The organism is Joostella atrarenae (genome assembly GCF_021764745.1).
GTDB lineage: Bacteria > Bacteroidota > Bacteroidia > Flavobacteriales > Flavobacteriaceae > Galbibacter > Galbibacter atrarenae.
Window position 1 is genome coordinate 461,372 of sequence record NZ_JAETXX010000001.1, and the last position, 115,343, is coordinate 576,714.

93 protein-coding genes and 1 tRNA gene (2 of these 94 running past the window's edge) are annotated in these 115,343 nt (G+C 33.0%); 53 read left to right on the plus strand and 41 right to left on the minus strand.

Annotation, left to right across the window (positions count from 1 at the left end; translation table 11 throughout):
* Positions 1-750, minus strand: partial view of a phosphoenolpyruvate carboxykinase (ATP) gene (gene pckA / locus JM658_RS02035; RefSeq protein ID WP_236957559.1) — the 5' portion only. It extends 861 nt beyond the left edge of the window; only the first 750 of its 1,611 coding nucleotides appear in the window; the start codon lies at positions 748-750; the stop codon falls past the left edge of the window.
* Between the two features lie 139 nt (positions 751-889).
* Positions 890-1,279 (minus strand): DUF423 domain-containing protein, encoded by a 390-nt coding sequence (locus tag JM658_RS02040; protein WP_236957560.1) that lies wholly within the window; start codon positions 1,277-1,279, stop codon positions 890-892.
* A 76-nt stretch (positions 1,280-1,355) separates the two neighbouring features.
* Here JM658_RS02040 and JM658_RS02045 point away from each other — a divergent pair, with 76 nt between their 5' ends.
* Complete coding sequence (locus tag JM658_RS02045) at positions 1,356-2,726, plus strand: saccharopine dehydrogenase family protein (protein ID WP_236957561.1); 1,371 nt, start codon at positions 1,356-1,358, stop codon at positions 2,724-2,726.
* 33 nt (positions 2,727-2,759) lie between these two features.
* Here JM658_RS02045 and JM658_RS02050 read toward each other — a convergent pair whose 3' ends face one another.
* Positions 2,760-3,143, minus strand: coding sequence for an iron chaperone (locus JM658_RS02050; RefSeq protein WP_236957562.1), 384 nt, complete (start codon positions 3,141-3,143; stop codon positions 2,760-2,762).
* A 105-nt stretch (positions 3,144-3,248) separates the two neighbouring features.
* Between JM658_RS02050 and JM658_RS02055 the strand changes: the two genes are divergently transcribed.
* The gene (locus JM658_RS02055; protein ID WP_236957563.1) at positions 3,249-4,349 is read left to right on the plus strand and encodes an esterase-like activity of phytase family protein; all 1,101 of its coding nucleotides are present in this window, start codon (positions 3,249-3,251) and stop codon (positions 4,347-4,349) included.
* A 112-nt stretch (positions 4,350-4,461) separates the two neighbouring features.
* Here the strand turns inward: JM658_RS02055 and JM658_RS02060 are convergent, their stop codons facing one another.
* Positions 4,462-4,965 (minus strand): DUF456 domain-containing protein, encoded by a 504-nt coding sequence (locus JM658_RS02060; protein ID WP_236957564.1) that lies wholly within the window; start codon positions 4,963-4,965, stop codon positions 4,462-4,464.
* Positions 4,966-5,187: 222 nt separating this feature from the next.
* Between JM658_RS02060 and JM658_RS02065 the strand changes: the two genes are divergently transcribed.
* The 6 genes from JM658_RS02065 (at position 5,188) to JM658_RS02090 (ending at position 9,625) form a co-directional block, all read left to right on the plus strand.
* A complete protein-coding gene (locus tag JM658_RS02065; RefSeq protein WP_236957565.1) occupies positions 5,188-5,547 on the plus strand; it encodes a BlaI/MecI/CopY family transcriptional regulator in 360 nt (119 codons plus the stop codon).
* Between the two features lie 6 nt (positions 5,548-5,553).
* On the plus strand, positions 5,554-6,954 hold the full coding sequence (locus JM658_RS02070; protein ID WP_236957566.1) for a M56 family metallopeptidase: 1,401 nt from the start codon (positions 5,554-5,556) through the stop codon (positions 6,952-6,954).
* Positions 6,955-6,957: 3 nt separating this feature from the next.
* On the plus strand, positions 6,958-8,094 hold the full coding sequence (locus JM658_RS02075; protein WP_236957567.1) for a tetratricopeptide repeat protein: 1,137 nt from the start codon (positions 6,958-6,960) through the stop codon (positions 8,092-8,094).
* A gap of 76 nt (positions 8,095-8,170) precedes the next feature.
* Entirely contained in the window at positions 8,171-8,647 is a 477-nt protein-coding gene (locus JM658_RS02080; protein WP_236957568.1) for a hypothetical protein, read from the plus strand.
* A 70-nt stretch (positions 8,648-8,717) separates the two neighbouring features.
* The gene (gene ruvC, locus JM658_RS02085) at positions 8,718-9,275 is read left to right on the plus strand and encodes a crossover junction endodeoxyribonuclease RuvC (protein WP_262911714.1); all 558 of its coding nucleotides are present in this window, start codon (positions 8,718-8,720) and stop codon (positions 9,273-9,275) included.
* Entirely contained in the window at positions 9,272-9,625 is a 354-nt protein-coding gene (locus JM658_RS02090) for a hypothetical protein (RefSeq protein ID WP_236957569.1), read from the plus strand. Before ruvC ends, JM658_RS02090 begins: the two co-directional genes overlap by 4 nt.
* Before the next feature lie 152 nt (positions 9,626-9,777).
* Here JM658_RS02090 and rpiB read toward each other — a convergent pair whose 3' ends face one another.
* Together rpiB and JM658_RS02100 are read right to left on the minus strand one after the other, a co-directional pair.
* Positions 9,778-10,212, minus strand: coding sequence for a ribose 5-phosphate isomerase B (gene rpiB / locus JM658_RS02095; protein WP_236957570.1), 435 nt, complete (start codon positions 10,210-10,212; stop codon positions 9,778-9,780).
* A gap of 715 nt (positions 10,213-10,927) precedes the next feature.
* Positions 10,928-11,170, minus strand: a complete 243-nt coding sequence (locus JM658_RS02100; protein ID WP_236957571.1) for a DUF2007 domain-containing protein — start codon at positions 11,168-11,170, stop codon at positions 10,928-10,930.
* Positions 11,171-11,713: 543 nt separating this feature from the next.
* Here JM658_RS02100 and rnr point away from each other — a divergent pair.
* The 4 genes from rnr to JM658_RS02120 all read left to right on the plus strand — a co-directional run bounded on the left by rnr (position 11,714) and on the right by JM658_RS02120 (position 16,005).
* Entirely contained in the window at positions 11,714-13,903 is a 2,190-nt protein-coding gene (gene rnr, locus JM658_RS02105) for a ribonuclease R (protein WP_236957572.1), read from the plus strand.
* A 149-nt stretch (positions 13,904-14,052) separates the two neighbouring features.
* Positions 14,053-14,727, plus strand: a complete 675-nt coding sequence (locus JM658_RS02110; RefSeq protein WP_236957573.1) for a head GIN domain-containing protein — start codon at positions 14,053-14,055, stop codon at positions 14,725-14,727.
* Positions 14,728-14,921: 194 nt separating this feature from the next.
* Positions 14,922-15,605 carry a LysE family translocator gene (locus JM658_RS02115; RefSeq protein ID WP_236957574.1) on the plus strand — a complete coding sequence of 228 codons (684 nt, stop codon included), beginning with the start codon at positions 14,922-14,924 and terminating at the stop codon, positions 15,603-15,605.
* Positions 15,577-16,005: a DoxX family protein gene (locus tag JM658_RS02120; RefSeq protein WP_236957575.1), complete on the plus strand. Its 429-nt coding sequence runs from the start codon at positions 15,577-15,579 to the stop codon at positions 16,003-16,005. The genes JM658_RS02115 and JM658_RS02120 overlap by 29 nt, the downstream gene beginning before the upstream one ends.
* On the opposite strand, the gene JM658_RS02125 is transcribed toward JM658_RS02120, so the two are convergent.
* From JM658_RS02125 to JM658_RS02150, 6 genes are all read right to left on the minus strand, one after another.
* Positions 15,992-17,461 (minus strand): AsmA family protein, encoded by a 1,470-nt coding sequence (locus JM658_RS02125; RefSeq protein WP_236957576.1) that lies wholly within the window; start codon positions 17,459-17,461, stop codon positions 15,992-15,994. The genes JM658_RS02120 and JM658_RS02125 overlap by 14 nt on opposite strands.
* A 131-nt stretch (positions 17,462-17,592) precedes the next feature.
* Positions 17,593-18,105: an OmpH family outer membrane protein gene (locus JM658_RS02130; RefSeq protein ID WP_236957577.1), complete on the minus strand. Its 513-nt coding sequence runs from the start codon at positions 18,103-18,105 to the stop codon at positions 17,593-17,595.
* Between the two features lie 209 nt (positions 18,106-18,314).
* Positions 18,315-19,187, minus strand: coding sequence for a class I SAM-dependent methyltransferase (locus JM658_RS02135; protein WP_236957578.1), 873 nt, complete (start codon positions 19,185-19,187; stop codon positions 18,315-18,317).
* A 135-nt stretch (positions 19,188-19,322) separates the two neighbouring features.
* The gene (gene mnmG / locus JM658_RS02140; protein ID WP_236957579.1) at positions 19,323-21,194 is read right to left on the minus strand and encodes a tRNA uridine-5-carboxymethylaminomethyl(34) synthesis enzyme MnmG; all 1,872 of its coding nucleotides are present in this window, start codon (positions 21,192-21,194) and stop codon (positions 19,323-19,325) included.
* 176 nt (positions 21,195-21,370) lie between these two features.
* Entirely contained in the window at positions 21,371-21,781 is a 411-nt protein-coding gene (ybeY, locus tag JM658_RS02145; RefSeq protein WP_236957580.1) for an rRNA maturation RNase YbeY, read from the minus strand.
* Positions 21,774-25,133: a DUF4175 family protein gene (locus tag JM658_RS02150; protein WP_236957581.1), complete on the minus strand. Its 3,360-nt coding sequence runs from the start codon at positions 25,131-25,133 to the stop codon at positions 21,774-21,776. The genes ybeY and JM658_RS02150 overlap by 8 nt, the downstream gene beginning before the upstream one ends.
* A gap of 232 nt (positions 25,134-25,365) precedes the next feature.
* Between JM658_RS02150 and JM658_RS02155 the strand changes: the two genes are divergently transcribed.
* Complete coding sequence (locus tag JM658_RS02155; protein WP_236957582.1) at positions 25,366-26,238, plus strand: DUF808 domain-containing protein; 873 nt, start codon at positions 25,366-25,368, stop codon at positions 26,236-26,238.
* 17 nt (positions 26,239-26,255) lie between these two features.
* Here JM658_RS02155 and JM658_RS02160 read toward each other — a convergent pair whose 3' ends face one another.
* A complete protein-coding gene (locus tag JM658_RS02160) occupies positions 26,256-26,777 on the minus strand; it encodes a hypothetical protein (protein ID WP_236957583.1) in 522 nt (173 codons plus the stop codon).
* Between the two features lie 113 nt (positions 26,778-26,890).
* On the opposite strand from JM658_RS02160, the gene JM658_RS02165 reads away from it, so the two are divergent.
* Together JM658_RS02165 and JM658_RS02170 are read left to right on the plus strand one after the other, a co-directional pair.
* Positions 26,891-27,763 carry a helix-turn-helix domain-containing protein gene (locus JM658_RS02165; RefSeq protein WP_236957584.1) on the plus strand — a complete coding sequence of 291 codons (873 nt, stop codon included), beginning with the start codon at positions 26,891-26,893 and terminating at the stop codon, positions 27,761-27,763.
* A 142-nt stretch (positions 27,764-27,905) separates the two neighbouring features.
* Positions 27,906-29,078 carry a C1 family peptidase gene (locus tag JM658_RS02170; RefSeq protein ID WP_236957585.1) on the plus strand — a complete coding sequence of 391 codons (1,173 nt, stop codon included), beginning with the start codon at positions 27,906-27,908 and terminating at the stop codon, positions 29,076-29,078.
* A gap of 141 nt (positions 29,079-29,219) precedes the next feature.
* On the opposite strand, the gene JM658_RS02175 is transcribed toward JM658_RS02170, so the two are convergent.
* On the minus strand, positions 29,220-31,607 hold the full coding sequence (locus JM658_RS02175) for a glycoside hydrolase family 95 protein (protein WP_236957586.1): 2,388 nt from the start codon (positions 31,605-31,607) through the stop codon (positions 29,220-29,222).
* 234 nt (positions 31,608-31,841) lie between these two features.
* On the opposite strand from JM658_RS02175, the gene gltX reads away from it, so the two are divergent.
* On the plus strand, positions 31,842-33,401 hold the full coding sequence (gene gltX, locus JM658_RS02180) for a glutamate--tRNA ligase (RefSeq protein ID WP_236957587.1): 1,560 nt from the start codon (positions 31,842-31,844) through the stop codon (positions 33,399-33,401).
* Positions 33,402-33,592: 191 nt separating this feature from the next.
* Positions 33,593-34,531: an SPFH domain-containing protein gene (locus JM658_RS02185; protein WP_236957588.1), complete on the plus strand. Its 939-nt coding sequence runs from the start codon at positions 33,593-33,595 to the stop codon at positions 34,529-34,531.
* 112 nt (positions 34,532-34,643) lie between these two features.
* On the opposite strand, the gene JM658_RS02190 is transcribed toward JM658_RS02185, so the two are convergent.
* From JM658_RS02190 to JM658_RS02205, 4 genes are all read right to left on the minus strand, one after another.
* Complete coding sequence (locus tag JM658_RS02190) at positions 34,644-34,847, minus strand: DUF6327 family protein (RefSeq protein WP_236957589.1); 204 nt, start codon at positions 34,845-34,847, stop codon at positions 34,644-34,646.
* Between the two features lie 80 nt (positions 34,848-34,927).
* Positions 34,928-35,281 (minus strand): phage holin family protein, encoded by a 354-nt coding sequence (locus JM658_RS02195; protein WP_236957590.1) that lies wholly within the window; start codon positions 35,279-35,281, stop codon positions 34,928-34,930.
* 10 nt (positions 35,282-35,291) lie between these two features.
* Positions 35,292-35,642, minus strand: coding sequence for a YtxH domain-containing protein (locus JM658_RS02200; protein WP_236957591.1), 351 nt, complete (start codon positions 35,640-35,642; stop codon positions 35,292-35,294).
* Between the two features lie 172 nt (positions 35,643-35,814).
* Positions 35,815-37,497, minus strand: a complete 1,683-nt coding sequence (locus tag JM658_RS02205; protein WP_236957592.1) for a glutamine--tRNA ligase/YqeY domain fusion protein — start codon at positions 37,495-37,497, stop codon at positions 35,815-35,817.
* Positions 37,498-37,952: 455 nt separating this feature from the next.
* Here JM658_RS02205 and JM658_RS02210 point away from each other — a divergent pair, with 455 nt between their 5' ends.
* The 4 genes from JM658_RS02210 (at position 37,953) to JM658_RS02225 (ending at position 59,067) form a co-directional block, all read left to right on the plus strand.
* Positions 37,953-40,142, plus strand: a complete 2,190-nt coding sequence (locus JM658_RS02210) for a T9SS type B sorting domain-containing protein (RefSeq protein ID WP_236957593.1) — start codon at positions 37,953-37,955, stop codon at positions 40,140-40,142.
* A 5-nt stretch (positions 40,143-40,147) separates the two neighbouring features.
* Positions 40,148-42,259, plus strand: a complete 2,112-nt coding sequence (locus JM658_RS02215; RefSeq protein ID WP_236957594.1) for a PorP/SprF family type IX secretion system membrane protein — start codon at positions 40,148-40,150, stop codon at positions 42,257-42,259.
* 67 nt (positions 42,260-42,326) lie between these two features.
* Complete coding sequence (locus JM658_RS02220) at positions 42,327-58,112, plus strand: T9SS type B sorting domain-containing protein (protein WP_236957595.1); 15,786 nt, start codon at positions 42,327-42,329, stop codon at positions 58,110-58,112.
* A 7-nt stretch (positions 58,113-58,119) separates the two neighbouring features.
* Positions 58,120-59,067: a PorP/SprF family type IX secretion system membrane protein gene (locus tag JM658_RS02225; RefSeq protein WP_449555719.1), complete on the plus strand. Its 948-nt coding sequence runs from the start codon at positions 58,120-58,122 to the stop codon at positions 59,065-59,067.
* 88 nt (positions 59,068-59,155) lie between these two features.
* Here the strand turns inward: JM658_RS02225 and JM658_RS02230 are convergent, their stop codons facing one another.
* From JM658_RS02230 to JM658_RS02245, 4 genes are all read right to left on the minus strand, one after another.
* Positions 59,156-59,977, minus strand: a complete 822-nt coding sequence (locus JM658_RS02230) for an alpha/beta hydrolase (RefSeq protein WP_236957596.1) — start codon at positions 59,975-59,977, stop codon at positions 59,156-59,158.
* Between the two features lie 24 nt (positions 59,978-60,001).
* Positions 60,002-61,030, minus strand: a complete 1,029-nt coding sequence (locus tag JM658_RS02235; RefSeq protein ID WP_236957597.1) for a glycosyltransferase family 9 protein — start codon at positions 61,028-61,030, stop codon at positions 60,002-60,004.
* An 80-nt stretch (positions 61,031-61,110) separates the two neighbouring features.
* The gene (locus JM658_RS02240; protein WP_236957598.1) at positions 61,111-61,845 is read right to left on the minus strand and encodes a glycosyltransferase; all 735 of its coding nucleotides are present in this window, start codon (positions 61,843-61,845) and stop codon (positions 61,111-61,113) included.
* An 8-nt stretch (positions 61,846-61,853) separates the two neighbouring features.
* Positions 61,854-62,453: a DUF4254 domain-containing protein gene (locus tag JM658_RS02245; protein ID WP_236957599.1), complete on the minus strand. Its 600-nt coding sequence runs from the start codon at positions 62,451-62,453 to the stop codon at positions 61,854-61,856.
* A 97-nt stretch (positions 62,454-62,550) separates the two neighbouring features.
* Between JM658_RS02245 and upp the strand changes: the two genes are divergently transcribed.
* A complete protein-coding gene (gene upp / locus JM658_RS02250; RefSeq protein ID WP_236957600.1) occupies positions 62,551-63,207 on the plus strand; it encodes a uracil phosphoribosyltransferase in 657 nt (218 codons plus the stop codon).
* Here the strand turns inward: upp and JM658_RS02255 are convergent.
* On the minus strand, positions 63,196-64,119 hold the full coding sequence (locus tag JM658_RS02255) for a DUF6427 family protein (protein WP_236957601.1): 924 nt from the start codon (positions 64,117-64,119) through the stop codon (positions 63,196-63,198). The genes upp and JM658_RS02255 overlap by 12 nt on opposite strands.
* Positions 64,120-64,167: 48 nt before the next feature.
* Between JM658_RS02255 and JM658_RS02260 the strand changes: the two genes are divergently transcribed.
* Positions 64,168-64,374 carry a DUF6341 family protein gene (locus JM658_RS02260; RefSeq protein WP_236957602.1) on the plus strand — a complete coding sequence of 69 codons (207 nt, stop codon included), beginning with the start codon at positions 64,168-64,170 and terminating at the stop codon, positions 64,372-64,374.
* A gap of 78 nt (positions 64,375-64,452) precedes the next feature.
* Here the strand turns inward: JM658_RS02260 and JM658_RS02265 are convergent, their stop codons facing one another.
* The 4 genes from JM658_RS02265 to JM658_RS02280 form a co-directional block, all read right to left on the minus strand.
* Positions 64,453-65,523, minus strand: coding sequence for a hypothetical protein (locus JM658_RS02265; RefSeq protein WP_236957603.1), 1,071 nt, complete (start codon positions 65,521-65,523; stop codon positions 64,453-64,455).
* 5 nt (positions 65,524-65,528) lie between these two features.
* Positions 65,529-67,220 (minus strand): DUF6909 family protein, encoded by a 1,692-nt coding sequence (locus tag JM658_RS02270; RefSeq protein WP_236957604.1) that lies wholly within the window; start codon positions 67,218-67,220, stop codon positions 65,529-65,531.
* Positions 67,221-67,379: 159 nt separating this feature from the next.
* Positions 67,380-68,879: a GH3 auxin-responsive promoter family protein gene (locus tag JM658_RS02275; RefSeq protein WP_236957605.1), complete on the minus strand. Its 1,500-nt coding sequence runs from the start codon at positions 68,877-68,879 to the stop codon at positions 67,380-67,382.
* A 6-nt stretch (positions 68,880-68,885) separates the two neighbouring features.
* Positions 68,886-69,755 carry a M23 family metallopeptidase gene (locus tag JM658_RS02280; RefSeq protein ID WP_236957606.1) on the minus strand — a complete coding sequence of 290 codons (870 nt, stop codon included), beginning with the start codon at positions 69,753-69,755 and terminating at the stop codon, positions 68,886-68,888.
* Between the two features lie 179 nt (positions 69,756-69,934).
* On the opposite strand from JM658_RS02280, the gene JM658_RS02285 reads away from it, so the two are divergent.
* Positions 69,935-70,132 (plus strand): Sec-independent protein translocase subunit TatA/TatB, encoded by a 198-nt coding sequence (locus JM658_RS02285; protein ID WP_178950225.1) that lies wholly within the window; start codon positions 69,935-69,937, stop codon positions 70,130-70,132.
* A gap of 87 nt (positions 70,133-70,219) precedes the next feature.
* Here the strand turns inward: JM658_RS02285 and JM658_RS02290 are convergent, their stop codons facing one another.
* The 4 genes from JM658_RS02290 to JM658_RS02305 all read right to left on the minus strand — a co-directional run bounded on the left by JM658_RS02290 (position 70,220) and on the right by JM658_RS02305 (position 76,876).
* Positions 70,220-71,224, minus strand: a complete 1,005-nt coding sequence (locus JM658_RS02290) for a DUF4837 family protein (RefSeq protein ID WP_236957607.1) — start codon at positions 71,222-71,224, stop codon at positions 70,220-70,222.
* Positions 71,225-71,326: 102 nt separating this feature from the next.
* Positions 71,327-72,910, minus strand: coding sequence for a lytic transglycosylase domain-containing protein (locus JM658_RS02295; RefSeq protein ID WP_236957608.1), 1,584 nt, complete (start codon positions 72,908-72,910; stop codon positions 71,327-71,329).
* A gap of 143 nt (positions 72,911-73,053) precedes the next feature.
* On the minus strand, positions 73,054-75,426 hold the full coding sequence (locus tag JM658_RS02300; protein ID WP_236957609.1) for a glycoside hydrolase family 88 protein: 2,373 nt from the start codon (positions 75,424-75,426) through the stop codon (positions 73,054-73,056).
* Positions 75,427-75,685: 259 nt separating this feature from the next.
* Positions 75,686-76,876: a phosphoglycerate kinase gene (locus tag JM658_RS02305; RefSeq protein ID WP_236957610.1), complete on the minus strand. Its 1,191-nt coding sequence runs from the start codon at positions 76,874-76,876 to the stop codon at positions 75,686-75,688.
* Positions 76,877-77,212: 336 nt separating this feature from the next.
* On the opposite strand from JM658_RS02305, the gene JM658_RS02310 reads away from it, so the two are divergent.
* The 3 genes from JM658_RS02310 to JM658_RS02320 all read left to right on the plus strand — a co-directional run bounded on the left by JM658_RS02310 (position 77,213) and on the right by JM658_RS02320 (position 79,724).
* A complete protein-coding gene (locus JM658_RS02310; RefSeq protein ID WP_236958058.1) occupies positions 77,213-78,361 on the plus strand; it encodes a DNA polymerase III subunit in 1,149 nt (382 codons plus the stop codon).
* 629 nt (positions 78,362-78,990) lie between these two features.
* Positions 78,991-79,254 (plus strand): helix-turn-helix domain-containing protein, encoded by a 264-nt coding sequence (locus tag JM658_RS02315; protein WP_236957611.1) that lies wholly within the window; start codon positions 78,991-78,993, stop codon positions 79,252-79,254.
* Positions 79,254-79,724, plus strand: a complete 471-nt coding sequence (locus JM658_RS02320; protein ID WP_236957612.1) for a hypothetical protein — start codon at positions 79,254-79,256, stop codon at positions 79,722-79,724. The genes JM658_RS02315 and JM658_RS02320 overlap by 1 nt, the downstream gene beginning before the upstream one ends.
* Before the next feature lie 147 nt (positions 79,725-79,871).
* Here the strand turns inward: JM658_RS02320 and JM658_RS02325 are convergent, their stop codons facing one another.
* Positions 79,872-81,590, minus strand: a complete 1,719-nt coding sequence (locus JM658_RS02325) for a GMC oxidoreductase (protein ID WP_236957613.1) — start codon at positions 81,588-81,590, stop codon at positions 79,872-79,874.
* Complete coding sequence (locus JM658_RS02330) at positions 81,583-82,137, minus strand: gluconate 2-dehydrogenase subunit 3 family protein (RefSeq protein ID WP_236957614.1); 555 nt, start codon at positions 82,135-82,137, stop codon at positions 81,583-81,585. The genes JM658_RS02325 and JM658_RS02330 overlap by 8 nt, the downstream gene beginning before the upstream one ends.
* A 263-nt stretch (positions 82,138-82,400) precedes the next feature.
* On the opposite strand from JM658_RS02330, the gene JM658_RS17110 reads away from it, so the two are divergent.
* On the plus strand, positions 82,401-84,662 hold the full coding sequence (locus tag JM658_RS17110) for a TonB-dependent receptor (RefSeq protein ID WP_262911717.1): 2,262 nt from the start codon (positions 82,401-82,403) through the stop codon (positions 84,660-84,662).
* A 61-nt stretch (positions 84,663-84,723) separates the two neighbouring features.
* On the opposite strand, the gene JM658_RS02340 is transcribed toward JM658_RS17110, so the two are convergent.
* From JM658_RS02340 to JM658_RS02355, 4 genes are all read right to left on the minus strand, one after another.
* Positions 84,724-84,794, minus strand: a tRNA-Cys gene (locus JM658_RS02340).
* A 168-nt stretch (positions 84,795-84,962) separates the two neighbouring features.
* Positions 84,963-85,319: a dihydroneopterin aldolase gene (gene folB / locus JM658_RS02345; protein ID WP_236957615.1), complete on the minus strand. Its 357-nt coding sequence runs from the start codon at positions 85,317-85,319 to the stop codon at positions 84,963-84,965.
* A 125-nt stretch (positions 85,320-85,444) separates the two neighbouring features.
* The gene (locus tag JM658_RS02350; RefSeq protein ID WP_236957616.1) at positions 85,445-86,911 is read right to left on the minus strand and encodes a sulfatase family protein; all 1,467 of its coding nucleotides are present in this window, start codon (positions 86,909-86,911) and stop codon (positions 85,445-85,447) included.
* A 74-nt stretch (positions 86,912-86,985) separates the two neighbouring features.
* Positions 86,986-88,035 carry a ferredoxin--NADP reductase gene (locus JM658_RS02355; protein ID WP_236957617.1) on the minus strand — a complete coding sequence of 350 codons (1,050 nt, stop codon included), beginning with the start codon at positions 88,033-88,035 and terminating at the stop codon, positions 86,986-86,988.
* Between the two features lie 126 nt (positions 88,036-88,161).
* Between JM658_RS02355 and JM658_RS02360 the strand changes: the two genes are divergently transcribed.
* The 25 genes from JM658_RS02360 (at position 88,162) to JM658_RS02480 (ending at position 111,185) form a co-directional block, all read left to right on the plus strand.
* A complete protein-coding gene (locus JM658_RS02360) occupies positions 88,162-88,500 on the plus strand; it encodes a PadR family transcriptional regulator (protein WP_236957618.1) in 339 nt (112 codons plus the stop codon).
* 11 nt (positions 88,501-88,511) lie between these two features.
* Positions 88,512-89,180 carry a hypothetical protein gene (locus JM658_RS02365; RefSeq protein WP_236957619.1) on the plus strand — a complete coding sequence of 223 codons (669 nt, stop codon included), beginning with the start codon at positions 88,512-88,514 and terminating at the stop codon, positions 89,178-89,180.
* Positions 89,177-89,881 (plus strand): hypothetical protein, encoded by a 705-nt coding sequence (locus JM658_RS02370; RefSeq protein ID WP_236957620.1) that lies wholly within the window; start codon positions 89,177-89,179, stop codon positions 89,879-89,881. The genes JM658_RS02365 and JM658_RS02370 overlap by 4 nt, the downstream gene beginning before the upstream one ends.
* Before the next feature lie 58 nt (positions 89,882-89,939).
* Positions 89,940-91,412 (plus strand): DUF5687 family protein, encoded by a 1,473-nt coding sequence (locus JM658_RS02375; protein ID WP_236957621.1) that lies wholly within the window; start codon positions 89,940-89,942, stop codon positions 91,410-91,412.
* Positions 91,413-91,416: 4 nt separating this feature from the next.
* Positions 91,417-92,160 carry an ABC transporter ATP-binding protein gene (locus JM658_RS02380; RefSeq protein ID WP_236957622.1) on the plus strand — a complete coding sequence of 248 codons (744 nt, stop codon included), beginning with the start codon at positions 91,417-91,419 and terminating at the stop codon, positions 92,158-92,160.
* Positions 92,161-92,236: 76 nt separating this feature from the next.
* Complete coding sequence (locus tag JM658_RS02385; protein ID WP_236957623.1) at positions 92,237-93,094, plus strand: carboxypeptidase-like regulatory domain-containing protein; 858 nt, start codon at positions 92,237-92,239, stop codon at positions 93,092-93,094.
* A gap of 510 nt (positions 93,095-93,604) precedes the next feature.
* Complete coding sequence (porW, locus tag JM658_RS02390) at positions 93,605-96,163, plus strand: type IX secretion system periplasmic lipoprotein PorW/SprE (RefSeq protein ID WP_236957624.1); 2,559 nt, start codon at positions 93,605-93,607, stop codon at positions 96,161-96,163.
* Positions 96,164-96,168: 5 nt separating this feature from the next.
* On the plus strand, positions 96,169-96,588 hold the full coding sequence (locus JM658_RS02395; RefSeq protein WP_236957625.1) for a bactofilin family protein: 420 nt from the start codon (positions 96,169-96,171) through the stop codon (positions 96,586-96,588).
* Positions 96,548-96,787 carry an AtpZ/AtpI family protein gene (locus JM658_RS02400; protein WP_236957626.1) on the plus strand — a complete coding sequence of 80 codons (240 nt, stop codon included), beginning with the start codon at positions 96,548-96,550 and terminating at the stop codon, positions 96,785-96,787. The genes JM658_RS02395 and JM658_RS02400 overlap by 41 nt, the downstream gene beginning before the upstream one ends.
* Before the next feature lie 29 nt (positions 96,788-96,816).
* Entirely contained in the window at positions 96,817-97,197 is a 381-nt protein-coding gene (locus JM658_RS02405) for a hypothetical protein (RefSeq protein ID WP_236957627.1), read from the plus strand.
* A gap of 131 nt (positions 97,198-97,328) precedes the next feature.
* Positions 97,329-98,414: a F0F1 ATP synthase subunit A gene (atpB, locus tag JM658_RS02410; protein WP_236957628.1), complete on the plus strand. Its 1,086-nt coding sequence runs from the start codon at positions 97,329-97,331 to the stop codon at positions 98,412-98,414.
* A 39-nt stretch (positions 98,415-98,453) separates the two neighbouring features.
* Entirely contained in the window at positions 98,454-98,657 is a 204-nt protein-coding gene (gene atpE / locus JM658_RS02415; RefSeq protein WP_236957629.1) for an ATP synthase F0 subunit C, read from the plus strand.
* 211 nt (positions 98,658-98,868) lie between these two features.
* The gene (locus JM658_RS02420) at positions 98,869-99,360 is read left to right on the plus strand and encodes a F0F1 ATP synthase subunit B (RefSeq protein WP_236957630.1); all 492 of its coding nucleotides are present in this window, start codon (positions 98,869-98,871) and stop codon (positions 99,358-99,360) included.
* An 18-nt stretch (positions 99,361-99,378) separates the two neighbouring features.
* Positions 99,379-99,927: an ATP synthase F1 subunit delta gene (atpH, locus tag JM658_RS02425; protein WP_236957631.1), complete on the plus strand. Its 549-nt coding sequence runs from the start codon at positions 99,379-99,381 to the stop codon at positions 99,925-99,927.
* 65 nt (positions 99,928-99,992) lie between these two features.
* Positions 99,993-101,573 (plus strand): F0F1 ATP synthase subunit alpha, encoded by a 1,581-nt coding sequence (atpA, locus tag JM658_RS02430; protein ID WP_236957632.1) that lies wholly within the window; start codon positions 99,993-99,995, stop codon positions 101,571-101,573.
* A gap of 73 nt (positions 101,574-101,646) precedes the next feature.
* Positions 101,647-102,513 (plus strand): ATP synthase F1 subunit gamma, encoded by an 867-nt coding sequence (atpG, locus tag JM658_RS02435; protein ID WP_236957633.1) that lies wholly within the window; start codon positions 101,647-101,649, stop codon positions 102,511-102,513.
* A 254-nt stretch (positions 102,514-102,767) separates the two neighbouring features.
* A complete protein-coding gene (locus JM658_RS02440) occupies positions 102,768-103,250 on the plus strand; it encodes a DUF4168 domain-containing protein (RefSeq protein ID WP_236957634.1) in 483 nt (160 codons plus the stop codon).
* 257 nt (positions 103,251-103,507) lie between these two features.
* On the plus strand, positions 103,508-104,017 hold the full coding sequence (locus JM658_RS02445) for a hypothetical protein (RefSeq protein ID WP_236957635.1): 510 nt from the start codon (positions 103,508-103,510) through the stop codon (positions 104,015-104,017).
* 56 nt (positions 104,018-104,073) lie between these two features.
* Complete coding sequence (locus JM658_RS02450) at positions 104,074-105,549, plus strand: oligosaccharide flippase family protein (RefSeq protein WP_236957636.1); 1,476 nt, start codon at positions 104,074-104,076, stop codon at positions 105,547-105,549.
* Positions 105,550-105,557: 8 nt separating this feature from the next.
* Positions 105,558-105,992 carry a dUTP diphosphatase gene (dut, locus tag JM658_RS02455; RefSeq protein WP_236957637.1) on the plus strand — a complete coding sequence of 145 codons (435 nt, stop codon included), beginning with the start codon at positions 105,558-105,560 and terminating at the stop codon, positions 105,990-105,992.
* A 179-nt stretch (positions 105,993-106,171) separates the two neighbouring features.
* On the plus strand, positions 106,172-107,182 hold the full coding sequence (locus JM658_RS02460) for a sugar phosphate nucleotidyltransferase (RefSeq protein ID WP_236957638.1): 1,011 nt from the start codon (positions 106,172-106,174) through the stop codon (positions 107,180-107,182).
* A gap of 122 nt (positions 107,183-107,304) precedes the next feature.
* Entirely contained in the window at positions 107,305-108,198 is an 894-nt protein-coding gene (locus JM658_RS02465) for a tetratricopeptide repeat protein (protein WP_236957639.1), read from the plus strand.
* Positions 108,199-108,208: 10 nt separating this feature from the next.
* A complete protein-coding gene (locus JM658_RS02470; RefSeq protein ID WP_236957640.1) occupies positions 108,209-108,985 on the plus strand; it encodes a DUF4292 domain-containing protein in 777 nt (258 codons plus the stop codon).
* 1 nt (position 108,986) lies between these two features.
* Positions 108,987-110,234, plus strand: a complete 1,248-nt coding sequence (locus tag JM658_RS02475; RefSeq protein ID WP_236957641.1) for a murein hydrolase activator EnvC family protein — start codon at positions 108,987-108,989, stop codon at positions 110,232-110,234.
* A gap of 291 nt (positions 110,235-110,525) precedes the next feature.
* Positions 110,526-111,185 carry an OmpW/AlkL family protein gene (locus tag JM658_RS02480; RefSeq protein ID WP_236957642.1) on the plus strand — a complete coding sequence of 220 codons (660 nt, stop codon included), beginning with the start codon at positions 110,526-110,528 and terminating at the stop codon, positions 111,183-111,185.
* A 199-nt stretch (positions 111,186-111,384) separates the two neighbouring features.
* Here JM658_RS02480 and JM658_RS02485 read toward each other — a convergent pair whose 3' ends face one another.
* The 4 genes from JM658_RS02485 to JM658_RS02500 all read right to left on the minus strand — a co-directional run.
* A complete protein-coding gene (locus tag JM658_RS02485; protein ID WP_236957643.1) occupies positions 111,385-112,131 on the minus strand; it encodes a succinate dehydrogenase/fumarate reductase iron-sulfur subunit in 747 nt (248 codons plus the stop codon).
* Between the two features lie 72 nt (positions 112,132-112,203).
* Positions 112,204-114,207: a fumarate reductase/succinate dehydrogenase flavoprotein subunit gene (locus JM658_RS02490; RefSeq protein ID WP_236957644.1), complete on the minus strand. Its 2,004-nt coding sequence runs from the start codon at positions 114,205-114,207 to the stop codon at positions 112,204-112,206.
* Positions 114,208-114,220: 13 nt separating this feature from the next.
* The gene (locus JM658_RS02495; RefSeq protein ID WP_236957645.1) at positions 114,221-114,880 is read right to left on the minus strand and encodes a succinate dehydrogenase cytochrome b subunit; all 660 of its coding nucleotides are present in this window, start codon (positions 114,878-114,880) and stop codon (positions 114,221-114,223) included.
* A gap of 161 nt (positions 114,881-115,041) precedes the next feature.
* On the minus strand, positions 115,042-115,343 hold the final stretch of the coding sequence (locus JM658_RS02500; RefSeq protein ID WP_236957646.1) for a hypothetical protein. 565 nt of this gene lie beyond the right edge of the window; only the last 302 of its 867 coding nucleotides appear in the window; its start codon lies off the right edge, out of view — the gene reads right to left on this strand; it ends in the stop codon at positions 115,042-115,044.

The following is a 115,343-nucleotide window of genomic DNA, read 5'->3' on the forward strand; positions in this document are numbered from 1 at the left end:
ATCTGCTGAAAGTGTAGTTTTACCCGTACCAGAAAGACCAAAGAAAATAGAAGTATCTCCTTCTGGCCCTACATTTGCACTACAGTGCATTGGTAAGGTGTTTTGATATACAGGAAGTAGGAAGTTTAAAGCTGAAAAAATCCCTTTTTTAATCTCACCAGTATAACCAGTTCCTCCAATAAGAACAACTTTCTTTGTGAAATTAAGAATAGCAAAATTCTCTTGTCTTGTTCCATCAGTAGCAGGATCTGCTTTAAATCCAGGCGCATTGATAACTGTCCATTCTGCATTAAAGTTTTCTAACTCGCTATTTTTAGGTCGTAGAAACATATTATAAGCAAATAGATTGCTCCATGGATATTCATTGATAACACGAATATTTAGCTTGTAATTCTCTTCTGCACAAGCGTAGCAATCGCGAACATAAAGTTCCTTTTCCGATAAGTAATTGGTAACTTTTTCTTGAAGGGCGTCAAATTTATCAGCATCAAAAGGTAGATTTATATCTCCCCACCATACTTTATCATTTGTAATGTCATCTTTTACAATAAATCGATCTTTAGGAGATCGTCCTGTAAATTTACCAGTATTAATAGCTAAAGCTCCAGAAGAGGCTTCTTTCCCCATCCCTTTTTCTAAAGTGATGGCGTGCAATTCTTCAGGACTTAATTGATAATTAACCTTGGCATTTAGAATTCCGTACTTTTTTAACGAAATCGTTTGCGTAACAAGTGTTTTGTCCACCGTCATTTTATTGTATTGTTGTTAGTAGCTAGCACAAATGTAAAAAAAATATCCAACTACAACGTTTGAGTTTAGAGTTTTTTATCAATTTATGAGCATATTTAACGCTAAAGCAAAATTTTACTTAACGTTTATCAAAAAAGTATCAATTAATCTTAAGGCGGATGAATTTAAAGATTAAAATTCCCCAAGAGATAATAAGCAGTGTTCCACCAATTGGAGTAACAAAACCTATCTTTTTAAAATCGAAAGAAGTTAATGCATTGGTTGCCAATCCATATATAGAACCTGAAAATAAAATAATTCCTATTACAACAAGATAGAGGATGGTGTTTTTTGTACCATTACTTAAAAAAGAGCTCCCTCCAACAAATAGAAGAAGTAACGCGTGGTACATTTGGTATTTTACACCTGTTTCAAACGTTTTTATTGCTTCAGCATCTAACGCATTTTTCAACGCATGAGCTCCAAAAGCACCTAATATCACTGCTAAACATCCTAATACTGCTCCTGCAACTAATAATCCCTTATTCATAATTCTTTAGTTATTTAATTGTTATACTTATAACATTTTAATACATTAGTGTGAAATAATTATATATAATTCTCTTATGCGTACTATCTTATTAATCGGTGCTGGAAAATCAACTTCCTATTTGCTTAAGTTTTTAATTGAAAAAGCAAATACGGAAAAGCTACATATTCTAGTGGGGGACATCAATTTAGACAATGCTAAAAGCTTGCTTAAAGAACAGCCCAATTGCACTGCCATAAAATTAGATATTTTTAACGAAGAGGAAAGGAAAAATGCTATAAAAAAAGCAGACTTGGTAATCTCTATGCTGCCGGCAAGATATCATATAGAAGTTGCTAAAGACTGTTTATTGTATGATAAAAATATGGTTACAGCTTCTTATGTAAGTAAAGAAATGGAAGCTTTGGATGATGAGGTAAAAAAGAAAGGACTTATTTTTTTAAATGAAATAGGGGTAGATCCAGGGATAGATCATATGAGTGCCATGAAAGTGCTAGATAATATTAGAAACAAAGGTGGCAAGGTAATATTGTTTGAATCTTTTACTGGCGGATTAGTAGCTCCAGAAAGCGACACCAATTTATGGAATTATAAGTTTACTTGGAACCCTCGTAATGTTGTTGTAGCAGGGCAGGGCGGTGCAGCTATGTTTATCCAAGAAGGGAATTATAAATACATACCATATCATAAACTTTTTAGGAGAACAGAATTTTTAGAGATTGAGGGTTATGGAAAGTTTGAAGGCTATGCAAACCGAGATTCTTTAAAATATAGAACTGCTTATGGCCTAGATGATGTGTTAACATTATACCGTGGAACCATCCGTAGAGTTGGTTTTTCTAAAGCTTGGAATATGTTTGTTCAATTAGGGATGACAGACGATACTTTCACTATTAAAGAGTCTGAAAACATGTCTTATCGTCAATTTGTAAATTCCTTTTTACCATATTCACCTACCGATGCGGTGGAATTGAAACTGCGCCATTACTTAAAGATAGATCAAGATGATATTATGTGGGATAAATTAATGGAGCTCGATTTATTTGATGATACAAAAAAGATAGGAATAAAAAATGCAACGCCTGCTCAAGCATTACAAAAGATCTTAGAGGATCATTGGTTACTCGATGAAACCGATAAAGATATGATTGTAATGTATCATAAATTCGGATATATTTTAGATGGTAAAAAGCATCAAATAGATTCGAGTATGGTTACTATTGGTAAAGACAAAACGTATACAGCTATGTCAAAAACTGTAGGATTACCACTAGGAATCGCAGCATTAAAAATTTTAAATAAAGAGATTACTGCAACTGGAGTTGTAATTCCTATTCATAAGGATATTTATGAGCCTGTTTTATCAGAATTAGAAAATCACGATATTAAGTTCATTGAAAAAGATGTTCCATACATGGGTTACAATCCTAATAACGTAGCTGGATAAACAAATATCAAAAAGCTTTATTCGTTATTAATTTTAGTCTTTTAATAAATTCATTCGGTAGCTAATCATTTCTTTAATTAGTGTTTTTGGCAGTGGTTTATTTATAGGGAACTGCACAGAGCCTTTTCCTTTTTTAAATCCGATTAATGCGGAATCAAATTTTTCCATTGTTGTTGGATGAGGATACAATCCTACATGATTTTTATAGCCTGCAATCATAATTTGCTGTTCTCTTTTACCTCCCTTTATCAATGCATAGGCTGGAATATTATAATTTATTAATTCTGTAGCATCTGGTGCAACTTCTAAAATACATTCCCTTAATTCTCTTAGGACTTGCTTGGTTTCTTTAGGCAAAGCATCAAAATAAGCTTCCACCGTAATTAATGCCTTTTCATCATTATTTTTATCATTCATTTTCAGTAAATTATTTATAATTCATATTTATTTCTTCACATTACATATCATTAAAAATAAATCAAATTCAATTATCTTGCAGCCTAATATCAATAAACCGATTTGATGATGAGAATAAGAAATATCTTATTTACCTGCTTTATAGCTTTATTAGCTAGTTGTTCTTCAGTAAAAAATAAACCTACTGCAGACACAAAATTGAAGTTTTTAGATGAATATATTTTCCCTGCAAGTGTAGTAATTGCAGATGCTGAGGTTGGTGGACTCTCTGGAATTGATAATTATAAAGACAAATATCTTTTAGTTTGTGACGACTCTAGAAATCCAAGGTTTTATACTGCTGAAATTAATATCAATAATAAGAAAATAGATACCGTTATTTTTACTGATGTTACTTTCTTTAAACCTGATGATCCCTTTACTGAAACCACATTTTTAGATTTAGAATCTATCTTATATCATCCTGAAGAAGATGCTGTTTTAGTTTCTAGTGAAGGTAGTATTAATACTAGTAGAGACCCTTCTATTTTTAAAGTTACGGTAGATGGTAGCTTTGTTAATAGCTATGAAATCCCTTCTTATTTTTATGCTGAAAGCGAAGCTAAACCTCGACATAATGGTCTTTTCGAAGGATTGACGAAGAGTGTAGATAATAATGGTTTCTGGGTAGGAACAGAATTACCATTAGAAACTGATGGAGAAGAGCCAACTACAAAAGAGAATTATTCTCCTGTAAGAATTACCTATTACGATTGGAAATCGGAAAAGCCTAAATTTCAATTTATATATCCGCTTGATAAGATTGAAAAAGCACCGAAAGGAGACTTTGCTGTAAACGGACTTTCTGACTTATTTGCGATTTCTGATAAGAAATTTTTAGTATTGGAGCGTTCCTATTCCTCAGGTTGGGGAGATGAGTCTAACGGACTTAAAATATACGAGGTAGACGCTTCTAAGAGTGAGAATACATTGGATACTCATAACTTAGCTGAAAACAGATTAAAACCAGTAAGTAAAAAGCTTGCTTTCGATTTAGAAAGCATTAGAAAAGGATTACAAGAGAACACAATTGATAATATCGAAGGGATTTGCTACGGACCAACACTTCCAAATGGAAATAAGACTTTGATATTGATTTCCGATAATAATTTTAATTCCTTGAATCCGCAGATAAATCAGTTTTTATTATTTGAAATTGTAAAGTAGTAAGCATTCAGTTTTTTAAAAAGCAATTAAAAGTTAAAATAGATAATAGTCATGCTAAGTGGAGTCAAAAACAATATCATACTCTGTATGTTTAACTTTCTCTACTTAGCACTTAAAACAATACACTTTTATACTCCCAGACTTTAGCTACAAAAATTACTAAAAAGGCTAAAGCCACTATTAACTTTAAAAAAGTTCCTGTTAAAAAGCCAAGGAAAGATCCAAAAGCTGCTTTTAGTGCTGTTTTACTATCTGCTTTATTTATAAGTTCTCCTATAAAAGCTCCTACAAAAGGCCATATTACAATTCCGAATAATCCTAGAATTGGAAAAACTATAGACACAATAAGACCAACCGTTGTGCCTATCATTCCATATTTACTTCCTCCAAAACGTTTGGTACCAGCAACGGGGATAATATAATCGGCAATAACAACAGCAATGGATATAATAAGAGTTATTCCCAACATCCACCAATCGTTTGGGATTACTTTTGTAAGATATAATAGTAATAGACCAACCCAACTTATTGGCGCGCCTGGAAGTACAGGTAAAAAGCTACCGAGAATACCTGTTATAACACATAAGAATCCGATAACGACAAGAAAAATATCCATAAGTCTTATTATTTATAAAACTAATATACGGAGTATTTGTTACATTTTTTATAATGCTACACCCTTCCTATAAAGCTTATAAAAACGTTATATATTCCCTAAAAGTATATACAACATATTACACCGAAAATAAAGAAGATTCATTTTTTATAACTATAAAATTAGTTTAAACTAAATATTTAGTTATATTTGTTTTAATAATTCAACTAAAAAATTAGTTAAATGAAGCAACTTACAAAAGCAGAAGAAGAAGTAATGCACATATTATGGCAATTAGAACGTGCCAATGTTGCTGCCATCATAAAAGAATTACCAGACCCGAAGCCGGCATATAATACGGTTTCTACCATTGTAAGAATCTTAGAAAGTAAAGGTTTTGTTGACCATGAACAGGAAGGGAAGGGATATATTTATTTTCCTCTTACCAAGAAATCAGAATACAGTAATCAATCAATCAACAAATTGGTTGATGGTTATTTTCAAGGTTCATTTAAAAGTATGGTATCATTTTTTGTAAAGAAAAATGACATCAGTTTAAAAGAAATGGAGGCTATTTTAAAAGAAATGGAAAACGAAAAATAGATAATTATGAATTACATTATCCAAACCATCGCATTTCAATTGTTGTTTTTAGTTATTTATGATTTCTTCCTTAAAAAAGAAACATTTTTTAACTGGAATCGCGCTTACTTACTGCTAACACCGGCATTATCTATTGTTTTACCGTTTATACAATTAGAGAGTTTTAAAACCACTGTACCTCAAAATTATGTGTTTTTACTTCCTGAAATAGTACTTACACCAAATAATAATTCAACAACGGTTGTTGAATATTCTCTTGTACCGTCCTTGAATTTTTGGCAATGGATGTTGATCTGTGGAAGCTTACTAAGTTTAGTATGGTTTTCGTATAAATTAATACAAATCTATCTTCTTAAAAAGGAAGGCGACACCCGATATTATAAAAATTATACCCGTATAGCTGTTAATAAAGACGATACTGCATTTTCATTCTTTAAAAATATATTTATAGGGAAATCACTTTTAAAGAAAGAACATCAACATATTATAGAGCATGAGTTGGTTCATATCAAAGAAAAACATTCGTTAGATCTTTTATTTTTTGAAGTGTTACGAATATTATTTTGGTTCAATCCACTTATTTATATCTACCAAGCTAGAATTACCGAATTGCACGAGTTCATCGCCGATGCAAAAACTGTTAAGAACAATAAAAAGGAGCATTATCAACTGTTATTAGAAGAAGTTTTTAAAACAGAAAGAATCTCCTTCATCAATCAATTTTTTAATCATTCATTAATCAAAAAACGAATCGTTATGTTACAAAAATCAAAATCTAAAAAAGTATGGAAGCTCAAGTATCTATTAATGATACCATTAGTTGTAGGTATGCTTTTTTATACGTCTTGTGAAAAAGAAGAAGATAGTGTAGTTACAGAAAAACAACTTTCTATTGAAGAACAAGTTAAAGAATTACAAGCAGCTATAGAAAGTTCAGATGAAGAATTGTCTCCAGAACTAAAAAAGAAGATATTTTCATTGGCTCATACAGCACGAAAAAATGATTATACCACTTCTGGTAAATTTGATGCAAGTAAATTTGATGAAGATGACGACATTCCATTTACAGTAATCCCGGTAAAACCAATGTTTAAAGATTGTGATGGCGTTTCTGATGAACAACAGTTTGATTGCTTTAAAGAAAAATTAGACAATCATGTAAGAGCTACATTTAAATATCCTCAAGAAGCACAAGAAGCTGGTATCCAAGGAAGAGTATATGTATTATTTAGGATTAATATAGATGGAACTGTAAGTGTTACAAACTCACGCGCACCATCAGAAATTTTAGATGCGGAAGCAAGACGTATTATTGAATCTTTACCAACTCTTATTCCTGGAAAAGATGAATCAGGGACTGCACGCCCAGTGACATTTGCATATCCTATTGCATTTAAATTGAAATAAAAGATGCATAAAAACATCATTTATATTTTACTATTTAGCTTTATAAAAGTTGGGGCACAAGCTCCAACTTTTGCTTCTGCAGAAAATGAATATAAAAAAGGAAATTATGCATCTGCAATAAATTTATATTCTAAAACCCCTACAATAGCATCTCAATTACAAATTGCAAGAGCTTATAATGCACTAGGAAATTATGATAAAGCAGAAAAGCAATACCTAGAAACAATAAAATTAGATTCTACATTATTTGTTGCACAGAACGAATTAGGGAAGTTATATTTTAAAATTTCAGCTTTTAAAAAAGCTAAAATGGTATATTATAGTTTATTTACAACCGACAAACCAAATCCTTTTTACTTATACCAACTAGGACTCTTGGAAGACATTGAAGGAAAGCCTTTTCAAGCTATTAGCTTCTTTAAAGAGAGCTATAAATTAGATAGCACAAATATTAAAAATATCTATCAAATAGGGAAACACCATTTAATACAAAGGCAATTAGATTCGGTTCATAAATATGCTAATATTGGTTTAAAAATAACTCCAAATTCGATTGATTTAAATAATCTTAAAGCATTGGCTTATTATAATAATGGAGAAAAGGAACCTGCTATTCCTTATTTCGAAAAACTAATAGAATTAAATCAACACAAAACATATATCTATAAAAATTTAGCCGAATGTTACCAATTTGTTTGGAAGTATGATGAAGCCTTTGAGTGTTATAAAAAAATAATTGAAATAGATAGTGGTGATCCCGACGGTTATCGTGGTTTAGGGAAGCTTTATTGGCGCGAAAAAGAATATGATAGTGCTAAAATTAATTATAAAACAGCAATCGCTATTCAAAAAATAAATTTTAATAATGAATACACAGCATTGGCACAAATAGCATTGGATGAGAAAGATATAAAACTAGCTATAGATTACTATAAGAAGGCTTATGCTCAAGATGATAAAAACTATTTTACGCTGTACAATGTTTGTTTTTATTCTGATAAATATTACAAAGATGCCGGTTATAGGCTTCAATTGTTTGAAGATTTTATAGATAAATTTCCAAACAAAAAATTCTATAGTGAATATGCAAAAAAAAGAATTTCAGAATTAAAGGAAGAGGTTCATCTTACTGCTAATTAATAAAAATAGCAGCTAAAGCTTCATTTTTTCCCAATTACCCTAAAAAAATTGTAATTTTCGGCTTTAAAGTATTTTCATGCAGAAGTTTGGGGTAATTCTTTTTTGCTTATTATTAGTTTCTTGTGAGCTTTTTACTTCAGAAAAAGAAGCGAAAGAAGAGATTATAAAAAGGGAACGACAGAGTATAAATTGGAACGATGTCGATCAATACCCGCTATTTGAAAATTGCGACGAAACAGACGATAGAAATACGCAACGTATTTGCTTCCAAGAGACTTTTACCAATCATTTTTTAGCTACGTTAACTAACAATCATTTAGTTACACACAAAAATCTAAACGATACTATAAACGTACAACTTCTTATTGGTAAAGAAGGAAATGTTACTATACTTCAGATTAAAAAAAATAAAAGAGTTTCTAAAGAAATTCCAGAAATAGATACGCTAATTGCACATACCGTAGAAACGCTACCGCGTGTATATCCTGCGCTAAAAAGGAACATTCCTGTAAATATGAAAATACAGCTCCCAATTATCTTAAAAGTGGAATAGTTTACATAGATAATAACTAGCTTTGTGGTGTACTAAAATTATCCTCTTTTAGGATTTTAAAAAATAAAACTTGTCTAAAAAAGAACGTATTATATTAGGAATAGACCCAGGAACAACAATTATGGGATTTGGTCTTATTAAATGTATAGGACCAAAAATGGAACTGATACAATTAGACGAATTGATTTTAAAAAAGTACACTGATCATTACTTAAAACTTCAGAAAATTTTTGAACATACCATAGGAATTATAGAAGCACATCATCCTGATGAAATTGCTATTGAAGCTCCTTTTTTTGGTAAAAATGTTCAATCGATGCTTAAATTAGGTCGCGCACAAGGAGTAGCAATGGCGGCAGGATTATCCAGGCAAATTGCAATTACAGAATATTCGCCAAAGAAAATTAAAATGGCAATTACAGGAAGCGGAAATGCAAGTAAAGAACAGGTAGCCAAAATGTTACAAAGTTTACTGAGTTTAAAAAAATTACCCGATAATTTAGATGCTACCGATGGATTGGCAGCTGCTGTTTGTCATTTTTATAACAGTGGAAAAATAGCTACAACCAAAAGTTATTCTGGTTGGGATGCATTTGTAAAACAGAATGAAGCACGCGTTAAGAAATGAAATTTGATTTTATAAACAGTAATCAGCTTTTAGAAATAGCTTCTGAAGAAAAGCTTTATGATAAATTAATCTTTCAGCTAAATAAAGATTTAAAACTTTCTAATTTGGAAGAAGAATTTGGAAGTTCTATTTCTCCTGAAAAATTAAAAAGAGATCTCCATGAACTCATTTTTATACTTATAAACGATCGTTTTGCCGATTATTTGAATTTTTTATACATAATAGATGTTTCTGAAAATGAAATAAAATCTTTAGATGGAAGTGATGTCGTTAAACTTTCTGAAGAGGTAACCTTTTTAGTACTTAAACGCGAATGGCAAAAGGTTTGGTTTAAAAATAAGTATAGTTAATTAAACCTTTTTTGAAGTGTAAAATAGCTGAGTTGCTGAAATTATCTTATTTCAACAACTCAGTAGAAAAATAAATCTTAAAACGGGATATTACTACATAAATAGTAACGATTTAATTCAATATTCATCGAATTAAAAAAATCTATATGTTATTAACAGTGTAGCGATATTTTATCAATTCTATTTTGATGTCTTCCTCCTTCAAATTCAGTATTTAAAAAGGTTTCTACCATTTCTATAACTTGTTGTATTGCTGTAAAACGAGCAGGAACACAAAGAATATTAGCATTGTTATGTGCTCTTGTTAAAGCTACAATCTCTTTTGTCCAGCATAAACCTGCACGAACATCAGCGTATTTATTTGCCGTCATTGCAACACCATTTCCACTTCCGCAGATAAGAATTCCGAAATCTACTTCTTTATTATGTACCGCTTTTGCAACAGGATGTACAAAATCTGGATAATCTACACTAGAAGCTTCGTCTGTACCAAAGTTTTCTACTTCAATATTCTTTTCTTTTAAGTATTTTACAACTGCAAACTTATAGTCAGTCCCTGCGTGATCGTTACCGATTGCTATTTTCATGTTTTTCGTTTTATATTAACAAAGGTAATAAATAGTAAACTACCTCACAGCAAGCCTGCTAGGCATTATTTTAAAAAATAAATTGATTTTAAATTCTTGCTAAGACCACAGTTTTCATAATTATAAACACCGTTGTTAACTTAAATTCATAATAAGATAACAGTCAGTTAATTATAAAAACATACTAATTGTTGATATTTATGTGGTGAAATCTATCAACTAAATTTGCATATATGATAAGTAGTTTCAATTTGTAAAATTAATTGAATTATGCAAGTTGAAAATGTATTTTTTAGTTGACATTTCATTAACTACTTATCAACACTTATTAACATAAAACTGGGGTGCTACTTATTAAAAATTCTCTGTTAATTGAGTTATTGACAACTGTGAACGAAATCTTAAAATTTGTTCTTTTCCAATGCTTTATAAAAATATAAGTTGTTAATAGCTTTTTATAAGTTGGGATAATTAAAGACAACTAACAAACTACAATAAAGTTTTGCTACATATAAACACACTATAATAGTCACCATTTAATTTTAAATTTATAAAAAAGAAAAAGATATATATGTTAATAGAGTTAATAACTAAAACTGATTTTAAGTTTTTCTATTTTTAAAAAGAAGAAAATCTATTTTTCTGAATATTGAAAATGAAAAAAAAATTGATTGTAATTTTACAAAAAGTTTAAAGTAAAAAAGATGACGCTTAATTAAACTATTTTTAAGTTTGTATCTGGAGTATCCAATTCTTTTATTAATTCTTTTACGTAGTCTGCGTAGTCAACATGAACGCGTAGTTTAATTCCACCGAGGGCATTAGAGTAAAAGGGAGAAATACCAATCATCGTTTCATTTTCAAAAAAGAAAGGTATCTCCTCATCTATAAGTAAATACTTAAGAACAAGATATTCATGAGGATATGTGTATGTAGCAACTAAAACAAAATTTTTCATTCTGATAAAAATTAACTTGCTAATTGATTTTTTAAATCTTGCCTTACTATGATTCCAAACATTATAAAATTATTTAATTTTAATATTTAAAATACATCAATAGAAGTAGTTGACTTAAATATAGGTAAAATTTTCTTTTAAAATATAGAATTTATATCCCAAAAGGTGTATTAATATTTTGTAGCTTAGTTAGTATTAGAAATACATTTAAATTAATAACTAGCACGTTATTAACAACAGTAATCAGTTTTATAAAATTTCTTTATTTAAAGTATCATTTATAGTCCTTGCAGTTTCCAAATGTTCCTTTTTTTCCAAAGAATAATTGATGTAACCAGCAAACGACAAAATCCCTGCCAAGAAGACAAGAATAAAGAAGATTAATATTTTATAAAATTTTTTCAATGTTTAACAGAATGATTACTATTTATATAGACGACGCAAAAGTAGTATTGTTACACAATATTTAATAAAACTTTAACTTTTAAAATTAATTAGAGTACTACTATAATAATTTGTACTTTACTTGAAGAATTAATATTTATGACGAAAAAGAAAAAAAGAGCCCTAAAGCATAAAAAAAATGAACTTACAAAAGGGATCTTTACTGTACTAGAAAGTAATAGAGATCAGAGTTTTAACTATAAACAAATAGCTGCTAAATTGGATATTAAAGATACCGAAGGCAGAAACTTATTGATTAAAAAACTAGGGCAGTTAAAAGATAAAAAAAGAATTGAAGAAGTAGAAAGAGGAAAATATAAAGCATTACCTTCTCAAAACTATCACGAAGGTGTGGTAGACATGACTGGAAGAAATAACGCCTATGTTATAACAGACGATTTAGATTCTGATGTTTTTGTACCTTTTAATCTATTAAACAAAGCCCTTCATGGCGATGTTGTAGAAGTTTATGTTTTTCCACGTAGAAGAAGTGGTAAAAAGATGGAAGGGGAAATTACTAAAGTAATAGAACGTAAGAAAACTACTTTTGTAGGAATCGTTCAATTACAGAAAAGTTTTGCATTTGTAAAACCTACAGATTTTAAAATGTATACCGATATTTTTGTTCCTAAAAATAAAATTGGAGGAGCAGAAGATGGTGATAAAGTTATTGTAGAAATTGAAGATTGGCCTAAAGATACAGATTCTCCAAACGGAAAAATTGTACAAGTTCTAGGTAAACCAGGTGAACATGATACCGAGATTCATGCTATTCTAGCAGAATATGGATTGCCTTATACTTTTCCGGAAGAAGTAGAACATTATGCTAATAAGTTAGATACTTCTATTACAAAAGAGGAAATTTCTAAGCGTAGAGATATGCGTGATGTTCCTACTTTTACAATAGATCCTAAAGATGCTAAAGATTTTGATGATGCCTTATCTTTTAGAATTTTAGAAGATGGAAATTATGAAATAGGGATCCATATTGCCGATGTTTCTCATTATATCGATTTGGATTCTGTTCTAGAAGAAGAAGCTTATAAACGAGCTACTTCTGTATATTTAGTGGATCGAGTAGTGCCAATGCTTCCTGAGGTTTTATCTAATAATGCTTGTTCTTTAAGACCTAATGAAGAGAAACTTACCTTTTCTGCAGTTTTTAAAATGAGTAAAGATGCTAAAGTTTTAGATAAGTGGTTTGGAAGAACTGTAACCTATTCTGATAGGCGTTTTGCATATGAAGAGGCACAAGTAATGATAGAAAATCAAAACAATATTGTTCCTGCTGATATTTCTCTTACTGGAGAAACTTATGAAGTAGAACAGCATATTTCTGATGCTATTATTACATTAGATAATATGGCCAAACTGATGCGTTCTCGACGTCTTTCTGCTGGTGCTATTTCTTTTGATAAAGTAGAAGTTAAGTTTGAACTTAATGATGAAAGTGAACCAATTGGAGTTTACTTTAAAACTACAAAAGATGCCAATAAACTTATTGAAGAGTTTATGTTACTTGCCAACAGAAAAGTTGCTGAATATATAGGTAAGCAGAAGAAAACATTTGTTTACCGTGTACATGATGAGCCAGATGAAGAGAAATTAATGACTTTACAAGGAGTTATTTCTAAATTTGGATATAGTATAGATATGAAAACTAAAAAGGCTGTTACAAGCTCTTTAAATAGTTTATTAGAAAAAGTGCAGGGTACTAAAGAACAGAATTTGGTAGATACGCTTACTATTAGAACAATGAGTAAAGCAGTTTATACAACCGATAATATTGGACATTATGGTTTAGCTTTCGATTATTATACGCACTTTACATCGCCAATTCGTAGGTATCCCGATGTTATGGTGCATCGTTTATTACAGCATTATTTAGATGGCGGTGCTTCTGTAAATGCAGAAACTTATGAGGAGAAATGTAAACATTCTTCGAGTATGGAATACCTTGCAACTAGCGCCGAACGAGATTCTATTAAATACATGCAGATTAAATTTATGGAAGGTCGTTATGACGAAGAGTTTATAGGTGTTATTTCTGGAGTTACAGAATGGGGAATCTATGTAGAACTTATCGACAATAAATGTGAGGGTATGATCCGTACAAGAGATATTAAAGACGATTATTATGTTTTTGATGAAAAGCAATATGCTTTAGTAGGGGAACGTACCAAGAATATGTATCAATTAGGGGATGAAGTTTTCGTTAAATTGAAAAATACAGATCTTGTAAAAAGACATTTAGATTTCGAACTTACAGGTAAGAAAATTAATAGTTAATTAATTCCATCGGCTATTAACATTTTTTATCATTTTAAATTTCATATTCCAGTTAATAGTAGGTTATCTTTATAAAACTAAATTAAGTTCCAATAGCTATTGTTCATTGGGATTTAATTATAACTAATAAGTGGAATTAAAAATTAATTATGAAAAATATAATTTTAGTAAGTGTTTTATTTTTAACCTCATTAGCATTTTCTCAAGACAATGTTACGAAAGAGCTTGGAGACTTTCACGAAGTTAAAGCTTATGATGGTTTGTCGATAACTATTAAAAAAGGTGATAAAAACAAAGCCGTTATTTCGGGTAAAAATTCATCAGAAGTAATTTTTGTTAATAAAAACGGTAAGTTAAAAGTACGTATGAATATTAACGAAGTCTTTAATGGTTATAAAACTTTTGTTGTTCTCTATGCAAAAGATTTAATTGATGTAATTGACGTTAATGAAAATGCTTTTGTTACAGTAAAAGATAATATCGAACAGATAGATTTAGAACTTAGAGCTCAAGAAGGTGCTAAGATTGAAGGAGATATAAAAGTAGATCGTTTAAAATCTAAAGCCGTTACTGGTGGTGTTATTACTTTAACTGGTGTTGCAAAAAATCAGGAAGTAGATGTTAATACTGGAGGTAGATTTGAAGGTTCAGAATTAATTTCCGAGCAAACAGATGTAGATGTAAAAGCTGGTGGTATTGCAGACGTGCACGCTACACAATTTGTAGATGCTAAAGTTAAAGTAGGAGGAACTATAAACGTTTCTGGGAAACCTAAAGTAATAGAAAAACAAACTTTTGTTGGTGGTACCATCAATGAAGAATAAGTAGTTACCAATATAAATAGTATTTAAAATCATCATAATTGCTAATAAGTTATGATGATTTTTTATTTTTACATTATAATTTTACCCTTAGCAACCAATTCTTAATTTAACTGTTATTCGATACCTTATTTTTTAAAAAATTTAGGTAGTTAATTACTTCCAGTTTCTAGCTGGAGTTTTTTAATTTATTTTTAATGATAGAAGATGTTTTTAAAGCAATACCGCTCGGAATCCTTTTGGCATTTACCATTGGTCCAGTGTTTTTTGTTTTATTAGAAACTAGTGCAATTAAAGGATTTAGAGCTGCCATAAGTTTTGACTTAGGAGTTGTATTGGGTGATATAACTTTTATTTTAATTGCTTATTACAGTACCAATAAAATCCTGCATAAAATTAAGGACGATCCTTCTTTATTTATTTTCGGCGGAATTTTATTAATTACCTACGGAGTTATTTCTTTTATAAAATGTAAAAGCGATTATAAAAAAGATATCCGTAATGCAATCAATCAAGTGGTTGTAAAACGTAATTATTTCAAACTTTTTCTTAAAGGTTTTCTTCTGAATTTTATCAATGTTGGAGTACTTGGTTTTTGGCTAGGAATCATTATAATTTTTGGTCCTAAGTTAGAAATGAATGATGATCGAATTTTTGTATTTATCAGTACAATACTTATTACATATTTAATAGTAGATTGTATTAAAATATTATTGGCAAAGCAATTACGTAATAAGCTAACACCAAAACGTATTTTTAAAATTAAAAGAGTAATTAGTTTAATTCTCATTCTATTTGGCTTTGTTTTATCATTACAAGGCTTTTTCCCGGACGAAAAACAAAAGATAGAGAATGTTATCGAAGATATTAGAAATCGTTAATATGGACGCTTATTTTACCCTTTTACCAATTATAGGACTATTACTCTTTATTGCGATTACTTTTTTATTTAGTTTTTGGGATAAAATCTCTGATTGGAATGGTAATCTAACATTTTTAAGAAGTCATTTTGCTAAAACTTCCGTCGTTCCTTTGTTGCCATTCACACTTTTAGTTATTACTATTTTGGAATTTGTAGCTGGAATTTTCGCTTTGTTAGGAATCTATTATTTATTCTCAGATCATTATTTTATTGCAATCTTAAGCTGTATACTATCTTTAATTGTATTGTTCATTTTTTTAATAGGACAAAGAATAGCTAAAGATTTTGATGGCGCTATGAAGATTACAGTTTATATTATTCCTGTAGTTTTTTGCCTTTATTTACTTACTTCAATATAGACTGAATAGTTCCTTCTTTTACACAAAGCCAGAAGTAATTAAAGAAAGATTTTTGTTTATTACGTTTTACTTCAATTGGCACTTTTGTATTTTCTTTCTTTGAATTTCCAACAAAAAGTTTAGCAATTCCTGTAAAGAATTTATTTACGATCTTTTCATTCTTCCGTAAGATGGTTACTTTAAAATCATCATATTTTAAGTTGAAAGTTCCTGTTGCAACATTTTCATTTGCACCAATATCAAAAACAATACTTGTAATAGCTCCCTTTGTAGTTACATTCATATTCGGTTCTATAAAATCATTTATTTTTTCAGCATTTAAATGTTTCATATTTCCGTGTAGTGTAAAGTAATCTGCTGTGTTGTTAATATCAAATTTCCATTGTAAGTGAAAATCTGCATCTCCCATAAATTTAGAAGTTATATCTATAAAAGTACTTCCATTTCCTTCTATGGTATTAACATTTTTTATTTTACTATTCACATTCGTAAATACAATGCTTCCAGGTTCATCATAATTTTTAACCCTTTCTTGGTATTCAATTCTAGACTCTTCAATGGTTATACTATCTACAATTAAATCAAAAGGTAATTCTCTTAATGCTTTGCTGTAAAGTGGTTTATATTTTGTTGGTTCTGGAAGTAATTTATCTTTATAAACTTTTAAATCAGCATTTATTATTTTAATTTTTTCTACTGCATAAGAGTTTTCATTTGTATTTCTTTTGTAGTTGTTAACAACTAAAGAATCAACTACTAAATCTATCCAATCTGTTTGTACGCTTACTTGTTTCTGAAGTTCTTCTTTTGTATAAAGCGTTTTAATAGCAACAGTTCCAGTATTTATATTTTTTTCGTCAACTACAGCTTTATTTATTTCAAAATCTTGATAACTATTAATTGGAAGTGTGAGTTTATCAAAAGCTATTTTTAAATCATCATAATTAAAAGGTTTTTCTTCTGCTGAAGTGTCTACCGTTAGATTTTTAAGCTTGACATTTATATTAGAAGTAGTAATAGGTTTTTTATCCGTAGCAGATTTATAGCTAATGTTAGTGCTATCTATTTCTATTTCATCAATCGTAAATTGTAGTTGCTTTTTTTGTTTTGTGCTATCTTTTAATTTTTTCTTATTCAGATTAAAATCACCTTTATTAATAGCAACCTTTCCTATGTTTATATTTTTTTTATTGAATAGGAGCATAGGGGAAATGTTAGAAACAGTAACTTTTTTTATGGTACCGAAATCACTTCCCTTTGAAAATATTTTTATAGAATCGAAGGATACAGATCTGCTTAATAAACTAACATCAACGTTTCTAACTTTTATAGAAAAATCAGAATCGTTTTCTATTAGTTTCTTCTCTATAAAATTACCCAACATATAGTTTCCAATAATAACTGCAATAGCTAGAATTCCTATTATTAGTAAACTGATTTTTATAAATTTTCTCAACTATAATTTTCTTGGTTAATCTAGTTTCAACTTAAACAGATATAATCAAATGTTTAAGCAGTCAATTGAAGATACAAAAAAAGACGCTTCATAGAAGCGCCTTAACTTTTTGTTGTGTATAATGTTACTAATTATTTAGCTTTATACTCGTCGTTTAATGCTTTTAAAACTTCATCAGTAATATCTTTCGATTCCTCTCCGTATAAAACACTCCCAGCATCATTAGCTCCTAATACAAAAGTATATCCTTTATCTTTACTGTATCCTTTTACAAAATCTCTAACTTTATTAATTAAGCTATCAATTTCTACTTGACTCGCTTGAGAAATTTTTTGCTCTTCTAATTGAAGTTGTTGAGCAACACTTTGTCTTTTTTGCATCAAAGCACTGTATTTTTCTTGAGCAACACTTTGTGCTAATTTATCAGCTTGCGCTTGGAAAGCTTGTGCTTCTGCTTGAAAAGCTTGAGCAACACTATCAGCTCTTTTATCAAAAGTTTCAATCTGACCTTTGTATTTTGCTTCGATATCAATTTTCTCTTGATACTCATTTATCAATTTCCCATTATCTACAAATGCAATTTTATTTTGTTGACAAGATATAGTTGCAAAAGCAACAGCAGCGATTAAAAGTATTTTTTTCATTTTTATGTAATAAAATATTGTTTCGAACAAAAATAGGAAAGTAAATGGATTTTTAACTTTTTTCTCTATCGATTGTTTGGTATAAGATTTTATTATGGTAATTTTTTTGTTTATAGATTTACCTTATAAATAAGACCCTTTTTATTTTTATTTTAAAGAGGTTTTATAAAATCCACAACAACTATACCTATTGATAACACAAAAAGCTCTTAAATAGCTTTAAATTCGTTTTTATTACCTTTTTTGGATATATATATTAAAGATGAATACTCTCCAGAGGATTTTGCTTTCCAATTTGATTTTAGACCAATAAAAAAAGCATTTATAAGATTTGATGTTCCACGTTTTATTTTTTCTGAAAGTATACTTACATAAAATGAATCAAATATTAAAGGTAAGATTTTTACTACAAAAATATTTTTATTCTTTAAAACAGTTTTCATTGCTGATTTATTAAAATGCCATAAATGACGTGGAACATCATAAGCAGCCCAATCCTCTTTGTAATATGTTGCATCATAAGAATTGTAATTTGGAACAGCTATAATTAGAATTCCATTTTCATTTAGCATTTCGTAAATGGAAGATAATTGATAATCTAAATCATGTACATGTTCTAATACATGCCACATCATTATAATATCATATTTTTTTAATGGAAGATCTTCTATTTTTTCAACTACTTTATTTCCTTTTTTAATCGATAATTCTCTCGCTTGTAAATTTGGTTCTGTACCATAACACTCAAATCCTTTTTTACAATATGAAATTAAATCGCCAGTTCCGCTTCCAATATCTAAAACTGTTTTTGCTTCTGGATGATTTTTTTTCAGTAAATCGTATTTCTTTTTAAGCGAATATGATTTTACTATTTGATAGATTTTATCAATAAAAGTTTTCTTTGAATCTGTATGAGAAATATAATTTTCACTTTGATAATACTTACCAATTTCTGAAGAGGATGGAGTAGGGGTTGTTTTTAAAAGTCCATTTATATTGGTTGTAATAATAGTAAAATCTTCTTGAGTAACAAGATGATCTTTTGCCTTAATATAGATACTATTGTTAATTATTTTTTCCATAAAGATTTAAAAGCTGCAAGATAATATTTATTGTTTTAGCATGTATTGTCGACTGTAATTTTATTAAAATAAAAAGGGTTCCACGTGGAACCCTTTAAAATAATTATTATAAATATTTTTAAATCTTCTTAGAATTTATCTCCCCATGTAAACTAATAATACACTAATATCACTTGGAGAAACCCCACTAATTCTTGAAGCTTGTGAAAGTGTTCTTGGTCTTATCTTTTTTAATTTTTCTGTAGCTTCAAACGATAAAGATTTTAATTTACTGTAATCAAAATTTTCAGGTATTTTGATATCTTCTAGTCTATTTAATTTAGCTGCGTTATTCTTTTCTTTATTTATATAACCAGAATATTTTACCTGTATTTCTGTTTGATCTAATACTTCTTGATCCAATTCATTTTCCTTGATATAAGTATCTACTTCTTCAACCTTTCTAATTAGATCTAACGTAATATTTGGTCTTGCCAATATTTTAAACATCTTATCAGATTGTTTCATTGGAGAAGAATCTACCTCCTGTAAAATTGGATTTATAACTTCAGGCTTAACACTTGTTTCTTTAAAGAAGTTTACAAATGCATTAGAAAGATCTTGCTTTCTTTCCATACGTTTTAGTTGCTCCTCTGATGCTAATCCTATCTCAAAACTTTTAGGAGTTAATCTTAAATCAGCATTATCTTGTCTTAATAGAGTTCTGTATTCTGCTCGAGAAGTAAACATACGGTAAGGTTCTTCTGTTCCTTTTGTAATTAAATCATCAATTAAAACACCTATGTAAGCTTCATCTCTGTTTAATATAAAAGCATCTCTTTCTTGTACTTTTAAACTAGCATTTATTCCAGCCATTAATCCTTGAGAAGCTGCTTCTTCATATCCTGTTGTTCCATTAATTTGTCCAGCAAAATATAAACCATCTACAAGTTTAGTTTCTAATGTATGTCTTAATTGTGTAGGAGGGAAGTAGTCATATTCAATAGCATATCCTGGTCTAAAGAATTTCACATTTTCAAATCCAGCAACAGAACGTAAAGCTTTAAATTGTACGTCTTCTGGTAATGAAGTTGAGAATCCATTTATGTAATATTCTACTGTATCCCATCCTTCTGGTTCTACAAATAATTGATGTCTATCTTTATCCGCAAAACGGTTTATTTTATCTTCAATGGAAGGACAATATCTTGGACCTGTACTTTTAATTCTACCATTAAACATTGGTGATCTATCAAAACCTTCACGCAGTAAATCATGAACTTCATTACTGGTGTAAGACATATGACAATCTCTTTGTTTTGTTAGTGGTTTTGTTTTGTTTGAATAAGAGAATTTCTCTGGTCTTTCATCTCCAGGTTGGATAGTCATTTTACTAAAATCTAAAGATCTTCCATCCACACGTGGAGGAGTTCCTGTCTTCATTCTTCCAGCTTCAAAACCTACATTAATTAAATCTTCAGTAATTCCAGTTGCTGCTCTTTCTCCTGCACGTCCTCCACCAAAATTCTTTTCTCCAATATGAATAAGTCCGTTTAAAAAAGTACCATTTGTAAGTACAACAGACTTACTTCTTACTTCAATTCCTAAAGAAGTTTTTACACCTTTTACCTTACCATTTTCGATGATAAGACCAGAAACCATCTCTTGGTAGAAATCAAGATTTTTAGTTTGCTCCAGCATCAATCGCCATTCTTCAGCAAATCTCATTCGATCACTTTGCACTCTTGGAGACCACATTGCAGGACCTTTAGATTTGTTAAGCATCTTAAATTGAATGGCAGTTCTATCTGAAACAATTCCAGAATATCCTCCAATTGCATCAATTTCCCTAACAATTTGTCCTTTTGCAATTCCACCCATTGCAGGATTACAAGACATTTGTGCAATGTTTTGTAAGCTCATTGTAATAAGCAGGGTAGAGGATCCCATATTGGCTGCCGCAGCTGCTGCTTCAGAACCTGCGTGTCCACCACCTACAACAATAACATCATATTCTTTATCAAACATAAATAATGAATTTCTAAATTATATTACCTCCCATTAATGGGATTTATATCTTGAGGTTTCCCTCTAATCAATAAAATTTTATAATTAAACGCTGTGGGCTCGCCACTAGGTTTTCGATTCGTTCCACGTGAAACTGCTTCGGAAACCCTTGCTATTTCACTAATCTTTCGTGTAGTCTATTTAAATAATGCGATTTTCTCTTCTTCCTTTTCTCGCATTAATTTACTGTCCTCTTGGCTTTTGTCTTTATATCCGCAGTAATGTAAAATACCATGAGCCATTACTCGTTTTAATTCAGTATCAAAAGCAACATTATATTCGTCGGCATTTTCTGTAACCCTTTCAATAGAAATAAAAATATCCCCAGAAATCGTATGCACATCAGAATAATCAAAACTAATAATATCTGTAAGCGTATCGTGATTTAAATAATCAACATTTATTTTGTGTAGATATGTATCGTCACAAAATATGTAATTGATCTCACCGACTTCCTTGTTTTCAGATGTAATACTTTCTTGTATCCAATCTATAAAACGATCTTCATTTTCAATCTTAAATTCGGTCTCGTAATTAAAACTAATCATCTTCTTTAAAATAAGCGTTTACTTTTTGCTTGTAATTTTGCCGCAAAGGTAAGGCTTGTCTGTTTAATATTTCAACTTCATTAAAATATTGTTGTATTTCAGGTAAATTATTGGTAGACGGGTTTTTAAACTCTTTATTATTGGTGTTACTTTCGCGTTGTTCTTTCTGTCCTTGTTGGAATGATGCATCTTCCATTTTTAGCAATTGATGCTGTAATTGCATCATTTTTTGTTGCGTTGCATTATTAAATCCTTTTTCTAGCAAATCATTCTCAATTTGCTCCATTTGTTTAGCTAATGCCTTTGCTTGATTTTGTGCACCAGCTCCTTTTAAATTCTTTAATTGCTGTTCTAAAGCATTTCTCAATTGCTGTTGTTGCTTGTATATTTCAAAGAGTTCTCCAGACATTTGTTCATTTCCTAAGCCTCCTTTTTTCTGTTCGCCGTTTTCTTTCTCACCATTTTCTCCGCCTTCTTTACTTCCTTCACCTTTATTTTCCCCCTCTTTTCCTTTCTTCATTCCTTCTTCCATTTGTTTATTTAACTGCTCTTGAGATTGAATAATATCTGGTAGCTGAAAATTTTTATTTCCTTTTCCTCCTTTTCCCGATTGCATACTTTGTTGCATATTATCTGCTACTTCACTTAAAAAATCTGCTAACTCATTTGTTGCAGTAAGTGTATATTGCTGATGAGAAATTCCTTGATAATATTGATTTTCGGCAAATTGTTCTAACGTTTTATCTATATTATAATAAATGTCTTCAATGTTTCCATTTATCTTTTCAGATAGTTTTGGTTGCCTTAATGAGAGTGCAAAAAGACTATCATCCACATGTTCAAATACCGATCGTAATTCATTTTGCTTTTTTAAATATACCGAAAGGTTTGAGCTCTGTCTATCATACTCCTGAATTCGTTCCATTATCGTTTCTTGATCAAAAGAAAATACCAGTAGGTTATCCAATATTTGACGGAGCATTTCCATATCCTCTTCCATACTTTCTTCACCGCCGGCTTGCATCATTGCTTGCATTTGTTCAGCCATTTCTTCCATCTTTTTGGCCGCATTTTCTTGCTTTTTCTTCGCATCATTTTCCGACTCACTACTTTCGCTTTCCATGCTATCACTGCTAGACTCTTGCTCTTCCTTTTCCTGTAATTTTTCAGTAGCGTTCTCTTGTTCAGATTTTACTTCTTCTTCTAATTCTTTATCCGTTCCTAAGTCCATAGGTTTTTGCAATTCTTTATTTTGCTCTTCTAAACCTTCAATATCTTCTTGGATTTTCTCGAATTCTTGATTTAGTTTTTCTTGCTGTTCAACAGTATTTTCTTTCCCTTTTTTTGTTGATAGATCTTCTTGTTTTTTAGCCAATTCTTCTAAATCATTTTTAATTTTTTCTGCTTTAGCCGATGTATAATACCGTTTGGTCAGTTCTAAAATTTGCTCCAAACTTCTGCTGTCTTTTTTCTGCTGTTTTGCTAATTGTTCTAAACGTTCTGCTAATTCTTCTTTGTTTATTTTATCAGAGATTTCCTTTAACTCCTTCATTAACTTTTCGTTCTTTTCGAGTTCTTTTTTCTGACGTTCTAAACGCTCTTTAAGCAGCTCATTGAATTCTGATTCTTCCTTATTTTCTTTCTGAAACTCTTCAAGATTCTGTTGTAAATCTTCATGGAATTTCTTCATCATTTGATCTTGCTGTTGTTGTCTTTCTAGATAGTTCTCAATTTTCTTTTGATCATTAAAATTCAACTGACTCTTTTGCTTATTAGTTTCAGAAATTTTTTCTAATTGCTTTTCTTGCTCTTCAATAGTGCCAAGAGACTTTTCCATTTCCTTTATATTCTCTTGTTGCTGCTTTAATTGCTCATCTTTTAAAGCACTTTTTGTTAATTTTCGGTACCCATAAACATTGCTTTTAGATTTCTTACCTCCATGAATGGCGTCATTATCACTTACTTCAAAATAAAATTCATAATCTATACCTTCTTTTAGAGGAAGATTTTCGGGAAATATATAGGCAAACCTATCGTAGCTTCCCTTTTTAATGGGAATTTCAACTTTATTAATACTATCTGTTCCTCTAGGATAATAGGCTACAGTTAATTTTTGCAGTCCATAATCATCAGAGACTTGTCCGATATAAATCTTTTTATTTGTTCGTAAACTGTCTATTTTCTCGGTGACTTTTATATCGGGATATTGATCTTTAACTACAGAAAGGGAGAACCCTAACTTTTCATAATCTTTTAGATTTTTATTGCTAGTGGCTATGGTATAATTAATATTCGAATAGATTTTTTTAGACAGAGAAAATGCATCAGACTTCTTTTCAAAATTTAAAATAGTATCCTTTAGTTTTAGTGAAACAGCATCTGTCTTCGCTGTTTTTAATTGCCAATTTATAGTTGTTCCTTCCGGAATAGTTGCATTTCCAGTACTTTTTATAGTTTCTGATTTTTTACCAGTATACCTAGGATGCTCAACAAACATTTCAAAAGAAAGTAAGGAAGGCGTTGGTATTATTTCTAGGGTATAAGGAATTGAAGTAATATCGTTGGCTACTAATTTAAAATCAATATTTTTTTTAGGTTGGGTAAATACATATTCAAATTTACCTAACTCTTTTTGCTGCATTAAAAATGGACTCCCATCTATTGTTATTTGTACATTTTCTGGAATTACATTTCCTGCAGTATTTACGTGCAAAGTATAGGCTTGTCCTTCTATGGCTTGAAGCGAATCATTCATTATAAAAAACCTAAATGGCGCTGGTGGCTCATAAGCTGTTTTATAATCTATTACACGTTTGTAACTATCTGTAAATAAATTACTTTTATCTAAAAATATAACAATCAGTATAAAAAATAATGGAATTATTGCATACCAAACATATTTTAAACTGCTTTTAAAGTTTATAGCAAGTTGAAAGGGGATTGGAGTCAGATTTTCGCTTTTCTGTTCGATGCTAGCCAAAAGTAAATCTGATTTTTCACTGTTTTCAGATAATTGTAATATGTTTAGCAACTTATCATTTACAGTTGGGAAATGATTTCCAATAATCTCAGATGCTTTTTTATAATCTATACCCTTTCTAATTTTAAATAGGTAGGATAGCGGACTCACAATAAATTTTAGAAATAAAAACACTTCGACAGCAATAAAAAGCCAAAACAAAATAAGGCGACCAGTAATGCCGAACCATATAAAATATTCCAATAAAACCGTCGATATAAAATACAATAATCCGATACCGATAAATAGTAAAACCCCTTTTATCAGTTCGTTGGTATAGTATTTTCGTAAGAAACCTTCTAATTTCAGCTTTATTTTTTGCAGTGCGCTCATTCGTTATTATTGGGTATGCTTAAATTTTATGACTTTTGAAAGTAATAAAAATCGATTAAAAAATATTTAATGTAAATTATGAATTTTAAGCGAGTTAGAAAATAGCTATCGCTTAGGTGGTTTTTTAAGATCTCTATTGATAATAAATTGAGTATAAAACAAAACCGAAGACCTTGTTTGGTTTTCAAATAAATAAAACTCTATTTTTATACAGAATTTTAATTTCTAAAATATGGCATCAGGAATTTTTGCAATTCTCGACGATATCGCTACACTCATGGACGATGTAGCTGCAATGAGTAAAATAGCTGCTAAAAAAACAGCAGGAATATTGGGAGATGATTTAGCTGTAAATGCAGAAAAAGCTTCTGGTTTTGCGTCATCAAGAGAGATTCCTGTTCTTTGGGCAATTACCAAAGGATCTTTATTAAATAAACTGATTATTCTGCCTATTGCTTTCTTATTGAGTGCATTTTTACCTTTGGCTATTGATATTATTTTAATAATTGGAGGTGTTTATTTAGCTTTTGAAGGTGCAGAAAAGATATATCATTACTTCGTTCCTCATCATAATTCAAAAACGGAAGAACTTAAAGAAGTTCAAACAAAAGAGGAAATTTTAGCAGTAGAAAAAGAGCGTATTAAGTCGGCCATTGTAACCGATTTTATCCTTTCCATAGAAATTGTAATCATTGCTTTAGGCACAGTAACTAAAGAACCTATTTTGGAGCAAATTCTTGTGGTAAGTGTAATTGCACTTATTGCAACGGTTGGAGTTTACGGAATTGTAGCACTAATAGTAAGAATGGATGAAGCAGGTTATAAACTAATTGCAAAGAGCAAAAGTGAAACTAGTTTTTTACATAACTTCGGCCAGTTGCTTGTAAATGCTTTACCAAAAGTGATTAAAGCCCTTAGTATTATTGGTACCATTGCTTTATTATTGGTTGCAGGAGGAATTTTTAATCATATTGAGTTTATGCATGATTTATACCCTTCGGTACCAGGTATTATTAAAGATTTCCTTGTTGGTTTTATTGTTGGTTTTGTAGCATTATTTTTATTTCAAATAGGGCAAAAAATATATCAGAAAATAGCAAAGTAAGTTAACATCAGAAGATTCTAATCATTTTCTTTATTTATGCTTTTTATAGCGGTGCTTAGTTTCAAATTAGTTTTTGTTAAGGTGTTATTTTTATGATATATTTTATATCCTCTATTTTGAATGATTTTGATAACGTCTTTTCTTTCAGAAAGGAATTCACCATATATAAAATCATGATTTTTTTGAAGTGCTATATTTTCTACTTTTCGGAATAATTCTTCAACAGCTTGAATATCACTATAAAATAACTTATTGATATACATAGGTTTTTTAGCTTGTTCTAATTTAATATCTAATCTAGGAAATGTATTTATTTCAATACTTCCTATAGGATTTTGATTATTAAACACCATGAGTGTTTGAATAGAAAAATCATTTTGACTTCTTGAAAATGATGACATTTTGTAAGTATTTTCTATGTAAGAATTCAACTCATCTTGTTGTTTTCCATTTTTATACAAATCTTTATACTGAATTTTGGCTTGAGATATAATCCATGAAGCATATTTTTCTTCTAGTACAACATATTTTGTGTTCATATTATTTCGTTTAATGAGATTAAAATATTTTATACAAAGCTATTAGAACTATTAAAAAATATATTGAATAAAACACGTAATTAATTGTACTTTTAGGACATTATATTTCTTATATGAAGAATACTCCTATTTTAAGCCTTTCTGATATATTCAGTAATAACGAAGATTATTTTTATATAAATAGCTTGTCTTCTCATTTTAAATCTCATTTTAAAATTATAGAAAAGGCACATAAGCATGATTTTTACTTTTGTGTATTCTTTAAAGAAGGTATTGGTACTCATGAAATAGATTTTAAAACTTATAATATAAAACCAAGAAGTTTATTTTTACTCCGCCCAGGGCAAATCCATTCATGGCAATTTAATTCACCTCCAAAAGGATATATTTTATTACATACAAAGGAATTTATCGAATTTCCTTTTGTTAAAGAATATCTAGAAAGTTATCCGTTCTATAAATTTAATAAAGAGCCAGTATTGTATTTGACTAAAGAAGAAGCATCTAACATTGAAATTTACTATGAAAAATTATTCTTAGAGTTTTCTGATAATAAAATATATAAAAACGAGATCCTCAATGCGTTTGTTAAAATCATATATATTGAAGCTGCTAGATTATTTAATAATCCCACAATAAATAAGAAACATATTCCCTCTAGATATTTTAAAGTTTTAAACTTACTTGAAAGTATGATTGAAAATGATTTTAAAACTAAAAAGAATGCTAGTTTTTATTCAAATGAGCTCCATATAACAACAAAACACTTAAATAGAATTGTAAATAATACTTTATCAAAAACCACATCAGAAATCATCAATGAAAGAGTCATTTTAGAAGCTAAACGGTTAATTGCACATACAAATTATACTCTTAAGTATATAAGTGAAGAATTAGGTTATGATGATTATGCATATTTTTCGAGATTTTTTAAAAGCAAAACAGATTTCACACCATCTCAGTTCAAAAACAAATATAAAGTTTGATATATTTTAATAGCTCCATACTTTTTTAAATGATTAGAAACTAGTTAAATAACATCGGCTCCAATAATAACATTCTTACAAAAATTTTAAGAATACAGTGTTTATTTATTCGGTACCTTGCTTCGTTTAAAATTTATAACCCATGAATAAGTTTATCGTAGCAGCGGCGGCTGCAGTAATTTCGGTTGGAGTACAAGCCCAAGACGATCTTATTAAATCGCTAGATGGAAACGCAAGTTTAACGGCCAAAGAAGGTTTTATGTTCGAACCCATTGTTAATTTGGAAAGAACATCCGTTAAAAATCAAGGTAGTAGCGGTACATGTTGGAGTTACTCCGGAAATTCTTTTTTAGAATCTGAAATGATCCGTGAAGGGAAACAACCTGTGGATATTTCAGAAATATACACCGCACGTTGTGTTTATATTGAAAAGGCTAAAAATTATGTCCGTATGCACGGAAATTTAGGCTGGGGAGATGGAGGAGAGCTTCATGACGTTATCAATATTTACAAAAAATATGGAGCACTTCCGCAAGAAGTTTACAGCGGATTAAATTACGGTACAGATACCAATCGTTTTGGAGAGATGCAATCTGCATTAAAAGGTTTATTAGACGGTGTTATTCAGAATAAAAATGGAAAATTAACGCCAAATTGGATTACTGCTTTTACTGCTGTTTTAGATAGTTATTTAGGGCAAGTTCCAGAATCTTTTGAATATAAAGGGAAAACGTATACTCCACAAAGTTTTGCTAATGAGGTTATTGGAGTAAAAGCAGATGAGTATATCGAATTAACTTCCATTCCAAATGAGCCTCTCTATGAAGATGTTTTTTTAGCAGTTCCAGATAATTGGAGCTTTGATTATGCTTATAATGTAAGTACAAACGATTTAATTTCTACAATTGATAATGCTCTAAATAATGGTTATACCGTTGGTTGGGCTGCAGATGTAAGTGAGAAATATTTTAGTTGGAAAAATGGAATCGCATATGTTCCAGAAATAGAATATTCTGAGATGACTCCAGAAGAGCGCGAAACTTTATTTAATGGGCCTAAGGAAGAATTAAAAATTACGCCAGAATTAAGACAACAAGCTTTTGATAATTATTCTACAACAGACGATCATGCTATGCAAATTGTAGGTAAAGCGAAGGATCAAAACAATAAAGAATACTATATTATTAAAAATTCTTGGGGTACAAAAAATGACTATAATGGTTATTTATATGTTACCAAAAATTATGTAATGTATAAAACTACTGCATTGTTACTTAATAAAGGGGGAGTTCCAAAATCTATCCTTAAAGGTTAAGCCTAAAAATATTCTTTTAATCAAAAAGGAGCGCAATCGGTATAAATAAACGATTGCGCTCCTTTTTGATTTTGGTTACCTATCTAAGATTAATTTCTTACTATTTATTTTTGCTTCTGTAATTATTCATTTGAATATAAATCATTCAACCTCCATAGTTCTGGTTTCATTAGCTTCAAAATCGAAATCCCATTTTTTATCATTATAAATCACTGAAACCGAATTTTTATCATTTGATTTAATGGTGAAGGAAGTTAATTTATTGTGCTCCCAATTCATGGCAATTTCAAAATTTCCACGAGCTATTAATCCAGAAATACTTCCTTTATCCCAAGAATCTGGAAGTGCAGGTAACAGTCTAATTGTTTCTTTTTCATAAGATTGCATTAACATTTCTGCTATCCCAGCTGTGGTTCCTAAGTTTCCATCTATTTGAAAAACTCTCCTTCCTATTAAATCAAATAAATTAGGACTTACTTGATGTTTTAGTAACTCGTTTGCATGGTGTAAAGCCGTGTTTCCATCCAATAAACGAGCATAGAAATTGATCGTCCAAGCACGACTCCATCCAGTTTGGCCACCTCCAGATTCTAATCTTTTGTCAATAGTTTTCTTAGCCGCATTAAAGTAATTAGTATTACTAGGCGCAAATTGATTTGATGGATATAAAGCATACAAATGAGAAACATGGCGGTGAGCAGGATCTACATCTTCATAATCATAATACCATTCTTGGATTGTTCCATCTTTACCAATTTTAATTTCTGGTAATTTTGGTAATGCTTTTTTAATTTTATCTGAAAGATGATTAATTCCAAGTATTTTTTCAGCTTCTAAACAGGTGGAAAACATATCATTAATAATTTCAATATCTATTGTAGAAGCAACTGTATTTGTATAGTGTTTTCCCGTTTCTGGGTCGATATACCTGTTTTCTGGAGAATAGGAAGGAGAAGTTACCAATTCTCCTTTTTTATTTTCGATTAAAAAGTCCAGAATAAACTGTGTTGCCCCTTCAATTATTGGATAATTTTTCTTCAAATAATCAATGTTTTTTGTGTATTGGTAGTGTCTCCACAATGATAAAGACATCCATGCTCCCGCCAAAGGAAATGAATATCCGTTTGCCACTTGTGAACCAATTGTAGACCCAGAGGGAGTAGTTCTTCCATAAGGATTTGCCACATGATGTGCTACCCAGCCTTTAGAACCAATAAACTTATCTGCAGTAATTTTTCCTGCTTCTGCCAAGCGTTCCATATAATTGGTTAGCGGAACAAAAGTTTCTGATAAGTTAGTAACATCAGCTGGCCAATAATTCATTTGTAAATTTATATTTAGATGAAAATCGGCTTCCCAAGCTGCCCACATTTCATTGCTCCATATTCCTTGAAGATTAGCGGGTAATTTCGCTTTAAAAGCAGCACTACTTGCTAGTAAATACCGTCCATATTGAAAGAAAAGTACATTTAGATACGGATGAGAATTACCTTCATTTATATTCTTTAATCGGATGTCCGTTGGGATTGTATCTTCTGTAAAATCTCCAAGATTAAACTCAACGCGATTCATTAGTTCAGAAAAGGTTGGAATATGTTTATTTTTAGCCGCTTCGAAAGTTATATCACTTGCATTTTTAATAGTTTCATGCACTATTTTATTTGCATCTACAGAATCATCAAAATTTAATAGCGCTAAATTATAGTTTGTTGCGGCACCAATAATAAGGGTAAACTTCTTAGTGTCTTTTATCTGAAGACTGTTATTTAGTCCTTCACTTACTTCACCAGAAGAAGTAATTACTTTTACATCAGAAGCAAATTTTAAATGATAACCACCTTTACCAGAACCTCCTGCATTGTCATCATATCCTTCAGGATCGTCAAATATCTGACCTTTAATTGAAATCGTATTGTTATTTATAACGGCTTGTTTAATATCTTTTTCTCTCTCAAAATGTACCTCGCATGAAGTGGCATTTCCTTCTAAAACTTCAAACTGATAAAAAATAACATCATAAGCGCTAGAAATAAAGCTCTGGCGTCTGTATTTATTTTCCCCGATTGTATAAGTAACTGTATTAATACCATTTTCTATGTTTAATTCTCGCTTATAATTGGTTGCTGAATCACCATGATTAAATTTTAAAAATACATTTCCCAAAGGCTCATAAGAACGAATAGAAGTTGGAGAAGCTGCTAAATATTTCTTCCCAAATGCTGCTGCTTCGTCATATTTTCCTTCAAGATTAAGGCGTTGGTATTCTTTATAATTTGACTTTATATTTTTTGGATAAGGATTTTCTGGAGCTCCAGCCCAAATACTCTCTTCATTAAGTTGTAATTGCGCTGTTTCTACACCTCCAAAAGCCATTGCACCCAACCTTCCATTTCCTATAGGCAGTGCTTCCAACCATTTTTTAGCGGGTTGATTGTACCAAAGTTTGAGATCACTTTTTTGTTCCTGAGAATATGAGTTTTGGAATACTAATGTGGTAAATAGCAATAAAAAACAAAGGCGATTTATCATATTTATTGGTTGTTATGGTTAATTCTCTCTATAAATGTAATTAATACATTTTTATGTTCACGCTTCTATGTTATTTTCTTTCTTTTAATTATTCGCTTTTCGAGTTAATTCATTGCTATTGCTGCGTTGTATATGTTTCTTCTTATAGAATTTTAATTCTTAGCTGCCCAACATCATTATAAGATAACTTCGTTACTCAATTGAAATGAAGTATCTTTGCCAAAAATTTAAGTGATGAGTACAAAAGTGCGTGTGCGTTTTGCACCTAGTCCAACAGGACCGCTGCATATTGGTGGTGTTAGAACTGCTTTGTTTAATTATTTGTTTGCCAAAAAACACGGTGGAGATTTTATTTTGCGAATTGAAGATACCGACCAAAATAGATATGTAGAAGGAGCGGAGCAATATATTATAGATTCGTTGAAATGGTTAAATATTCCTTTTGATCAAGGGCCAGGTTCTTCTAATGAAATAGAAGAGAAATACGGACCTTTCCGCCAGAGTGAACGTAAGAATCTTTATAAAGCTTATGCCGATCAGTTAATCGAAAACGGTTGGGCATATTATGCTTTTGATACTGCTGAAGAATTAGATGCACATCGTTCGGAACACGAAGCTCAAGGAAAAACATTTATTTATAATTGGCATAATCGCTTAAAACTCAATAATTCGTTAGCACTTTCTTCGGAAGAAGTTGAAAAACGAATTGCTGCTGGTGAAGATCATGTTATTCGTTTTAAATCTCCTCAAGATGAAAAGTTACACCTGCAAGATATAATTCGTGGTGACATCGAAATTGATACGAATATTTTAGATGATAAAGTATTATTTAAAAGTGATGGTATGCCTACATATCATTTGGCTAATATTGTAGATGATCATTTAATGGAAATTTCTCACGTTATCCGTGGAGAAGAATGGTTACCGTCTATGGCATTACACGTATTATTATATCGTGCTTTTGATTGGCAAGCGCCTCAATTTGCTCATTTACCACTTATTTTAAAACCAACAGGAAAAGGTAAGTTAAGTAAACGTGATGGGGATAAATTAGGTTTCCCAGTTTTCCCTATGGAATGGAAAGATCCAGCAACTGGCGATGTTTCACGTGGATATAAAGAAGATGGTTATTTTAATGATGCTGTGATTAACTTCCTTGCATTTTTAGGATGGAATCCAGGAACAGAACAAGAGATCTTTAGCTTAGATGAGTTAATAAATGCTTTTGAACTTGAAAAGGTTCATAAATCTGGAGCACGTTTTGACCCTGATAAAACCAATTGGTATAATCATCAATACCTTCAACAAAAAGAAGATAAGCGTTTAGCTGAAGATTTTATAGAAATTATTAAAAGTGATGAAGCCATTTCTGCTGAAGTAGAAAAAGCGGGTACTTCTTTATCTTTAGAATTTGTTGAGCAAGTTGTTGCTTCAATAAAAGAAAGAGCTAATTTTGTTTCTGATTTTTGGGAGCTGAGTAACTTTTTCTTCGTATCTCCATCATCGTATGATGAAAAAGCTTGTAAAAAGCAATGGAAGGAAAATACCAATGAGTATATGAATGAATTAGCGGAGGTGATTAATGGTATCGACGATTTTTCTTCTGAAAACATTGAAGCTGTAGTTAAACAGTGGATTACCGATAAAGAATTAGGTTTCGGAAAAATAATGGCTCCTTTACGTCTAGCTTTGGTAGGGGAATTAAAAGGGCCACATGTTTTTGATATTATTTCTCTTATAGGAAAACAAGAAACTGTGAATCGTTTACACAAAGCTGTAGCGGTTTTAGGATAAACAGATAGTTTTTACTTTATAAATAACCCCAATTGTGTTCTTTTCACGATTGGGGTTTATTTTTATAATTCCTTCAGAAGTAAGAAAAGTCTTTTATTAAATTTTCAGTATAAATTATTTTCTAGCTATCCGTGTAAAATTCTCTATTTATTTGTAATTTACATGAATAAACTTGATAAATTTTATATCCTATGTATTTTTTAATACCTATTGCATTCTTCGGAATGATTATTCTTTTTAGCGCCTTTTTTGTGGTGAAGCAGCAAACTGCTGTAACTGTTGAACGTTTCGGAAAGTTTCACAGTATTCGTAATTCCGGATTACATTTAAAAATTCCTTTAGTAGATCGTATTGCTGGTCGTCTGAGCTTAAAAATTCAGCAACTAGATGTTATTGTAGAAACCAAAACATTGGATGATGTTTTTGTTAAGCTTAAAATATCTGTGCAATATGTTGTTTTAAAAAGTAAAATATATGAAGCTTTTTATCAATTAGAATATCCACATGAGCAGATTACTTCTTATGTATTTGATGTAGTTCGTGCTGAAGTTCCTAAAATGAAGTTGGATGATGTTTTTGTGAAAAAAGATGATATTGCGATTGCCGTAAAAGAAGAATTACAAGACGCGATGCTAGATTACGGTTATGACATCATTAAAACACTTGTAACAGACATAGACCCTGATGCACAGGTTAAGGAAGCTATGAACAGAATTAATGCCTCAGAACGCGAGAAAATAGCTGCTCAATTTGAAGGGGATGCTGCTAGAATCTTAATTGTAGAAAAAGCAAAAGCGGAAGCAGAAAGTAAAAGACTTCAAGGACAAGGTATTGCCGATCAACGTCGTGAAATTGCTCGTGGATTAGAAGAATCTGTAGAAGTACTAAATAAAGTAGGAATCAATTCTCAAGAAGCTTCTGCATTGATTGTTGTTACTCAGCATTATGATACACTTCAATCTATTGGTGAGGAAACGAATAGTAATCTTATTTTATTACCTAACTCGCCACAAGCTGGAAGTGATATGTTGAATAATATGGTTGCTTCTTTTTCTGCAAGTAATCAGATAGGGGAGGCGATGAAGCGCCAACGTGAAGAACAAGATAACGGGAACGCTAAGAAGAAATAAGTTTTAAGTCAAATACTTAGCAAACAAAAAGGGTTGTTGAAATTAATTTCAACAACCCTTTTTTCTTCCTTCTACATCATCTTCAACGTAATCTAAGCTTGGGAAGATATTTTTATTTGAAGAGTTTCTTTGATAGTTTTAAGGCGAGTACATTTTTAATAACAAAATTTGCAGCCTTACCAACCACACTTAAAAACCCAAGATCTTCTTTTAAACCGTTATAGTTCAATTTGATTTCCTCCTTAGAAATATCCTTCTTAAGACGGAGTATCTTTAGGTCTTTATCAATCTCTTCAAAAGAAGTATAAACTTTCATATTTTTTTAGTGTTATAAAATAAGTTGGTATTAAAATTTAAATCAGCGATTTAAGACGTTAGTCTAGATTATTTCAAGGTCTAATCTTCGTCAAAAAAGTCGCTAGATGCTTTCATTAATACTTTTCTCTCTATAGTTTTTCTAAAGCCATAATAAACAATTACAGCAATTAGAATGTAAGAAGCCCCAAGGATTAAAAATCCTAACCCTAAGTTGTCTAACCAAGCGCCTAAAAATAAAGCGATGGAAAAAGTAAGCAAAAGCATGGCTCCAAAAAGGATTGCTCCAATGATTATAAAAGTAATCATTGAAGTAGTCCCTTTAGTTAATTTTTTAAATGCACTTAAACGATAGTAGTCATAATTAGTTTCCAAGAATTCTTGGGCGCTTTTATTAAGGCCTTCTACGTTATCTGATATGTTGTTTAAAGACATAAATTATTGTCTATTTTGTTGCGTTACTTACTTCCTTTTGAAGTTTTGCATTTTTAGATCTTAAGTCTTCTAACTTTTCTTCTAGTGCTACAAGAATATCATCTGCTTTGTAGCTCATTGTAGATAATGTATCTTCCAATTTAGCTTCAAACTCTACTCTTGCCTTATCAGCTTTACTTCCTAATTGAGAAGTTGTTTTTTTTAGCTGTTTTTCTAACTCTTTCTGAGTCTTTTTAGCATTTTTCTTTATGTTTTTTCTTGTAACATCACCTTTTTCTGGAGCATATAAGATACCTATCCCAGCACCAATTGCTGCTCCTGTTAATAATGCTAATAGTGTATTTCCTGTGTTGCTTGACATAATTGTATGAATTGAATTTATAATATGTGTTAATTGATAGTATCTAAGATACATAAAATGAGAGAATTTTACGAATAAAATACTGTAATTAGCCTATTATTAACACTGTATGTTAAAGAAATAAAAAAAGCACCCTATAAAGGATGCTTTTAGAATATAATTTATATTTATTTTAGGACTTATCTAATTTTGCCCAGCTATCGCGAAGTCCTACTGTTTTATTAAAAACAATATTGTCTTTTGTAGAATCTTTATCTACACTGAAATAGCCTATTCTCTGAAACTGGAAATGATCACCAGCTTCCGCAGTATTAATACTAGGCTCTATATACCCTTTAATTACAGTAAGTGAATTTGGATTTAAAAACTCCATAAAATCCTTTCCTTCATGTCGGTCTGGCTCTGCTTCTGTAAATAAACGATCATATTGGCGCACTTCTACTTCTGTTGCGTGTGGTATAGAAACCCAATGTAGCGTACCTTTTACCTTACGTTGGCTTTCTTCGGTTCCACTTCCACTTTTACTCAACGGATCGTAAGTACAATGAACTTCTATAATATTACCTTCATCATCTTTTATAGCCTTTTCAGCTTTTATAATGTAAGCACCCTTTAATCGAACTTCTCCTCCTAATTTTAAACGGAAGAATTTTCTGTTTGCTTCTTCTCTAAAATCTTCTTGCTCAATGTATATTTCTCTTGAAAAAGGAACTTTTCTGTAAGTAAGTACTTCTGCTTCAGGATTGTTCTCTGTTTCAATATACTCATCGGTATTTTCAGGATAGTTAGTTATAACAACCTTTAGAGGATTTAAAACAGCCATAATACGTGGCGATTTCTTATTTAAATCTTCACGTGCATGAAATTCTAATAAAGAAACATCAATAAGGTTGTCTCTTTTTGCAATACCGATAGTTTTAGCAAAATTCTTTATAGATTCAGGAGTATATCCTCTTCTTCTAAGTCCAGAAATAGTTGGCATTCTTGGATCGTCCCAACCGTTTACAACACCTTCTTCTACCAAACGAAGTAATTTTCGCTTACTAACAATAGTATGACTTAAATTTCTTCTAGCAAATTCGCGCTGTTTTGGTTGCACTTTAGAAGGTTCTGTAACTTGTTCTAAAAACCAGTTGTATAATTCACGGTGCATCCCAAATTCTAAAGTACAAAAGGAGTGAGATACTTGCTCAATATAATCGCTTTCTCCATGTGTCCAGTCGTACATCGGATAAATACACCAATCGGTATTTGTTCTATGATGAGCTTTGTGTAGAATACGATACATAATTGGGTCTCGCATCAACATATTTGACGAACTCATATCTATTTTAGCACGTAATACATGTGCTCCAGAATCAAATTCCCCATTTTTCATACGTTGAAAAAGGTCTAAGTTTTCTTCTACGGAACGATTTCTGTATGGACTGTCGGTTCCAGGAGTTGTAGGAGTTCCTTTTTGAGCTGCTATTTCTTCTGAAGTCTGACTATCAACATATGCCTTTCCATTTTTAATAAATTCTACAGCCCAATCGAATAATTGCTGAAAATAGTCGGATGCATAACGCTCTTCTTTCCATTCATAGCCTAGCCATTCTACATCTCGCTTAATAGCATCTACATATTCTTGTTCTTCTTTGGCTGGATTTGTATCGTCAAACCTAAGATTTACAGGAGCATTATATCTTTCTCCAAGACCAAAGTTTAAACATATAGAACTTGCGTGCCCTATGTGTAAATAACCATTTGGTTCAGGAGGAAAACGAAAACGTAATTTCTCCTTATCGAAGCCCTCTTTAATGTCGTCTTCAATAATATGCTCGATAAAATTTAATGATTTTTCTTCTTCTGCCATTTTATATAAAACTTATGCTTGCAAAATTACGTAAATTTTACAGTGATTTTTAATGTTCATGCCTATTTAAATAGTGGAACTCCGTCAGGAGGTATGAAATTTCGTTAAATAAATCAATTCCTTTTGTTTTAAACAAGAATTTATCAGCAAAAAGAGCTTATTTTTCATTTTTTTAACCTCAAAATTTCGAGTTATTAACAATTTTAAAGCTGTTTTTCTTTTAATTGATGAAAAGCAAAAACTTCTAAAAACCGCTGTATTTGTGGGGATAATATTACAAACCGATTAGTATCTTTTGATTACTGATTGTGGATAACTTTACTAAAAGCACTCTAGACATATAAAAATGCTCGTTTCACCACAAAACATCAGTAGTGTTGAAAAAATCTAATAACTTTGGTTTTCTATAATAGAAAGTTGTTACTTTGTGATTGCCCAAATTAAAAAATGAACTAATGAATAGACCTTTACCCAAAAATTCTATTCGTCTTTGCCTACTGTCTCTCCTTATGGGAGTTACAACTGCACAAGCGCAAGATTTAAAGAAGCCTATTTTAGGTTTCTCAGATGCTTGTTCATCCAAAGACTTTAATAGTTTTACAGTCCAATTTAAGTGGGATCCTACTCCAATCGTAGCTTCCGACAACGAGTTTATTATAGAACTTTCTAGTGCAGATGGAAGTTTTAATTCTCCAAGAACACTTGCAAGTGTAAGTGACAAAAACACCACATTCGATTTTAATTTTGAATTCGCAATGCCCGAAGATGTACGTGGCGAGAATTACAAAGTTCGCGTTCGCAGTACAAATCCGAAACAGGTAAGTCCAGAAAGTAATCCTTTTGGGGCATATTTCCTTAACGTTTCCGAGCCTTTAGTAGTTAATAATTTTGAAGAAGCTTCCGTTTGTGAAGCTACTACCGTTTATCTTGAAGTTGATAATTATCCAAATGAAGGTGCCTATAATTGGTACAAGGATATGTCGCTACTTCCAGGGGAAAATGGCCCTTCAATAGAAGTGTCTGAACCTGGAATTTATTTCGCAGAAATAGATTACGGTACATATTGTTCTACTTCTACAGCTTCTAATTTGGTTGAGGTTTATATAGAAAACTCGATTGGTGTTGAATTAATAGGGGCTAAGAAAGTATCGCTTTGCGAAGATCAAACTTATACATTAACTACCGATCTTGTTGATGAAACGGTAATTTATGCATGGTATAAAAACGATGAACTTATAGTTAAAAATAATAGCAATACGCTAGAAGTAAAAGGTAACGACCCAGGTTTTGCGGGAGATTATTATGTAGAAATTGAAAGACCGGGAGGGTGTAATGAGAAAACATCAGTCGTTCAAATAAATGCTGGGAGCTTTAATCTTGCTTTAGAGACACCACAAGGAACTATGGTTTTGCCACAGCAAACGATAGAAATAATTGCAAATACCAATGCAGTATCACCAACATATGCTTGGTATAGAAATGGTACTTTATTAGCTAATGAAACAAATAGTAAGCTTTTAGTTTCTGTAGGTGGTGATTATTATGCAAAGATCACACAAGAAGAAGGTTGTACCGCAAGCAGAACAACAGATGCTATTACTGTTACGGAACCAACAGATTACACGGCTTCTATTGCTGCTGAAAATTATACTGCTTGCCAAAGTAATTCAGTAAGTCTTATTCTTGGAGATGTAGAAACTACAGACTCCGATGGAACACCATATGTTTTACCAGAATCAGCATTAACATCTGCTAAATACCAATGGGTATATAATAACAATCCTATTGCTGGAGAAACAGGATCAAGCATCACTGTTTCTGATGTGAAACTTAGTGGAGCATATTCATTAAGCATAACTTTAGAAGGAGGAATAGCGGTTACATCAAATACTTTTGATGTGAAATTAGGAGTTCAAGAATCACCAGTATTAACAGGAACGGGAACGGTTACTTGTGAAAATGGTGAAATGATAGAAATAAATTCTTCCGTAGTAAATAGCGAATATAAATATGTTTGGTATCGTAATGGTGTGGAGTTAACAGAGTCATCACCAAGTTTCACTACAAATCTTTCAGGAACATATCAGTTAGAAATAGCTGCTTACGGTTGTTCTGTTACTTCAAATGAATATATAATAAATCAGTTTGATGATTCTGTAGTTACTATTGATGCTTCACAAACTATAGCAATTCCAGAAGGAGATAGTAAAGTAGTTACAGCTGCTGGAGGAGATTCTTATCAATGGTTCAATACCGAAAATGAACTTATTAGTAATGGTGCTTCGGTAACATTATCTGAAGTTGGAGAATATATAGTATTGGTATCGGTTGGCGATTGTCAAGTATCAAAAAAGGTAACAGTAACAGACGTTGTTAGTTTGGTGGTGCCAAATGTAATTACTCCAAACGGAGATGGTTATAACGACCTATGGATTATTCCTAGCTCTTATGCATATCAAGAAAATATTACTATAAATATATACGAACAATCAGGGGCTCCTGTTTATTCAACAAACGATTATCAAAATAACTGGCCTGAGTCTTCAAGTATTACCTATTCTGGTGGTAGACCGCCTATTTACTACTATAAAATAACAAAAGGTAAAGAAACTTTGAAGCAAGGAACCATAACTGTAATTAAATAAAAAGAATGAAATACAGGTTCATATTAATCCTACTTATGCTGTCATCTTTCTGTGTCTCCGCACAGGAAGATGCGCCTGTGGCTTCTATTAATATCCCTGCACAAAACTTATTGAAGTTTAATCGCTTCGTTATTAATCCAACCTTTTCTACCGTACATGAAGACAACTCATATTTAAACCTTTATCATAGAAATCAATGGGTAAGTTTTGATGATAATTATCAAACTTATTTAGGAAGTTATTCAGGAAGAATAGGCGACCGTTCTGGATTAGGTTTAAGCGTTTATCATCAACGTTTTGGAACTATTGCTAACTTTGGTGTGATGGCAAATTATGCATACGGAATACGATTGTCCGAAATAAGTAATCTTACTTTTGGTTTTAATGTTTCTTATTATAATAGTGGTGTAGATAAAGGTAATATCAATTCATCTCAGCCAGATGATCCAACCATTGCAAACTTACAAGATGGTTCTTTGATATCTTTTCAACCAGGAATCAACCTTTCTATAGGGAAGTTTGATGTTGGTTTTTATGCTGAAAATGCATTTGATTATAACTTAAGAACAAGCGAATCTCTTACCGATTTTCAAGATAAAACTTTTACGGGTCACTTAATGTATACCAATCGGTTTGAAAATGGATCTGGTATTATGAAAGATGCTAGATTATCTGCTTTAACAAGAGTTAGAAGAGTGGGAGAAGAAGACCTAAATTTATCTGGAAGTATCATTCTAGACTTACCAAAATTAGGATGGGTTCAAACAGGATATGATGATTACTACGGATTGGCTGCTGGTTTAGGATTTAATATTACAAACAGACTTTCTCTAGGTTATACTATTGAAAAAGGTATAAGCGGACAAGTTTCAAATTTTGGTGTTACTCATGAGGTAAACTTTGCATATTCATTTCAGCCTACACTTAGTGAAAATCGTGTTTTTGAAGATTTAGAGGAAGATGAAAACCTACTTTTAGTAGATAATGAAGAAGTTCAAGATACAATTACAGATAAGGATGCAGAAATAGAACGACTCAGAAATCTAGTTGCAGAAAACAACATGATCATAGATGAGATGATGTTCAAACAAGATTCGATGGAAGAAGCTAGAAAGAACGACATCAATAAGCGTTTTGCATATATAATTAAGTATGTAAATGATAACAAGGGCAAAGGTAATGAGCAAGAAGTAAAAGCTCGTGCAGTTGCTATGATGAAAGAAATAGATAATGATGCCTACGAAAAGGCGGAAGCAAAATATAACAGTGATTATAATGATATTGGAACTGCTAATAAGCGTTCCTATGCGAAAGCAAATACCGTAAATAATAATGAGGTTTCCCCAAAACCGAAGCGTGGCAAAACTAACGTAAGCGCTACTAAAAAATTAGTAACATCTACTACCAACCTAACCGACGTAGAAAATGGAGCTTACGTTATTGCCAACGTTTTTAAAAGCGATAAATATCTTAACGCGTTTCTTCAAGATTTAGAAAGTAAAGGGATTTCTGCTGGCTATTTTGAGAAGGGCGATTTGAAATATGTGTATATAAAAAGATACTCATCTGTAGCAGATGCTAATGCAGCCTATGCTTCTCAGTTTAATGGTTTATATGATGGGGATGTATGGGTAATGAATATTAAAAACGATAATGCATCTCAACAGAAACCAATTTCTAATACAGCCTATGCTGATGCAGAAAATAGTACTGAACCTATTTTTAATAAAGAAAATACAAACCCAAATATCAATACGGAGGTAGCTATTTTAAACAACGGATTATCTCAATGTACCAATCGGTATGTTAACCGTATATTTAAATCGGATCACATTAATCTTGTAGAGGAAGCTATTGCCGTAGATAATGATATTATTAGTAATCCTAATAAGGGATATTACTTAATAGCGAATGTTTTTTCTGATGAAGAGAATGCCAAACGCTATTTAAAAGAATTAAAGAGTGAAGGTTATGATGCAAATATTTTTATCAATCCAAAAAATAATTATAGGTATGTGTACCTAAGTAAATATGATACTTGGCAAGGAGCCAAAAATTCGTATCGCACAAGCGTTAATTATAAGAATGATATATGGATTATGCCCATGAAAACCTAGTTATAAAAGAATAATAAAGACATACTAATTACATATTAATAGTAACAAGTCCCCAAAGCTTAACACTATGAAAAACAACTACTTTACCTTAAATAGGTGTATCCTATTTGCATGCATGTTTTATGCATGTATCTCTTCTTTATCTGCTCAAGTTAAAAATGACTTCGACGTTAGATATCAAGATAATGTGCGTGGAGAACTTACATTTATTGCAAATAATATTGTTAATAGAGATTCTGGAAATAATAATAGACCAGAAGATCCATACAATTCTACGGGGAATAGCTCCAGCTATAATGACAATTTAAATATGCAATATATAGATGTTGATTCTGATGGATCTACATTTAGTTCAAGTAGTGCTTCACTATCTATTCCAGATCCAAGCTGTAGTAGAATTGCATATGCTGGTTTATATTGGTCTGCAGTTTATAAAGACAGAGACCGTAGTGATTTTAATCAAGTAAAGTTTAAAGTTCCAGGTGGGTCTTACGTTAACCTAACAGCAGATGAAATTCTATTTGATGGATATAACGACTCCGATTTTGGAAGTTATAGTCCATATGCATGTTATAAAGATGTTACTTCATTACTTACACCTTTAGCAAGTCCAGATGGGGAGTATTTTGTTGCAAATGTAAGAGCAAGTTCAGGAAGTTCTATTAGTGGAGGAATATCTGGGGGATGGACATTAGTAATTGTATATGAGAATCCTACATTAGCAGGTAAGTATATCACAACATTTGATGGTTATGCGGGTATAAAAAGTAGACAAAGTGTAGATATTCCTTATGATGGGTTTATTACTTTACCTAAACCTTTTCCTGTAAATGCAAAGATGGCAGTAGCTACCTTAGAAGGAGATAACCGTATTACCGGAGATAAACTTTCAATAAAGTCTAGTAAAAATAACTCATTTACTACTCTTGGAAATAGTGCAAACCCAAAAGACAATTTTTTTAATAGTAATATAACAATCGAAAACAGCATTGTTAATACTAGAAACCCAAACAGTAGAAATACTTTAGGTTGGGATGTAGATTTATTTACAATAGACAATCCAAATAATAAAGTAATTCCAAATGATGAAACAGCAGCTGTTTTAAGAGCTAGTTCTACACAAGATAAATATGATATATTTTTTAGTTCTTTTTCTGTAGAGGTAATAGAACCAGACATGCAGCTTGCTAAGAATGTTTTTGACATTGATAATAATGATATTCAAGGAAAAGAAGTTGCGTTAGGGGAGGAAATAAAATATACCCTTTCTTTTGATAATATTGGAAATGATGACGGGACAAATTTTTCAATTAAAGATATTCTTCCTAAAAATGTAAATTTATTAAGCGTTAATCTTCCAGATGCAATTGGAGTAAATAGCATTACTTATACACACGATCCTGTTTCAAATGAAATCATATTTTCAATTCCAGATATTTATGCTGAAGTAGATAGGTCTTTATATACAATTACAATTAATGTTCAAGTACAAGAAGACTGTGATAAGTTGAGAGACGCTTGTTCTAATATCATTCAGAATTTAGCTTATGCTTCTTATAGAGGTGTTTTAAATGATAATGAAATCTCTGAAGATCCAAGTGTATCAGGATTCGATAATTGTAATTTTGGTATTCCAGGATCTACAAATTTCTTACCTAATCTCGATGAATGTAATTTTGAAAGAGAAATTGCAATGTGTGGAGATTCCGTAGATTTAATTGCTGGAGAAGGTTTTGATACTTACCAATGGTTTTTTCAGAATCCAGATGGAACTTATAGAGCATTAACAGGTGTTATAGAAGGTTCTAATGCAAATATCTATACTGCTACTAACTTCGGAAAATATAAAGTTGAAAAGAAAATAACTGAGCCTTGTAAAGACTTTGATGAGTTTATTACTGTAATCCCAAGAAGTAATAACCTTGAAAGTCCATTTGCAGATGTAGCAGATGAAATAGTTACCTGTACAAATGATGGAACGCAACTTCCAAAATTCTTTTTATGTGGAACCAATGATGATAGAAATCTTAATGTTAGTTTCCCAGATGCTATAGAATTAGTATGGCAAAAAGTAGATGAAAGCTGTGCTGCACTTTCTGATGTTGAAGATTGTCCTACAAGAGATAATTCTTGTACTTGGAATACTGTTGGAACTGGAGATCAGTATTTATTAGATGGTCCTGGAGAATATAGATTAGAGGTAAGATATCAAAATAACTGTTTTAATAGATTCTATTTTAAATCTTATGAAAATTCTGTAGATCCAAAAATAGCTATACAAGATATTATTTGTGAAACGCAAGGAAAAATAGAAATTTCTGGAGTTGGTAATGGTTATGAGTATGCTATTGGATTGGCATCATCAGCATTTAATTCTTCTACTGCTGCTTGGCAAACAACAACGTCTTTTACTGTTAATGTTGCAGGAACTTATAATGTTTATATAAGACAAGAAGGAATCGACATTAATGCAGGAGATAGAGAGCCTTGTTTATTTAAATTCGAAAATGTAATAATTGCAGATAGAGCTTTTGATGTTAGTGCAACTCCTAAAAACGCACTATGTTTTGATGATAAAGGATCTATTAACGTTACCGTAGATGATGCCAGAGCATGGTATACGTATGTTTTAACAGATAGTGATGGAGATATTGTAGCTGAAGAAAGACAAACAGATGATAATAATTTTGTGTTTGTAGGTTTAGATCCTGGAGATTATAAGGTAAAAGTTACTACAATCGATAAATGTGAAGACATTATAGATGTAACATTAACAGCACCAACAGAATTAAAATTAAACGCAGTTATAGATGAGAACGTTGCTTGTAATGACGGTAAAATCTCTTTAACAGCAAGCGGAGGTACTCCTAGTTATTCTTATGCTATTTGGAGCTATGTTCCAGCTGCTAGCGCAACAGCTTCAGCAATAAGTTATAGCGATATTGATGATATTCCTGCTTCAGAATACGACATAAATGATCCAAATGATGAATTTATAATTAGTCAAGGAGCGGAAGGGAAATATATCTTTTTAGTTACTGATAAAAACAATTGTAATACATTTTCAAATGAGGTTACAATCGCTTACAATCCTCCAATAACATGGAGTTTAGAAAGAACAAATTTAGGTTGTTTTCAATCCAATGATGGAATTATAAAAGTTAATCATGGTTCTAAGAATGGATATTCATTAACATATGTGCTTACTAAACCAGATGGTTCAACAGTAAATTCTTCAGATGGTAATTTTACAGGATTGGCAGCAGGAAGAAATTATGAAGTTACCGTAACTCAAAGTTATGGAAGTCAGACTTGTTCTACTTCAGATAAAATAACATTAACAGAGCCAGATAGATTAACAGCTTCTGCTGGAGTATCTAAATTACCTGGTTGTAATTCTAGTGATGAAACATTAGCAGAAGTTAGAATTACAAATCCGTTAGGAGGAACACCTCCATATACATATAGTTTTGATAACGGTTCTAGCTATGGGAATTCAGCAATAGGAAATCTATCTGCAAATACACACACATTATATGTTAAGGATAGTGAAGATTGTACTTTTCAAATGACAGTTACAATTCCTAAACTACCTGTTGAGCCAACCGCAGAGGTAACTTATACTTATAATTGTGATGGTTCTGGTAATATAGTTTTAACGCCAAGTGTTCCAGATTATGAATATGATTATGATGTAAATGGAGTTCCTACAGATTCAGGAAGTACTTTAAATGTAAATGATTTACCTAATGGTGAGCATACAATTACTATTCATTATAATAATCCAAATTATGTTACTTATTCTAATCTCTTAAATGAAGATTTTGGACAGGGAGCTAATACTTCTAGTCCATATATCGACCCTAAATATTGTTATGAGTCGCAGTATCCAAACGATCCGAGTTCTTGTGATCCTGGGGGAACTAACAATAGAGAAATAAATGATGGAGAATATAGTGTTACTTCTAAAATAGATCCAGGAAAAGGATTATTCTTAGGATGGATTTCTCCAAATGATCACACCGATCCTACTAACCCTAATGGTCGTTATATGGCGATTAACATTGGAGGTGTAGCTGGAGTTAATGGTGTAATTTTTAAGAAAAGAGTTTATGATGTAGTTCCAAATCAAGACATTAGTGTAGAGTTAGAAGCATTTAATTTAATTGGAGAAGGGACTACAAATAGGGATGATCCATTTTTAGTAATTCAATTAGTAGGAACAGATGGAGCTGTAATTGCTGAAACAAATACGGACCGAATTCCCAGACATATCGATGCCAATACTTGGATTAATTATGCGGTTGAATTAAACCCTGGAAATAACGACGAATTAGATATTGTAATTAGAACACAAAATGACGAGGTTAGTGGGAATGATATTGCTATTGACGATATTCTTGCGTATCAAGTTCCAGAGAAATGTGATTTAACTGTAGATATTGATATTATTATTGATGGTGAAGGTTTTGCAGCTAATTTAAACGGAGTTACAGATGCTAGTTGTAGTGGTGAGAACGAAGGAGTTATAGAGTTTGAAGTTGAGAATTTCGATACTACAGAAGGATTTCAGTACTCGATTGATAATGGAGTTACTTGGTCTACAACGCAAACATCTTCTCCTCTTAAAATAGAAAACTTACCAGCTGGAAGTTATAATGTACAAGTACGAGATGTAAGAGATACAGCTAATTGTGTAGCAGATTTTGATGCTACAATAGAAATGCCAGATCCTATCACAGTTTCTGCAAATGTGACTTCTCAAATGACTTGTAGTAACAACTATACTGCTGTAATTACTGCAAAAGCAGAAGGTGGAGTAGGAGTTTACGAATATCAGTTAGAAAATACAGGAGGAATAGTAACTGCTTTCCAAGCAAATAATAAATTTACTATAACAGGAATTGCTAATGCTGGAGATTATACAATAACTGTTAAAGATGAAAATGGATGTGTTAGCCCTGTAGAGGCAAATGTTACTGTAAACCCTCCAAAAACTGTTGATTTTGATCTTTCTGCTGTAGAATGTTACAATGGAAAAAATGGAGAAATAACAGTTACAGTTAAAGAAGGTAACGGAAATTATCAGTTTAGTTTGGATAATAGCACTTGGCGTAATGCAAGTGCAGCTACACCATTATTATATACATTTAATAATCTTACTCCTGGAACATATAATGTTTATGTAAAGGATGGGTCCGGATGTTCTGAAACAAAACAAATTAAAATTAATGAACAGCTAAGCTTATCGGTTTCTTCTCAAACTAATATTTCATGTTTTGAAGATGCAGATGGTGCAGCTACAATTACAGTAGAATATTTTGAAACTTCTTATAGTTATACTTTAGATGGAGGAGCTCCAGTTTTAAATTTAACTTCACCTTCATTTGATATAAGTTCATTGACAACAGGAAATCACCAAGTTGTAGTTTCTGATGGTAATGGTTGCTCAGAAGAGATCACTGTTTCTATTGAAGAGCCTACAGCTAAACTTACTTCTTCGATTGTTGTTAAAGACATCACATGTACCAATAGTGGGAGTGTAAAAGTAACTGCTGAAAATGGTTGGGGTTCTTATTCTTATTTATTAGAGTCTACGGACGGAACTATTTCTGTAGGACCACAAAGCAATCGTACTTTTAATAATTTAACTGTTGAAACAGATTACATAGTTACAACAATCGATGCAGGAGGATGTGAATCTAAAAATCCTTTTACACTTAAAAAAGCAGCATTGCCAGAAGTGACTGTTGCAGCTACTTCAGATTTATGTTATGCTGATGGAGGCGTAAGTTTAACAGCTACAGCTACAGGAGGATTGGCTCCATATCAATATAAAATTAATGGTGGAGCATATCAAACGGCTAACGTTTTTAATAATTTGACTCCAGGTTCATATACTGTTGAGGTTACAGATGCTAACGGATGTTCTGCTACAAGTAGCACTCCAATAGTAATTAATGATAAAATTGCAGCGAATGCTAACCTGATTAAAGATTTAGATTGTAGTGCTACAAATGATGCTGAAATTGAAGTAACTATTACAGATGGTTATCCAGGGTATACTTATCAAGTACTTTTAGATGGAGCTTCTCAAGGAGCTGATGCTGCAGTTACTTCGAATCCGTTTACATATACAACTACATCTGTTGGTTCTTATACATTTTTAATAACAGATACAGAAGGATGTACAGTTACAACAAATGCAGTTGTAGTTACAGAAAACACGCCAGCTACAGTTAATCCTTTAGTTACAGAGCCATTGTGTAGTGATAGTACTGATGGAGTGGTAGAATTACAAATTTCTGGAGGGAATGCTCCATATAGTATTGTTTTTAATGGAGGAACAGCATCCTCGCAAACTAAATATGCAGGTCTTGCTGCTGGAACATATGCATACACAGTAACAGATGATAAAGGTTGTGTTACTAGTGGTAACGTTACAGTAAATGCTCCAGATCCTATTATTCCAGGAACAGTAAGCCTTGTTACAGATTACCGTTGTGACAATAGTTCAGCAACTATTCAATTGACAGGATATTCTGGAGGAACACCAGGAACTACTGGATATCAATTTAGTATTGACGGAAATAATTTCCAAACTTCAGATACTTTTAGTACTGGAATTACTGCTGGAACATATACAATTACTGTAAAAGATGAGAACGGATGTGAAGCTACTGCTTCTATCACTATAGATCCATTAAATAAACCAACAAAATTAGACTTTACTGCAACAGCACTTACATGTCCAGCTGTTCAGGCAGATGTTGAAGTTTCTGTTGTAGGAGGAAATACACCTTTTAATTATGAAATTACTGCTCCATCAGGAAGCGTAGTAGATAATGGAACAAATAATATATTTTCTAATCTAGCAGTTGGAACGTACACTTTTAAAGTGACTGATGCTAAAGGTTGTGAAATAGTAGATACTTTTACTATTAACGATATCCCTAGAGTTGCAGTAAGAATATCAGATTCTTCAGATGTAATTTGTAATGGAGCTTCTGACGGAGAATTTATTTTTGAAGTAAGCGATTTTGTTACTACGTATTCATACGATGTTACAGATGGAGCATCGACTTCTATCGATTCTAATACGGGAATTTCGACAGCCACAAATACAATTTCAAATTTATCTGCTGGAACTTATACAGTTACAGTTACAGATGAAACCACAAATTGTACTGTAGATACTTCAATTACAATTAAAGAACCAGTTGCATTAGACTTTGGAACCACAATTACTGATGTAACATGTCTTACTAATGGATCAATAACTGTAAACGCAACTGATGGATGGGGTAGTTATGAATATCAATTATCAGATGCTGCAGGAACTACGGTTATTAAAGGATATCAAAAAAATAATACGTTTACAAATATCGCTGCAGGAACATATACTGTTTTTGTAAAAGATGGAAAAGGTTGCGAAATAAGTAAACCAATTACTTTAGACCCTGCAACACCGCCATCTATTGCTATCGAAACTTCTTCTATTGTTTGCTATGACTCCACAAATAGAGCGTCATTAGACATTAGTGTAACGGGAGGAATAGCTCCATTTACTTATACAATAAATGGAGGAGAATCAAATGCTCTAACACTTACAGGTGGAACGTTTACAATTTCAGATCTATTACCTGGAACTTACAATATTGAAGTTATTGATGCATACGGATGTACTTCTAGTGCTGTATCCACTACAATAGAGACTCAACTATCAGCTAGTAGTTTAATTACAAAAAGTTTAGATTGTACCGCTTCCCCTAATGCTGAGATACAAGTTACTCTAACAGGAGGTTACACTCCATACGCAGTTTATGAAGTAAGTACTGATGGAGGCTCAACTTGGCCTGTATCTAATACTTTTACAGGAAATATGTTTACATATAATCCAGCTTCTGAGGGGACATATTTGTTCAAAATAACAGATGCTCAAGGTTGTGAGGTAACAACTCAGAAGGAAATAGCACCGATTTCTACTCCAGTAATTTCAAATGTCATCCCTACAAATGTTACTTGTAATGGTAGCGAAACAGGATCTTTAGAGGTTCAAATTGATAATTCTGTGGGAGTTTCTCCTTATACAATAGAGGTTTTTGAAGATGATGGCGCAGGAAACCCTGTAAATTCCAAAGGGACCCAAACTACTAATTTACCAGCGGGAGAATATATTGTTATTATAACAGATGCTAAAGGTTGTGAGTCAGCACCATTTAATGTTGAAATAACAGAATTAGCGCCTATTGCAGCAAATGCAGTAAAAGTTGATATCACCTGTGGCGGCGTAGGAGTAGGAATGAGTTTAGGATCTATAACTATAGATGCTACAGGAGGAACAGCCCCTTTTACATATGAAATAAGAAAAGATGATTATTCTTATTCTGATAGCCATAATACATCTTTAAGTTCAAATAGTCACATTTTCGATAATCTTAATTATGGTGATTATATTATAAGAGTTGAAGATGCTAATGGATGTGATTATACAGAAACAATAACTGTAGGAAATCCACCTAATTTAATACTATCAGCATCTACTATACCTGCATGTTTACCTGGAACAGGGATTATGACAGTAGAGGCAAATACTACAGATGGGAATCTAACTTCGGGAGATTTTTATTTTGCTACATATCCAAATGTAGACCCATTTTCTCCAACAAGTTCTAATTGGTATAAAGCCACAGATGACCCTAAAAACTTAGGATTTAATACAGCTTATACATTTACAAATTTAGATCCAGGAGTTAGTTATACATTTATAGTCCATGATGCAAATACAGGATGTGAATTTGTAGAGGAAGCTTCGGTAGATGTGGCGGCTAATTCATCATTAGTGGCTATTATAGATGCACAAAGTAATGTTACCTGTGTAAACGGAGGTGACGGTTCAGTAACTTTTACTGTCGACCCATCTTCAACAGATGCAACCTCTATTAATTATGAAATCTATGATAATAATAATTATACAGGAACAGCCATAACAGGTTCTACTACAGAAGGAGTAGCAACCACACAAGGAGGGCTTGCTCCAGGAGAATATTATATTTATTTCGAAGAAATTGGAGGTACAAACTCAGGTTGTAGCAATGCTTCAGATACATTTATTATTAATGAATCTCCAAGAGCTTTAGAACTAACAGCTGCTGCAACAAATGATAATTGTGCTACAAATGCGGGTGTTATAACAGCAACAGCAAAATATGGTACAGCACCTTATGAATATCAGTTTTTAGATAGAACGGCTGCAATTCCAAGTGCAACAGATGGAGGTTGGACTACCAACTCTACTGCAAATGTAGAAGCTGGAGACTATACGGTTTATGTAAAAGATGCTAATAATTGTATTAAAGAATATGATGTATCGGTACTTTTAGATACAACTCCAACTATATCGGCAACTACAACCAACCAATGTACAGCTGCTGAGAGTAATTTCAATGTAACCCTAACATTGGGTACAGAAGGAGTTGCTCCATATTATGTAAGTGTTGATGGAGGAGCCTTTATTGAAGTAACAAACTTTACTAGTACCGGAAGCACACAAGGATATTCGTTAGTAACTTCTGGCACACATATTTTTGAAATAAAAGACAGTAATGGCTGTGGAGAAATTATCTCTACGGAAGTATATGCTCCGTTAGATATAGAACCTTCAATTACTGCTTCAGAAACTTGCGTGCCAGGAAATTCTGGAGAAGTAACAATTACAGTAGCTGGTGGTTCAGGGAATTTCTCTTTTGAATTAATTGAAACAGGTGCAACAAATACAACGGGTATTTTTACTGGTTTAGATGATAGTACATCATATAATTTTAATATAACAGATGTAGATTCTGGTTGTACTGAGCAAACCACAATTACGTTACCAACACCAGTAGCGCCAACATTTGCTTTAGTAGGAACAGATATAAGTTGTAATGCAGGTAATGACGGAACAATAACTGTTAATCTAAATCCAGGGAATGTAGATGTACCATATACATACACATATGCCCTTAAAGGATCGGTAGCAGGAACTCCTGTAGCTAGTAATCATTTTGATGGTTTAGAAGCTGGAACTTATGAGGTTACTGTTATTTCAAATAAAGGGTGTCAAACAACTAAAGAAATTACTTTAGGAGAGCCATCACAATTAGCCATCACTGCTTCAGCAAGCGCTTATACTTGTGATGAGAGTGCTAGCGTTGTAACTGTAAATATTCTAGACGATGCCTCTGGAAACCCTTCAGGAACGGGACCTTATTTATACAGTTATGACGGAGGAGCTACTTTTAAATCAGAAAGTACATTTAGTGTAGCTTATGGTTCGCCTTCGGTTAGTGTAGTAGTAAAAGATGCTAATGGATGTGAAGATGATGTATCAGTTACTATTCCAGCAATGCAAAAAGTTACTGCCTCTATTTCAACTAAACAAGGAATAGATTGTAGTAATGGTGAAGAAATTATATCAATTGATGTAATAGGAGGATCCACAAATTATACATATACCGAATTGCCTAACGGAACGCCAGTAGCAGACCCAACAAATATTGTTATTACATCGCCTGGTAAATATGTTTATGAAGTTTATGATACTACAACCAATTGTTCTGCTATTGTAGAACATACCGTTGCACCCTACGATTTAATAGGTGTTACAGTAGAGGTTACAGTAGACGAAACGTGTAGCAATAGTAATGATGGAGAAATAACTGTAACAGTTACTGGGTATACAGGAACATTTAGTTATCAAATATTAGATAGTGCTGGAGGTTTTGTAAGTGGAGGTTCAGGAAATGAAACTGCAACTTCTGATCCTTATACCTTTATAGCTTCTTCAACATTAGACAGTGGAATCTATTCCGTACAAATAACAGAGACTGAAACTCCTTTATGTAGTGAAATCTCTAATAAAGTAACAATAGACGCTCCAGAAGAGATAGCTCTTCAATTAATATCGAACACCAATGCAAATTGTAATGAATCTAACGCTATTGTAACGGTTCAGGCAACAGGAGGAACAGCACCATACACTTATGAGGCAGTAGCTCAAGGAGCAGGAGAGCCTAATACTTTTACTTCGGATAACACGCTAGAATTAGATCCAGCAACGCCATCATGGGATATTTATGTTAAAGACTCTAAAGGATGTATTGTAATATCTCCATTAAATGTAAATGTTGCTACTGAAACTATTCCAGATATCACTTTATCCCTTGTTGATGAATGTGCTGTAGAAGGAGCATTCTCAATCGAAGCAACTTTAACAGATGCAGTAAATGTAGGAGTGCCTCCATATAGAATTAGTTTAAATGGAGCTCCTTTCCAAAATGTTACTGCATTCCCAGTAGTTTTCTCTGGATTAAAAGCACAATTACATTCAGTAGAAATAAAAGATATTAATGGGTGTGGAGAAACAGAAACACTTACCATTTTACCAGAATTAAAATTATCAGCCTCTGTGAATACACAACCTATCTGTGGAACAGGAGGAATAATAGATTATACAGTTTCTGGAGGATCTGGAACAAATACGGTAGAATTATTTAAAGCTGATGGAACTGGATCTGGAATTACTGCCACTGGAAGTCAGTTTACAGCAGTTCCAGAAGGAAATTATATTGTAAGAGTAACAGACGGAACAACAAATTGTAGCAAGGAGCAAACAATTTCTCTTGAAGCTCCAACTCCAGTTGATTTTAACCTTGATAAGAAAGATATTTCCTGTCATGATGCAACAGATGGTTCTATAGAAGTATTATTAGATGCTTCGAACGATCAGCCTCCTTACACCTATAATTTATATGAAATAGATGCCCTTAATGGTAATTTAGTAAGTGGTGGCGTTGTTGCTACTCAAACAGGGAACAATACAGTGTTTACTAATCTACCTGCTGGTTTTTACAGAGTTATCACTACTTCTAATAGAAGTTGTGAGGACATAAAAGAAATAGAAATTATTAACCCGCCTGCATTAGCAATTAGCGCAGCGGTTACAGATAGTTGTGATCCAATTAATGGATATGACATTACGGTAACACTAACAGATATAGGAACACCTCCATATAGTTTAACGGTTAATGGTGCTGTTAGAAATGTAACTTTTGAAACAGATGACACTTATGAAATCCATGGACTGAATCCTGGGAATCATACTATTGGGATAATTGATGCTAATGGTTGTTCTTATACCACAGCAACTGCGATTACTATTGTCCCATTAAATTTCAGTGCGCAAGTAACTACGTTGTTAGATTGTGAAATGCCAACGCCAGCTGGAAATGCAGTAATTACTGTAGCTGACATAGCAGGATCTGGAGATTATGACTATTCTATTGTAGGACCAAACGGTGTAACTGGAACAGGATCTGCATCTGCAAATACTTTTACTTGGAATGGAGCTTCAGAAGCAGGAGATTATATTATAACGGTAACTGATACTAATGTTGGTTGTGCGATAGAAAAAACGGTAAATGTTCCTGAAAAACTATTTCCACAACTTTCTATAACTAAAGAGGATGTTACTTGTTATCAAGCAGAAAACGGAAGTATTACAGTTGCTGCAATAGATAATGGGACGGGGCCATTTACCTTTGAAATTACAGATATCGATGGTCTGACAGTTTCAGTAGCTCCAGATAATACAGCTCCAAGTTATGAAGCTACTTTTAGTGATCTAAAAGGAACTGAAGCAGGAACATCATATACAGTAACAGCAACGTCAACAACAAATGCTTGTACTGAAACGATTTCTGAAATAATTACACAGCCAACAGAAATAGTAGGACTTACTGCTTCTGTAGATCAGTTTACATGTACTCCAAGTACTAATATAAACTCTATTGCAAAAGTAATTGCAACTGCACCAATTGGAGGAACAGGAAACTTTAGGTATGAGTTTGTATACGATAATGGAACGCCAAGTGACCTTTCTGATGATAAAACACAGAATTCAACACGCTTAGAATATTTAGTCTCTAATCCAATTGGAGGAGAAGTAACAGTAAGCGTATTTGATGAAAATGGCTGTTCTCCAGTAAGCACTTCTGTAACAATAGATCCTTATGTAGGATTAGATGCTTTAACAACAAACGTTATTCAGCCTACATGTAATACAGGAGATGGAGAAATTACAGTAAATGCTGTATTAGAATCGTCTATTGGTAGTGCAAACTTTATATACGAAATACGTAAGCCAGATGGAAGTACAGAAGCTTCTTTACCTGTAAATGCTGATAATTATACATTCTCAGGTTTAAATAAAGGAAATTATGTACTTACTGTTACAAATGTTGCTACAGGTTGTCAATTAAAAACAACAGCGGCACTTAAAGATCCTAACACATTTGAAGTTGAGGTTGAAAAGATCCAAGATGTATTGTGTTTTGATTCTGAGACTGGAATTGTAGATGTTAAACTTATAGATGCTACTTATACTGGTAACTTTACTTGGAGTATTTATAATGCAGAAGATGATTCTTTCGTGAAATCTGGAAACCAAACTGATAATAGCGGAATTAATTTATTTGCAGGAGCTTATTATGTTGAAGTTTCGCAAACAGATACACCTTTCTGTAGCAATAGAGCATATTTCACTATAAACCAATCAGAAAAACCATTAACACTTGATGCTGAGATTTCAAAATTCATCTCATGTACAGACAGTGGTGAAATTACAGCTTCGGCAACTGGAGGATATGGTTTCTTTGAGTATCAGTTAGTAGATGATTCTAACGGAAACGTACTTCAGTCATGGAGTGAGGATAATGTATTTGAATCACTTTCAGCAGGAACATATAATGTATATGTTAGAGATTATGAAGGATGTGATAATGTCTTCACAACATTATTACTTGAGCAGCCAAATACCATTGCAGCATCAGCAATTCAAGCAGATGTAATTCAATGCGAAGGAGAAACTACAGCAAGTATTACAGTAAATAGTGTTACTGGAGGAAGACCAGAGATAGATCCTTCAGCAAACTATCTTTATATTTTAAACATTTTAGATGCTAGTGGAACTATTGTAAGTAGTAATGCTGCACAGACATCTAATACGTTTACAGGACTTCAAGAAGGAAACTACAGTGTAACCGTAACAGATAACCATGGTTGTGATTCTGATACGAATCCTGTAACTATTACTGCGCCGAACGAAGTTGTTTCAGCATTAAGAATAGATAAAAATAATACATGTAATACCGGTGCTACCCTAGAATTAACCGCTAGTGGAGGTACAGGAAGTGGATATGAATATAGTACTTCTGCAAACGGACCATGGGTTAGTATGGGAGGAAATAGTATTAATATTTCTGTACCACAACCAATCACTACGGAAGTAACACATCAATACTTTGTTAGAGACGGAAATCAATGTATTTCTGATGTTTCTAATGCAGTAGTAACGAAACCAATTCAACCGATAAAAATTACACCTACAGTAGTAACAGATGTGAGTTGTTATGCGGAAGCTACAGGATTTATAAAAGTAGATGTTGCTGGTGGTTTAGGAGATTATTTATATACGTTATATGATGTCTCTGGAAGCGTAGTTGTGGTGCCTCAACAAGAAGAAAATACGTTTAGCAATTTGCCTGCTGGTGTATATTATGTTGGAGTTGAGAGTGGAGATTGTATTGCTGAAGAGCGTGTACAGATAGAAGAAGGAAATGAGTTAACTTCTAAGGAGCCTGTAATTACCAATCCTATGTGTTCTGATGATTTGGGTAGAATAGAACTTGAACTTCAAGGAGGTACAGGAGAGTATCAATATGCTATTTCTCCAAACCTAGATCAATTCCAAAGCAAAAATGTTTTTGAAGATTTAGAGCCTGGAACGTACACTATAATTGCTCAAGATTCTAAAGGATGTAATCCATTTGTTTATAAGAAAGAGATTAAAGCACCAAAAGCTATCTCCGCAAAAGCAAATATCTTAGAGAAGGAATTTTGTCAAGGTGATAAAACAGGAAGCTTTGAAATTAATATTGAAGGAGGAACGGCGCCTTACTACACGGCATTAAATACACAAGATGACGATAAGTTTGAATTGAGTAAAACGATGTTTGAAGGTTTAGAAGGAGGAGAAACTTATGTTGTATTTATTAAAGATGCTAATGGATGCTCTACCAATGTTATTGTAACGTTAGATAAATCTGTTGACCTTTCACCTAAAGCCGAAGTAAACCTTACATGCTTAAATAATAGCTCAGCAAATGAGGTTGAAATAACGTTGGCTCAAGAAGGGTTAGAAGAGATTATTTACAAGATGGATGATGGCGAAGATCAATTTGAAAATGTATTTAAGAATGTTGCGCCTGGAGAGCATACTGTTACTGTTTCTTATTTTGGATGCGAAAGAAAAGTTGACTTTACAGTAGACGCTATCGATCCATTAAACTTAGCTGTAGGACAGAGTAATATTAACCAGTTTACAATAGAGCCTTCTGGAGGATCTGCTCCTTACGAGTATTTTATAGATGGAGTTTCTAATGGTAGCGATCCTGAATATGTAATTAGAGAAACGGGTACTTATCAAGTTAAAGTTATTGATGCTAATGGCTGTGAAGTAATGGCGCAGATAGCAATGACATTCATTGATATTGATATTCCAAATGTATTTACTCCTGATGGAGATAATAACAACGATACATGGACTCCTGGAAACACACTCCTATACCCAAATATTGTCACTAAGATTTACGATCGTTACGGAAGAGTTATCGCAGAACTTCGCATCGGAGACGAATGGGATGGTACTTATAACGGATCACTATTACCAACAGGAGATTATTGGTATGTTATCAAGCTTAATGGAGCTAGTGACGATAGAGAGTTTGTTGGACATTTTACACTTTACAGATAAAGAAATAATGATGAAAAAGTATCTTTTTATAATAGCAATCACCGTAGGAATTTCTGTTAAAGCCCAGGAGTTAACGCTTCCTACGTTTACGCAATATTTAGCAGATAACGAATTTGTAATTTCCCCAACGTATGCTGGAATTGGAGATTATGTAAAAATTCGTGGAAATGCCTTAACACAATGGGTGGGTATCGAGGATGCGCCAGATACCCAAACCCTTGTTGGGGATGTTCGTTTAGGACAAAAATCTGGAGTAGGAGCCTTATTTTATAATGATAAAAATGGAAACACAAGGCAAATGGGAGCACGGCTTTCTTTTGCGCATCACCTTACAATAGATGATGCTGAAGACCGTTTCCTTTCCTTTGGAATCTCTTATAATATTAATCAGTTTCGTCTCGATATTAATAACTTTAATGTTTCTGGAGACCCAAGTATTACGGATGATAGATCTACTACAAATCATAATTTTGATGTCGGTATTTTGTATCGTAGTGGCGGATTCTTTGCTAGTTTCAATGCTTCCAATATTTTAAATAAAGAGCTTAATGTATTTGCTATTAAAGAACCAAATCGATTAAGAAACTACTACGTGTACTCTGGGTATCGATATAAAAAGAATATCCGTTCTGATTTTGAATGGGAACCATCTGCTTTCTTTCAGTATTTTGAAAGTGATGGAAGGTCTAGTACCGACATTAATATGAAAGTTCGTTATTGGGACTTTGAGGACTATTATTGGGCAGGAATAAGCTACCGTTTCTTAAATGATCAGTTCTTTAGTCCATTAAACATCGGACCAATGGTTGGATTGAAAAAAGGAAGTTTTTACTTCGCTTATTCGTATCAATTAATTCTGAATGATATTCAAGCATACAGCACAGGAACACATATGGTAACTATTGGATTAGATATCTTCCAAGGACTTAGTAATTGCCGTTGTACGATGCGTTAATTTTTTAACTGACGATTTTGTATAACTAAGAATTGGTAACAAGCATCGTTTTTTGAATAGCTGAAATTAGATTTGATAATAGAAACCTTTATTCTTTAGTTTTACTAAGTTCTTTTATGTTTTTAACTAGTAATGGAAATGCGGGTTCCGTCATTCCATGTCCGTAGCCATCCATTTCGTATAACGTAGTGTTTTTATGCCCTGCAACTTTCATCATTCGCATTAAATAAGCATTTTCTTCATATCTCCCGAGCATTTCTAATTCTCTATCTCCTGTAATTAATAAAAGGGGAGGAGCATCCGCTCGAACATGATACAAAGGAGCTAAACTATCTACAATGGGCTGTGTGCCAGGAATTCCTCTTTCTTCTCTTACTGTAAAATGGGTAATTGTATGTCCGCTAAATGGAATCAATCCAGCAATATTATTAGCATCAACTTCAAATTTTGCTAAATAAGATTTGTCTAAACCAATCATACTTGCCAAATATCCGCCTGCAGAATGACCAGAGACAAAAATTAATTCAGAGCTTCCATTATAATCGTCAATATTTTTAAATACCCAAGCTACAGCTGCCGCTGCATCTTCAATATATTTTGGAGCTTTTACTTTAGGGTACAAACGATAATTTACCCCAACAACTGCTATGCCTTTATTTTTTAATGCATCAGGTATTTCCTTGGAGCCGCCCGTTAGTCCGCCACCATGAAACCAAACTACTGTTGGATAGTTTTTTAAATCTTTTGGGTAATATAAATCTAATACACAACGCTCGTTAATATATTCATCAGTTGCATTTGTAGTTTCATTGTAATAATGAATATCATTTTTTGTTGTGTAGGTTGTTTTTTGTGCAATTCCAAGAGCAATATTCAGTAAAAGAAATAAAGCGAATAATATTTTTTTCATGATAGGTTGGTTGGTTATAATTTTTTAGGAAAAAACTTCTTCAATTTTACTAATTACTTGTTCGGGTAAAATAGTTCTCATTACATCTTTATAATCTTCAGGAGCTTTATTTCCGTAGATAGAAGTTGGTATGAGTGGATATTTTTCTTTATCGGAAAGCAATGCATAATTTTCTGGTTGCTTGTAAGGATAGAATCCAGCATACGGATGCGTAACTCCCCAAAGTGTGATTGTTTTTACGCCAAACATAGAAGCTAAATGACCATTTCCACTGTCCATAGAAATCATTAAATCTAAATGAGCTATAAGTTGTAATTCCTCTTCAAAAGAAATCTTTTTAAACGTAAAAATAGTATTCGGATATGTTGAGGTGAGTCTCTTTAATTCATTTTCATCTTTTGGACCTCCAAATAGAATAATTTTGTAGTTGTTACTTTTAGATAAATAATCAATAACTCGCTCCATTAAATCTATCGGATACATTTTTGTATCAAAAAAGGCAAAAGGTGCAATGCCAATCCATTTCTTTGTGTCTTTTCCGAGTAAATCGTAGATTTTAGATGGCAAATTAAGCTTTTCAGGAAAGATATCTTTAGAAAGGTCTACTTGGCAACCCAAAGCTCTAAAAACGTCTGCATAACGCTCTAAAGTTGTTTTTAGGGGTTTAAATTCCTTTCCCGAAACTAAATTTCTTTTATCCGTTCTGCCTTTGTCAATAGTTTTAGAAGAAACACCCTTTAATTTGAAAAGAGATTTTATCACATTGCTTCGTAAAGACGCATGTAAATCAGCTATTTCTGTGTATCCGTTGTTTTTTATTTCTGAATAAAATTTTAGCAATCCTTTTAAGCCTTGGTGTTTCCCGCGGATATCTGCAGTAACAACATTAATCCCTTTTACTGTTTCAAAAACGGGTTTTAAAAAGGATTTTGTAGCGATAGTTATTTTGACATTTTTATTCTGCTGAAGCACACAACGAAGTACGGGTACAGCAATGGCGCCATCGCCAATATCAGAAAAACGAATTACTAAAATATGTTTTGTGGAATTCATAAAATTAATTTCTCCTTGCTTTACTATGTAGCGGCTATTTTTACATAAAGAATGCCTTTTGTCCAAGCGAATTATTATGGCTATTTCCAATAATCGGCTACCCATTTTGCAGGACGTACATAGCGATACCATTTTCCTTGTCCGCCTTTAATAGCTTTGTGAGGATTGATTTCCCCATGGAAAATAATAATTTTTGAGCCCTCAGGAATTTCAGGAACTTTCCAAAAAGCAAACGGAATTCTAGATACACAATCGTATTTATAACTTGGACACCATTCGGTAGGCCAGTAGTTTAACATTCCTTTTTCATGAACTGCCCAAGACAAATATTCTTGTTCATTTCTATGATCTTTTCTTATCGTATCAAAATTTTCAACAAAATAATCATACACATATCCGTGTTTTCCAATTTCAAACCTATAAACAGATGAATTACCTGTAATTCGCCATTGTTTATTGTAGTCTTTAATAATCATAAAAGGATTGTCATCTTCAAAAAAGCAATCGATATTATCTACAATAACAACATCTAAATCCAAGAAAAGAGCTGTTCCTTCTAGGCCATAAAGATCTTCTTTTAATGTGGTAAGTTTTTTCCACATACGCTCAGGCAAATTGGATTTTAACTTCACCTCAGGAATCGGAAAACACTTAATATCATCGTCAATCCCTTTTTCATCATCAGTAAAACAAACCATGGTAAATGGCAACGATAAATTACGTTTAACCATGCTGTGTAAACGGTTTACATAAGTGGCGTCGTATAAAGTACCCCATTTCATGCAAAAAATATGTATGTCTTTTTTATTATCCATTTTATATTTTATTTCTTGTACAATACAGGGTTTAAATTTTCGTCGTTGTACATTTTCATCTGCTTGTACACCTTCATATATTTATCTCCTGATTTAATATCCGCTAATAATTGATCGATTGCTAAAGAAAGATCTTCCTTTTGTTCCAGCAGCACGTCTAATTTTGTTTGACATTGCTTTTTATGAGCTTCAGAAGCATTTTCTCTTGTTGCTTCTTCTTTCATATGATAAATCTTTAATGCCAGAATAGAAAGACGGTCAATCGCCCAAGCGGGACTTTCAGAATTAATTGTAGCATTTTCTTTTACAATAACATCTTTATATTCTTGAAGGAAATAGCTGTCTATAAATTCTACGGTATCTGTACGATCTTGATTAGAAGCATCAATTTTACGTTTTAAAACAAGGGCTTCTTCTGGATTAATATTAGGATCCCTAATAATATCTTCATAATGCCATTGCACCGTATCAATCCAATTTTTTCTGTAAAGAAGGTGTGTAATAGCATCTTTTGGATACGGATTTTCAAAGGGTTGATCTACCGTATCTTTTATATGATACTTTTTAATACTCTCTTCAAAAACATTAAAAGCAAGTTCGCTAAACATTTAATTTCGACTTTAGAGTACAAATATACTTATTTAAAGTACGTTGAATTTAGAGAATGCCGTAAATTTGAAGTATGTATATTTAAATCTATTCGTCATGACAGTTCATAATTTAAGTAAAGAAAATTCTATTGTTAATCATTTTTTAGCTGAATTAAGAAATGTAAATATTCATAATGATAGAATGCGTTTCAGAAAAAATATAGAACGTATAGGAGAAATCTTAGCTTATGAGATTAGTAAAAGTTTACATTTTTCTTCTGAAGAACTAGAAACTCCTTTAGCAAAAACTACTTCTAACCTTATAGATGATGAGATCGTAATTTGCTCCATTTTAAGAGCAGGAATACCTTTACATAACGGACTTTTAAATTATTTTGATTGGGCAGATTGCTCATTTATATCAGCATATCGTTACCAAACTCCAGAGGATGAATTTGAAGTTAATGTAGAGTACCTTGCCTCTCAAAGTTTAGATAATAAAGTTCTGATTCTTGCAGATCCTATGTTGGCTACAGGGCAATCTATTTTAGCAACTTTCGAAGCATTAACAAGAGTAGGTTTACCTAAAGAAATCCATATAGTTTCTGTAATTGGAGCACAACCCGGGATAGATTTTTTAAAAGGGAAGCTTCCAAAAGACACAAAATTATGGATAGGTGAAATAGACCCCGAATTAAATAAAAAAGGATATATTGTTCCTGGTTTAGGAGATGCTGGAGATTTAGCTTACGGAGAAAAACTACAGAAATAAAACAATAAAAGGAAGCAGGATAAAGGACCAAAGAATAAGTTCTTTTATCCATACCCTCTTTAAATTCTCTACATATCTAGCTATAATAACCGATAGTGGAAATATCCAAAAAATAAGCTCTGAGGTATTTGCCGTTTCAGAGAGAATAGCAATTATAATTCCTATAATTAGCATGAGCATTACAAGAATCCCTGGGACTCTGGTAACAAAGGATTTACTTTGCTTTTTCACAAAAAAGAATAAAGAACACCAACCTCCCATAACACACACAAAAACAAAAGGGACAGTATACTTAATGTTTTCAAACTTTTCAATTACAAATTTCGGAGAGAACTGTAATAAAGAAAAGAATTTATCTAAATCTTCCGTTAGATAATAATATGTAAAGGTGATAATGAGTACAGTAAAAAGTGCTGTTAATGGAATTAATAAATTCCTATAATCATTCTTTTTATATAAAAAAATACCAGCATAAACCATTATAATAAATAGGAGCGACCAGCTATAAAAATAGGTAGCTACAAATACCCAAAGAGAAGCATCGAAGATTTTTATTTCAATATCTCTATTAGAACGAATACTCACTAATCTTCTAAACGACAACAGTATAAAAAGATTCGCCAACAGTAAATTTAACTGATTGAAAATTTTAGGGAATAAGCAGAAGAGTAACACAAATAAAAGGATTGTATAGGAGTTACTCTTGGTTAATGAGTTTTTTCTGTTGATAAAGTCTACAAGAAATAATGATATAATAACTACAATAATAGATTCAATAAGATTGAAAATTACACCCTGGTTAAAAGGAGCATCCAAATAGAAAAAGTAACCGCCAATTAAAAAAAAGGAGATAAAAACACCAAGAATTATAAAATTTATAGGATTAGTTCTTTCAAAAATGCTTGATATCATGACAGGTTTTTGTATTTTTGTGCTGTAAATTTAATATATCTTTTACTGATGAGTGACTTTTTCTATGGTATTCAGGATTTGTTTGAGAACATTTTGTTCATTCCTTTAGACGCTTTACGATTTTTAAATAGTTGGTGGTTATCTAATATTATCAACTGTATCTTTATAATCATTGGATTCATTGCATTCTTTTTATGGATGAAGCAAATGATAATTTATAGCGAAGAAGAAAAAGATCCGTATTATAACTCTTAATATTGTTATCAAATAACGAATCATAAAAAAATCCTATCAATTTTAATTGATAGGATTTTTTTATGATTATACTTTTCTTTAAGCTCTTTCTTGTTTAGCGTATTCTTTAAGGAATTTATTAAGTTCTAATAATGATAGTCCTAATAATACCAATCCTAATAACGCAATAGGAATTAAGAATTTATAACTTTTAATTAATCCTTTTGATTCCACACCTCTTCTTGGGAAATCGGAAATTACGTTTACAATCTCAGATTTATTAGCTTTCTCTTGATTAAGATCTACAATACTTTGTTTTATAAAATCAATTTGTCTTATTAAAGCTAATTCTTTGTTCTGTTCAGAATTACCACTTTCACCCAAACTTATGTTTGTTCCTTGCATTGGCTTGTCAGCTTCTTTTTCCATTACTCTCTTGTACAACCCTTGTAAAGAGTCAATCTCTACTAATTGCGTACGTAAGATGCTATCTTGAAGAGTTAAGTTAGTTTGTCTAATGTTCTTCTGAATTTTAAAATAATCATTAGAAGATATGGACCTTATAATAGGAGCTTGAATTTTCTTAGCTACCTTATTATCAGTTGCTCTAACAATAATAGTATGAAAACGAGCATCGAAAGAGTTAAAGTTTTCTAGATATTTTTCCATATCTATAGCTTTTCTAGTGGTAGTATCTAGACTTCTAATAAACTCATCAAACAATTTTATTTTCTGATTCTCATCAGAGTATGAGTCAGCTTCAATTTCTTTAATGCTTGCAGCTTCTTTCGGACTTATACTAAATGCTTCTGCCAATGCAGAAGAGTCTTTTGCTTCAGCTAATTCGTTATAAAATCTAATGTTATTGTAAAGCTGTTGTACACTCTGGAAATTTGGTTCCAAAACCATTGTAGAAACATAAATAGGATCCTTTTTATAGTCGATAAAGCTACCAATTATAAGACCAACAACACCAGCAATAACAAATTTGATAATATGCTTTTGGATAAAAAGCATGAAACCAATAAGAAGGCCAAAAATGCCTTTAAAAATATTGCCGATAAATTTGAAGAATTTTTTAAATCCATCCCCAATTAATTTGAACAATTGACCCAAATCAATCTCTTCAGAATTGTTATTCTGATTGTTAGGTTGAATATTTTCACTCATGCTGGTTAGTTGTTTTTGAAAATTTGTTCTAAAATTTTTCTTGTTATTAAATATGTAGGCTTAACACCTGTAATTCCTAATCCTCCTGAAGCTAATGTACTTCCAGTTTCTAATGGGTTATCTGAAGCATAATATGCATATCGTACCTTTACATCTTCAGAAATACTCTTACGTATTTTTGAAGCCGATTGGATAGCCTTTTGGTAATGCGCTCCTTCCATTTCTAATCCGATAACGTTCCATGTACTATCGTAAAAGAATTTCAATATGTCTTTATTTTGTAGGGAAGTTCCAAGAACACTTATCATCGTTCCTTCGAAAACACGTAAATCGTTTCCTTCAAAATCTTCCGCACAAAGTTCATTTTTAAATGGATAATTATCTGCTGTTCCTTCAAAAATATGGGCATTCGGAATCATTAAATCCCCTTTTCCTCCTTCTAAAATACCAGCTTTTCCCATAATAGAAACAGAACCGATATTCAAGAATTCATTTTTCTCTCCCTTTGTTTTGAATGGTTTTAGAAGCTCGTCTATTGTTTCATAGGCTTGCTCTCCAAAAGCATAATCCATTACAAATAATACTGGCATATTATCTTTGTCAGTATCGGCATCAAAAGTAAAATTTATTTTGTCAAAATCTATCTTTGATGTGTCAAAAATTTGAACATCTATATTTGTACCCGATGTATCGTCTATTGCAATCATTCCACTTTTCTCAGCATAAGTACGTACTTTCGTTCTAAGCGTAGAGTTTGAGGGCTGACTCAGCAACTCATAAACGTCATAATCGTTTTTCTGACTGCTGAATTCTTTCTTTAAAACTGCCGATGCAAATAGAGAATTCATAACACTATGCATGTTTGCACTTATAATATGAATCGGTCTGTGTAATAAATTATTCTTTTTTAAGATGCTTTTTATATTGTTAGCCCATATCTCTCCATGAATATGATGCCCCAAACGCTCTCTTAAAACTGGGCTAAAAGTAATAGTCCGTTTATTGCCGTCTATTAATTCTTCTAGCGCGATTTTTCCCATCCAGTAAACTATTTCTAAGAAACGTTCTGGATTGTCTTTTGTTGCGAAAAGTTTATGAGCTGCTAAACATTCTTCAAATGTTCTACCTAAAATATTGGATGCATGACTTAAAGCAACTTCCCTTTCAGGTTGCGTAAGTTTATTCTTTAAAACTGCTTCTTCTAATTTTTTCCAATCGCGAATCGTTTGTCCAGATTCTTCGATAAATACATTGCCTGCAATTTTATGAGATTCTATAAATAAAAAAGTAAGATGCGTTAAGATGTCATAAATATCAGATCGTCCTCTGGTAATCTCAATATTCATCTGATCATCATCTATTCGGTAGCAGTTCCTTCTCCTTTTTGGAGGAACAATCACCTCAAAACTCGAATTCTTATAACCTTCTTCCGAAGTTAAATTTATATATCGACATTGTTCTATTCCAATGGGTAGTCGGTCAAGGATATACACCAAACCGTTGAGTTCTACTTTTGGTTCTGCAACAGAACCATAAATTTCTGGTCTTAATTGTAATAATGACTCTCGTAATGTTTCTCCAGAGACTCCCATTGGTTTATAAAAACCACGATTAAAAAGGTGTCTCATAGCGATATACATTCGCTCTATAGCTCCTGAAGATTCTTGAGCTCTCGTTCTAGATTTTATTTTACTCATATGATATTTTACTGCACAAAAATACAAGTTCTTTTTTAAATCTCACTATTTGAGTTTAATTCCTTGTTAAGTTATATCGAAAATGAGTTAAATTTTCTGCGGAAAAATGAAGTAAATACGACTTTTAATAGAATTTATTACTGCAATCTGTCAATTGTTTTATGACTTTTGAAACTTTTTTAGCTCATCGGCTATCTTTCTATCATTCGCTAAACGTTGGATTTTATTTTGCCCTCCTAATTTCCCTTGAGATTTCATAAAATCAGAAAACGCCCCTGTTTCTAAAGGAGTAATTTTTAATTGTTGTAATACTTTCCCTTGAATTAAATCGTAGTAATAGCTGTTTTGCTCTTGTAAAGTTTCATCTATTTTTTTGGCAAAAGCTTCCATATCATTTGGAGGTGTTTCAAATTCTATAAACCATTCATGATATGGTAATTCTCCTCCTTCTGGAGTAATTTGAGGAGCAACGGTAAACTCATTAATAGAAGTATTATAGGCTTTTGTTGCTGCTCGCATAGATTGTTCTACTTCTTTGGCAATAACATGCTCTCCAAAGGCAGATATAAAATGCTTAATTCTACCAGAAACAATAACGCGATATGGATTTTTAGAAACAAACTGAATAGTATCTCCAACATTATAACCCCAAAGTCCAGCGTCTGTAGAGATAATCATTACATAATTTACATGCAACTCAACGTCTTCAATAGTCAGTCTTTTTGGATCTTCTGTATGGAATTCATCTGCTTTTATAAACTCATAAAAAATTCCTGAATTCAGCAGTAAAAGCATTCCCTTTTCTTTCTGAGAATCTTGATATGCAAAAAAGCCTTCACTTGCAGGAAATAACTCTATGCTGTCTACTTTTCTTCCTATTAATTCCTCAAATTTTGCTCTATACGGTTCAAAATTTACACCGCCATAGATAAATAGATTGAAATCTTTAAAAACGTCACCTACTTTTTTAGATGTTTTCTGCTGAATTCTCTCGAAATACATCTGTACCCAAGAAGGAATCCCGCTTATAACAGTCATATTCTCTGGGAGTGTCTCTTCAACAATAGCATCGACTTTCGTTTCCCAATCGTCAATACAGTTGGTTTCCCAACTTGGCATTCTATTTTTCTGAAGGTAACCAGGAACATAATGAGCTACAATCCCAGATAAACGGCCTAATCTAATCCCATGTTTCTCTTCTAGAATGGGACTTCCTTGTAAGAAAATCATCTTACCATCTACAAAGCTTGCATTTCCAGTTTCATGGATATATGCTAGAATCGCATTTCTAGCAGCTTCAATATGGTGAGGCATAGAGTCTTTAGTAATCGGGATATATTTCGCTCCCGAAGTTGTTCCAGAAGTTTTAGCAAAGTAGCTAGGTTGTCCAGGCCATAATATATCTTTTTCTCCCTTTACAACTTTTTCTACATAGGGTTTTAAATCCTCATAATCTCTTACAGGAACTTCCTTAGCAAAATCTGAATAAGAATTGATTTTATCAAAATGGTGGTCTTTACCAAACTGCGTTTCTTTAGCATCTTTAATAAGCCTATTAAAAACTGATTTCTGAGTTTCAACAGGGTTATCGATCCATTTTTGGTCTTTATAATGGATGTATTTGGCAAATAATTTGGCGGCAAATGGCTTTAATGACATATAGTTTTATTGAAAATCAATATAATCTTTTGGATCTACTGGATACCCTTCACTCCATAATTCAAAATGCAAATGTGGTCCAGTTGTTAGCTCTCCGGTATTCCCGATAATAGCTATTACTTCTCCAGCTTTTACTAAATCTCCTTGCTTAACACTCAATGAAGAATTATGTTTATACGCAGAAGTGAGTCCAGAACCGTGTTCTATAATACAAACATAACCAGTTTCTGATGTCCATTCAGCAAAAATAACCATTCCATCTGCTGCAGATTTTATTGGAGTGTCTTTTGGTGCTAGAATATCTATTGCATAATGCTTCTCTTTTGCATTATATGACTGAGATATTGTTCCGTTTACGGGAGGAAATAAAACAAAATCTGATCGTGTAGAAGCAGATTCAAATAAATTGTATTTATCTTCCATTGCTACCCGTTCTCTTAATAGTGAATCTTGCTTACTCGGATTTAGATTTACAGCGATGGTATCTTTTCTAAATTCATTGAAAAGAGAATCTTTATCTATTTCTTGCGTGTTTATTTCTCCTTTTAATACCTTCTGAATCTTATCGTAATACAATTCATTAGCACGTAATTTTGCGGTTAACGAATCTGCTTTATAAGTAAGATCGATGGCTCTTCTTTTAAGTGTTGTAGAAGAATAGCCAGGAATATACTCACGAAGCGGAGTAAAGGCAATCAATACAGTTGTAAAAGCAATGATAAATACCGAGAAAAGAGTTCCTAATACAAAAACATTCAGCCTGTTTAATTTAAATGATAACTTCTCTTCAAAAGTATCTTCATTTAAAATAACAAGTCTGTATTTATGGAGCAGCTTCTTTTTAATCTGCTTTCTTTTCTTTTTTTTCTTGGCCATCACAAGCAAATATAATTATTAGGATGTTACATAGCTTTCTGTTAAAGGAAATTTGTTTTTTTTTAACGCATCAAAACGTTAATTTTTATATTATTCCTACATAAAGTGATGATTTTAAGAAAAAAGATGATTTTTTGTATTCATTTCTTATTACCTTTGTTATCTAAAATTATATTAAAATGATATCATTAAACATTTTTCTAGGAATGATTGGTCCATGGCAAATCGCGATAGTAGTTATTTTAGTACTATTATTGTTTGGAGGTAAGAAAATACCAGAATTAATGCGCGGACTAGGAAGCGGTATCAAGGAATTTAAAGATGCCTCTAAAGAAGAAGATGAACCTACAGTTGATCAGAAAAAAGAGAACAACTAATTTATATTAGTTTATTCCTAAAATAAAATAAAAATGCCGAACTATAACTAAATATAGTTCGGCATTTTTGTTTGCTTAATTGTAAGCTTATTCTGCTTTAGCAATGTCTTTGTTCTGATCTGTAAACTTCAATGTTTTTAAGATAGCTTCCAACTCAAACATATAATCTCTTTTGTTTGTAGACGGTGCAAAAGTAAATCCTTCAACTACCAATAGTCGGTTATTAGGTTTGTCTTCTACAATATAGTTTATAAAAGGTCCAGCCATAAAGAAGTTTTTAATCTCCCACATACCTTTAGTTTCAATAGCTTTTCTTCCAGCCACTTCAGCATCAAATACATAAGGAGCATATGCTTCTTCAGTAATCATATACATTCCTTCTTTTCTTCCTGGCACATATTTTTCTCCAATAGAATCACGCATTTTTATGATAGCATCTACACGAGAAGAATCGTTTGGAATACTGTTTAAAGGCATTTCATATACCAAGATATTCATGGTTCCTTTACGGATTTGGCGCTCTATCCAGAAGAAATTCCCTTCTTGTTTCGCAATTTTATAAATAGAAGGCATCGTTAAAGATATACCTAATTCTTCGGAAAGTGCTGTCTCTCTGTTTAGAGAACGTGTAAAACGCTCCTGACTTTCTTTAATATCGTTTTTCTTAAAAGCTTCTATTATTTGCGGAGCAGCTTCTGCTAGTTTCTCAATTATTTTATCTTCGGTAGGCGCTTTAATGATCCCTACTTTTTGTGGCTTGGCATATAAATCGGTTCTTAACCCCGATACTTCTGCAGTATCTTTCTTTATAACCAATACATTACGACTGTTTCTAGTGGCTCCAGTAAAAACCTCAAAAGGAATCTGATGAATGGTAAATAGTGGCTCTATCATTGGAAGTCCTAAGACCTCATCTGCATAGTATTTTCGGATAGAATCTCCAACACGCCCATTCCACATATCGTTATCGATTACAATAGACAAGGTGTTAATGGCACCTACAGAATTTGGAAGAAATTTCTCCTCTTTTTTACTTTCTTTACAGGAAAGCACTAATAAGAAGACCATTATTCCCATTAAAATTTTTTTCATCGTTTTAGGTTTTTTGATAAAGCTCCCACACCATAGCGCGAGAATTAAAAATAAGTTAATTTGGTGTCGGTACATTTGTAAAACAAACCCTTGTTAGGAAGGTTAGCAATTACAAAGAACCAATTTAATACCAGGTTTTAACTTACTCCCTCTAATATCGTTCCAATCTTGAATATTTTTAACAGAAATTCCAGGAAATTTATTTGCGATGCTCCAAAGTGAGTCACCACTTCTTACAATATATTCCTTGGAGGCGCTAGTTTTACTGCTAGTTGTAGACTTTGAGCTACTCGAAGCAACAGGCTTTTTAGGATAGATAATTAATCGTTGTCCGATACGAATATTATTGTTTCTTAATCCATTCCAACGTTTTAATTCGCTAACACGAACACCGTACTTCTCAGCGATTTTTCCTAACACATCACCACTTTTTACACGATAACGAATCTGAGAGCTCGTTTCTACAAGCTCAGGAAGTGGTTTTTCTCTTAATAGAAGCTCTTTTTCAACACGTGCATATATAGAGTCTTCATTGGCAACAAACCTTCCAATAGCTTCTCTTGGTAATCGTAAGGTATAGTTTTTATCATCTATAAAAGGAATGATATCCAACTTATAAGAAGGATTAAAGAGTTGTACTTCTTCACGATCGATTTCTAAATACTCTGAAATCTGATCAAAAGAGATTAATTTTTTAATTCTTACCGTATCTGTTTCAAAGTAAGCAGCCTGCGCACCATAATCTTCAAACCCATGTTCCTTAGCATATTCCATAATATACATGGTTGCTAAGAAAGCCGGTACATAACCTGCTGTTTCTCGTGGTAAATAGGTGCGTAAGTTCCAATAATTACTAGAACCACCGCTTCTACGGATGGCTTTATTTACATTTCCAGGTCCAGAGTTATAGGCTGCTAAAGCAAGATCCCAATCACCAAACATCTCATATAATTTACCTAAATATTTACAAGCAGCTTCCGTAGAACGCATCGGATCGCTACGCTCGTCTACATAACTACTTACATCCAATCCGTATGCTTTCCCTGTTGGGTACATAAATTGCCAAATTCCCGTTGCTCCAACTCTCGACTTTGCCTTTGGATTTAATGCAGATTCTATAACCGCTAGGTATTTCATCTCCAACGGAATATCATAATTATCTAATTGCTGTTCGAACAAAGGAAAGTAGAATCTACTACGTGCCATTACGCGAGATAAGAAACCGCGTTTATTCTTTAAAAACATTTTAATAACACTTTCTAAAGAAGGGTTGTATTCAACATTAAAAGGGGTTTTCTGATTCAGCTTAGCTAATCTAACCTTTAAAGTATCGGTAGGGAGGTCTACATAATCTACTCTTTCAAAGGTTAAATTGGTAATATCAGTATAGATAGTATCATATAAACCAGCGTTTAGAAATTCGTTCATCCAGATGCTATCGATCTTCTGAGCCTCTGGGTGATCTGCATATCCGTATGTAAATTCTTTTTCTTCAGCAATAACAAAGCGTTCTCCATCTATAATGAGAGAATCCGACTCTTTTAGAGCTTCTGTAGCTACAATATCTAAGGTGTCGCTAGAAATTTCTAACGGTATTGTATCTATTTTAGTATTTGGTTTTTGTTGCTGGGCATAGGTGAGGGAGCCAAAAGCACTGACCAACAGTGCAGTAAAAACTTGCTTCATGAATCAATATAAATTTTCATTAGAACGAACAATTTGTAAAAATCGTGTTTTTTTGAAATAAAAACATATCAAATTTGTTAAAAAAATTAGCCCCTCCTTTTTTTAATTAGGAAGGGCTTGGCTAAAATCAAATTGGTTAATGATTATCGTGATAACATATCCTCAGGAGTACTCATTAAATAAACCTCAGAACCGGCCATTAAAAATGCACCGACTCCATACTTCTGCGTCATGTTTTTAGTTACAGATTTTGGTGAAGCCCCCACAGGTTGTACCCATCCTAATTTACCTTCTGTGTTTACAGCAGATACCAATGCGCTCCATCCTTTTTTTGCGGCTTCTTTATATTCTTGTCCTTCTAATAAACCGTTGTTTATACCATATGCTATACCGTATACCATAAAGCCTGTAGCGCTCGTTTCTGGCACAGGATACGATTCTGGATCCAATAAGCTGGCATGCCAAAATCCTTCTTCATCTTGCAAACCAACTACTCTTTTACACATATCTTTATAGAGGTTTTCATAATAAGGGCGGTATTTATTTCCTTTTGGTACGGCTTTTAAAATGTTTACTAAACCACCAATAACCCATCCGTTACCGCGCCCCCAAAATACTTTCTCTCCATTTGCTTCTTTCATAGATGGAAATCTAAGATCTCTGTAGAAAAGCGATTCGTCTTCGTCATAAAGAAAATCATAGGTTATTTTAAACCCATCATCCATATATTTCAAATACTTCTTATCTCCTGTAGCCTCATATAATCCAGCGTAAACAGGAGGCCCCATAAATAGCGCATCACACCAAGACCACCTTTTATGGTTTCTTCTAAAATTATCTTCGGTATTATTCTTATCCCATTTTGGGGTGTTTTCTATTACCCATTCTGTACGTGCTATTGTTGGGATCAGAATATCATCTTTCTTATATTTTTTATAAAGTTCAAGGTATGTTTGTCCAATACAGATATCGTCGGCATGATACATACGTTCTCCCACTTGCCAATAATTTTTCTTTCCGATGGTATGCAACCAATCGTAATAAGACTCGCTATCTGCCATCTTTGCCCATTGAGACATTCCGTAGAAAAGTGTTGCATTTACCCAATACATACTAACATTTCCTTTCGTAGCCTCAGGAAAATCTTCAATCTGCCAATCTGCAACCTCTTTCATAACATGCTTAACGTCTTCTTTTTTAAAGGATGCGCTAAAACCTTTAGAAACATCGTTTACTCTTATTGCTGAATGGTAATTTGTAAACCCTGCGTAATCGTGATTATACATCCAAAATACTTTCGAATTTGGATCGTTTAAGGCTACATAAGGGCGCACGTTGTCTTTAGAAGAGTTTTGCGTAATACTATCTATTTCCCAATTATTACCATAGTTTTTGGTGGTCCATTTCTGAATCTCAAACACATCGTTAACAGGTTTCGATAAGTAAACAACATCGGGGTTGTTATGATCTAAGTATAAACCACCAGAATAGTGAGGCTCATCCTCTTCATTTTCCTTCGGGTCGTAGTTTCTCTGAAACCATCTCCCAGCATCTGTAATTTTATGATTCTGCCATTTCTCACCATCCCAACGCGCATACCAATATTGGTGCTTTAATTCGCTTACAAACTGCACATAGGCAATCACTGGGTAGTCGTTTGCATCATAAGCTACATCCCAAACCCATGCTCTGTGTTTAGACTTTCCTGCATCGTATACCAAATCTGCTTGCTCATGAGTATATGGAGCATCTGCTAGCGTACCAATTTTATCACCATTTGCTTTACGCAGCGCACCGTCTTTATAACTCATATAATAAATAGAGTTTAGGTATTTTTGTCTTGGATGCCCGTTTGTAAATGCAAAATGAATCTGGTCTTTACCATTGTTAGCCACCTTTAAATAAGGTCTTCCGCGTGGTCCCTCTCTAGAGTCTTCTGCATTCTTTATTAATGTTTTAGCTTCCGACCAATTCTCTAAATCATCAGAATACATAAAGTTTGGTTTGAAGTCTGTACCTCTAAAGAACAGAAACAATCGATTGGATTCTTCGGATAAGCTTACAGGATTGGAATAGGTAGCTCCAAAAGAACCGTTACCATAATTACTTATTTCTTGAACAGGTTCCCATTCTGTTACGTCATATTTATTTTTACTGATACGGTAGTACATTGGCTTTTTATCACCATGTGCTGTAAAGAAAGTAATGAGTCTGCCATCTTCTAAAGTAGTGATAGATGGATTTGCATGATCGTCTTGATCTAACTTTTCCATGTGGGTTACATGCTTCGTCTCATTCGTTTTGGGGTTATAAGAAAAGCTTTCTATATCTCCTTCACTGTTTACATACCCGCCAAAATACATATCGTTGGCGTATAGTACTCTTGGATCAGAAAACCAACACCAAGCACCATCATCAGTAATCTTTACATAGTCTTCTGCTGGATATTCGGTTTCTTGGGCAAATCCGGATATACTTATTAAAAGCATGCAAAATGCATTCAATACTTTATTCATATTTAGTTTTAGGTTGATTGAATTCCAAATATATAAAAATATTAAGGTGAATTTTACTTTTAACAGCATCAGTTATGTTAAAGTATTGATTATGTAAGGGTATTCAGCCAATGAGAAGCGAATTAAATAGCTCTGGCGTAGGAGGTATAAAACAAAACAGGCCTTCGGATGACCGAAGACCTGTTTTTATAATTGTATTTTAAATAAACAATCTTTGGGCGAACCTTAGTTGTTTATTTAATGTATTTATTTGCTTGTATTAGTCTAGAATAGCAGCAATTCCAGGAAGTGTTTTCCCTTCTAAGCTCTCTAGCATTGCACCACCTCCGGTAGAAACATAACTTACTTTATCTTCAAAACCGAATTGTTTAACAGCGGCAACAGAATCTCCACCACCAACAAGAGAGAACGCTCCTTTTTTAGTAGCCTCTTCTATAAAACTACCAATTGCGATAGTTCCTTTTGAGAAAGTTTCCATTTCGAAAACTCCAATAGGACCATTCCAAAGAATAGTTTTAGAATCTAAAATAACTTGTTTAAAATTCTCTAATGTTTTAGGACCAGCATCTAAACCTTGCCATCCGTCTGGAATCTCACTTACAGGAGAAATTTGAGTCTCAGCATCATTATTAAAATCATCCGCAGCAATTACATCTACAGGTAAATGTACTTGAACTCCTTTTTCTTTAGCTTCTTTTAAAATACTAAGAGCCAACTCTTGTTTGTCATCTTCACAGATAGAATCTCCAATCTTTCCGCCTTGAGCTTTTACAAAAGTATATGTCATTCCACCACCAATAATTAGGTGATCTACTTTATCCAAAATGTTCTCGATGATTGTAATTTTAGACGATACTTTAGACCCTCCAAGAATTGCAGTAATAGGCTTTTCTCCAGTTTCCATTACTTTTCTAATCGACTCAATTTCTTTCGCCATTAAGTATCCAAAACATTTGTTTTCACCAAAATACTTAGCTACAACAGTTGTAGACGCATGCGCACGGTGAGCAGTTCCAAAAGCATCATTTACGTAAATATCTCCTAGTTTAGAAAGTCCTTCAGCAAAAGTTTCTTCTCCCTTTTCTTCCTCTTCATGGAAACGTAAATTCTCTAGTAATAATACCTCTCCTGGTTGTAAAGCAGCAACAGCCTCTTCAGCAACTCTACCTACACATTTATCGATAAATTTAACTTGAACTCCAATGATTTCAGAAGCCTTACTAGCAAGGTGCTTTAAAGACATATCGTCTCTAACTTCCCCTTTAGGTCTCCCTAAATGACTCATTAAAACAGCGCTTCCACCATCTTCAAGAACCTTAATAACAGTTGGTTTAGCAGCCTCTATACGATTGGTGTCTGTAATATTAAATTCAGCATCCAATGGTACATTAAAATCTACACGGATTAAAGCTTTTTTATTTTCAAAATTAAAATCGTCTATCGTCTTCATCTTATTCTTGGGTTAATTAAGGCGCAAATTTAACTATTTATCGTTACCTAAGAAAACACAAAGAGTTATATAAAGTTAAATCGATATTAAATTCGTTACAATGTTAATTTTCAACGGTAGTTTAAAGGGTTATTGCTGAATTATTTTCAGCAACAAACAATACATTAGCTTCATAACACTCATTCTTGCAATAACATAATCGTTGCTTTCTTGATACGTACACAATTGAAGGAGCCAAGAGCACATTCTATTTATAAGCTCCCATGTACAAGTAATCAAAATATCATTTGTAGAAACAAAAGAGAAAAGTTACTTTCACACCGTAAAGAAGAAAATATGCTTTTCAGCGAAGTTTTAGGGCAGGCTCATATAAAAAAACATCTAACGTATAGTGCCGATAATAGCAGAATACCACACGCACAACTATTTGTTGGGCCAGAAGGTAGCGGAGTGTTGCCAGCGGCAATAGCATACGCACAATATGTTTTATGTGGCAATACAGGTAGTGAGAACACTACAGGAAATGCTTCTTGCAACCTAAAATTTAATAACCTTACACATCCAGATTTACATTTTGCCTTTCCGGTGGCTACCACAGATAAGGTAAAGAAAAATCCCGTTAGTAATCACTTTTTAACCGAATGGAGAACCTTTGTAAAAGAGCAACCTTATGGTAATCTTTTCGATTGGTATCAGATTCTAGAGATAGAAAACAAACAAGGACTTATTGGTGTAGATGAGGCGCAAGATATTGTAAAATCATTATCGCTAAAAGCCTATGAAGGAGGGTATAAGGTGATGATTATTTGGATGGCAGATAAAATGAATACTGCTGCTGCCAATAAATTACTAAAGCTTATTGAAGAGCCACCAAGCAAAACCTTTTTTATTCTTATTGCTGAAGATGAGGAGCAGATTATCCAAACTATTCGCTCTCGTTGTCAGATTTTACATTTCCCACCATTAGCAGAAAACGTAATAACGGAAGCCTTACAAGCAAAAGGATTGGATGCCAATGCGGCGCTTAAAATAGCGCACCAAGCAAACGGAAATTTTAATAAGGCGATAGATTTGGTGAACCGCGATTCTGAAGATTTGGTATTCGAAAAATGGTTTGTAAGCTGGGTACGTGCTGCATTTAAGGCGAGAGGAAATAAAGCCGTTATTCACGATTTACTTTCGTGGAGTGAGGAGGTTGCCAAAACAGGGCGCGAAACACAAAAGAAGTTTTTACTGTTCTGTATTGATGTTTTTAGGCAAGCAATGCTAGTAAATTATCAAGCAGGAGAGCTCGCCTTTATGGATTTCTCTGTGGAAGGATTTAAGCTAGAAAAATTTGCACCTTTTGTGCATGGAAATAACATTCTCGAAATCACGGAAGAGCTAGAAGACGCCATTTACCATATTGAGCGTAACGGAAATTCTAAAATTATACTCACAGACGTTTCCATTAAACTTACACGCTTACTTCATACCAAAGAATAGTTGCTATTTAAGCATCAGAATATCTTTTAACCCTCTTTAAGGGTAAATATCTCATGTAAAATACCAATACATTACACTACTTAGGGGTTTCCCCACAGGGTAGATAAGCTCCCCCACACCCAAAATAGTGCTCCCCACACGTATGAGAGGCTTCCCCACGTATAGTAAAGCCGTCCCCACGGGTAGAACACCGTTCCCCACCGTGGGGAAAGACAAACTTGGTGTGGGGGAGATTTGTGGTGGTGTTATGATAGGCAATTAGTTGCTGGGGAAACTTTTATACTTGTGTGAAAAGTATTAAAGTCCATTTTGGTTTTAGTTGGTGTGGGTTTGTATACTACAGTTTTTAGGGTTTTTAAAGGACTTGATTTTAGCTCAATTCCAGCTTCTTTGAAACCGGGTTCAGCATCAGAAATCGATTCATGACAGAAATAAAGCTTCTCTATTATTTAACCAAAATTACCTTTTTATCATTTGGGCGTTACCTAAAGGTCGGGCTTTTCGTTACAATATTTTTTGAAGAAAAATCAAAAAAGGATTTTCTCTGCAATCCCTAACGCATAAACACACCGTCTTAATGATACATATTGTCGGTTGCTTAAGGCATACAATCAGTATAGTTTTGGTTTATGATAAATAAATTTCTTTTAAAAGAATTTGGCGATAGAATACGCTACTTAAGAACTCATGATGAATTAAGTCAAGAGCAGTTATCACACAAAACGGGGTTTCACAGAACTTATATCGGAATGATAGAAAGAGGTGAACGAAATATTTCACTTACCAATATGGCGATTTTTGCTAAAGCCTTCAATTTAACTCTTGACGAGCTTTTAAAATTTGATAATGCTAAAGAGTTACTTAAAAAATACGAATTAAAAACTGAAGATTAATGTCAAGAAAACATTCATTTAAATTGACATTATCAAATAATGTTACTGAAAAACAAGGAATAAATTATCTAATTGAGGAAGAAACAGGATTTTTCAAGATTGATAAAGAAATGAAAAGAGAGCTTTTGGATAGAGTTAATATTCCTCATAATTTTTTACAATCTTTTGATATGGTTTATATTCCTAAATTAAAAGGAATTGTATTTGAAAAAGATTACATTGAAACACATCTAGATGAGATTTTATTTATAGAATTAAAAACCACAAAAAAGTATCTTCCTGACAATCCTAAAGGGTTCTTTTTTGGAGCAACGGAAAATGAATTTAATTTCGGGAAATTATTAGGCGATAGATTTAGATTTTGTTTCGTATCTCTAAATGAGAAGTCTCCTTCTTATGCAATGTTAACCATTGAAGAGTTAGAAAAAATCATCAGAAATAAAAGAATTCAATTTCAGATTAATTTATAGATAGGTCAATTTCAAAATATGATTTAATGGCGTAGCGGATTTTTATAACATAAATATACGTATGCTTTAAATCCCAAGATTTAAGTTCAACATACAATCAAAAAGCCACTCTGCAAGGAGTGGCTTTTTGGTTTTGAAAATTATAATTTATGAAAGTCTTTTTTTGGATTCTTTAATAGCATGGTCGCAAGCTCTTGCTGTAAGCGCCATATAGGTTAACGATGGATTTTGTGTGGCTGTTGAGGTCATACAAGCGCCATCTGTTACATATACATTTTTACAGGCGTGGAGCTGGTTCCATTTGTTTAGAAGCGACGTTTTTGGGTCGTTCCCCATACGTACACCGCCCATTTCGTGGATATCAAGTCCTGGAGCTTTGTCTGGTACATCATGAACCTTAATATTGGTAAATCCTGCTACTTCAAACATTTCTGTAAACTGCTCTACATAATCGGCAATCATTTTTTCATCGTTATCATCATAATCTAAATTGATGCGTAACTGTGGAATTCCGTATTGATCTGTTTTTTCAGTATCCAAACTCAATGTACTTTCTTCTTTCGGAATGGTTTCTCCCATCATATGCGAGCCTACACGCCAGTTTCCATACTTTGGATTCACCAAGTTTTGTTTTAAATCTTCGCCGAGACCATCAGCATTCTGAATTATTTGTCGGTTAGCACCAAAGCCAGCAGCATACCCCCTTAGGAAGTCGGTTTCTTGCTTATGTACATTTCTAAACCTTGGTACATAGCCGCTTGTTGGTCTTCTTCCTTCCGTAGTAACATCTAAATTGCCATCGTATTCGGCACTCATGCTTACTCTATAGTTATGGAAAGCAATGTATTTTCCTAGGAGTCCGTTGTCGTTCCCCAATCCGTTCGGAAAGCGATTCGATTTAGAGTTAAGGAGAATCATATTCGAATTAAAAGCACTTGCATTTACAAAGATAATAGGCGCAAAATATTCGGTTGTTTCTTTGGTATTAGCATCTATTACTAGCACTCCCGTAGCCTTTTCTTTCTTATCATCATAAACAATAGAATGTACAACGGCATCGTGTTGCATGGTAAGGTTACCAGTTTTTTGCGCCCAAGGAAGAGTACTAGAATTACTACTAAAGTAACCTCCAAACGGACAGCCACGACGACATAAATCTCGTGTTTGACACATGGCTCTTCCTTGTTTCATGAAGATGTCTTTGTTCTCGGTAATATGTGCGCAACGCCCATAGATTACATGGCGCTCGTTATTATATTTTTCAGCAATAACCTTTTTAAAATATTCTTCCGTAGGATTTAACCCCATCGATTTTAAGAACTCCCCATCTGGAAGCACATCTATATTATCATATTCCCCAGAAATCCCAACGAATTTCTCCACATAGCTATACCACGGGGCAAGGTCTTTATAGCGGATTGGCCAATCTACAGCGAAATCATCTCGCGCAGGTCCTTCAAAGTCAAAGTCGCTTAAACGCTGCGTTTGTCTAGCCCAAAGAAGCGATTTACCTCCCGTTTGATACCCTCGAATCCAATCGAATGGCTTCTCTTGGATATAAGGTTGCTCCTTATCTTTTGTAAAAAAGTGCTGTGAGTCTTCTTTAAAATTGTAACACCTAGCTGCTATTGGGTTCTCCTTTTGCGTATCGAACGTAGTTTGATTGGCATGCTTCATTTCCCAAGGCTGCATGTTGGTGGTTGGATAGTCTTTTATATGAGTTACATCTCTTCCGCGCTCTAAAACCAATGTTTTTAATCCTTTTTCGGCAAACTCTTTTGCGGCCCAACCGCCACTCATTCCTGAACCGATAACAATCGCGTCAAATGTATTTTTCTCTTTGCTGTCTATATTGAAGTTAGGCATTTATGTTTATTTTATCGGAAGCGTTAATCGTTTTAGTTTTATAAGAAAAAGAACCAGGAACAAGTTTATATGGCATTAAGTTCGTCATATAATACTCACTGTTTTTATAACCCCAAACAGCAGTTTGTTTGGTGGTATGTAAGAAGGCAACGAGGTCTTCATTTAGGCTTTCATCTTTAAATAGTTGTTGTAGGGTGGTAAGTTTTTCTTCAGCATTAAAATCTGAAAACTCATCTCCATATTTTTCTTTCACAGTGGGGTTAAATAGTCTTAAGCCTCTTAAGAAAGTGTCTTGTTTCTCTTTATCCGCACAATCGTCTAGCATTACCCAAACAAAATTCTGAATTTTTAGGGAAACGCCTCCGGGAGTGTCGGTTTCTGGGAGCATGGTATCAACAATTTCCTCGAATAATATTTCTTCGTCTTCCGTTATCTTTAGCTTATTAAGAACAATAGGGGTCCTTTTGTCTAAAAAACTACAAGAAGGCATAAGCATCATACCTCCGGTTAGTAGTCCTAAGCTTTTAATTGCATTACGTCTGTTCATTCATTTCAGTTTAGGTAGATTTTTATGTAGATTGATATAAAATCAGCAGTAAATATAATTATAAAGTTGTATAAATGTAAGAAAGCCTTTTAATTTTTGCGGAATTGAAAACTATATAGTTAAGAAGCTTCTTTGTTATGAAGTGTTGAAGGAGTAAAACCCTCCTTATTATGTGGTAAAACCTTTCAAATTTGTTAAATCTGCCTTTCCATTTTCTTGAAAAAGCGGTATTATTGCAGCTAATTTTAATTAGTCTAAATAAGATGAAATATCTTCTATGTTTATTTCTCCTAACATCGCTTTCTGTATTTTCACAAGATTATATTATTGAGGGTGTTGTAACAGGGGAGTCGATTACTCCATTATCAGGAGTAAATGTTTCAGTTTTAAACAGCCGTATAGGAACAACTACAGATTCTGAAGGGCATTTTACCTTAGCATTTGAAGCGGAGGGAACTTATCAAATAGTATTTTCTCATATGGGTTATCAAGCTATAAAGAGAGAAGTTAGTTTTACTGAAACGCAATCTAAAACCATTAATATTGTTTTAAAAGAAGATAACTATAGCCTTGATGAGGTAGTTATTGTTACAGAAAGTAGAGTGCCAGAAAGTCTTTCTGAAGTACCAAGTACTGTAAATGTTATTAGTAGTGAAGATATTTTTGAGCAATCTGTTATTGATGATAACCTCCCGAATATACTGGCATACAAAGTACCAGGATTATCGCCAAGCGAAGAAAGTCAGAATGCAATATCTACAAAACTAAGAGGGAGAGATCCTTTGGTGTTGATAGATGGGATTCCTCAGACGTCTCCATTAAGAGATGGGTCTAGAGATTTACGTACAATATCTTCTCAAGTATTAGAAAGGGTTGAGGTTATAAATGGTGCCAGTGCAACTTATGGAAATGGTGCTACAGGTGGAGTTATAAACTATATAACAAAGAAGCCTTTAATGAAAGATGGTACAAAGTTTATGCTTAATACTAAAGGTTCTTTTAACCTTGTTAATGTTGATGAAACCTTAGGATTTTCTGTTAATCCATCGCTTTTTGTTAAAACGAATGATTTTGATATGGTTTTATCTGGAGAGTATGGAGAAACTGGCGTACAGCGATCTGCAGACGGAGAAGTAATAGGGCCACTTTATGGATTAGGAGAGACAACATCTACTAATTTCTTCGGTAAGTTAGGGTATCAAGTTGCCGATAAGCATCGTTTGGAGTTTATGGCAAATACATACCATAGCGAGCAGGATAGTAAGTATATTACTCAAGGAGGAACTTATGGCGGTGAGCCAGCAATTGGAGTTATTGGAGATTCGGATATAAAAGGAGGAACACCAAAAAATATAAACCTATATTTTAAATACCTAGGGGAAGATATTTTTTGGAATACCGATCTTAATGCTACAGCTTATTATAATGATTCTGATAATGTCTTTGAAGGTTACAATAAAATATTAGCTACAAACCAAGGATTGCGCTTCAACTTTAATACGAATGTTAGCGTTAGTCAAAACGCTAATTTATCTCTTACCTATGGATTGGATTTATTAGACGATTTTACTGTGCAAAAAGGACTGGATGAGAGTTTGGTTACACCAGAAATAGATTTAGAAAGTGTAGCTCCTTATGCGCAAGCTAAATTAGTGTTTAGCTCAGGTTTTGTTGTAAAAGGAGGGATTAGATATGAGGATTTAAATGTTAATATCGGGGAATACCCTTTTGAAGGAGAACTTTTAGATGGAAAATCTTTTAATGACCATGCTCTTGTATTTAACGCTGGTTTAAAATACAATAAATGGAAACCGCTTAAGCCGTTTGTTAGTTTTTCTCAAGGATATACCATTGGAGATATTGGTTTGGCGCTTAGAAATGGATTATCTGTAAATGATTTTAAAGTGGATCCGGGGATTACAAATAATTATGAAATAGGATTTGATGGAGATTTAGGGATTTTTAATTATCAAGTGGCTGGTTATTATAGCACGTCAGAAAAAGGGGTTCGTTTTATAGAAGTTTCACCAGGTACTTATGAAACTAGCATACAGCCACAAAAAATATATGGAGTTGAGGCTATTGTATCTGCACCAATTGGAGATAAACTTACATTATCTACTTCTGTTGGATATGTAGATGGAAAAGAAGATAGCGATAACGATTCTAGTTATGAATCTGAGTTGTATAATGCCATTGTTCCGCCACTGAAATTAACGGGTTCTGTGAATTATATGATTTTAGATAATTGGAGTGTGTTACTTCAAGCCCTTCATATAGGTAGTAGAGATGTTTTTTCTGATGATGAATTAGGTCAATATGGTAAAAATCCAATTACAGGATATACGTTATTAGACTTATATACTGGATATACTATGGATAAAGTGAAATTCACGATGGGTATTAATAATTTGTTTAATGCTGATTATTTCCCAGTTAATTCTGAAGTACGAGGAACTGGACCATATTACCAGAAGGGGCGTGGGATGACTTTAACCCTTGGAGCTGTGCTTACAATTGATTAAGAAGTTTTTATAGAAACTATATAAAATGAAAAAATCCATCTGAGAAGATGGATTTTTTTTGAGGCATCGAGCGGATTCGAACCGCTGTACAAGGTTTTGCAGACCTCTGCCTAGCCGCTCGGCCACGATGCCTTTTTACAGTGCGCAAATGTAATAAAAATATTGCTCTTTATCCAAAAGTATTTTTAAAATTGAGAATTGCTTCTCGATTCTACCTTTTTTATTATTGAAATATAAATCCTAATACTTTTTATATAAGTGAGTTACGCTTGTTTTGTAAGATTAATAATCAATAGAGAGTTACCTCGTAATTGTCATCTGTATGGTAACTTGTTCTACATTGCCGCCAATTGGAGGATTGATTTTAGAAACTTCTACAGTAGCTTCTTCAGCAATATTTATCTCATCAAGAATTCTATCTAAAATACGTTTCCCTACATGTTCTAATAGTTTGGAACGGATAGCCATTTCTTCTTTTACAATCCTATTTATCTGTACGTAATCTACGGTGTCTTTAAGATTGTCTGAGGCTGCCGATGGCTGTAAATTAGCTTTAACAGCTACATCTACACGGTAATCGCTTCCTATTTTACCTTCTTCTACCAAGCATCCGTGGTAGGCGTAGACTTGTATATTGGTAACTTTTATAATTCCCACTATCGTATTGTTTTATGCGTGCAAAGATACAAACTAAAGTGTATTGTAGTCCATTTCTGCTAGATGCTTTTGTTTCTTGATATAAGTAAAAAACGCAAGAATCGAAATCCTTGCGTTTAATAGTTTTACTTTTTAATTCTACCTGGCTCCCGATTTTCGCTTCCTTCGGTATTTGTTAATGCATCTCCTAATTCCGCTCGTTTTGCATCGGCAAGCTTTGTTATCTGTTTAACAATATCAGGGTGTTTGTCTATTACATTTACAGTTTCAGAAGAATCTGTTGCTAGATTATAAAGTTCCATTTTCTCCATGTCTATAAACTTATAAGACCCCGGCAGACCATCTTTTCCTTGTGGTTGCCCATCCATAGTTCTATAATTGTGTGGGAAATAGAGCTTCCAGTCTTTATAACGCACAGCATGCAATTCGTTTACACGGTAGTAATAGTAAAATGCATCGTGTGGAGATTCTGTTTCTTCTCCTTTAAAGACATCCCATACATTCATCCCGTCAATTTTTTTCTTCGGAAGATTACTATTCGTTACGTTAGCTATAGTCGGTAAAATATCGATAGCCATTACAGGCGTACTTATTGTTTTGTTTGCTGGCAATTCCCCTGGAAAACGTGCTATAAAAGGCACACGCTGACCACCTTCCCAAGAAGTTCCTTTTCCTTCACGGAATGGTAAAGCCGAACCTGCATGGTTTCCGTAGGCTAACCACGGACCGTTGTCTGAAGTAAAAATTACAAGCGTATTATCGTCTATTCCTTGTTCTTTAAGTGTTTTTAGAATCTGACCAACACTCCAATCGATTTCCATAATAACATCTCCATAGAGACCTCTTTCTGATTTTCCTTTGAATTTATCTGATACAAAAAGTGGAACATGAGGCTGCGGATGTGCAACATATAAAAAGAAAGGATTCTCTTTATTTTTTTCTATAAAAGATACCGCATGCTCTGTAATCTGTGTTGTTAATTGCGATTGATCGTTTAGCGTATCTATAACCTTATCATTTTCATACAAGGCAAGAGGTTTAAAGTTAAAAACAGGCCCTTGTTGCGGATGGTTAGGCCACATATCATTAGAATATGGGATTCCGAAATACTCATCGAAACCTTGGTTGGTAGGCATAAACTCAGGAGCATCTCCCAAATGCCATTTTCCATATATAGCAGTGTTGTAACCTTGTTCTTTTAGCATTTCTGCCAATGTAGTTTCCTCGGGATTTAATCCGATGTCTGCATCTGGCATAAGTGCATTGTGAATTCCTACACGGTTAGGATAACAACCCGTAAGGTAACTCGCTCTTGAAGCAGAACAGATTGGCTGTGTGGCAGAAAAGTCTGTTAGTCGGACTCCCTCTTTTGCCATCTGATCTAAATAAGGTGTTTTAATGTCTGGGGAACCAAAGCAAGCAAGGTCTTCATAACCTTGATCGTCTGTAATAACAAGTACTACGTTTGGTGGATTCTTCTCTTTAGTTACGGTTTCAGTTGCTTTTTTTTTGTCCTCTTTACATGATAAAAATAAGAATGTAGAAGAAAGTAATAATAAAAAAGCTGTTTTAGTAGTGGTATAATGTTTCATAAAAACAAAAATAGCTTAAAAACCCGAAGTTTAAAAGCTATGATTGTAAATCTATTTTATGTGATTTTTATTATCTATACATCATCAAAATCGATGGAGATACTATCTGTTGTAGGATGCGCTTGGCACGTAAGGATAAGTCCTTCTTCAATCTCTCCGTCTGTTAGAATCTGATTCTTAATCATTTCTACTTTTCCTTCTGTTAATCGTGCTACACAACTACTACAAACACCACCTTGACAAGAATATGGAGCGTCTAGATCTTCCGCTAAAACAGCATCGAGTACACGCTGTTTTTTATCCATTACGATCTCCGTTTCTTCATCGTCAATAAGAACTTTAACCTTTGTTTTTCCATCTTCAATGGAATCTGGAACTTCAGAATGATCGTCTGAAGTGGTAAAGTGCTCGATATGAATTTTGTCTTGAGAAATACCGTTTTCTTTTAAGGTTTCCGAAGTACTTTCAATCATTGCTTCTGGTCCGCAGATATAAAAAGCATCTATTGGAGTGTCTTTATGCTTGTTTTTTAGAATGAAGTTGATTGTTGAGCGTTCTATACGTCCAAATAAAGAATCAACCTCTTCTGTCTGACTGTAAATGAATTGCGCGCTTAATCTATCTGGGAATTCTTGTACTAATTCTAAAAGATCTTTGTGGAACATCGTTTCTTCTAGCGATTTATTTCCATAAACAAGTATGAAATTATTATCGCTATTTTGCAATGCATCCTTTACGATACTCATTATTGGGGTTATTCCACTTCCTGCAACAAAAGCAGCAATATTTTTACCTTTATATTGAGTAGCATTAAAAGTAAATCGCCCTTCTGGTGGGTGAACTTCTAACACATCACCAACTTTAATAGTCTGTGCATACTTAGAGAAAGTTCCGTTAGGCATTTCTTTAATTCCAACAGAAATAGTAGCTTCATTTTTCCCAGAACATATAGAATACGAACGACGTAACTCTTTCCCGTCTATTTCTTTTTTGATAGTAATGTATTGCCCAGGAGTAAATTTGTATTTGCTAGCCAGATCTTCTGGAATTTCAAAAGTTACAACTACGGCTTTTGGTGTTATTTTGTGTATTGCTATTACTTTAAGCGAATGAAAATGAGTCATCAATAATATTTTTGGCAAAAATAGACATTGCTAGCACTTAAAAAAATGACATTAAGAAAAATTTATACATAACTTTCTTATGTATGTAGATATTTTCTATATATTTGAGTGTATTAAATGATAAAAATGGCTAATTCTAAATTATATAAGGGGAGTTTAAATACTATAATATTGAAGTTGTTGGAGAAAAATGATAAGATGTATGGTTATGAGATCACTCAGAAAGTAAAAGAGCTCACCAAAGGCGAATTGGAGATTACGGAAGGTGCATTATATCCTGCATTGCATAAATTGGAGGGCGAAGGATTATTAGATGTTGAGGTGGTAAAAGTGGATAATAGGATGCGTAAATATTACAAGCTAACACAAAAGGGAACTACAGAAACCGCCAACCGATTGGCAGAATTGGAGGCTTTTATTAGAAATATGGAACATTTAGTAAATCCTAAATGGAGTATTGATTAAAAATTAAAGATATGACACTTAATCAAGAGCAGTTAAATACGATTAAATATGCTTTGGAAAAGCGTGATTTGGATTACGTTGACTTAAAGTATGAGTTATTAGATCATATTGCAACTGAAATAGAACAAATTATGTCGAAAGACGAGTCCGTTTCTTTTAAAGATGCTTCTGACATCGCATTTGATAAATGGAGAATTGCACTAAATGATTATTCTAGCTTTTGGTTAGGGATAGGATATTCTAAACCTAAAATTCTAATAGATAGCTGTGTGTCTATAGTTAAAGACTTAACATTTAAACTAGTTGGTTTTGGGGTTCTTATTTCACTTCTGCTTTTTTTAATACTAAAAGTATATCCTTTAGAAGTGAGTGATGGTTTTGCGAGTGTTGTGGGTATTTTTCAATATGCTATTGTCGCTATACTACTAGTTTTATTTTTAATTATTAAGCGGTCAGGCTTTAAAACAAGCTATAGTTTTGTTTATAATATAAATGTTGTGTCTTTGGTTTTATATTATGTGCTGTTTAATGTTGGTTTTGGAATCTACGCTATTAAAAGCCAAGATTTTGATTTCATTAATATATTTATTCAGGTTGAAATGTTGCTTTACCCATTTTATGCGTATTGGATGTTTAAAAAGCATTTTAATGTTAAAAAGAATGTTTTAAGGTTAGTATGAGTTTAACTTCAGAAGAAATAAAAGAACTTTACGCCTTTACGAGAAAGCATTATGTGGAGTGGTATGACTTGCAAACGGAGTTAGTCGATCATTTGGCAAATGGAATTGAGCTGCAAATGGAGCAAAACAGCGAGTTATCGTTTAAAGACGCTTTGCAAACAGAATTTAAAAAGTTTGGTGTTTTTGGTTTTATGGATGTTGTGGAAGAGCGTAAAAAAGCACTAGGAAAAAGATACTTAGGGTTTATAAAAAATGAGTTTCTAGATTATTTCAAATGGCCCGAGTTTGTAAAGTTTCTAACGATTTGGGGAGCTCTATATACTGCCTTTTATTTCACAGAAAAGAAATACATATTAATATTCGGACTCATAACTACATTCTTTATTGGGATTGTTTTTTTTATGGTCCGAATGCGGAAAAAGATAAAAGCGAGACAAGCTGAAAGCAATAAAAAGTGGCTTTTAGAACAGCATATTTTTGATCTTGGAGGTTTTGCAGGAGGCGTATTTTTACCCATACAAATAATAGCTCAGTTTCGGATTCATGAATTCTTTTCGTGGTCTGTTGCTACATGTGTATTAGTGAGTTTAGGGTTTACAGGATATGTTTTTATTATATATATCATTTTAGTAAAAATACCAAGCAAGGCAGAGAGCTATCTTTGTCGGGTATATCCAGAATATAAACTATTAAAAGCGTAGTTTTTGTAACAAATTAATAACTTACGCTACTAACATATAGAACATAACCACCAATTTTATGATAAAACACTTTTTTACACTTCAGTGGAAGGCTTTTTTTAGGTCTGCTTCCTTTTCATCCAATCTTGTGATGAAAATCTTCATGGGTTTTATGGCACTTTATATGATTGCTACCTTTTCTGTAATGGGAGGTGCTGCCTATTATGTGATTGAAGAGAAGCTTGAATTAAATGCTTTGGAAGTCGTTAGTCGATTTCTGATGTATTACTTGGTATTGGATTTACTTTTTAGATATATGCTGCAGAAAATGCCTGTAGTAAATATCAAACCATTATTATACTTGCCTTTTAAGAAAGGGAAGATTGTTCAGTTTAGTTTATGGAAAACAGTTTTTTCGTTTTTTAATATCATCCATATATTCTTTTTTCTCCCGTTTTCCGTAGCCTTAATAATGAATGGCTATGAACCGATTCAGGTTTTTACATGGTTTATAGGAGTTTTTGCGCTTGTTTATTGTAATAACTTCATTAATATTTTTATGAATGGCGTTGGGGTGTTGTTAGCCATTGTTTTTGCAATAATAGTTGTGATGGCGGGACTTCAATATTATGAAATTTTTGATGTTACCTTATATACAGGGCAAGTTTTTCAAGCGTTTTACGGAATTCCATATCTAGCTCTTATTCCGATAGCCCTTTTAATAACATTGTATTTTGTAGCTTTTAATTATTTTAAAAAGAATCTATATCTCGATGCAGGTCTTGCTACAAAACATCAAGAGGCAAAAGCAGAGAATTTAGATTGGTTGAATCGCTTTGGAAGTATTTCTGTATTTCTTAAGAATGATATCAAACTTATAAATAGGAATAAACGCTCTAAAACAGCTGTTTTTATGAGTTTTCTTTTTGTTTTTTACGGGCTTTTATTTTTTTCCAATGCCATCGAAGTATATCAAGGTGCTCCGTGGAGAATCTTTGCCGCTATTTTTGTAACAGGAGGTTTTCTATTTAGCTTCGGACAGTTTGTGCCGAGTTGGGATAGCTCCTATTACCCATTGATGATGAGTCAGAATATACGTTACCGCGATTATCTAGACTCTAAATGGTGGCTCATGGTAATAGCAACAATTATAACCACTATTGTAGCCTCTTTCTATTTGTATTTCGGTTGGGAAATTTATCTCGCTGTTATCACTGGAGCTGTTTATAATATAGGAGTGAATTCTCATATGGTTTTATGGGGAGGTGCTTATATAAAAACACCAATTGATTTAACGAGTAATAAAAAAGCTTTTGGCGATTCTCAGGCCTTTAATGCAAAGACGCTTTTACTTACAATCCCTAAAATGATTCTTCCCGTGTTACTTTATGCACTTGGTCATTATACTGTTGGTCCTTTTTTAGGATACGGATTGGTTATTCTAGCAGGAATAGCTGGTTTTGCTTTAAAGGAAAAGGTATTTAATAAGATCGAGAAAGTTTATAAAACAGAGAAGTACAAAACATTAGCCGCTTACAAACAAAAAAATTAAGACTATGATTACTATAGAAAATCTTTCAAAAACATATAACGGAAATACAGTTTTATCAATTGAGCAACTTCAAATTCCAGGAGGGCAAATATTCGGCTTAGTTGGAAATAACGGAGCAGGAAAAACTACACTTTTTAGTTTGTTGCTTGATTTAATTCAACCTTCTACGGGTTTTGTAGAAAATAACGGTTTTAAAGTCAACGAAAGTGAAGATTGGAAGCCATTAACTGCTGCATTTATAGATGAAACCTTCTTAATAGGCTATTTAACTCCAGAAGAATATTTTTATTTTATCGGGGAATTAAGAGGTCAGAATAAAGAAGATATCGATGAGTTTCTAGTTCCTTTTCAAGAATTTTTCCACGGAGAGATTCTAGGAGGTAAAAAATACCTTAGAGATTTATCAAAAGGGAATCAGAAGAAAGTTGGAATAGTGGCTGCTTTTATAGGAAAGCCAAAAGTGGTGATTTTAGATGAGCCATTTGCAAACTTAGACCCTACAACGCAAATCCGATTAAAAAAATTAATAACTACCTATAAAGACGATGCAGAAGTTACCGTTTTAGTTTCTAGTCACGATTTGGCGCATGTTACAGAAGTTTGCCAACGAATTGTAGTTTTAGAAAAAGGAAAAACGGTAAAAGACATTCAGAAATCGGAAGCTACTTTAAAAGAGTTAGAAACTTTTTTTTCTGAAGAGATTTTAAATGAAACTGCTGCTGTTTTGCCGGAAGAGTATAAGGACTAAAGGTGAGGTTTTTGCAAAGAATTATATATTAAATAAAGCTAAAGAATAAATTGAGTAATTGTATCAATCTAGAGTGATGTTTAAAAAGTATTTCATATTATCAGTTTTATTTACAATTTACTTTTGTCATGCAGGCTTTTCTCAAAAAATCCTAAAAGGTGAAGTTGTAGATGCCAAAACAGCTGAGGCAATTCCGTATGTTAGTATAGGGGTTTATGGAGAAAATGTAGGCACAATTTCCAAGGAAGATGGTTCATTTAATTTATCTCTTGTAGAGAATAACATGGCTGTATCTATTACTTTTTCTTGTATTGGATATAAAAGTAAATCCGTTCCTATTTCAATTTTAAAAGCAAATCCTAAGGTGTTTTTAGAACAAGAAATTTTACTTCTGGATGAGGTTGTTTTGGAAAAATCTAAAAAACTTAAGCAAAAGAATAAAAAGATTGGCGGTTATAAGCAGTCTATATATAATACCGGCGAAGCCAATACAGACGCTTATGGTAAAGGAAAAGAATATGGTATAAAAATAGATAATACAGGTTTTGAATATAAAATTGATAAAATAAATTTTTCCTTAAAAGAGAATACGATAGATAGTATTTTATTTCGAATGAATTTGTATAAACTTTCTTCTGATGGTTTACCTAAAGAATCAATTTTAAAGAATCAGCTTTTTGTAAAGAGTTATAAAAATGAACACTTAATAACTGTTGATGTTTCAGATGAGTCTTTGTTTGTTAATGCAGATGTCGTTGTAACCATCGAGCCTGTTCGTCTTTGGTACAAGTCTAGTAATGATAATATGCTTTTTTATGCACAAACAAAGGGGCGTAATATTCAGACTTTTCTACGAGAAACAAGTATGTCTAATTGGATTGTAGGTGAGCTTCCTCCGTTTTCAATATTTTTCGATATCACTTACTATAAATAGTAATAAGTAATTTGCATTTCAGTTTTATTCTATTCAGCAGGATTATTAAAAAATGTAATCCTTGTCTTTTCGTAGAATAAAACTATAGAATCTTCTATATTTAAATTTAAAATTGATATTGGTTGTAAGTACTATGAGTTTAAAGATCCTAGTATAGTTTTTGTGAAATCAATTTATAGGAATGTTATTGGGAGCAGAAAGGAGTTAACAATGTTAAGTAAACTTTGTATTAGTGATTTTAGAAAGTAAATAAAGTGCTTATAATAAAGAATATCCAAATGTTGTAAATTTTTCCTCTTTATAGACTTCATCAAGATTTATTAATTCATAAAAACGGTGTGAACAAAAAAATAATGTATTTTTACCTCATATCAGCAATAAATAGTCAACTTCAAAGTTACTCACTTGGGGTTTAGTATTTGGGTGATGGTGTTTAAAATGAAATGTTTACCGTATAATAATGTTTCGAATAAGTGTTTCGAGGCAGTTTATAATTGCAACTAATAGGCTTTGAATAAATACCTTAAAATAACTACGTATCTTCTTTTTATGGTGCTCGTTTTAGTGGCGTGTTCTACCAAGAAAGATGCTTTTGTTAATAGAAATTGGCATGCATTAAATACAAAATTCAATGTCTTGCACAATGGAAAAGAAGCACTTGCTAAAGGGCAAGAAGAGCTTATAACCAATTACGTAGATAATTATTGGGAATTGCTTCCTGTGGAGCGAATGGAAATTCGTGAGGAGATAATTATTGATACTGCTCAGTTAAATCCAAACTTTAGAAGAGCTGAGGATAAAGCTACCAAAGCAATCCAGAAACATGGAATGAATATTGGTGGTCAAGAGCGTAATCCGCAAATCGATGAGGCTTATTTGCTTCTTGGAAAAGCTCGTTACTACGATCAGCGTTTTGTGCCTGCATTAGAGGCTTTTAATTACATCCTTTTAAAATATACCGATAGTGATATTATCCACCAAGCAGCGATTTGGCGTGAGAAAACCAATATCCGTATGGAGAATGAGGAGGTGGCAATTACCAATTTAAAGAAAGTACTTCAGTTAGACATTACAGAGCAAGAATATGCAGATGCTTCTGCAATGATGGCGCAGGCGTATATTAATTTAGAACAAAAGGATAGTGCTATCTTCCGATTAAAATTAGCTTCCAATACTGCTAAAAATTATGAAGAAGTAGGGCGTTATAACTATATAATAGGTCAGCTTTACGATGAGAAAGGGGAGTTGGATAGTGCGAATATGGCGTTTGATAAGGTTATCGCATTAAAGAGAAAAACTCCACGTGTTTATATGATTAATGCTTATGTGGAGAAGATTAAAAATTTATATGAAAGAGGAGAAGAAGACTCAACTTTATTGGCAGCTCTTGATAAGTTAGAGCGAAATCGTGAAAACAGACCTTATTTAGGTAAATTGTATCGCTTGAATGCTATGTATTACCTCAATAATGAGCAGTATGATTGGGCGCAGTATTATTTAAACGAATCGATTAAGAATACGGTTAACGATCCTAGTTTATTGGCTTTAGATTATGAAAACTTAGCCACCATGTATTTTGATAATGCATATTATGCAGATGCTGGTGCTTATTATGATAGTACACTTACTAATTTGAATGTGAATTCTAAAAAATTTAGAACGTTAACTCGAAAGAGAGAAAATCTAGAAAGTGTTATAAAATATGAAGCTATTGCAGCCAGAAATGACAGTATTCTTTATATCGTAGGATTGCCAGAAGTGGAGAGAAAAATGTTTTATCAGCGGCATATAGATTCCTTAAAAGTAGAAGAGGCAAAAGCTAAAGAAAGAGCGGAAATAGCGCAGTTACAAGAAAATAGTTATGCTGGAGCATCAGGCTTTGGGAATAATAATAAAAGCGGAGGCTCCGATTTTTATTTCTATAATCCTTCAAGTGTGCAATATGGTGTTCAGGAATTTAAAAAAATCTGGGGAAATAGAACCTTGGAAGATGATTGGAGGCTGAATAATAAGATGACTTCTGTACAAGAAACCGCAATTGCTTCAGAAGAAATAAATACAGATAATGCCGATTATTATACCTTGGACTATTATTTAGACCAACTTCCTCAAGACCCTTCAGCAATAGACAGTATAAAAAAGGATTATAATTTTGCTAATTATCAACTTGGATTAATTTATAAGGAGAAGTTTGTGGAATATGAATTGGCGGCAAATAAACTAGAAACACTACTTGATAATGATCCTGAAGAGCGTTTGGTGCTTCCTGCCAAGTATAATTTGTATAAAATCTATCAGCAATTAGAATCGCCATTAGCAGATCAGTATAAAAATGACATTATTAATAATCATAGCGGATCTCGATATGCGGAGCTATTAGAAAATCCATCTGCTATTCTTGCTGATGATGGAACGAGTCCGAGTACAGTTTATGCTACTCTTTATGATGATTTTGAAAATCAAAACTATGAAAAGGTAATTGCTGAAGCAGACAAGAATATCTCTAAATATAATGGAGAAGATGTTATGCTGAAGTTTGAAATGTTGAAAGCTTCTGCTAACGCAAGATTATATGGTGTTGATGCTTATAAAAAGTCATTAAGTAGTATTGCTTTAAACTATCCTAATTCGCCAGAAGGGGCAGAGGCGCAGCGAATTATAGACGAGGCGTTGCCTATAATTGCAGATACAACTTTTAATATGGATCCCATTGCTTCTAACCAATGGAAAATTATTTATCCTTTTACCAGAAATAGTGATGCAGCAATCAAGAAACTTACGGATAAGATAGACCGTTCTTTGAAAGACCTTAAATACACACATGTAACGTACTCTAAAGACGTTTACAATCCTAATAAAGTATTTTTGGTAGTTCATGGTTTTGACACGAAGTTACATGCAGAAGGATACGCGGAGCTATTAAACATTAACAAAGATTATTTGGTTGACAATGAGAAATTTGTAATTTCGTCAAGCAACTATAAAAAAGTGCAAATACATAAGAACCTAACGTCTTATTTGTCTGATATAGAGAAAAGTAAAATCAATAACCCAAGTCTTAATAACTAATAGAGATGTTCGCAGAATCAAAGAAAAACAGAGTAGAGCCTGTTTCAGGACAAACAAATAGAATTGTAGAAAACACTAAAATTAAAGGAGATTTAACTTCCGAGGCAGATATCCGTATTGACGGAGAATTGGAAGGGAGTATTATTGCAAAAGGAAAAGTAGTAATAGGAAGATCTGGAAAAGTTAGCGGAAAAATACAATGTATGAATGCTGATGTAGAAGGGAGATTTGATGGAGATCTTAAAGTTGAAAATGTACTAACCCTAAAAGGTACTGCGGTAATAGAAGGAGATGTTGTGGTAGGTAAATTGGCTGTGGAGCCAGGAGCTACTTTTAATGCTGCTTGTTCTATGAAAGGTGCTTCTTTAAAATCTTTAAAAGAAGATGAACAAAGACAACCAAAAGCAAACGAAAAATCAGCTTAGTTCTTGGGTAAAGTTTACTAATATTGGTCTGCAAATGGGTATTATTATTGCAGCAGGTGCTTTTTTTGGTGTCTGGTTAGATGAAAAATTCCCGAATGATTATTCTGCATACACCATTATTTTTTCCCTATTAGCAGTTTTTATATCCTTGTATAATGTATATCGCCAAGTAAAATCACTTGGAGAAAAAGAAAATTAGCAACCCATAACTATTATGGGTTTTTTAAAATGAAACAGAAATTAATTCCTTTTTTAAGCGTACTGATTCCACTTACAATTATTCTTGCAGTCGCTCAGTATTTTATTCAAGCAAATATCTTCCCAGAGACACCATTCTTTTATAGTACGTGGGTTATTTATACATTTCATTTTGTAATCACCCTTATTATATACATATCTATATTGGCAGTTCATAATGTGTTGCCAGATAAAACAGGTCTCGCATTTTTAGCTTTTACTGGCTTAAAGATGTTTGCTGCGATCGTTTTTTTGATTCCTTTATTTCAAAATGATATGGCTAACCCTATTCCAACGGTGTTTAGTTTTTTTATTCCGTACTTCATCTATTTGTTTTTAGAAGCTTTTTATGTTATAAAACTCTTGAAATGAGGTCTTTTTGATATAAAAATTTCTTTTCGCTTTATATAGAAAAAAAAATAGTTGTTAACTTCCTAATGTGAATAAATAATGTACCTTTGCACCAAATTTTTGAGGAGCATATATTTTATTTTTAATTAGGTATGAGGATAGCACAGAAATCTATCAAGAGATTTTTTCTTTTAGCAATGTTTTTTGTTTCTTTAGGAGCAAGCGCTCAGGAGCACGAAAACGCTCATAGTGAGGACACTACAGATGAAGCTTTTAATCCAACGGATTTAATAAATCATCACGTTTCGGATTCTCATGAATTTCATATAGCAGATTGGAATGGAAAAGCAATTTCCATGCCACTTCCTGTAATTTTATGGACAGAGAATGGTTTAGTAACATTTATGTCTTCAGAATTTCATCATGATGAAAATGGAGAAGTTATCGTAGAACGTAACGGACAAAAATTTGCACGTGTTCATGATGAAATATATTATGCAGATGGAGGTTTGTCTTTCGATGAGGAGCATCATGTTACAAATTCACGTCCTTTAAACTTTTCGATTACAAAAAATGTATTCACTTTAATGGTTACAGCAATATTAATGTTATTAATATTTATTCCTGTAGCTAATTCTTACAAGAAAAATAAAAGAGCACCAAAAGGAATTGCAGGTTTTATGGAGCCTTTAATCGTTTTTGTTAGAGACGATATTGCGAGACCTAATATTGGAGAGAAAAAATACAAAAAATACATGCCGTATTTATTAACTGTATTTTTCTTAATCTGGATAGGTAACCTTTTCGGATTAATTCCATTCTTTCCTTTCCAAGGAACACTTACAAATGATATTTTATTTACAGGAGTATTAGCAACCTTTACTTTCTTGCTTACTATTTTTAGTGGTAACAAAGCATATTGGGGGCATATATTCGCAACTCCAGGAGTTCCAAAATGGTTGTTACCAATTATGATTCCTGTGGAGGTTTTAGGAATGTTTACAAAGCCTTTTGCTTTAATGATTCGTTTATTCGCTAACATTACAGCAGGACATATTATTATATTGAGTTTAATGTCTCTAATCTTTATTTTCCAAACAGCATATGTTTCTCCAATATCTATAGGATTTTCATTGTTTATGTATGGATTAGAATTATTGGTTGCGGCATTACAAGCGTATGTGTTTACGTTACTATCTGCTTTATTTATTGGGCAGGCGGTAGAAGACCACCATTAATATTGAGTTTTATTTATTAACTATTATAAATTTTTTATTATGATTTTAGCTGGAATAGGAGCTGGATTAGCTGCCATCGGTGCAGGTTTAGGTATCGGTAAAATTGGTGGATCTGCAATGGATGCTATTGCACGTCAGCCAGAAGCGGCTTCAAAAATTCAAACTGCCATGATTATTGCTGCTGCACTTATTGAAGGTGTTGCACTTTTCGCAGTGGTTGTTGCGTTAATTACTAACGGATAATTTTTGACAAAAAAACAAACAACGCTTTAACGGTTGGTTATAGCGTTGTTTACTCATTAAGTGAGTTTTATGCTTTAAATATTTGATTTATAAATGATAAAGTGTCATTTTTACAATCGTTTTAATTTAAAGTGTATGATTACGTTCCACGAGAGTTAAAATTTATCAGTGGAAATTAAAAACTAGAAAACGTTATTTAATATTTTTTATAATGAATATTACACATCCTGAAAGTTTAATTTTTTGGTCTATAATAGTTTTTGTAATTCTATTTATACTATTACGTAAGTATGCTTGGAAGCCAATTTTAGGAGCTGTTAGCACAAGAGAAGAGTCTATTAACAAGGCTTTAGAATCTGCTGAAGAAGCCCGTAAAGAGTTACAAAATCTTCAATCTGATAATGAGAAATTGATTCAAGAAGCGCGTGCAGAAAGAGACACTATGTTGAAGGAAGCACGTCAGATTAAAGAATCTATGATTGCTGAAGCGAAAGAAGAAGCACAGGCGCAAGCTGATAAAGTTATCAAGCAAGCACAGCAAACTATTCAAAGTGAAAAGCAAGCTGCCGTTGCTGAATTGAAAAATCAAGTAGCTAATTTATCAGTAGAAATAGCAGAGAAAGTAGTTAAATCTGAGCTTTCGTCTAAAGAAAAGCAATTACAGCTTGTAGACGATATGTTAAAAGAGGTTACTTTAAACTAATTTGTAAGAAGGAATACCATGAAAGGTACCAGAGCAGGAAATAGATACGCGAAAGCTGTTTTAGATTATGCAAAGGAGCAAGATGCTCTTGATGTAGTTGGAGCAGATATGAAAGATATCTATAATACTATAAACGGAAATGAAGAATTGGAAGGGATGCTTCAAAGTCCGGTTATCAAATTATCTGATAAGCAAGCAGCATTAAACGAAATTTTTTCTGAAGTGAATCCTGTTTCTTTAAGGTTGATAGCTGTGCTTATAGAGAACAACCGTATTAATTTATTAAAAGTGGTTGCTGAAAAGTATATCGTATTATTTGATAAATTAAGAGGAAAAGAGCTTGCAGTAGTTACAACGGCAGTTCCTTTATCATCAGAATTAGAGAAGAAAGTTCTAGACAAGGTAAAAGAACTAACGGGTAATACCGCAACAATAAAAAATATAATTGATGAAAGTATTATCGGTGGATTTATCCTTAGAGTAGGAGATTTACAGTATAATGCTAGTATAGCAAACCAGTTAAGTAACCTTAAGAGAGGTTTACATAACAACGCATACGTTTCTTAATAACTAAAATAAAAAGGTAGGATGTTTTAATTTTAAAGCATCTAAAATCTAAATACTAAATAAAGATGGCTGAAGTTAAAGCGGCTGAGGTATCAGCAATATTAAAAAAGCAACTATCAGGATTTGAAGCGAAAGCTTCATTGGACGAAGTAGGAACTGTACTCCAGATAGGAGATGGTATCGCCCGAGTTTATGGATTGTCTAATGCACAATATGGTGAGTTAGTACAGTTTGAATCTGGGTTAGAAGGTATCGTACTTAACCTTGAGGAAGACAATGTTGGTATTGTTTTGTTAGGTCCTTCAAAAGGAATTAAAGAAGGTGATACTGTAAAGCGTACACAGCGTATCGCATCTATTAAAGTAGGTGAGAAAATGGTAGGTCGTGTAGTTGATACTTTAGGAAATCCTATTGATGGTAAAGGTCCTATTGGTGGAGATCTTTATGAGATGCCTTTAGAGCGTAAAGCTCCTGGAGTTATCTTCCGTCAACCAGTAACAGAACCATTACAAACAGGTATCAAATCTATCGATGCGATGATTCCTGTAGGTAGAGGACAACGTGAGTTGGTTATTGGAGACCGTCAAACTGGTAAAACTACCGTTTGTATTGATACCATTATCAACCAAAAAGAATTTTACGATGCTGGTAAGCCAGTATTTTGTATATATGTTGCGATTGGACAAAAAGCTTCTACAGTAGCTGCAATTGCTAAAACTCTTGAAGATAAGGGAGCGTTAGCATATACAGTAATCGTAGCTGCAAATGCATCTGATCCTGCTCCAATGCAAGTTTATGCTCCTTTCGCAGGTGCTGCAATTGGAGAGTACTTTAGAGATACAGGAAGACCTGCATTAATTGTTTATGATGATTTATCTAAACAAGCAGTTGCTTACCGTGAGGTATCTTTATTACTTCGTCGTCCACCAGGACGTGAAGCATATCCTGGAGATGTTTTCTTCTTACACTCAAGATTATTAGAGCGTGCTGCAAAAGTTATCGCAGATGATGGTATTGCAAAAGAGATGAATGATCTTCCAGAATCTTTAAAACCAATTGTAAAAGGAGGAGGTTCTTTAACAGCCTTGCCAATTATTGAAACACAAGCGGGAGATGTTTCGGCATATATCCCAACAAACGTGATTTCGATTACAGATGGTCAGATTTTCTTAGAATCAGATTTATTTAACTCTGGGGTTCGTCCTGCAATTAACGTAGGTATTTCTGTATCTCGTGTTGGAGGTAACGCACAGATTAAATCGATGAAGAAAGTTGCTGGTACATTAAAATTAGATCAAGCACAGTTCCGTGAATTAGAAGCGTTTGCTAAGTTTGGTTCTGATTTAGATGCCGCTACTATGAGTGTAATTAGTAAAGGTAAAAGAAACGTTGAGATTCTTAAGCAAGCTCAGAATGATCCTTACACAGTTGAAGATCAGATTGCAATTATCTACGCAGGTTCTAGAAACCTTCTAAAAGACGTTCCAGTAGAAAAGGTAAAAGAGTTCGAAAAAGACTTTTTAGAGTTCTTAAACGCTAAGCATAGAGGAGTATTAGATACATTGAAATCTGGTAAATTAACAGATGAAGTAACAGATACACTTTCTCAAGTAGCAAAAGAGCTTTCAGCAAAATATAAAGGGTAATTAGATTTTAGTATCGAGTATTGAGATTACAGATTTCAATACTCGGTGCTTCATACTCAATTCTTAATATAGAATGGCAAATTTAAAAGAAATACGTAGCAGAATTACATCGGTTGGTTCAACGATGCAGATAACTAGTGCCATGAAAATGGTATCAGCTGCAAAGTTGAAAAAAGCGCAAGATGCTATTACAGCAATGCGTCCTTATTCCGATAAACTTACCGAGCTTTTACAAACGCTTAGTGCTACACTAGAAGGTGATGCAGGAAGTGTGTATGCAGAGCAAAGAGAGGTTAAAAGTGTACTTGTTGTTGCAATTACTTCTAATAGAGGTTTATGTGGTGCCTTTAATACTAATATTATTAAAGCATCTAATCTTCTTGCGCAGTCTACATACGCAGGAAAGAAGGTTAGTTTTGTAACTGTTGGTAAAAAAGGAAACGATATTCTTAAGAAAAACCATTACGTTACACATAATAACAACGACATTTACGACGATCTTACTTTTGATAATGTTACTGTTATTGCAGAGCGATTGATGACATTGTATAGAGAAGGAGCATACGATAAGATTGTTTTGGTTTACAACCATTTCAAAAATGCAGCTACGCAAATTGTTAAAACGGAAGATTTCTTACCTATAAAACCTATTGAAAGCGAGGAAACAAATAATAATTCAGCCGATTATATTTTCGAGCCTTCAAAAGAGGAAATTATAGAGACGTTAATTCCAAAGTCATTAAAGACACAATTATATAAAGCTATTCGTGATTCTTTTGCTTCTGAACACGGAGCACGTATGACGGCAATGCATAAAGCAACCGATAATGCTGCTGACTTAAAAGCAGAATTAACACTTACATACAATAAAGCACGTCAAGCTGCAATTACTAACGAGATCCTTGAGATTGTTGGTGGAGCAGAAGCTTTAAATAACTAAGAAGTTATTACTTAAATAATATATATAAACCCCAAAGGCTTTTGCTTTTGGGGTTTATCTTTTTATAATATTTACTGAAGGGAAGTATTGTGGCATTTAATTTTGTAGTTAACATCATGTTCTGTTAATTATCGTAGTAAAAATGGTTATATTTTGTTAAACCTTTGTGAAGTTATAGACTTTATAGTCAGATTTTTTTTGTGTCTTACAAATTTATTTAATCTTGCTTATCTAGATAACTTAAAAGAGATAACATGTTAGTATTAAAAAGATTAAAAATAGTTTTTCTATTCGTCGCATTATTAGGAAGTGTGAGTGCCTTTGCACAAGTGCCAGCACCAGCACCAGCACCAGCAGAAAACATTTCTGATGCCGAATTACAACAATTTGCGGAAGCTTATATGGGAATTCAAATGAAAAACCAAGAAGCGCAACAAGCAATGACCACTACCATAAAAGATCATGGAATAGCCTTAGATCGCTTTAATGAGATCCAACAAGCTTCTATGGATCCAAATAAGGAAGTAGACGCCTCTGAAGATGAGTTAGCGAAACATAAAGCTGCAATTGCAGATTTAGAGAAGTTACAACCTAAGTTTCAGTCGCAAATGGAAACTGTTATTACAGATACAGGATTGTCTATAGAGCGTTACCAAGCAGTAGCTAGTTCTGTACAAGCAAGCAAAGAACTGCAACAAAAACTACAAGGCATTATGGTGAAAATGCAACAAGGATAATTATAGATCCTTTTATACTAAGAAATCCCCCACCTTGGTATACTATTTACATATAAAACTCCAAAGGCAATTGTCTTTGGAGTTTTTGTTTGAATTAAATTTGGCATCAATTTTGAAATCGTACCTTTATAATACCAATAATTTTGAAGTTTTAGAGTTATACCTAATAAACCGACTTAAAGGATACTTTCCTTAGTCGAGTGGTAACCATATTAGGTGTTAGATTTGATTAACCATAGTAAGTTTATAAAACAAATATGATACGATTTTTAAATATCTTTTTTGGCATTTTAGTTGTTTTGGGGTTTTCTCAATGTGGGACTTCGAAGCAGCTTATAAAAGATCCACCCTTTAGTGTAAAAGAAGCAAGTATAGAGGCTTGGACAGCTGGCGAGAATAAGAAAGTGAAAGGTGAAAACATTTACTTAACATTCTCTATAGAGGACTTAAAAGGAAATATATCTTTTGATAGCTTGTATTATAAAGGACAAATGGCGCCTTTAGAGCATTATAAAAAGGGAGACATCTATATAGGGCGCTTTTCAGATGATAACATAAAATTTAATGACCTTATTATGCATGCCGACCCAAAAATGGAATTTGGAAACATGCCTCCTAAAGCGACTGTAAAACCACCTTTTGAAATCGAAGAAGAGCAAGTGCTATTATGTTATACTTATAACGATGAAAAGCAATTTTACGTAATAAATGAATTCGAAGTAGTTGTGCCTATTCATTATAAAGAAAGTCCGATAATTAAAAAGTAAAACTTTTGTTAGCTCTTTATAAATCGATACTTTTAGCACATTAAGAAAAACATGTATTGGGGTCGCTAAAAAAACTATTTAAGCATACATTTATCTATGGGCTGGCTACGGTATTACCAAGGTTGTTAAGCCTAGTATTAACGCGCCTATACACCGATAAGCTTCCTACAGAAGATTATGGAATTTATGCGTCTTTATATGTTTATTTAATTTCAGGAAACGTTCTTCTTTCCTATGGAATGGAAACTGCTTTTTTCCGATTTATGAATAAAAGTGAGCGAAAATCGGAAGTTCAATCTACCGCATTAACTTCTATTTTTGTTACTTCAGGTTTGTTTTTAGTATTTTCTCTATTATTCAAAGATAGTATTGCTTCCTTTTTAGGGTTTAAGCCCGAGTTTATAGTATACGGAATACTAATTTTATTTTTTGATGCACTTTGTGTAATCCCTTTTGCTTGGCTTCGAAACCAAGAAATGCCTTTAAAATATTCATTTATAAAAATAACAACCGTTATTGTAAATCTAGGATTAAATTTATTTTTCTTCCTTGTATTGCCGTTGCTCATTTCTGATAATGAGACTTCTGTTTTAAATGGATTAGTATTTGAAAATAAGGTGAATTATATCTTTATTTCGAATGTTTTAGCAAGTTTCTTCGGACTATTACTTATCCTACCTCTTTATTTTAGAATCCGATTGAGGCTTGATTTTAATTTATGGAAGAGAATGATTCGCTATGCTTTTCCAGTATTAATTGCAGGGATTGCATTTTCTATCAATGAAGGGTTTGATAAAATAATGCTGAAATATTTACTACCCGAGAATATAGCGGAAGAAACAGTTGGAATCTATGCTGCTTGTTATAAGTTAGGAGCTTTTATGACTCTCTTTGTCACTGCTTTTAAATTGGGTGTCGAACCGTTTTTCTTTAGTAATGCCAACAAAAAGAATGCTAAAGAAATCTATGCAGACACAACGTTGTATTTTACCATTTTCGGATCGCTTATATTTTTGTTTGTAGTGGTTTATATTGACGTGCTTAAAAAGATATTAATTCATAATTCAGCATATTGGGAGGCTTTATGGGTAGTTCCATTCATTCTATTAGCAAATTTATTTTTTGGAATTTACCACAACCTTTCCGTTTGGTATAAGATAACAGATAGGACAATTTTTGGAGCTTATATTTCCGTTTTTGGAGCGATTGTAACACTAGCTTTAAATTTCATTTTAATTCCTATTATAACGTATAAAGGGTCTGCTATCGCTACTTTGGTAGCCTATGGAAGTATGATGCTTTTATCTTTTTACTTCGGACAAAAAAATCATCCAATCCCTTATAATTTAAAGAAAATAGGAAGCTATTTAGGAGTATCTATTCTCTTTGTTTTTCTATCTTTTTATGTATTCGATAGAAATCTAATTATAGGAACACTCTTAGTTTTAGTATTTTTGATGCTGATTTATCGTTTAGAGAATAAACAGCTTAAAGAAATGGTGAAATCTATTTCTATTAAAAAAAGAAAATAAATTTAAAAATGACAGTAAAAATAGTAAATAAGTCCGAGCATCAATTACCAAGCTATGCAACCATAGCCTCCGCTGGGATGGATATTAGAGCAAATATAGAAACACCAATAGTTTTAAAACCTTTAGAGCGAGCAATCGTAAAAACTGGATTGTTTATAGAGCTTCCAATAGGTTCTGAGGCTCAGGTAAGACCTAGAAGCGGTCTGGCTGCAAAGAAGGGAATTACTGTTCTTAATGCTCCAGGAACAATCGATGCAGACTATAGAGGAGAAATTGGCGTTATCTTAGTAAATCTTTCAAATGAGGATTTTACTATTGAAAACGGAGAACGAATTGCACAATTAGTAATTGCAAAACACGAACATATTAGCTGGGAAGAAGTAGAAGTTCTTTCAGAAACAAAAAGAGGAGAAGGCGGTTTCGGTAGTACTGGTGTAAAGTAATGCCTACAACTTTGGTATGTCTCTTGTGAAAATGAGTAACCCTCTTGGATAAGGGAATTTTGTATTATATAAATAGCACTCTTTTTAAGAGTATTAATAAAAATAGCTTTCTGCTTAGGCAGATTTAATTAACAACATTAAAAATAAGATTTCTGCTTACGCGGGAATATGAGATTAGTATGAAAATAATAGTACCAATGGCTGGACGTGGATCCAGACTTAGACCACACACTTTAACAATACCAAAACCACTAATTCCGATAGCGGGAAAACCTATTGTACAGCGTTTGGTGGAAGATATCGCCAAAGTACTTGATCAAGATATTGAAGAGATAGCATTTATAATAAAAGACGATTTTGGTGCTGAGATTGAAGCTAAATTAAATGAAATAGCTGCAAGTCTAAATGCTAAAGGAACTATTTATTACCAAGATAAGCCTTTGGGAACTGGACATGCGATTATGTGTGCAAAAGAGTCGCTTTCTGGGCCGTGTGTAATAGCATATGCGGATACACTTTTTAAAGCAGACTTTAATTTAGATCAAACTGCAGACAGTGTAATTTGGGTAAAACAAGTTGATAAGCCGGAGGCATACGGTGTTGTAGAACTTAATGATGAAAAGAATATTTCTGGATTGGTTGAAAAGCCAACAGAATTTGTTTCAGATCTAGCAGTTATTGGAATTTATTATTTTAAAGAAGGGGAGCAGCTTAAAGCGGAATTACAAAAGGTTTTAGATGCGAATATTCTTCATGGAGGCGAATACCAAATTAATGATGGTATAAAAGCAATGATGGCTCAAGGAAAGAAATTCGTCCCTGGAAAGGTAGATGAGTGGATGGACTGTGGAAATAAGAATGTTACTGTAGAAACTAATAGCAGAATGCTACAATTCTTACATGAAGATGGAGAAAATTTAGTTTCTAGTACCGTTAAACAAGAGAATGCTACAATTATTCAGCCTTGTTATATCGGAGAGCATGTAGTTTTAAAAAATGCATCAGTTGGGCCTAATGTTTCTATTGGAGATGGGACTGTTGTAGAGAATTCAACCATAAAAAATAGCTTAATTCAAACACAGTCGGTTATTAAAAATGCTGATTTAGATAATGCTATGATTGGGAATTTTGCCAAGTTTGATGGGAAATTTACAGATGTTAGCATCGGAGATTATTCTGTTTTAGAGTAATTTATATATTTTTTACTGAGTAAGTTTATATTTAAAATTAGTCTTTATTCTTACATTTATAATTCGAGAGATTTTAGATCAGAGATAGTATGATCAAGAGGGTTTTTTTACGAGCGTTGATTATGATGGTTTATATAACCTCTACGCTTGCAATGGCTCAAGAATCTGCTGCTGATGTTTCTAATGAAACTAATGAAGATGCTTTTCAGGAACATTTCTATGAAGCATTGAAGCAAAAGGGAATCGAGAATTATGATAGAGCAATTACTGCTCTTTTGGTTTGTAAAGAATTGGAACCAGCTAACGATGTTATAGATTATGAGCTTGGTTTAAACTATATGTATCAGCATAAATATGTACAAGCACAACCTTATTTAGAGGCTGCAATATCAAAGCGTAGTAATAATAAGTGGTATTTAGATGCGCTTTTAACATGTTATAAAAACCAGCAAAATATAGCCAAAGCAATTGAAGTTGCTTCAAAGTTATCTGCTACAAATCCTAATTATAAAGGTGTTTTAGCAGATTTATATATCGAGCAGCAAGAATATGATAAAGCGCTCGTTGTAATAGATGAGATGGATGCTAGTGGTGTTCAGAGGGCAGAGGCAGCGCAAAAGCGGTCTAAAGTTATAATGTTGCAAAATATTAGTGCTTTAGCTAAACCTAAATCTGCTGAGAGATCCAGTTCTGTTAATAATCCAATCGACGATTATAAAAATCAAATTCTTAAGCAACAAGAGCGAACGGATTATAAAGAAATGCTGAGTGTAAGCAGTGATGCATTGGATAATTTCCCTACGCAACCTGATTTTTATTATTTAAAAGGAGTTGCATTAAATAAGCTTCAGGAGTATAAAATGGCTACAGAAGTTTTGGAAGAAGGGCTTGGATATTTGTTGGATGATAAACAACTAGAAAATAATATTTTTAAAGAGCTTATGTTCGCTTATAATAAGTTGGGTGAAACAGAAAAATCAAATGAGTATCAGTTAAAAATAGATGCGAATAATTAACTTAATTTGAATGAAAATAAACGCTAAGTTTTCAATATATATAATATTATTATCATTGTTTTTTGTTTCCTGTAAATCTAAAAATGTTTTAGGAGCAGGGGAGTTAAAAAGTGATGTTTCAGCAAAAAATGTTATTTCAAACCATTATAAAAATGAGTTAGATTTTAGCACACTTACTGGAAGGATGAAAATTGATTATACAGATGGTGATGAGTCGCAAGGAGTAACGGTAAGCTTCAGAATGAAAAAGGACGAAACCATATGGATGAGTGCTCCTTTATCTGTAGTAAAGGTTTTGATTACACCTACGCGGGTTAGTTTTTATAATAAATTGGATAATACATATTTTGATGGAGACTTTTCTTATTTAAATAATTTGTTGGGTACCGATTTAGATTTTAAAATGGTCCAGAATATTCTGTTGGGACAAGCTGTTTTTAACCTTAAAAGTGAGCCTTATTATGTAGCTTCTGTTGCTAATAAATATCAGTTAAAACCAGAAAAGCAATCGGAGTTATTTAAAACGCTATTTTTAATTGATCCTACATATTATAAAATGAGTTTACAGCAAATATCTCAACCGGAGAAAAATCGTTTATTAAGTATCGATTATCAGAATTATCAAAAAGTAGGAGGTAGGATTCTTCCAAATGAGATTGAGATTAATGCAGTGGATGAAAAACATAGAAATCGCATCAATATAGAGTATAATAGTGTTGAGTTTGATAGAGATGTGAACTTCCCGTACAATATACCTAACGGATTTAAACAAGTAGAGATTAAATAATATGAGTAAGCAAAATTTCTTCTTTTTAAGCTTTTTAATTGCTTTTCTATCATTTGGCACACTCCAAGCTCAAAGTGAAGAGCAAAAGGAATTAGAGGCAAGAAAATCTAGACTCCAAGAGGAGATTCAGCAGTTCAACACATTGCTTTCTCAAAAGAGAAAAGAGAAAACAAGTGTTTTAGAAGATGTTGAAGATTTAGATCATAAAATTAGAATAAGAAAGGAGCTTATAAAAGTTACCAACCAGCAAGCGAACTTGATTAACCGTCAGATAAACAATAATATTAATAAAATATCTAAGCTTCGAGACGACTTAAAGGAGTTGAAAAGTGATTATGCGGAGATGATTCGGAAATCATATAAAAGCAATTCTCAGCAAAGTAGATTAATGTTTTTACTTTCTTCTGAAGATTTCTTTCAGGCCTACAAGAGGGTTCAGTATATGAAGCAGTATACAAACTACCGTAAAGAACAGGCTGATGAAATTCAATCTAAAACAAAGGAATTACAGCGGCTTAATGATGGTTTAGTAGGTCAGCGTAAAGAGAAAGAAACGCTTATTGCTGAAAATCGTAAAGAACAAGCTTCTCTTGAACAAGAATTGAGCAGTCAGCAAGGTCTTATAGCAACGATTAAGAAAAAGGAAACTGAATATGCCAATCAGATTCGCGATAAACAAAAGCAAGCGGATAAGATAGATAAACAGATAGATAAAATTATTCGTGATGCTATCGCCAAAGCCAACGCTGCAAATAAGGAGACTACAAAAGAAACTAGAGAAAGCGCAACCAAATCATCCAATTTTGCTTTAACTGCGGAAGCTAAGCTTGTGGACACCGACTTTAAAGCAAATAAAGGGAAGCTACCTTGGCCTGTTGAAAAAGGAGTTTTGAAAATGCGCTACGGGAAACAACCGCATCCTATTGTAAAATCTGTTACCATCCAGAGTAACGGAGTTCGTATTGCTACAGAAAAGGGATCTAAAGCACGTGCGATTTATCGTGGAAAAGTATTGGCTGTACAGGCAATTAAAGGAGGGAATAAGGCTGTTTTAATCCAACATGGTAATTATATATCGGTTTATAATAATTTGGGTAAGGTGTACGTAAAAGAAGGTGATAATGTAATTACTAAGCAAGAGATCGGTGAGGTCTTTACGAGCACTTCTAATAATGAAACGGTACTTAAGTTTATGATTTATAATAATGATCATACCGATAATCCTGCAAATTGGATTTATAGAATGTAGTAAAATCTAGTCCAAGTATGCTTATTGTTATGCCCTAATAGGTATTTTGTCACTGATTTTTTGTTAATAGGATTTTGTATGTTTTATAGTAAAGTTAATTTTCTGCATTTTATCCAACAAACTTCTCCTAGCTACTTTCTTTATTTTTCTTTTGATGTTAATTATATGTGCTTTCTAAGGTTTTTTTTCATTTAGATGTCGTATTAGTATATAATCTATAAACACATGACATAAATCATCTTTTAGGTTCTCTTTAGTATATACTTTTGTTTCAACTTAAAAAATGAAACAATGAAAAAAATAGTTCTATCCTTATTAGTAGGGTGTTTTGCAATCTCTTTTGCAACTGCCCAGGAGTCAAAAAAATCACACGATAATAACGATTTTTATAGATGGCAAATTAGAGCTCGTGGTATTTTAGTTACGCCAGATGAGAGTGCTAATATTAGCTTGATAGGTGGTGATGCAGAAATCACAAAAGCCTTTATGCCAGAATTAGATTTTACTTATTTTTTTACTAAAAATTTCGCTGCAGAATTAATCCTTGCAACTACGCGTCATGGTGTTAAAGCAACTAATACTGCTGTTGGGAATTTAGATCTTGGAGACGTTTGGTTATTGCCTCCTACGTTAACGTTCCAATATCACTGGAATGTAGAGGAAAATGTAAGACCTTATGTTGGAGCTGGGATTAATTACACAATTTTTTATGGAGAAGATAATGGTCCAATTGCAGATAATATGAAGTATGATAATACTTTTTCTCCAGCAATTCAATTCGGTATAGACTTCGATATTAGTGAGCGTTGGTTTATTAATGTAGATGCTAAATATTTATTTATGAGTACAGATGTTGAGGTAGATGCTACTTCTGCTTTAGGTGCTGTTGTGGATGCCGATGTAGACATCAATCCTTTTATTGCTGGGATTGGAATTGGGTTTAAATTATAGAATAACGATTCATTATTTTGAATTAGCTTTAGTTAAGTTTAGTTAGTTAAAAAGCTCTGGGTTTTCCAGAGCTTTTTTGTTGAACTAAATCTAATAGTTATATTAATTATAGTGTTTGTTGCTCACAATGAGGAAAAAAATAAGGGTTAAGATTTTTAAAAATCTTAACCCTTATTTTTTTAAACTTATAGTTGTAATCTTACTTCTTCATATTAGCAGAAAGATACTCTCTATTCATTCTTGCAATATTCTCTAAAGAAATTCCTTTAGGACATTCGATCTCACAAGCTCCAGTGTTAGAACAGTTTCCAAAACCTTCTTCATCCATCTGTCTAACCATGTTAAGTACACGATCGGTAGCTTCAATTTGTCCTTGTGGTAACAAAGCAAACTGAGACACTTTAGCGGATGTAAATAACATCGCACTTGCATTTTTACATGCAGCAACACAAGCTCCACATCCAATACAAGTAGCAGCGTTAAAAGAATCGTCTGCATTGTCTTTGTTTACAGGAATTGCGTTTGCATCAATGGTATTCCCAGAAGTATTTACTGAAATAAACCCTCCTGCTTGTTGAATTCTATCAAAAGAAGAACGATCTACAATTAAATCTTTTATTACAGGGAAAGCGGTTGCTCTAAACGGTTCGATAGTAATTGTATCACCGTCATTAAACATACGCATATGTAATTGGCAAGTAGTAACTTTTCTGTCTGGACCGTGAGGTTCTCCGTTTATCTGAAGCGAACAAGCTCCACAGATTCCTTCACGACAGTCATGATCAAACTCTACAGGCTCTTCACCTTTATTTACGAGTTCTTCATTTAAAACATCCAGCATTTCTAAGAAAGACATGTCTTCTTCTACACCAGATATCGGGTAGTCTACCATCTTTCCTTTCGTGTTGGCATCTTTCTGACGCCATATTTTAAGTTTTAAATTCATCTTATTTAGATTTTAGTATTGAGTATTGAGTATTGAGCAGTTATCTAACATCTCTTTTCTCAACACTTGCATCTATTTGTATGAGCGTGTTTTAAGCTCAATGTTTTTATATTCTAATTCTTCTTTATGTAATACAGCCTTGCTAGGTTCTCCTTTATATTCCCAAGCGGCTACATATTTAAAGTTCTCATCGTCTCTTAATGCTTCTCCTTCTTCTGTTTGGTACTCTTCTCTAAAGTGTCCTCCACAAGATTCGTTACGATGTAAAGCGTCTTTTGCAAATAACTCTCCTAATTCTAGGAAATCTGCAACTCTTAATGCTTTCTCTAATTCACTGTTTTTACTATCAGCAGAACCAGGTACTCTTACATTTTTATGGAAATCTGCACGTAATTCAGCAATCTCAGTAATTGCAGAAGCTAAATCTTCAGCGTTACGAGCCATTCCACATTTATTCCACATTATTTTACCAAGTTTCTTATGGTAGTGGTCTACAGAATGTTTTCCTTCATTATTAACAAGACTAGCAATCTGATCTTTTACATTTTTCTCAGCAGCATCAAATTCAGGAGTATCTGTTGGGATTTTTCCTGTTCTAATATCGTTGGCTAAATAGTTTCCAATTGTATAAGGTAATACAAAATAACCATCAGCTAAACCTTGCATTAACGCAGAAGCTCCAAGTCTGTTTGCTCCGTGGTCAGAGAAGTTAGCCTCTCCAGCAGCGTAACATCCAGGAATGGTAGTCATTAAGTCATAATCAACCCAAATTCCCCCCATTGTATAATGTACAGCCGGATAAATCATCATTGGAGTTTTGTACGGATTCTCGTCAACGATCTTCTGATACATTTGGAAAAGGTTTCCGTATTTGTTCTCAACAACTTTTTCTCCTAATTCTCTTATTTCTTTTTCTGAAGGATTATGATTTCCATGGATAATAGCTTGCTCTTTTCCGTAACGCTCAATTGCTGATGCGAAATCTAAGAATACAGCCTCTCCAGTTTTATTCACTCCAAATCCAGCATCACAACGCTCTTTTGCCGCTCTAGATGCAACATCTCGAGGAACTAAGTTACCAAATGATGGATATCTTCTTTCTAAGTAATAATCTCTATCTTCTTCCGCTATTTCCGTAGGCTTTAATCTTCCTTCACGAATAGCTATTGAATCTTCTTTTTTCTTCGGAACCCAAATTCTACCATCATTACGAAGTGATTCTGACATCAATGTCAGTTTCGACTGATGATCTCCAGATACTGGAATACAAGTTGGGTGAATTTGTGTGTAACAAGGATTTGCGAAATAAGCTCCTTTTTTATGGATTTTCCAAGAAGCAGTTACATTACTTCCCATTGCATTTGTAGATAAGAAAAATACATTTCCGTATCCTCCAGAGGCAATAACTACAGCATGTGCAGAGTGACGCTCAATCTCTCCTGTAACTAAATTTCTAGCAATAATTCCTCTTGCTTTTCCGTCGACAACAACAACATCAAGCATTTCATGACGATTGAAAGATTCAATCTTCCCACGATTAATTTGACGGTTCATGGCAGCGTAAGCTCCCAATAAAAGTTGCTGTCCAGTTTGTCCTTTTGCGTAGAAAGTTCTAGAAACTAGCACTCCTCCAAAAGAACGGTTGTCTAACATTCCACCATATTCACGTGCAAAAGGAACACCTTGTGCAACACACTGGTCGATGATGTTAGCAGAAACTTCTGCCAATCTGTAAACATTGGCTTCACGAGAACGGTAATCTCCTCCTTTTACAGTATCGTAAAATAATCTGTATGTAGAGTCACCATCTCCTTGATAGTTTTTTGCTGCGTTGATACCTCCTTGCGCAGCAATTGAATGCGCACGACGTGGAGAATCTTGGTAGCAAAAAGTTTTTACGTTATATCCTAGCTCTGCAAGTGTTGCAGCAGCAGAACCACCCGCTAATCCTGTTCCAACAACAATAACATCTATATTACGTTTGTTCGCAGGGTTAACAAGGTTAATACTATTTTTATAATTGACCCACTTATTAGCTAAATCGCCTTGTGGTATTTTAGAATCGAATGTTGCCATAATACTTAAATCTTTATTGATTAAAATGATGGAAAAGGGCGATGAAAATAAATCCTAATGGAATGATAATCGCAAAGTACTTTCCAAAAGTTTTAAGTCCCGGAGTGAACTTGTTATTGAAACCAACCGACTGAAATGCAGATTGGAAACCGTGAAGTAAGTGTAACGCCAATAATACAAAAGCAATTACATACGCTCCGACACGAATAGGATTATGAAACTTTTCTACCATCTCACCATAATATCTCGTTGGATCTTCTGGAGCAAACGCTATGTATTTATGGTTTATTTCTGGAAACCAAAAATCTACAAAGTGTAAAATTAAGAAAGCCAAAATAACCAATCCGCTGTAGATCATGTTTCTCGAAACCCAAGTTGTGTTAGCACTTGCGTTAAAGCTCTTGTAACTGATGTTTCTAGCTCTTTTGTTTTTTATTTCTAAAATAAAACCCATCACAAAGTGAAAAACAACCGCAAAGATTAAAATTGGCTGCATTAGAAACTGAACTAAGAAGTTCGTTCCCATGAAGTGAGATATTTCATTAAAGGTATTCTCGCTTATTACAGATGTGAAGTTGATGATAAAATGCTGTAATAGGAAAATCAATAAGAATATAGCTGAAAGAGCCATGGCTACTTTTCTTGCTATCGTTGAATTTAACATTCCGCTCATTAGAAAATTTTTATTTAATACGCACAAAAATACAGTACGATTAAGTTATTAACAAACTTTCGATTCTGTTTTAATAGCAATTTAGAATGAGTTTAAAGTAACTGTTACAAATTCCTCATTTTAAACGCTACAACGTTATATTTAAGTATTTTTACGTAGTATTAATCTTTACTACTTACTTTTAAGCCTCTTAATCCCATATCTATTAAGTTTTCTCCGGCTGCTGGTTCGTACTTTCCGTCATTATTTACTTCCGTCCATTCGAAGCTATTGTTGATAGAGAAAGATAATGTAACTACAATATCTTCCGTTTCTTCGCCTGTAATTTGGAAGCTGTTTTCAAATTTTCCTGTAAGTACACAAGAACCTTGAGGAATTGGAGAGGTTTCGAAAATTGGATTTGGAACTGTTACTGCGCCTTCTGGAGCCTGACCCGTTAGCGTATATCCTTCTGCTTCAAAAG

What these genes read in the sequence shown, in the direction of transcription:
- JM658_RS02040 (WP_236957560.1), bottom strand. Translation starts at nt 1,279, where the DNA reads ATGAATAAGGGATTATTAGTTGCAGGAGCAGTATTAGGATGTTTAGCA.
- JM658_RS02045 (WP_236957561.1), top strand. Translation starts at nt 1,356, where the DNA reads ATGCGTACTATCTTATTAATCGGTGCTGGAAAATCAACTTCCTATTTG.
- JM658_RS02050 (WP_236957562.1), bottom strand. Translation starts at nt 3,143, where the DNA reads ATGAATGATAAAAATAATGATGAAAAGGCATTAATTACGGTGGAAGCT.
- JM658_RS02055 (WP_236957563.1), top strand. Translation starts at nt 3,249, where the DNA reads ATGATGAGAATAAGAAATATCTTATTTACCTGCTTTATAGCTTTATTA.
- JM658_RS02060 (WP_236957564.1), bottom strand. Translation starts at nt 4,965, where the DNA reads ATGGATATTTTTCTTGTCGTTATCGGATTCTTATGTGTTATAACAGGT.
- JM658_RS02065 (WP_236957565.1), top strand. Translation starts at nt 5,188, where the DNA reads ATGAAGCAACTTACAAAAGCAGAAGAAGAAGTAATGCACATATTATGG.
- JM658_RS02070 (WP_236957566.1), top strand. Translation starts at nt 5,554, where the DNA reads ATGAATTACATTATCCAAACCATCGCATTTCAATTGTTGTTTTTAGTT.
- JM658_RS02075 (WP_236957567.1), top strand. Translation starts at nt 6,958, where the DNA reads ATGCATAAAAACATCATTTATATTTTACTATTTAGCTTTATAAAAGTT.
- JM658_RS02080 (WP_236957568.1), top strand. Translation starts at nt 8,171, where the DNA reads ATGCAGAAGTTTGGGGTAATTCTTTTTTGCTTATTATTAGTTTCTTGT.
- JM658_RS02090 (WP_236957569.1), top strand. Translation starts at nt 9,272, where the DNA reads ATGAAATTTGATTTTATAAACAGTAATCAGCTTTTAGAAATAGCTTCT.
- rpiB (WP_236957570.1), bottom strand. Translation starts at nt 10,212, where the DNA reads ATGAAAATAGCAATCGGTAACGATCACGCAGGGACTGACTATAAGTTT.
- JM658_RS02100 (WP_236957571.1), bottom strand. Translation starts at nt 11,170, where the DNA reads ATGAAAAATTTTGTTTTAGTTGCTACATACACATATCCTCATGAATAT.
- rnr (WP_236957572.1), top strand. Translation starts at nt 11,714, where the DNA reads ATGACGAAAAAGAAAAAAAGAGCCCTAAAGCATAAAAAAAATGAACTT.
- JM658_RS02110 (WP_236957573.1), top strand. Translation starts at nt 14,053, where the DNA reads ATGAAAAATATAATTTTAGTAAGTGTTTTATTTTTAACCTCATTAGCA.
- JM658_RS02115 (WP_236957574.1), top strand. Translation starts at nt 14,922, where the DNA reads ATGATAGAAGATGTTTTTAAAGCAATACCGCTCGGAATCCTTTTGGCA.
- JM658_RS02120 (WP_236957575.1), top strand. Translation starts at nt 15,577, where the DNA reads ATGTTATCGAAGATATTAGAAATCGTTAATATGGACGCTTATTTTACC.
- JM658_RS02130 (WP_236957577.1), bottom strand. Translation starts at nt 18,105, where the DNA reads ATGAAAAAAATACTTTTAATCGCTGCTGTTGCTTTTGCAACTATATCT.
- JM658_RS02135 (WP_236957578.1), bottom strand. Translation starts at nt 19,187, where the DNA reads ATGGAAAAAATAATTAACAATAGTATCTATATTAAGGCAAAAGATCAT.
- mnmG (WP_236957579.1), bottom strand. Translation starts at nt 21,194, where the DNA reads ATGTTTGATAAAGAATATGATGTTATTGTTGTAGGTGGTGGACACGCA.
- ybeY (WP_236957580.1), bottom strand. Translation starts at nt 21,781, where the DNA reads ATGATTAGTTTTAATTACGAGACCGAATTTAAGATTGAAAATGAAGAT.
- JM658_RS02150 (WP_236957581.1), bottom strand. Translation starts at nt 25,133, where the DNA reads ATGAGCGCACTGCAAAAAATAAAGCTGAAATTAGAAGGTTTCTTACGA.
- JM658_RS02155 (WP_236957582.1), top strand. Translation starts at nt 25,366, where the DNA reads ATGGCATCAGGAATTTTTGCAATTCTCGACGATATCGCTACACTCATG.
- JM658_RS02160 (WP_236957583.1), bottom strand. Translation starts at nt 26,777, where the DNA reads ATGAACACAAAATATGTTGTACTAGAAGAAAAATATGCTTCATGGATT.
- JM658_RS02165 (WP_236957584.1), top strand. Translation starts at nt 26,891, where the DNA reads ATGAAGAATACTCCTATTTTAAGCCTTTCTGATATATTCAGTAATAAC.
- JM658_RS02170 (WP_236957585.1), top strand. Translation starts at nt 27,906, where the DNA reads ATGAATAAGTTTATCGTAGCAGCGGCGGCTGCAGTAATTTCGGTTGGA.
- JM658_RS02175 (WP_236957586.1), bottom strand. Translation starts at nt 31,607, where the DNA reads ATGATAAATCGCCTTTGTTTTTTATTGCTATTTACCACATTAGTATTC.
- gltX (WP_236957587.1), top strand. Translation starts at nt 31,842, where the DNA reads ATGAGTACAAAAGTGCGTGTGCGTTTTGCACCTAGTCCAACAGGACCG.
- JM658_RS02185 (WP_236957588.1), top strand. Translation starts at nt 33,593, where the DNA reads ATGTATTTTTTAATACCTATTGCATTCTTCGGAATGATTATTCTTTTT.
- JM658_RS02190 (WP_236957589.1), bottom strand. Translation starts at nt 34,847, where the DNA reads ATGAAAGTTTATACTTCTTTTGAAGAGATTGATAAAGACCTAAAGATA.
- JM658_RS02195 (WP_236957590.1), bottom strand. Translation starts at nt 35,281, where the DNA reads ATGTCTTTAAACAACATATCAGATAACGTAGAAGGCCTTAATAAAAGC.
- JM658_RS02200 (WP_236957591.1), bottom strand. Translation starts at nt 35,642, where the DNA reads ATGTCAAGCAACACAGGAAATACACTATTAGCATTATTAACAGGAGCA.
- JM658_RS02205 (WP_236957592.1), bottom strand. Translation starts at nt 37,497, where the DNA reads ATGGCAGAAGAAGAAAAATCATTAAATTTTATCGAGCATATTATTGAA.
- JM658_RS02210 (WP_236957593.1), top strand. Translation starts at nt 37,953, where the DNA reads ATGAATAGACCTTTACCCAAAAATTCTATTCGTCTTTGCCTACTGTCT.
- JM658_RS02215 (WP_236957594.1), top strand. Translation starts at nt 40,148, where the DNA reads ATGAAATACAGGTTCATATTAATCCTACTTATGCTGTCATCTTTCTGT.
- JM658_RS02220 (WP_236957595.1), top strand. Translation starts at nt 42,327, where the DNA reads ATGAAAAACAACTACTTTACCTTAAATAGGTGTATCCTATTTGCATGC.
- JM658_RS02225 (WP_449555719.1), top strand. Translation starts at nt 58,120, where the DNA reads ATGATGAAAAAGTATCTTTTTATAATAGCAATCACCGTAGGAATTTCT.
- JM658_RS02230 (WP_236957596.1), bottom strand. Translation starts at nt 59,977, where the DNA reads ATGAAAAAAATATTATTCGCTTTATTTCTTTTACTGAATATTGCTCTT.
- JM658_RS02235 (WP_236957597.1), bottom strand. Translation starts at nt 61,030, where the DNA reads ATGAATTCCACAAAACATATTTTAGTAATTCGTTTTTCTGATATTGGC.
- JM658_RS02240 (WP_236957598.1), bottom strand. Translation starts at nt 61,845, where the DNA reads ATGGATAATAAAAAAGACATACATATTTTTTGCATGAAATGGGGTACT.
- JM658_RS02245 (WP_236957599.1), bottom strand. Translation starts at nt 62,453, where the DNA reads ATGTTTAGCGAACTTGCTTTTAATGTTTTTGAAGAGAGTATTAAAAAG.
- upp (WP_236957600.1), top strand. Translation starts at nt 62,551, where the DNA reads ATGACAGTTCATAATTTAAGTAAAGAAAATTCTATTGTTAATCATTTT.
- JM658_RS02255 (WP_236957601.1), bottom strand. Translation starts at nt 64,119, where the DNA reads ATGATATCAAGCATTTTTGAAAGAACTAATCCTATAAATTTTATAATT.
- JM658_RS02260 (WP_236957602.1), top strand. Translation starts at nt 64,168, where the DNA reads ATGAGTGACTTTTTCTATGGTATTCAGGATTTGTTTGAGAACATTTTG.
- JM658_RS02265 (WP_236957603.1), bottom strand. Translation starts at nt 65,523, where the DNA reads ATGAGTGAAAATATTCAACCTAACAATCAGAATAACAATTCTGAAGAG.
- JM658_RS02270 (WP_236957604.1), bottom strand. Translation starts at nt 67,220, where the DNA reads ATGAGTAAAATAAAATCTAGAACGAGAGCTCAAGAATCTTCAGGAGCT.
- JM658_RS02275 (WP_236957605.1), bottom strand. Translation starts at nt 68,879, where the DNA reads ATGTCATTAAAGCCATTTGCCGCCAAATTATTTGCCAAATACATCCAT.
- JM658_RS02280 (WP_236957606.1), bottom strand. Translation starts at nt 69,755, where the DNA reads ATGGCCAAGAAAAAAAAGAAAAGAAAGCAGATTAAAAAGAAGCTGCTC.
- JM658_RS02285 (WP_178950225.1), top strand. Translation starts at nt 69,935, where the DNA reads ATGATATCATTAAACATTTTTCTAGGAATGATTGGTCCATGGCAAATC.
- JM658_RS02290 (WP_236957607.1), bottom strand. Translation starts at nt 71,224, where the DNA reads ATGAAAAAAATTTTAATGGGAATAATGGTCTTCTTATTAGTGCTTTCC.
- JM658_RS02295 (WP_236957608.1), bottom strand. Translation starts at nt 72,910, where the DNA reads ATGAAGCAAGTTTTTACTGCACTGTTGGTCAGTGCTTTTGGCTCCCTC.
- JM658_RS02300 (WP_236957609.1), bottom strand. Translation starts at nt 75,426, where the DNA reads ATGAATAAAGTATTGAATGCATTTTGCATGCTTTTAATAAGTATATCC.
- JM658_RS02305 (WP_236957610.1), bottom strand. Translation starts at nt 76,876, where the DNA reads ATGAAGACGATAGACGATTTTAATTTTGAAAATAAAAAAGCTTTAATC.
- JM658_RS02310 (WP_236958058.1), top strand. Translation starts at nt 77,213, where the DNA reads ATGCTTTTCAGCGAAGTTTTAGGGCAGGCTCATATAAAAAAACATCTA.
- JM658_RS02315 (WP_236957611.1), top strand. Translation starts at nt 78,991, where the DNA reads ATGATAAATAAATTTCTTTTAAAAGAATTTGGCGATAGAATACGCTAC.
- JM658_RS02320 (WP_236957612.1), top strand. Translation starts at nt 79,254, where the DNA reads ATGTCAAGAAAACATTCATTTAAATTGACATTATCAAATAATGTTACT.
- JM658_RS02325 (WP_236957613.1), bottom strand. Translation starts at nt 81,590, where the DNA reads ATGCCTAACTTCAATATAGACAGCAAAGAGAAAAATACATTTGACGCG.
- JM658_RS02330 (WP_236957614.1), bottom strand. Translation starts at nt 82,137, where the DNA reads ATGAACAGACGTAATGCAATTAAAAGCTTAGGACTACTAACCGGAGGT.
- JM658_RS17110 (WP_262911717.1), top strand. Translation starts at nt 82,401, where the DNA reads ATGAAATATCTTCTATGTTTATTTCTCCTAACATCGCTTTCTGTATTT.
- JM658_RS02350 (WP_236957616.1), bottom strand. Translation starts at nt 86,911, where the DNA reads ATGAAACATTATACCACTACTAAAACAGCTTTTTTATTATTACTTTCT.
- JM658_RS02355 (WP_236957617.1), bottom strand. Translation starts at nt 88,035, where the DNA reads ATGACTCATTTTCATTCGCTTAAAGTAATAGCAATACACAAAATAACA.
- JM658_RS02360 (WP_236957618.1), top strand. Translation starts at nt 88,162, where the DNA reads ATGGCTAATTCTAAATTATATAAGGGGAGTTTAAATACTATAATATTG.
- JM658_RS02365 (WP_236957619.1), top strand. Translation starts at nt 88,512, where the DNA reads ATGACACTTAATCAAGAGCAGTTAAATACGATTAAATATGCTTTGGAA.
- JM658_RS02370 (WP_236957620.1), top strand. Translation starts at nt 89,177, where the DNA reads ATGAGTTTAACTTCAGAAGAAATAAAAGAACTTTACGCCTTTACGAGA.
- JM658_RS02375 (WP_236957621.1), top strand. Translation starts at nt 89,940, where the DNA reads ATGATAAAACACTTTTTTACACTTCAGTGGAAGGCTTTTTTTAGGTCT.
- JM658_RS02380 (WP_236957622.1), top strand. Translation starts at nt 91,417, where the DNA reads ATGATTACTATAGAAAATCTTTCAAAAACATATAACGGAAATACAGTT.
- JM658_RS02385 (WP_236957623.1), top strand. Translation starts at nt 92,237, where the DNA reads ATGTTTAAAAAGTATTTCATATTATCAGTTTTATTTACAATTTACTTT.
- JM658_RS02395 (WP_236957625.1), top strand. Translation starts at nt 96,169, where the DNA reads ATGTTCGCAGAATCAAAGAAAAACAGAGTAGAGCCTGTTTCAGGACAA.
- JM658_RS02400 (WP_236957626.1), top strand. Translation starts at nt 96,548, where the DNA reads ATGAACAAAGACAACCAAAAGCAAACGAAAAATCAGCTTAGTTCTTGG.
- JM658_RS02405 (WP_236957627.1), top strand. Translation starts at nt 96,817, where the DNA reads ATGAAACAGAAATTAATTCCTTTTTTAAGCGTACTGATTCCACTTACA.
- atpB (WP_236957628.1), top strand. Translation starts at nt 97,329, where the DNA reads ATGAGGATAGCACAGAAATCTATCAAGAGATTTTTTCTTTTAGCAATG.
- atpE (WP_236957629.1), top strand. Translation starts at nt 98,454, where the DNA reads ATGATTTTAGCTGGAATAGGAGCTGGATTAGCTGCCATCGGTGCAGGT.
- JM658_RS02420 (WP_236957630.1), top strand. Translation starts at nt 98,869, where the DNA reads ATGAATATTACACATCCTGAAAGTTTAATTTTTTGGTCTATAATAGTT.
- atpH (WP_236957631.1), top strand. Translation starts at nt 99,379, where the DNA reads ATGAAAGGTACCAGAGCAGGAAATAGATACGCGAAAGCTGTTTTAGAT.
- atpA (WP_236957632.1), top strand. Translation starts at nt 99,993, where the DNA reads ATGGCTGAAGTTAAAGCGGCTGAGGTATCAGCAATATTAAAAAAGCAA.
- atpG (WP_236957633.1), top strand. Translation starts at nt 101,647, where the DNA reads ATGGCAAATTTAAAAGAAATACGTAGCAGAATTACATCGGTTGGTTCA.
- JM658_RS02440 (WP_236957634.1), top strand. Translation starts at nt 102,768, where the DNA reads ATGTTAGTATTAAAAAGATTAAAAATAGTTTTTCTATTCGTCGCATTA.
- JM658_RS02445 (WP_236957635.1), top strand. Translation starts at nt 103,508, where the DNA reads ATGATACGATTTTTAAATATCTTTTTTGGCATTTTAGTTGTTTTGGGG.
- dut (WP_236957637.1), top strand. Translation starts at nt 105,558, where the DNA reads ATGACAGTAAAAATAGTAAATAAGTCCGAGCATCAATTACCAAGCTAT.
- JM658_RS02460 (WP_236957638.1), top strand. Translation starts at nt 106,172, where the DNA reads ATGAAAATAATAGTACCAATGGCTGGACGTGGATCCAGACTTAGACCA.
- JM658_RS02465 (WP_236957639.1), top strand. Translation starts at nt 107,305, where the DNA reads ATGATGGTTTATATAACCTCTACGCTTGCAATGGCTCAAGAATCTGCT.
- JM658_RS02470 (WP_236957640.1), top strand. Translation starts at nt 108,209, where the DNA reads ATGAAAATAAACGCTAAGTTTTCAATATATATAATATTATTATCATTG.
- JM658_RS02475 (WP_236957641.1), top strand. Translation starts at nt 108,987, where the DNA reads ATGAGTAAGCAAAATTTCTTCTTTTTAAGCTTTTTAATTGCTTTTCTA.
- JM658_RS02480 (WP_236957642.1), top strand. Translation starts at nt 110,526, where the DNA reads ATGAAAAAAATAGTTCTATCCTTATTAGTAGGGTGTTTTGCAATCTCT.
- JM658_RS02485 (WP_236957643.1), bottom strand. Translation starts at nt 112,131, where the DNA reads ATGAATTTAAAACTTAAAATATGGCGTCAGAAAGATGCCAACACGAAA.
- JM658_RS02490 (WP_236957644.1), bottom strand. Translation starts at nt 114,207, where the DNA reads ATGGCAACATTCGATTCTAAAATACCACAAGGCGATTTAGCTAATAAG.
- JM658_RS02495 (WP_236957645.1), bottom strand. Translation starts at nt 114,880, where the DNA reads ATGAGCGGAATGTTAAATTCAACGATAGCAAGAAAAGTAGCCATGGCT.